The 115,343-nt window shown below is 54.7% G+C and carries 108 protein-coding genes and 2 tRNA genes (1 of these 110 running past the window's edge); 49 read left to right on the forward strand and 61 right to left on the reverse strand.

Going from position 1 to position 115,343, the window contains the following annotated elements:
- From ACE1BR_RS06835 to ACE1BR_RS06920, 18 genes are all read right to left on the reverse strand, one after another.
- Positions 1-799: IS5 family transposase (locus ACE1BR_RS06835; RefSeq protein ID WP_374868779.1), on the reverse strand; the 799-nt coding region annotated here is incomplete at its 3' end.
- A gap of 168 nt (positions 800-967) precedes the next feature.
- A complete protein-coding gene (locus ACE1BR_RS06840; protein WP_374868781.1) occupies positions 968-2,119 on the reverse strand; it encodes a glycosyltransferase family 4 protein in 1,152 nt (383 codons plus the stop codon).
- A complete protein-coding gene (locus ACE1BR_RS06845) occupies positions 2,116-3,147 on the reverse strand; it encodes a glycosyltransferase family 2 protein (RefSeq protein WP_374868783.1) in 1,032 nt (343 codons plus the stop codon). The genes ACE1BR_RS06840 and ACE1BR_RS06845 overlap by 4 nt, the downstream gene beginning before the upstream one ends.
- Positions 3,147-3,707, reverse strand: a complete 561-nt coding sequence (locus ACE1BR_RS06850; RefSeq protein ID WP_374868785.1) for an acyltransferase — start codon at positions 3,705-3,707, stop codon at positions 3,147-3,149. The genes ACE1BR_RS06845 and ACE1BR_RS06850 overlap by 1 nt, the downstream gene beginning before the upstream one ends.
- Positions 3,700-4,680 (reverse strand): O-antigen ligase family protein, encoded by a 981-nt coding sequence (locus ACE1BR_RS06855; RefSeq protein ID WP_374868787.1) that lies wholly within the window; start codon positions 4,678-4,680, stop codon positions 3,700-3,702. The genes ACE1BR_RS06850 and ACE1BR_RS06855 overlap by 8 nt, the downstream gene beginning before the upstream one ends.
- A gap of 1,317 nt (positions 4,681-5,997) precedes the next feature.
- Positions 5,998-7,257: a glycosyltransferase gene (locus ACE1BR_RS06860; protein ID WP_374868789.1), complete on the reverse strand. Its 1,260-nt coding sequence runs from the start codon at positions 7,255-7,257 to the stop codon at positions 5,998-6,000.
- Positions 7,258-8,799: an oligosaccharide flippase family protein gene (locus ACE1BR_RS06865; RefSeq protein WP_374868791.1), complete on the reverse strand. Its 1,542-nt coding sequence runs from the start codon at positions 8,797-8,799 to the stop codon at positions 7,258-7,260.
- 294 nt (positions 8,800-9,093) lie between these two features.
- Positions 9,094-10,233: a dTDP-4-amino-4,6-dideoxygalactose transaminase gene (rffA, locus tag ACE1BR_RS06870; protein WP_374868793.1), complete on the reverse strand. Its 1,140-nt coding sequence runs from the start codon at positions 10,231-10,233 to the stop codon at positions 9,094-9,096.
- A 31-nt stretch (positions 10,234-10,264) separates the two neighbouring features.
- Positions 10,265-10,984 carry an SDR family NAD(P)-dependent oxidoreductase gene (locus ACE1BR_RS06875; protein ID WP_374868795.1) on the reverse strand — a complete coding sequence of 240 codons (720 nt, stop codon included), beginning with the start codon at positions 10,982-10,984 and terminating at the stop codon, positions 10,265-10,267.
- Positions 10,985-10,987: 3 nt separating this feature from the next.
- Positions 10,988-12,325: a fatty acid--CoA ligase family protein gene (locus ACE1BR_RS06880; protein ID WP_374869071.1), complete on the reverse strand. Its 1,338-nt coding sequence runs from the start codon at positions 12,323-12,325 to the stop codon at positions 10,988-10,990.
- Positions 12,306-12,569, reverse strand: coding sequence for a phosphopantetheine-binding protein (locus tag ACE1BR_RS06885; RefSeq protein ID WP_374868797.1), 264 nt, complete (start codon positions 12,567-12,569; stop codon positions 12,306-12,308). Before ACE1BR_RS06885 ends, ACE1BR_RS06880 begins: the two co-directional genes overlap by 20 nt.
- Positions 12,570-12,595: 26 nt before the next feature.
- Positions 12,596-13,336 (reverse strand): hypothetical protein, encoded by a 741-nt coding sequence (locus ACE1BR_RS06890; RefSeq protein ID WP_374868799.1) that lies wholly within the window; start codon positions 13,334-13,336, stop codon positions 12,596-12,598.
- 31 nt (positions 13,337-13,367) lie between these two features.
- The gene (rfbC, locus tag ACE1BR_RS06895) at positions 13,368-13,919 is read right to left on the reverse strand and encodes a dTDP-4-dehydrorhamnose 3,5-epimerase (RefSeq protein WP_374868801.1); all 552 of its coding nucleotides are present in this window, start codon (positions 13,917-13,919) and stop codon (positions 13,368-13,370) included.
- A 61-nt stretch (positions 13,920-13,980) separates the two neighbouring features.
- The gene (gene rfbA, locus ACE1BR_RS06900; protein WP_374868802.1) at positions 13,981-14,859 is read right to left on the reverse strand and encodes a glucose-1-phosphate thymidylyltransferase RfbA; all 879 of its coding nucleotides are present in this window, start codon (positions 14,857-14,859) and stop codon (positions 13,981-13,983) included.
- Positions 14,860-14,971: 112 nt separating this feature from the next.
- On the reverse strand, positions 14,972-15,859 hold the full coding sequence (gene rfbD / locus ACE1BR_RS06905; protein ID WP_374868804.1) for a dTDP-4-dehydrorhamnose reductase: 888 nt from the start codon (positions 15,857-15,859) through the stop codon (positions 14,972-14,974).
- Positions 15,859-16,944, reverse strand: a complete 1,086-nt coding sequence (gene rfbB / locus ACE1BR_RS06910) for a dTDP-glucose 4,6-dehydratase (RefSeq protein ID WP_374868806.1) — start codon at positions 16,942-16,944, stop codon at positions 15,859-15,861. The genes rfbD and rfbB overlap by 1 nt, the downstream gene beginning before the upstream one ends.
- 607 nt (positions 16,945-17,551) lie before the next feature.
- Positions 17,552-20,701: an efflux RND transporter permease subunit gene (locus ACE1BR_RS06915; protein ID WP_374868808.1), complete on the reverse strand. Its 3,150-nt coding sequence runs from the start codon at positions 20,699-20,701 to the stop codon at positions 17,552-17,554.
- Positions 20,702-20,718: 17 nt separating this feature from the next.
- On the reverse strand, positions 20,719-21,900 hold the full coding sequence (locus ACE1BR_RS06920) for an efflux RND transporter periplasmic adaptor subunit (RefSeq protein WP_374868810.1): 1,182 nt from the start codon (positions 21,898-21,900) through the stop codon (positions 20,719-20,721).
- 140 nt (positions 21,901-22,040) lie between these two features.
- Here ACE1BR_RS06920 and ACE1BR_RS06925 point away from each other — a divergent pair, with 140 nt between their 5' ends.
- The 4 genes from ACE1BR_RS06925 to ACE1BR_RS06940 all read left to right on the forward strand — a co-directional run bounded on the left by ACE1BR_RS06925 (position 22,041) and on the right by ACE1BR_RS06940 (position 25,273).
- Complete coding sequence (locus tag ACE1BR_RS06925) at positions 22,041-22,679, forward strand: TetR family transcriptional regulator (RefSeq protein WP_374868812.1); 639 nt, start codon at positions 22,041-22,043, stop codon at positions 22,677-22,679.
- A 104-nt stretch (positions 22,680-22,783) separates the two neighbouring features.
- Positions 22,784-23,365, forward strand: coding sequence for a hypothetical protein (locus ACE1BR_RS06930; RefSeq protein WP_374868814.1), 582 nt, complete (start codon positions 22,784-22,786; stop codon positions 23,363-23,365).
- A gap of 192 nt (positions 23,366-23,557) precedes the next feature.
- Positions 23,558-24,748, forward strand: a complete 1,191-nt coding sequence (locus tag ACE1BR_RS06935; RefSeq protein ID WP_374868816.1) for a dicarboxylate/amino acid:cation symporter — start codon at positions 23,558-23,560, stop codon at positions 24,746-24,748.
- Between the two features lie 339 nt (positions 24,749-25,087).
- A complete protein-coding gene (locus ACE1BR_RS06940) occupies positions 25,088-25,273 on the forward strand; it encodes a hypothetical protein (protein WP_374868818.1) in 186 nt (61 codons plus the stop codon).
- Positions 25,274-25,431: 158 nt separating this feature from the next.
- Here ACE1BR_RS06940 and ACE1BR_RS06945 read toward each other — a convergent pair whose 3' ends face one another.
- The gene (locus tag ACE1BR_RS06945; RefSeq protein WP_374868820.1) at positions 25,432-26,550 is read right to left on the reverse strand and encodes an HD-GYP domain-containing protein; all 1,119 of its coding nucleotides are present in this window, start codon (positions 26,548-26,550) and stop codon (positions 25,432-25,434) included.
- Between the two features lie 324 nt (positions 26,551-26,874).
- Here ACE1BR_RS06945 and rimO point away from each other — a divergent pair, with 324 nt between their 5' ends.
- Positions 26,875-28,203: a 30S ribosomal protein S12 methylthiotransferase RimO gene (gene rimO, locus ACE1BR_RS06950; protein ID WP_374868822.1), complete on the forward strand. Its 1,329-nt coding sequence runs from the start codon at positions 26,875-26,877 to the stop codon at positions 28,201-28,203.
- Between the two features lie 107 nt (positions 28,204-28,310).
- Here rimO and ACE1BR_RS06955 read toward each other — a convergent pair whose 3' ends face one another.
- The 4 genes from ACE1BR_RS06955 to ACE1BR_RS06970 all read right to left on the reverse strand — a co-directional run bounded on the left by ACE1BR_RS06955 (position 28,311) and on the right by ACE1BR_RS06970 (position 31,606).
- Positions 28,311-28,892: a DUF1349 domain-containing protein gene (locus ACE1BR_RS06955; protein ID WP_374868824.1), complete on the reverse strand. Its 582-nt coding sequence runs from the start codon at positions 28,890-28,892 to the stop codon at positions 28,311-28,313.
- A 185-nt stretch (positions 28,893-29,077) separates the two neighbouring features.
- The gene (locus ACE1BR_RS06960) at positions 29,078-29,425 is read right to left on the reverse strand and encodes a YcgJ family protein (protein ID WP_374868826.1); all 348 of its coding nucleotides are present in this window, start codon (positions 29,423-29,425) and stop codon (positions 29,078-29,080) included.
- Between the two features lie 149 nt (positions 29,426-29,574).
- Entirely contained in the window at positions 29,575-29,991 is a 417-nt protein-coding gene (locus tag ACE1BR_RS06965) for an OsmC family protein (protein WP_374868828.1), read from the reverse strand.
- Between the two features lie 73 nt (positions 29,992-30,064).
- Positions 30,065-31,606 (reverse strand): AbgT family transporter, encoded by a 1,542-nt coding sequence (locus tag ACE1BR_RS06970; protein WP_374868830.1) that lies wholly within the window; start codon positions 31,604-31,606, stop codon positions 30,065-30,067.
- 636 nt (positions 31,607-32,242) lie between these two features.
- Between ACE1BR_RS06970 and ACE1BR_RS06975 the strand changes: the two genes are divergently transcribed.
- From ACE1BR_RS06975 to ACE1BR_RS06990, 4 genes are all read left to right on the forward strand, one after another.
- Positions 32,243-32,746, forward strand: coding sequence for a transposase (locus ACE1BR_RS06975; protein WP_374868832.1), 504 nt, complete (start codon positions 32,243-32,245; stop codon positions 32,744-32,746).
- Positions 32,747-33,018: 272 nt separating this feature from the next.
- Entirely contained in the window at positions 33,019-33,792 is a 774-nt protein-coding gene (locus ACE1BR_RS06980; protein WP_374868834.1) for a Bro-N domain-containing protein, read from the forward strand.
- A gap of 134 nt (positions 33,793-33,926) precedes the next feature.
- Positions 33,927-34,694 (forward strand): hypothetical protein, encoded by a 768-nt coding sequence (locus tag ACE1BR_RS06985; RefSeq protein ID WP_374868836.1) that lies wholly within the window; start codon positions 33,927-33,929, stop codon positions 34,692-34,694.
- A gap of 40 nt (positions 34,695-34,734) precedes the next feature.
- Positions 34,735-35,295: a hypothetical protein gene (locus ACE1BR_RS06990; RefSeq protein ID WP_374868838.1), complete on the forward strand. Its 561-nt coding sequence runs from the start codon at positions 34,735-34,737 to the stop codon at positions 35,293-35,295.
- 239 nt (positions 35,296-35,534) lie between these two features.
- On the opposite strand, the gene thrC is transcribed toward ACE1BR_RS06990, so the two are convergent.
- The 4 genes from thrC to ACE1BR_RS07010 form a co-directional block, all read right to left on the reverse strand.
- Entirely contained in the window at positions 35,535-36,809 is a 1,275-nt protein-coding gene (thrC, locus tag ACE1BR_RS06995; protein ID WP_374868840.1) for a threonine synthase, read from the reverse strand.
- On the reverse strand, positions 36,806-37,801 hold the full coding sequence (gene thrB / locus ACE1BR_RS07000; protein ID WP_374868842.1) for a homoserine kinase: 996 nt from the start codon (positions 37,799-37,801) through the stop codon (positions 36,806-36,808). Before thrB ends, thrC begins: the two co-directional genes overlap by 4 nt.
- 2 nt (positions 37,802-37,803) lie before the next feature.
- Positions 37,804-40,281 (reverse strand): bifunctional aspartate kinase/homoserine dehydrogenase I, encoded by a 2,478-nt coding sequence (gene thrA / locus ACE1BR_RS07005; protein ID WP_374868844.1) that lies wholly within the window; start codon positions 40,279-40,281, stop codon positions 37,804-37,806.
- Positions 40,282-40,544: 263 nt separating this feature from the next.
- Positions 40,545-41,249, reverse strand: a complete 705-nt coding sequence (locus ACE1BR_RS07010; protein ID WP_374868846.1) for a tRNA/rRNA methyltransferase — start codon at positions 41,247-41,249, stop codon at positions 40,545-40,547.
- Between the two features lie 206 nt (positions 41,250-41,455).
- On the opposite strand from ACE1BR_RS07010, the gene aceK reads away from it, so the two are divergent.
- The gene (gene aceK / locus ACE1BR_RS07015) at positions 41,456-43,183 is read left to right on the forward strand and encodes a bifunctional isocitrate dehydrogenase kinase/phosphatase (protein ID WP_374868848.1); all 1,728 of its coding nucleotides are present in this window, start codon (positions 41,456-41,458) and stop codon (positions 43,181-43,183) included.
- 78 nt (positions 43,184-43,261) lie between these two features.
- Here aceK and tesB read toward each other — a convergent pair whose 3' ends face one another.
- Together tesB and ACE1BR_RS07025 are read right to left on the reverse strand one after the other, a co-directional pair.
- On the reverse strand, positions 43,262-44,128 hold the full coding sequence (gene tesB, locus ACE1BR_RS07020; protein WP_374868850.1) for an acyl-CoA thioesterase II: 867 nt from the start codon (positions 44,126-44,128) through the stop codon (positions 43,262-43,264).
- 165 nt (positions 44,129-44,293) lie between these two features.
- On the reverse strand, positions 44,294-45,196 hold the full coding sequence (locus tag ACE1BR_RS07025) for a LysR family transcriptional regulator (protein ID WP_374868852.1): 903 nt from the start codon (positions 45,194-45,196) through the stop codon (positions 44,294-44,296).
- A 124-nt stretch (positions 45,197-45,320) separates the two neighbouring features.
- On the opposite strand from ACE1BR_RS07025, the gene ACE1BR_RS07030 reads away from it, so the two are divergent.
- Positions 45,321-45,839 (forward strand): phenolic acid decarboxylase, encoded by a 519-nt coding sequence (locus ACE1BR_RS07030; protein ID WP_374868854.1) that lies wholly within the window; start codon positions 45,321-45,323, stop codon positions 45,837-45,839.
- A gap of 68 nt (positions 45,840-45,907) precedes the next feature.
- Positions 45,908-46,933 (forward strand): alpha/beta hydrolase fold domain-containing protein, encoded by a 1,026-nt coding sequence (locus tag ACE1BR_RS07035; RefSeq protein ID WP_374868856.1) that lies wholly within the window; start codon positions 45,908-45,910, stop codon positions 46,931-46,933.
- Between the two features lie 348 nt (positions 46,934-47,281).
- Here ACE1BR_RS07035 and uxuA read toward each other — a convergent pair whose 3' ends face one another.
- The 3 genes from uxuA to ACE1BR_RS07050 all read right to left on the reverse strand — a co-directional run bounded on the left by uxuA (position 47,282) and on the right by ACE1BR_RS07050 (position 50,716).
- Positions 47,282-48,469 carry a mannonate dehydratase gene (gene uxuA / locus ACE1BR_RS07040; protein WP_374868858.1) on the reverse strand — a complete coding sequence of 396 codons (1,188 nt, stop codon included), beginning with the start codon at positions 48,467-48,469 and terminating at the stop codon, positions 47,282-47,284.
- 27 nt (positions 48,470-48,496) lie between these two features.
- Positions 48,497-49,240 (reverse strand): FCD domain-containing protein, encoded by a 744-nt coding sequence (locus ACE1BR_RS07045; RefSeq protein ID WP_374868860.1) that lies wholly within the window; start codon positions 49,238-49,240, stop codon positions 48,497-48,499.
- Positions 49,241-49,357: 117 nt separating this feature from the next.
- A complete protein-coding gene (locus tag ACE1BR_RS07050; protein WP_374868862.1) occupies positions 49,358-50,716 on the reverse strand; it encodes an MFS transporter in 1,359 nt (452 codons plus the stop codon).
- Between the two features lie 273 nt (positions 50,717-50,989).
- Between ACE1BR_RS07050 and ACE1BR_RS07055 the strand changes: the two genes are divergently transcribed.
- The 4 genes from ACE1BR_RS07055 to ACE1BR_RS07070 are packed head-to-tail and all read left to right on the forward strand — an operon-like array spanning position 50,990 to position 55,502.
- The gene (locus tag ACE1BR_RS07055; RefSeq protein WP_374868864.1) at positions 50,990-52,438 is read left to right on the forward strand and encodes a fructuronate reductase; all 1,449 of its coding nucleotides are present in this window, start codon (positions 50,990-50,992) and stop codon (positions 52,436-52,438) included.
- A 39-nt stretch (positions 52,439-52,477) separates the two neighbouring features.
- Positions 52,478-53,902, forward strand: a complete 1,425-nt coding sequence (uxaC, locus tag ACE1BR_RS07060) for a glucuronate isomerase (protein WP_374868866.1) — start codon at positions 52,478-52,480, stop codon at positions 53,900-53,902.
- Entirely contained in the window at positions 53,899-54,861 is a 963-nt protein-coding gene (locus tag ACE1BR_RS07065) for a sugar kinase (protein ID WP_374868868.1), read from the forward strand. The genes uxaC and ACE1BR_RS07065 overlap by 4 nt, the downstream gene beginning before the upstream one ends.
- 14 nt (positions 54,862-54,875) lie before the next feature.
- Complete coding sequence (locus tag ACE1BR_RS07070) at positions 54,876-55,502, forward strand: bifunctional 4-hydroxy-2-oxoglutarate aldolase/2-dehydro-3-deoxy-phosphogluconate aldolase (protein WP_216978359.1); 627 nt, start codon at positions 54,876-54,878, stop codon at positions 55,500-55,502.
- 113 nt (positions 55,503-55,615) lie between these two features.
- On the opposite strand, the gene rluB is transcribed toward ACE1BR_RS07070, so the two are convergent.
- The 5 genes from rluB to ACE1BR_RS07095 form a co-directional block, all read right to left on the reverse strand.
- Positions 55,616-56,539 (reverse strand): 23S rRNA pseudouridine(2605) synthase RluB, encoded by a 924-nt coding sequence (gene rluB / locus ACE1BR_RS07075; RefSeq protein WP_323887359.1) that lies wholly within the window; start codon positions 56,537-56,539, stop codon positions 55,616-55,618.
- 133 nt (positions 56,540-56,672) lie between these two features.
- Complete coding sequence (scpB, locus tag ACE1BR_RS07080) at positions 56,673-57,245, reverse strand: SMC-Scp complex subunit ScpB (protein WP_374868870.1); 573 nt, start codon at positions 57,243-57,245, stop codon at positions 56,673-56,675.
- A gap of 86 nt (positions 57,246-57,331) precedes the next feature.
- Positions 57,332-58,198, reverse strand: a complete 867-nt coding sequence (locus ACE1BR_RS07085) for a segregation and condensation protein A (protein WP_374868872.1) — start codon at positions 58,196-58,198, stop codon at positions 57,332-57,334.
- Positions 58,191-58,811 (reverse strand): L-threonylcarbamoyladenylate synthase, encoded by a 621-nt coding sequence (locus ACE1BR_RS07090; protein WP_374868874.1) that lies wholly within the window; start codon positions 58,809-58,811, stop codon positions 58,191-58,193. Before ACE1BR_RS07090 ends, ACE1BR_RS07085 begins: the two co-directional genes overlap by 8 nt.
- A gap of 109 nt (positions 58,812-58,920) precedes the next feature.
- A complete protein-coding gene (locus ACE1BR_RS07095) occupies positions 58,921-59,802 on the reverse strand; it encodes a PHP domain-containing protein (protein ID WP_374868876.1) in 882 nt (293 codons plus the stop codon).
- Between the two features lie 438 nt (positions 59,803-60,240).
- Here ACE1BR_RS07095 and ACE1BR_RS07100 point away from each other — a divergent pair, with 438 nt between their 5' ends.
- The 7 genes from ACE1BR_RS07100 to ACE1BR_RS07130 all read left to right on the forward strand — a co-directional run bounded on the left by ACE1BR_RS07100 (position 60,241) and on the right by ACE1BR_RS07130 (position 68,210).
- Positions 60,241-61,875 carry an anthranilate synthase component 1 gene (locus ACE1BR_RS07100; protein ID WP_374868878.1) on the forward strand — a complete coding sequence of 545 codons (1,635 nt, stop codon included), beginning with the start codon at positions 60,241-60,243 and terminating at the stop codon, positions 61,873-61,875.
- Positions 61,868-62,467, forward strand: coding sequence for an aminodeoxychorismate/anthranilate synthase component II (locus ACE1BR_RS07105; RefSeq protein WP_374868880.1), 600 nt, complete (start codon positions 61,868-61,870; stop codon positions 62,465-62,467). The genes ACE1BR_RS07100 and ACE1BR_RS07105 overlap by 8 nt, the downstream gene beginning before the upstream one ends.
- Positions 62,468-62,482: 15 nt before the next feature.
- On the forward strand, positions 62,483-63,511 hold the full coding sequence (gene trpD / locus ACE1BR_RS07110; RefSeq protein WP_374868882.1) for an anthranilate phosphoribosyltransferase: 1,029 nt from the start codon (positions 62,483-62,485) through the stop codon (positions 63,509-63,511).
- Positions 63,511-65,019: a bifunctional indole-3-glycerol-phosphate synthase TrpC/phosphoribosylanthranilate isomerase TrpF gene (gene trpCF / locus ACE1BR_RS07115; protein WP_374868884.1), complete on the forward strand. Its 1,509-nt coding sequence runs from the start codon at positions 63,511-63,513 to the stop codon at positions 65,017-65,019. Before trpD ends, trpCF begins: the two co-directional genes overlap by 1 nt.
- Positions 65,020-65,095: 76 nt before the next feature.
- A complete protein-coding gene (gene trpB, locus ACE1BR_RS07120; protein WP_374868886.1) occupies positions 65,096-66,289 on the forward strand; it encodes a tryptophan synthase subunit beta in 1,194 nt (397 codons plus the stop codon).
- Entirely contained in the window at positions 66,286-67,092 is an 807-nt protein-coding gene (gene trpA / locus ACE1BR_RS07125) for a tryptophan synthase subunit alpha (protein ID WP_374868888.1), read from the forward strand. The genes trpB and trpA overlap by 4 nt, the downstream gene beginning before the upstream one ends.
- 635 nt (positions 67,093-67,727) lie before the next feature.
- Entirely contained in the window at positions 67,728-68,210 is a 483-nt protein-coding gene (locus ACE1BR_RS07130) for an SHOCT domain-containing protein (protein WP_374868890.1), read from the forward strand.
- 691 nt (positions 68,211-68,901) lie between these two features.
- Here the strand turns inward: ACE1BR_RS07130 and ACE1BR_RS07135 are convergent.
- Both ACE1BR_RS07135 and ACE1BR_RS07140 read right to left on the reverse strand, forming a co-directional pair.
- A complete protein-coding gene (locus ACE1BR_RS07135) occupies positions 68,902-69,435 on the reverse strand; it encodes a metal-dependent hydrolase (RefSeq protein ID WP_374868892.1) in 534 nt (177 codons plus the stop codon).
- 162 nt (positions 69,436-69,597) lie between these two features.
- Positions 69,598-69,831, reverse strand: a complete 234-nt coding sequence (locus ACE1BR_RS07140) for a hypothetical protein (protein WP_374868894.1) — start codon at positions 69,829-69,831, stop codon at positions 69,598-69,600.
- A 215-nt stretch (positions 69,832-70,046) separates the two neighbouring features.
- Here ACE1BR_RS07140 and ACE1BR_RS07145 point away from each other — a divergent pair, with 215 nt between their 5' ends.
- On the forward strand, positions 70,047-70,559 hold the full coding sequence (locus ACE1BR_RS07145; protein WP_374868896.1) for a hypothetical protein: 513 nt from the start codon (positions 70,047-70,049) through the stop codon (positions 70,557-70,559).
- Between the two features lie 182 nt (positions 70,560-70,741).
- Here the strand turns inward: ACE1BR_RS07145 and ACE1BR_RS07150 are convergent, their stop codons facing one another.
- The 9 genes from ACE1BR_RS07150 to ACE1BR_RS07190 form a co-directional block, all read right to left on the reverse strand.
- Positions 70,742-71,587, reverse strand: coding sequence for a hypothetical protein (locus ACE1BR_RS07150; RefSeq protein WP_374868898.1), 846 nt, complete (start codon positions 71,585-71,587; stop codon positions 70,742-70,744).
- 86 nt (positions 71,588-71,673) lie between these two features.
- Positions 71,674-71,952: a hypothetical protein gene (locus ACE1BR_RS07155; RefSeq protein ID WP_374868900.1), complete on the reverse strand. Its 279-nt coding sequence runs from the start codon at positions 71,950-71,952 to the stop codon at positions 71,674-71,676.
- 427 nt (positions 71,953-72,379) lie between these two features.
- Positions 72,380-73,591 carry a NupC/NupG family nucleoside CNT transporter gene (locus tag ACE1BR_RS07160; protein WP_374868902.1) on the reverse strand — a complete coding sequence of 404 codons (1,212 nt, stop codon included), beginning with the start codon at positions 73,589-73,591 and terminating at the stop codon, positions 72,380-72,382.
- Between the two features lie 355 nt (positions 73,592-73,946).
- Positions 73,947-74,378 (reverse strand): glutaredoxin-dependent arsenate reductase, encoded by a 432-nt coding sequence (arsC, locus tag ACE1BR_RS07165; protein ID WP_374868904.1) that lies wholly within the window; start codon positions 74,376-74,378, stop codon positions 73,947-73,949.
- A gap of 76 nt (positions 74,379-74,454) precedes the next feature.
- Entirely contained in the window at positions 74,455-75,519 is a 1,065-nt protein-coding gene (arsB, locus tag ACE1BR_RS07170) for an ACR3 family arsenite efflux transporter (protein WP_374868906.1), read from the reverse strand.
- Positions 75,520-75,638: 119 nt separating this feature from the next.
- The gene (arsA, locus tag ACE1BR_RS07175; RefSeq protein ID WP_374868908.1) at positions 75,639-77,402 is read right to left on the reverse strand and encodes an arsenical pump-driving ATPase; all 1,764 of its coding nucleotides are present in this window, start codon (positions 77,400-77,402) and stop codon (positions 75,639-75,641) included.
- 27 nt (positions 77,403-77,429) lie between these two features.
- A complete protein-coding gene (gene arsD, locus ACE1BR_RS07180; RefSeq protein ID WP_124243287.1) occupies positions 77,430-77,798 on the reverse strand; it encodes an arsenite efflux transporter metallochaperone ArsD in 369 nt (122 codons plus the stop codon).
- 4 nt (positions 77,799-77,802) lie between these two features.
- A complete protein-coding gene (locus ACE1BR_RS07185) occupies positions 77,803-78,171 on the reverse strand; it encodes a helix-turn-helix transcriptional regulator (protein ID WP_201959840.1) in 369 nt (122 codons plus the stop codon).
- A 251-nt stretch (positions 78,172-78,422) separates the two neighbouring features.
- Positions 78,423-78,821, reverse strand: coding sequence for an META domain-containing protein (locus ACE1BR_RS07190; protein ID WP_374868910.1), 399 nt, complete (start codon positions 78,819-78,821; stop codon positions 78,423-78,425).
- A 157-nt stretch (positions 78,822-78,978) separates the two neighbouring features.
- Here ACE1BR_RS07190 and ACE1BR_RS07195 point away from each other — a divergent pair, with 157 nt between their 5' ends.
- The gene (locus ACE1BR_RS07195) at positions 78,979-79,458 is read left to right on the forward strand and encodes a hypothetical protein (protein ID WP_374868912.1); all 480 of its coding nucleotides are present in this window, start codon (positions 78,979-78,981) and stop codon (positions 79,456-79,458) included.
- A 1-nt stretch (position 79,459) separates the two neighbouring features.
- Here the strand turns inward: ACE1BR_RS07195 and ACE1BR_RS07200 are convergent, their stop codons facing one another.
- Together ACE1BR_RS07200 and ACE1BR_RS07205 are read right to left on the reverse strand one after the other, a co-directional pair.
- The gene (locus tag ACE1BR_RS07200; RefSeq protein WP_374868914.1) at positions 79,460-79,939 is read right to left on the reverse strand and encodes a putative 4-hydroxy-4-methyl-2-oxoglutarate aldolase; all 480 of its coding nucleotides are present in this window, start codon (positions 79,937-79,939) and stop codon (positions 79,460-79,462) included.
- 39 nt (positions 79,940-79,978) lie between these two features.
- Positions 79,979-80,389 carry a DUF3293 domain-containing protein gene (locus ACE1BR_RS07205; protein ID WP_374869073.1) on the reverse strand — a complete coding sequence of 137 codons (411 nt, stop codon included), beginning with the start codon at positions 80,387-80,389 and terminating at the stop codon, positions 79,979-79,981.
- Positions 80,390-80,785: 396 nt separating this feature from the next.
- Here ACE1BR_RS07205 and arcA point away from each other — a divergent pair, with 396 nt between their 5' ends.
- On the forward strand, positions 80,786-81,505 hold the full coding sequence (gene arcA / locus ACE1BR_RS07210; RefSeq protein WP_374868916.1) for a two-component system response regulator ArcA: 720 nt from the start codon (positions 80,786-80,788) through the stop codon (positions 81,503-81,505).
- Between the two features lie 157 nt (positions 81,506-81,662).
- Here arcA and ACE1BR_RS07215 read toward each other — a convergent pair.
- Together ACE1BR_RS07215 and ACE1BR_RS07220 are read right to left on the reverse strand one after the other, a co-directional pair.
- Positions 81,663-81,737 (reverse strand) — tRNA-Gly (locus ACE1BR_RS07215).
- A 16-nt stretch (positions 81,738-81,753) separates the two neighbouring features.
- Positions 81,754-81,827 (reverse strand) — tRNA-Gly (locus ACE1BR_RS07220).
- Between the two features lie 201 nt (positions 81,828-82,028).
- Between ACE1BR_RS07220 and cydD the strand changes: the two genes are divergently transcribed.
- From cydD to ACE1BR_RS07240, 4 genes are all read left to right on the forward strand, one after another.
- Positions 82,029-83,798 (forward strand): cysteine/glutathione ABC transporter permease/ATP-binding protein CydD, encoded by a 1,770-nt coding sequence (gene cydD / locus ACE1BR_RS07225; RefSeq protein WP_374868918.1) that lies wholly within the window; start codon positions 82,029-82,031, stop codon positions 83,796-83,798.
- A complete protein-coding gene (cydC, locus tag ACE1BR_RS07230) occupies positions 83,791-85,521 on the forward strand; it encodes a cysteine/glutathione ABC transporter ATP-binding protein/permease CydC (RefSeq protein ID WP_374868920.1) in 1,731 nt (576 codons plus the stop codon). Before cydD ends, cydC begins: the two co-directional genes overlap by 8 nt.
- Before the next feature lie 163 nt (positions 85,522-85,684).
- Positions 85,685-86,056: an Rcs stress response system protein RcsF gene (gene rcsF / locus ACE1BR_RS07235; protein ID WP_374868922.1), complete on the forward strand. Its 372-nt coding sequence runs from the start codon at positions 85,685-85,687 to the stop codon at positions 86,054-86,056.
- A gap of 6 nt (positions 86,057-86,062) precedes the next feature.
- Entirely contained in the window at positions 86,063-86,449 is a 387-nt protein-coding gene (locus ACE1BR_RS07240) for a DUF488 domain-containing protein (RefSeq protein WP_374868924.1), read from the forward strand.
- A 92-nt stretch (positions 86,450-86,541) separates the two neighbouring features.
- On the opposite strand, the gene ACE1BR_RS07245 is transcribed toward ACE1BR_RS07240, so the two are convergent.
- Positions 86,542-87,522, reverse strand: coding sequence for an NAD-dependent epimerase/dehydratase family protein (locus tag ACE1BR_RS07245; RefSeq protein WP_374868926.1), 981 nt, complete (start codon positions 87,520-87,522; stop codon positions 86,542-86,544).
- A gap of 211 nt (positions 87,523-87,733) precedes the next feature.
- Here ACE1BR_RS07245 and tsaA point away from each other — a divergent pair, with 211 nt between their 5' ends.
- The 4 genes from tsaA (at position 87,734) to ACE1BR_RS07265 (ending at position 91,547) form a co-directional block, all read left to right on the forward strand.
- Complete coding sequence (tsaA, locus tag ACE1BR_RS07250) at positions 87,734-88,438, forward strand: tRNA (N6-threonylcarbamoyladenosine(37)-N6)-methyltransferase TrmO (RefSeq protein ID WP_374868928.1); 705 nt, start codon at positions 87,734-87,736, stop codon at positions 88,436-88,438.
- Between the two features lie 281 nt (positions 88,439-88,719).
- Positions 88,720-89,268, forward strand: coding sequence for a cytochrome b (locus tag ACE1BR_RS07255; protein WP_374868930.1), 549 nt, complete (start codon positions 88,720-88,722; stop codon positions 89,266-89,268).
- 222 nt (positions 89,269-89,490) lie between these two features.
- Positions 89,491-90,165: a response regulator gene (locus ACE1BR_RS07260; RefSeq protein ID WP_374869075.1), complete on the forward strand. Its 675-nt coding sequence runs from the start codon at positions 89,491-89,493 to the stop codon at positions 90,163-90,165.
- A gap of 29 nt (positions 90,166-90,194) precedes the next feature.
- The gene (locus ACE1BR_RS07265) at positions 90,195-91,547 is read left to right on the forward strand and encodes an ATP-binding protein (protein ID WP_374869077.1); all 1,353 of its coding nucleotides are present in this window, start codon (positions 90,195-90,197) and stop codon (positions 91,545-91,547) included.
- A 544-nt stretch (positions 91,548-92,091) separates the two neighbouring features.
- On the opposite strand, the gene ACE1BR_RS07270 is transcribed toward ACE1BR_RS07265, so the two are convergent.
- Positions 92,092-92,436, reverse strand: a complete 345-nt coding sequence (locus ACE1BR_RS07270) for a DUF805 domain-containing protein (protein ID WP_374868932.1) — start codon at positions 92,434-92,436, stop codon at positions 92,092-92,094.
- Positions 92,437-93,039: 603 nt separating this feature from the next.
- Between ACE1BR_RS07270 and ACE1BR_RS07275 the strand changes: the two genes are divergently transcribed.
- The 4 genes from ACE1BR_RS07275 to ACE1BR_RS07290 all read left to right on the forward strand — a co-directional run bounded on the left by ACE1BR_RS07275 (position 93,040) and on the right by ACE1BR_RS07290 (position 95,765).
- Positions 93,040-93,675, forward strand: a complete 636-nt coding sequence (locus tag ACE1BR_RS07275; protein ID WP_374868934.1) for a GIN domain-containing protein — start codon at positions 93,040-93,042, stop codon at positions 93,673-93,675.
- A 327-nt stretch (positions 93,676-94,002) separates the two neighbouring features.
- A complete protein-coding gene (locus ACE1BR_RS07280; protein ID WP_374868936.1) occupies positions 94,003-94,749 on the forward strand; it encodes an alpha/beta fold hydrolase in 747 nt (248 codons plus the stop codon).
- 226 nt (positions 94,750-94,975) lie between these two features.
- The gene (locus ACE1BR_RS07285) at positions 94,976-95,404 is read left to right on the forward strand and encodes an N-acetyltransferase (protein WP_374868938.1); all 429 of its coding nucleotides are present in this window, start codon (positions 94,976-94,978) and stop codon (positions 95,402-95,404) included.
- A gap of 112 nt (positions 95,405-95,516) precedes the next feature.
- Positions 95,517-95,765 (forward strand): DUF3297 family protein, encoded by a 249-nt coding sequence (locus ACE1BR_RS07290; protein ID WP_005338226.1) that lies wholly within the window; start codon positions 95,517-95,519, stop codon positions 95,763-95,765.
- 121 nt (positions 95,766-95,886) lie between these two features.
- Here ACE1BR_RS07290 and ACE1BR_RS07295 read toward each other — a convergent pair whose 3' ends face one another.
- The gene (locus tag ACE1BR_RS07295; protein WP_374868940.1) at positions 95,887-96,369 is read right to left on the reverse strand and encodes a hypothetical protein; all 483 of its coding nucleotides are present in this window, start codon (positions 96,367-96,369) and stop codon (positions 95,887-95,889) included.
- Positions 96,366-96,758 (reverse strand): DUF805 domain-containing protein, encoded by a 393-nt coding sequence (locus ACE1BR_RS07300; protein WP_374868942.1) that lies wholly within the window; start codon positions 96,756-96,758, stop codon positions 96,366-96,368. Before ACE1BR_RS07300 ends, ACE1BR_RS07295 begins: the two co-directional genes overlap by 4 nt.
- A gap of 140 nt (positions 96,759-96,898) precedes the next feature.
- Here ACE1BR_RS07300 and ACE1BR_RS07305 point away from each other — a divergent pair, with 140 nt between their 5' ends.
- Positions 96,899-97,948, forward strand: a complete 1,050-nt coding sequence (locus tag ACE1BR_RS07305; RefSeq protein ID WP_374868944.1) for a helix-turn-helix domain-containing protein — start codon at positions 96,899-96,901, stop codon at positions 97,946-97,948.
- Positions 97,949-98,085: 137 nt separating this feature from the next.
- On the opposite strand, the gene ACE1BR_RS07310 is transcribed toward ACE1BR_RS07305, so the two are convergent.
- Positions 98,086-99,363 carry an NAD(P)/FAD-dependent oxidoreductase gene (locus ACE1BR_RS07310; RefSeq protein WP_374868946.1) on the reverse strand — a complete coding sequence of 426 codons (1,278 nt, stop codon included), beginning with the start codon at positions 99,361-99,363 and terminating at the stop codon, positions 98,086-98,088.
- A 45-nt stretch (positions 99,364-99,408) separates the two neighbouring features.
- On the reverse strand, positions 99,409-100,011 hold the full coding sequence (gene puuR, locus ACE1BR_RS07315) for an HTH-type transcriptional regulator PuuR (RefSeq protein ID WP_374868947.1): 603 nt from the start codon (positions 100,009-100,011) through the stop codon (positions 99,409-99,411).
- Positions 100,012-100,402: 391 nt separating this feature from the next.
- Here puuR and ACE1BR_RS07320 point away from each other — a divergent pair, with 391 nt between their 5' ends.
- The 5 genes from ACE1BR_RS07320 (at position 100,403) to ACE1BR_RS07340 (ending at position 107,301) form a co-directional block, all read left to right on the forward strand.
- A complete protein-coding gene (locus ACE1BR_RS07320) occupies positions 100,403-101,866 on the forward strand; it encodes an NAD-dependent succinate-semialdehyde dehydrogenase (protein WP_374868949.1) in 1,464 nt (487 codons plus the stop codon).
- A gap of 253 nt (positions 101,867-102,119) precedes the next feature.
- A complete protein-coding gene (gabT, locus tag ACE1BR_RS07325; RefSeq protein WP_374868951.1) occupies positions 102,120-103,409 on the forward strand; it encodes a 4-aminobutyrate--2-oxoglutarate transaminase in 1,290 nt (429 codons plus the stop codon).
- Between the two features lie 366 nt (positions 103,410-103,775).
- Positions 103,776-105,149: an APC family permease gene (locus ACE1BR_RS07330; RefSeq protein WP_374868953.1), complete on the forward strand. Its 1,374-nt coding sequence runs from the start codon at positions 103,776-103,778 to the stop codon at positions 105,147-105,149.
- A 665-nt stretch (positions 105,150-105,814) separates the two neighbouring features.
- Entirely contained in the window at positions 105,815-105,955 is a 141-nt protein-coding gene (locus ACE1BR_RS07335; RefSeq protein ID WP_005338239.1) for a hypothetical protein, read from the forward strand.
- Positions 105,955-107,301, forward strand: a complete 1,347-nt coding sequence (locus ACE1BR_RS07340) for an APC family permease (protein ID WP_374868955.1) — start codon at positions 105,955-105,957, stop codon at positions 107,299-107,301. Before ACE1BR_RS07335 ends, ACE1BR_RS07340 begins: the two co-directional genes overlap by 1 nt.
- A gap of 140 nt (positions 107,302-107,441) precedes the next feature.
- Here ACE1BR_RS07340 and ACE1BR_RS07345 read toward each other — a convergent pair whose 3' ends face one another.
- The gene (locus ACE1BR_RS07345; RefSeq protein ID WP_374868957.1) at positions 107,442-107,825 is read right to left on the reverse strand and encodes a hypothetical protein; all 384 of its coding nucleotides are present in this window, start codon (positions 107,823-107,825) and stop codon (positions 107,442-107,444) included.
- Positions 107,826-108,093: 268 nt separating this feature from the next.
- Here ACE1BR_RS07345 and ACE1BR_RS07350 point away from each other — a divergent pair, with 268 nt between their 5' ends.
- Complete coding sequence (locus ACE1BR_RS07350; RefSeq protein WP_374868959.1) at positions 108,094-109,242, forward strand: Na/Pi symporter; 1,149 nt, start codon at positions 108,094-108,096, stop codon at positions 109,240-109,242.
- Positions 109,243-109,405: 163 nt separating this feature from the next.
- Positions 109,406-109,876, forward strand: a complete 471-nt coding sequence (locus tag ACE1BR_RS07355) for an FKBP-type peptidyl-prolyl cis-trans isomerase (RefSeq protein WP_374868961.1) — start codon at positions 109,406-109,408, stop codon at positions 109,874-109,876.
- 54 nt (positions 109,877-109,930) lie between these two features.
- Here the strand turns inward: ACE1BR_RS07355 and ggt are convergent, their stop codons facing one another.
- Complete coding sequence (ggt, locus tag ACE1BR_RS07360; protein ID WP_374868963.1) at positions 109,931-111,712, reverse strand: gamma-glutamyltransferase; 1,782 nt, start codon at positions 111,710-111,712, stop codon at positions 109,931-109,933.
- A gap of 191 nt (positions 111,713-111,903) precedes the next feature.
- A complete protein-coding gene (rdgC, locus tag ACE1BR_RS07365) occupies positions 111,904-112,815 on the reverse strand; it encodes a recombination-associated protein RdgC (RefSeq protein WP_005338250.1) in 912 nt (303 codons plus the stop codon).
- Between the two features lie 179 nt (positions 112,816-112,994).
- On the opposite strand from rdgC, the gene ACE1BR_RS07370 reads away from it, so the two are divergent.
- The 3 genes from ACE1BR_RS07370 to ACE1BR_RS07380 form a co-directional block, all read left to right on the forward strand.
- The gene (locus ACE1BR_RS07370) at positions 112,995-113,423 is read left to right on the forward strand and encodes a GNAT family N-acetyltransferase (RefSeq protein ID WP_374868965.1); all 429 of its coding nucleotides are present in this window, start codon (positions 112,995-112,997) and stop codon (positions 113,421-113,423) included.
- Positions 113,424-113,527: 104 nt separating this feature from the next.
- Complete coding sequence (locus ACE1BR_RS07375) at positions 113,528-114,754, forward strand: exonuclease SbcCD subunit D C-terminal domain-containing protein (RefSeq protein WP_374868967.1); 1,227 nt, start codon at positions 113,528-113,530, stop codon at positions 114,752-114,754.
- On the forward strand, positions 114,751-115,343 hold the 5' end (the start) of the coding sequence (locus tag ACE1BR_RS07380; RefSeq protein WP_374868969.1) for an AAA family ATPase. 3,160 nt of this gene lie beyond the right edge of the window; only the first 593 of its 3,753 coding nucleotides appear in the window; it begins with the start codon at positions 114,751-114,753; the stop codon falls past the right edge of the window. The genes ACE1BR_RS07375 and ACE1BR_RS07380 overlap by 4 nt, the downstream gene beginning before the upstream one ends.

A 115,343-nucleotide genomic window follows, 5' to 3' on the forward strand; every position in this document is an offset into this window, starting at 1 on the left:
GCAACTGCTTGAACCGATACATCGCCGTCTCGGCCAGCGAGCGTCGGTGATACCCCGATATCTTCTTCCAGTGCGCCAGTCCTTCCTTGCGCATCACCAGCACTACGTCATTTCTTGGGTGTCCCTTTTTCCATAATCCCGCGCTCTTGCGAGGCGGAATACAGGCTGTCGCCCCCTTTCGCGAGATAAGTTGATGGCTGGCTTTGCTGTCGTAGGCACCATCTGCATAAACACGCCCCAGCTTGCGCCGTAGTGGATTGAGCAGAGTCGGTAACACCTCGGCATCATGGACATTTTCCAACGAGACTTCCGCCGCCACGATATTGTGAGTGGCCGGGACCACAGCCAGATGCAACTTGCGCCAGACTCGCCGTTTTTCGGTGCCGTGCTTTCTGACTTTCCACTCGCCTTCCCCAAATACCTTGAGGCCAGTCGAGTCGATAACCAGGTCGGTGTTACGCCCCTTACCAGGCTGCCGATAGGCCACTGTCACCGTGCGGGCGCGCTTGCTGACACAACTGTAATCGGGGGCACAAAGCGGTACGTTCATCAACTCGAACAGGGAGTCGAGTAGTCCCTGAGTGGCCCGCAGAGTGAGGTTAAAAATCCCCTTGAGCATCAGGAAGGTACAGATGGTCTGGTCAGTATAAAGCTGGCTGCGACCCCGACGCCCATGATGGTCGTGGTGAAACCAGTTACGCATGGCCTCGGCATCAACCCAGAAGGTGAGTGACCCACGGTTAATCAAAGACTTGTTGTATTGAGGCCAGTTGGTGATGGGGTGACGCGACGTGCCCATGATGCAGACTTGAAGAGGATGGTGGTGATTCGCTCACCACCGCCCTGGTTAGCTCCATTCAAGCTGCATAGATTTGGGAAACAACGCCTATAGGAGTTAATAATTAGCCTAGATGGCTCTCGAACAACTTCCTGTTTACAGGACCATAAAAATGGGATGTCTAACGATTTAATAAGAAATTTTTTTCTGTTCTAGAAACTCCAACCATTTTTTCTCTACAAAATTAGTTAGTTCACAGATAAAGCGAGTCTCCGAGAAACGTTCAGCATTTTGGCGACATAACCCAGCATGAAACGCTGTGATATTAAACTCAAAACTAGCAACGGCCTCACAAACACTTGTAACAGTCTGTTCAGGGAAAAAAATTCCTGTAGGTGAATCACAACCTATGGGGCGGACTGTCTCTAGTACCCCTCCCTTTCCAAAGGCTATAACAGGAGTACCACAGGCCTGAGCCTCAACAGGAGTAATACCAAAATCCTCCTCAGCAGCAAATAGGAATGCCTTTGCACGCTGCATATGGGATTTAAGCACATCGAAAGGCTGATAACCAAGTATAGTGATGTTGGCGTGACCTGCAGCTATAGAAGATATTTTTTTAAACTCACCGCCATCACCAATAACAATCAAGCGTTTATCTGGCATATGAGTAAATGCCTCAACAATTAGATCCATTTTCTTGTATGGCACCATACGTGATGCTGTCAAATAAAAATCTTCTTTCTGTTCTACACATGAAAATTTATCTACAGCAACAGGAGGATAAATAACAGTAGCATCGCGCCCATATATTTTTTTTATCCGGCGCGCAATAAACTGTGAGTTAGCAATAAAATGGTCAACACCATTAGCTGTCCGATAATCCCATAACCTTAATTTGTGTAACAGAAACTTAGCAATCCAGCCCATAATACCTTTATTTAAGCCAGACTCGCGCAGATATTGATGCTGTAAATCCCAAGCATAACGCATAGGTGAATGCACATAGCTTATATGTAACTGATCCGGCCCCGTCAGTACTCCTTTAGCCACGGCATGAGAACTAGATATAATAATGTCTGCTTCAGATACATCAATTTGCTCAATTGCAAGTGGCATTAGGGGCAGATACTTCTGATAATGTTTACCTACCTTTGGCATCCTTTGTATAAAAGTAGTTATAAACTTCCTTCCATGAAAATTGTCTCTTTGCTTCTCATCTAAGCAGTCAATTACAGAGAATAACGTCGAATGAGGATATGCTTTTAAAATTTTTGATGTAACCTGCTCAGAACCAGCATATGTCACTAACCATTCATGGACAATGGAAACTTTTTTCATACCCCCCCCTTACGATTCCGCTGTAGAACACGCCTTATAAAGGAGTATCCCAAACGAGATATATTTCCAAAAACAATATTAAATAAATAAAGTCCTATAGGGAGGGGATGATTGAAAAGACCAAGCCTTACTAGCTCAGACTTTAATTCTTTCAGCACAACATAAGGCTGACCAGCATTCATTTCGAAAACATGGAATGATTGCCTAACACAAAGCTCTTTCTTTATATCTGTTATTAAATTAGTGCCTCTACTTTCATCAATGTCTTTTGTTATATCTAAAACGCCTTGCCACATTCTTGCTCTTCCTTTTGCAGAATATGAACCAGGAATATGAAATTCTTTATCATCTTCTGACTGACCAAACATTGGCGGATTATCTGCGCGCCCCCCTATTATAGGGGTTGAAATATAGCCAATCCCACCAGCTAGATATGCTAACGTAGCCAAATAAATTTGATAGTAAAGTGAACCATCATATTTATCTGTTTCATGTTTTTTTGCAAAGCAAAGATTAATAACTAATCCCCCAACGAAACCAGCGCTGCGAAAGATATATTTTGGAGAATGTATTTCAGGGGATATTATAGTGTCTTGATTAAATAATGATGACATCCCTTTGGGTTTATCTACTGAATCAACAAATCTTAAAAAAGCTCTGCTTATAAATTTCACATTGTTTTTTTCGATAAATCGCTTTACTGTGTCAATACAGTTTGGCAACAAAATATCATCATTCCCCATAATAATAGCCCAATCAGCGCTGGCTTCATGAAGACATTTTCTTACGTTTTTGTCATATCCCAAATTTACATCATTTAAACTTAATTGAAACCCAACACCCTTCTCTTCAAACCTCTTAGAATAGGCGTTATAAAGTGCAATGATTTTTTCTCGTTCTGGTGAATAGTCTTCACAAATAAGAACATTGTCAGGTAACGCTACTTGCAATAAAACAGAGTCCAATAATTCTGAAAGTTCCTCTGTACGATTATATGCAGGAATAACAACACAAATACTATTAGACATTATTGATATGACCTTATTTTATTCGCTGGAACTCCGGCGATAAGAGAATTATTCGGGAATATGCCCTTAACAACAGAGTTTGCAGCCACAACAGAATTTGAACCTATATATGTACCAGCAAGAATTACTACACCATCACCGACCCAAACCCTATCACCAATAAAAATGTCTTCAATATCATCTAGTGCTTTCAATGCAGGTGCAGATTCTGTATCAAACAAACCTATCTTAGTAGAGCCATGAGAATGGTCACCTACGTATATGTTCGAACCAAACAAACACTCACTCCCTATTTTTATATTACTCACAGCCGATATATGCACATTGGAACTAAACATTGTTTCTTTTCCAATCCTTATGCATGGAGTATATCTTATGCCCTTATATGAGTGAACGGCTTGAAACCAGCAATTATCACCTACACTACAACTTTCAGCAAAAATTCCTTTGGAACCAAAAATTTTAAAATTGCATCCTATTTTACGAAAACCTTTGATACCAAACACTCGATAAAGAATACCTCTTAAAAGGCATTTTATTTTATAAAAAAATTCAAGCATAATTTTCTCTTTTGACATCAAATCTTACTATCAACATCATCAGCCAAAAGCTGACAGCTAAGAGACCAGACTGCATTGATGAACTTAGCATTATAGATACCAAGAAAAGAAAAACCATACTATAATACGTCATTAAATTGCATCTGTTATAAGCAAGAAGGAATTGAAGCGATATAAACATATAATAAGCAATACCGCCTAACACTCCCAATTCAATAAAAGCGTGGAAAATAAAATTATCCGTATTAATTCTTTTGTCATGCTCGGATAAGACATTCCCTCCCCCCTGAGTTCCAATGCCAATTCCCATTGGCTCTTTTGCTAATAAGTTAATAGAGTTAATTGCCATCTCATATCTCAACTGAGTAGATTGACTGGATCCGGCATCGCTATCTGTAAACCTACCAACAAAAACATCATAATATTTGAAGCTTAATATTGGAGTCAAAACACAAAAAAGAAAAGACATTAAGATGAGCATTCTTTTACTTCTAATGGCATAAAAAATAAAAATACACACTCCTGCAGCAATAGCTCCCCTGGTAATACTTAAAAAAGTAGCAATAAGACACAAGACGAACACCATGATATAATAATTACTTTTTTTATTTTTAAGCTTGGACAAAGATAAAACTATGCCAACGACCATGAAATAACCAAATGCTAGAGCATCTGCGAATCCACCATTAGCACGAACTATATCATAATACTGATTTATTAGTGAAAAACCATCTCCGCCATAATGAGGGTTATATCCAAGTAAAAGTGTAAACTCCCCTCCTGAAAGGACATCCGCGATTGCAACTAACGATGCTATCACTAAATTAGTGCATATCAATGACGCAAGAAAAACAATTGTTTTTTCTCGTTCAAAGACATTCAACCTCAAAATATATAAGTATAAAACGATAAATGTAAATGGATAAAAAATAAAGGCGTGTAAACCTATAATAATTTGAAGAACATTACTCATCTCATTCGTTATGGCGATCAGCACTGAGCAAAGGAAAAGAAAAATTATAAATAGTGTAAACCTTCCTATGTGAGTCTGTTTAGGACTAAATATTACAGGAAAAAGAAATACTGTATAAAAAATAACTATTCCCACTCCCCTTATAATTGGCCCTATAGGGATTCCATAAACCATAGGCAACCATGAGCTTAAATATGGAGAAAAAAGAATAGTCTCAAAGAGTAAAAATATTGTTAGCCTATACTTAAAGGAGAATGTCATTAAACTTCACCATAAAAATTCAAAAAAACCAGAGCTCATGGCAAAAACATAACTGCCACTATTTGTCCGCCACTCTTGAAACTTACAAAATGACTTACTTTAGATTGAACTGATTAATTCATCGTTGTACCGAGTTAAACAGCCACCTTCTCGAGCGATCGCCTCCGAGGGTTGATAATCTACAGTATCGAGCAGGCAATTTCGATAGTAATCGACCTATATGTACTCTAATACCATTTCTCGTATTTCGGTGCCGGCCATGAACAGCTCGCCATGAATAACCATCATCTTCGATAAATGAAAGAAGTTCTCCTGACATGCATTGACATAGCGATTTTATTTAATACTGACCGTGATGTAACAGTGCAGGCTGTGAGCATTCAGCAATAACTGATAGCCATAGGAATAATATTTGCGGCCCCGCAACCTAGCTTGAGCTAGCACAATAACTCAGTCGATAACGCTACGGGAATATAGGCCAAGACGATTATAGATAAAACCTGCATCATCGCTCAAAGGCAAGTAATATTGTCGAAGTACTTCTAGACGCACTTCTGGCTGAAGGCAATCGAGCTGAACGTCTTCGCGAACAGGATGTATATCATCAGCGGATTGCGCAAGTTCTTAGCCACAAGATTACATTATGGTTATGCATATATCTCCCGCCTGGCCATAGAGGCACACTTCACTTTAGTTATTTGGCAAAGCGAATTGCGGCTTTCTACCAGAGAAAAATCACTCCGCTTATCTCAGCCAAATGAGGCTTAATCAGGATATCCTCATCAGCAATTGTTGTTCTCGCTCACCAGTTTTCATATTCTAGCAATTGGTACACCAAGCGTAGAACCGAGCCTCTTTGACACCCAAACGGGTGCAGTTCTCCCTCATTTCAACAACTCGGCCAATCCAAGGCTTCATGATTGTACCACTGAGAAGGATAAACGCAGGGCTTTGTCAGTTGTTAATTTATTAATGAGCCCCATCAGCAGTAATTTTACTCATTTAACAAGAAGCCCCTTTAACCTATAAGGCTTACATCACGACCAAGAAAAACAATCAATAAAGTTCATTAATTATTTTAGTTAATGAAACTATCTGCTTTTCGGCTGAAGTTTTTTCCACTCCATAATTACGAGCGTTGGTTTTCATTGTGTGGACATCGTCTAAAGTGAGACTTACAAACCGAAGTATCATCTTAGATAACGCTTTCGAAGATATTTCATTTGAAATAAAACCCGTGCAACCATTAACAATCAAATCACTAGCAACGCCGACTCTAAATGATATGACCGGAAGCCCAGAAATAATCGCTTCGTTAATCATCATCGGTCCGGCATCCTCAACTGATGGACAAATGAAAACATCCGCAAGATTATATATATATGGATATTTATTCTTATCTTTTATAAAGGGTAGATTTACGTGTTCAAAACCATTAAATACTTCACAATCATAGTCAGAACATCCTACAGTAAGAAATGTTACATCAGAAAATAATTCCAGATTGGATTTTTTTATGATATGCATCGCATCAATAAAATACTTAAATCCCTTTCTTGTATCCGATAGCGACTGAGCACCAAGCAATATGACTTTATTCCCCCGCTGAATACTTATATTTAGGACTGACATAGCTTCTTCTTTTGGCCTAGGAGTGAAAATAGACTCATCTATCCCCATAAGTAACTTAAAGCTACCAAAACTTGGTTTTATTTCACTTATCGCAATTCTGTCATCAAGCCACTCACTACCAGAGAGATAGACACTCTTAACATTGCCGCTAATTCTCCTCCTGTTTTCAAAAACATTTTTGGGTATGGCACGAAACATATTTCGTACGGCTGGACACTGGTTACATGACTCCATGTAGCCCTTACAATCCCATGGATAATGGCATCCACCAGTAAGCGCAGCAACATCCATTAAATAAAATGCGATCGGGCAACCATAGTGCTTTTGTAATTTTTCAATATCATTATCAGATAAAAAACCAGCAACATAATAAATAATTATTAGGTCTGGCGAGTTTTTATATATCTTAAATATTTTTTTCAGCACAAATGATGTTTTGTATAGAAGAAATGTTTTATCCTTCAACCGATCATTTTTTATAATAAGTCGTCTTACTGCTCGATAAAAAAAATCTAGTATCACATGATAAAAACTCGAGATACTAACTACATTCACATCGTTTGACGTTTTTCTTAAAACAAACATTGTTGATTCATGTCCATATCGAACAAGATTGGCATGTGTTCTATAGGCACCATAAAAGGCCCCATTCAAATCCCCAAATGATAAGTGTAATATTTTCACTTAAACACCCCAATTACTTTTCAATGAAATCCTAGATAAAATATTTCTCACTTTAAATCTAAAAATAAATAGAGGTAACGCAATAAAAACTATATTTAACAATGGAGGAAGTAAAATATCAATTAGTTCATAGCTTGAGAAAATTAACTCTGACATATATCTAAAATTAACGTATGAAAAAAATATCAAATAAACTAAAAAAAAGAATAAAGGAACAACAATGCCTCGTATAAACCGCGAAAATCCAATAGGTCCCCATACCAACATAAAAATTAACGAATGTAGAAAAAGAAACTTTGCACTTCCTGCTGCACCAAAATATTTAGCTACAAATATAGAGCAAGGTATTGTCAGCACCGAGTATGAAGCATAAGCATAAAAATGCAACTTTATCTTATTCATTGCATAAAGTACAATAAATAAAAAATTCATAATAACTGATGTTAACGTCGCAGAGACCAGCCAAAAAGCATAAGCATTTATCTCGTCACCAAGAAGTTTATTTCCCATCCATACAGAAATAAGCCTCTCCCCATAAATATAAAAATAGGGTGAAATTGGAACAACAAACAGCGAAAAAATGAAGATAAAATAAGAGACCTCTTTAATAAATAAGACCTTATTATCTTTTTTATACAAAGAGCTAAGTCTTGGCATCAAATATTGCGATACAGGAACCGCAAGCATTGTAATTGTCATCGCCAGCTGTGCCGCTATCTGATAGTGTGCATATGCATCAAGTCTAGCATAAGTTGATAATACTACCTTATCAACTTGCGTTGCCACCATCCATATAAAAGAAAGCCCAGACAAATGGATGGCGAACTTAATGAGATCGCGGAGAGAAGTGATTTCTGACTCAGCACACTCGATGATATCTCTAGTATTTTTTAGAGTCCTTCTATTTGAAAGAATATAAAACAGTAACATTAAAGAAAGAACGGAAACATCAATAAACATTATCACTGAAAGTGAAATGAAGTATAGAGTCAGTACTCTATCATTAGAATCATCGCCACAAAAAAATAAAACAAAATAATATGAGCCTGCGTAAAACAGCACGGAATAAACCATGTTCCATATAGCAAGGGGCACCTGTTTTTCAAGTCCCTGCATAAAGCTAGAAATGTAGGACTTAAAATAAGTACATGCAAGAATAAGCCCCATTGCTTTTATAACAAAAACAGATACCTGTTCATCTACTCTCGTATTCAACCAGTGACTATATATTATATTAGATAGGACATAAAAAACAATAAATATAAAAAATGAAACACCTAAAAATAAAATAACAGCACGAATAAAAACCTTCAGAACAGAATCAAATAGAGTTAGGCTATCTTTACTTATCGATACTTGGCGTATAAATGTGCCACTTATACCTAAGTCCAATATACCTAGCAGACCTATAAGCATAGCCAGAAAGGTAACAAGCCCATATTGCTCCACCCCTAATAATGATATTGTTAGGGGAACAAAGAAAAGAGGCAACACTGTTTTACACAATTGCGACAAATATAAAACTGAAATTTTTTTGATCATGTTACAGTGAAACCCTAATATAAACCACACATCATTGAAAAACGGGTGTTACCACGCCATGTACATGGTATGCATGACTCTAAAAAATATAATTAGATAATTATCCAGAGAGTTATCTTTCACTCTATATGATTATCTAAAAACTCAGCTTAAAAAATAACATGAAATTATGGATGAATAGAAAAATAAATCATCAGAATAAATCTAAGTCAAAGCCAAGGTAATTACCATCGACTTTTAGAAGTAATGCAATAGTGCCTTTTATAAAGGCACTATCATATTTATTAGACCACCTCAAAAGCCCCCCCCCATACTCAAGAAAGAGGATACTTTCTCGCAAATAAAATCCACCTGTTCATCTGTTAATTCATAAAACAACGGCAATCTTACCAGTCTATCACTAAAAAGATCGGCGTATGGCAATTCGCGACTAGTGTGCTTTGATTGATAATACTCACTAGAATGTAGCGACAAATAATGAAATACAGCGTGTACATTTTCCTTCTTAAGAAAATCTATTAATTCAGTCCGCTGCTTGAGACTTTCACATAAAAAATAAAACATATGAGCGTTGTTTGTCGAATAACTTGCCACACAGGGCATTTTAATTTTTTTATTGACAGACAAAACACTCAAATTGTTATAATAACGCATCCAAATGCTTTTTCGCCTAGCCTGGATTACTTCCATATTCTCAAGTTGAGCATAAAGATACGCAGCAATTATATCTGATGGTAAAAAAGATGAACCAACATCAACCCAACCATACTTATCTATTTCACCACGAAAAAATGAGGAGCGATTAGTTCCTTTTTCACGAATTATTTCTGCGCGATGTATATAACTCTCATCGTTAATTACTAGCAGCCCCCCCTCACCAGAAATTATATTCTTGGTCTCATGAAATGAAAATGTACCAAATGTTCCAATACTCCCGAGAGGCCTATTTTTATAGAAGCTATCAATAGCTTGAGCAGCATCCTCCACTACGGGAATACCATGTTGGTGTGCTATATCCATTATAGCATCCATGTCACATGCAACCCCCGCATAATGAACCACAACAATAGCTTTAGTCTTAGGTGTAATTAGTTTTTCTATTTGTACAGGATCAATATTTGGATGTTCTGGACAGCTATCTGCGAAAACTATCTTAGCACCGCGCAAAGCAAAGGCATTAACAGTGGAAACAAAGGTATAGGATGGCGCAATAACCTCATCACCAGGCTTAATGTCAAGCAATATCGCAGCCATTTCCAAAGCATCTGTACATGAAGTAGTCATTAAGACTTTCTTAAAGCCGTACTTATTTTGAAAATACTCGTGACATTTTTGGGTAAATACGCCGTCCCCAGAAATCTTCCCTCTTGCCACCGCTTCAGCAATATATACAAGCTCTCTTCCATGAAGATATGGTTTATTAAATGGAATCATAAATACTCCTCCCACTAAGTTCGACGCTTAATCAAGCTGTGCTACCACCATCAACTTTAAATGTTGCTCCGGTAATCATTTTGGCTTTATCTGAGAGAAGATAAGTGACTATTGATGCAACATCTTCGACAGTCGCCAAAGCGCCTAATGGACTTCTCCGAATAATACTTAATAGTTTATCACCCTCTAATGAAGAGGTCATTTGCGTGCTCATATAACCAGGTGCCACTGTGTTTACAGTGATATTAGCTTTCCCGACTTCTCTAGCAAGAGATTTTGTAAAACCTTCAAGAGCAGCTTTCGATGCACCATAAACTGACAGTCCATTAAAGCCCGTACTTCCAATAATTGAGCCTATATTAATTACACGCCCCTCACCATTCAAAAGCATTGAACGGAGAACATATTTAGTCAGAACAATTGGGGACTCTACATTAATTTTTAATAAACTAGATATTTGAGATTCATGCAAGGTTGCCAATACACCATCATATCCAACCGCAGCATTGTTTACCAACCCATATATCCTTCCGTGCTGCTTAGTTATCAATGATACCAAGTCTTTAATAGACTCAACATTAACCAAGTCAAAATCATAAAATGAGAAAGGTAGAGATTTGTCGTTAACCATAGCTATGGTTTCATCTGAGTGCTTGCGACCTATACCAATGACTTGATATCCATCTAACAATAGATCTTTAGCAATCGCTAATCCAAGCCCCTTTGCAGCTCCCGTTACAATTACATTCATACATTAATGCCTTATTATCTTACCGTTGTTATTAATTTTTATGCCAATATCATCAACAATTTTATATACTACGGGGACCTTAAAACTATCTAAATGAGTTTTACAATGCTCTACCAAGTCTTTTTTCATTTCTCCGATGTCACCGGTATTTTTTGAAAAAACAACATCACAACAAACTAAACTACCCATTATTGGATTTTTTTTTGCATAGACTCTACATAGTTTTACATTGTGATGGTCAAGTAGCACCGATTCAACTTCTTCCGGCATCACTTTATTTCCACCGACATTTATTGCTCCGCTACTTCGGCCAATAAAGTAAACTCTATCTTCAGTGAGGCTAATGATATCTCCACTATCAATAAAACCTTCCGAATTAACTAAATCATTTCTTCCTACATAGGATTGATAGCCGGTTCGATTTTTGATCAACAATGAAGAGGATTCTGAAACTTTTAACTCTATGTCATTAACACCATCGGTCATATAACTGATAGGAAAACCAGCAAAGCCATCATTGACAGAAAAACCCACACCAGCCTCTGTCGAGGCATATATGTGAGTTATCTTTGATAACGGATATATATATCTCAACTTATCCAAAATTTCTTGATTTGATATTTCACCACCCAGAGTTATTATTTTCAAATTCGGGATAAGGTGTTTAATATCATGCATGATCGCCATCCGCCAAAATGTCGGTGTTGCAGACATACATGTGCATTTATTATCACCAAAAAACTTCAATCTACTGATAAAATTATCTCTCTCATCAGGGATGATGATTGATGCTCCACTAAAATATGACTGTAAAAAAACCTGTAATCCAGCAAATCTATCTAGCTGGTAACTAAGCGCCCATCTACTATCCCCACCTATACTCGTATTACGTTTTACTGTTCTAGTAAGTGAGGTTAGTGAATGTCTAACCAACTTGGGGACAGCAGTTGTCCCTGATGTCGGTATAATTACTTCTGTATCATATAGATTATTACTTTCTATTTCTGTAATTTTATTTATTTCTTCAATAACACACTGCTCTCCATCCTTTAGTGATAAGTAAGCATCTATATAACGTTCAGCACAAATAATATCTAAATCATTATCTGTTAGATTGCTGGGGATGAAGACTATTGACTTCACCCACCCGACTAGTAGTGGAATTATCTTTGCGATATCTATCGATGATAACCTCAACAGCCCAATACGTTTACCTTTAATAGATAACAAAATATCTCGGTTTATTTCAAATACTCTTAAATAGTCAGCGTAGTAGAATGAATAATTTTTTGTAACTACTGCAACCCTATTCGAAAAATCTTTATTTTCTTTTATCAACATCAACACTTTTATATACCTGCACAAATTGGCCAAATGTTTTCGGATATATAGGTTCTGCCATCATGGTAAATGGATCAAAACCTAAACGCTCCTCAAGTAGAGTAACCAAAATTGCGAATCCTAATGAATCAAGACCACTTTCTAATAATACTGTATCGTCCTGTAACTTGTCGACTATCAAATCGACCCCGCGCAACTCAAGTGCCTCATGAAATACTTCAAAAATCACATCATTTATAGACATACATCACCTTAATATGAAATAAAAAATCAAACCATTATATGTTTGTGATAATCAACTTTTACACAATTGAACACAAAGCCTAGGCTGCTATATAAATTAACCACACCAATGTTGGCTGCCGAAATTGTAGTTATTATTTTCTTTACTCCTTTACTCTTCCAATATGAAATAACACTTCCCCAGAAAAATGGAGAGTGAAATTCCATGCCTCTCCGGCTACCACCAAGCAAAAACTTGACTGTTTCATTATCTTTATGACATATCATGAATGAGATAATATCACCATCTAGATTTCGATACGTTAAGGCTATGATGTTAGATTGATACTTGAGATCTCGCACCCAAAAACCGAGTCTCTTATCTGCTAATTCAGGAGAAACAAAGGGATCCTCATGAAACCTAGAAAAGCGAAACATTTTATCAGAGGCAACGACTGCTATCTCGTCATATGATGCCTCAGTTTCTATTGTTAATGGGTAGCTCTTAAGAGAGTACGGTTTCGGTAAACTAAATTTATCCAATCTAGGTAGGCAAATATCATATGAGGTTTCACATGGAATAAAGCCAGCATTAATGAGTAATGCTTTTATAGCATAATCATCTGCAGAGAATCTTCCATAAATTAATTCAGCGCCAAAAAATGTTGAGTTACCAATTTCTTCCTTCAGCTCTGTTATATTAGACATATCTAAGTGTAACAGCTCATAAGTTTTTTTCTGAAAAACTTTCTCATCCCAAGGGGTCAATCTACCAAGAACATACTTCATAAATATAAATCACTCAAAAAAAACACGAACATCATGAGATACTCTCAATTTCAAAAAAAGCTAGAGCACACTCATCTTTTTTAGAAAGATTATATGAAATTCCTATACTTGGCCAATCTATACCTAATTCATCATCGTTCCATATACAAGATCTTTCGGATGATGAATTATAATAGGCAGTTGTCTTGTATAAGACCTCAGTATCATCTTTTAATGCTAAAAAACCATGAGCAAACCCTTCTGGGATCCACAACTGACGCTTGTTTTCACCAGACAGGTGAACTCCTATCCATTGCCCGAAGGTCGGGGAGCTTTTGCGGATATCTACCGCTACATCAAACACTTCACCGGCCACACAGCGGACCAGCTTGCCCTGCGCATGAGGGGGCAACTGATAGTGCAAGCCACGTAATACCCCTTTTGAAGATTTGGAGTGATTATCCTGCACAAAGGTAACCGGATATCCTACTGCCTCTTCAAACTGCTTATGGTTGAAACTCTCAAAGAAAAAACCACGCTCATCACCAAAGACTTTTGGCTCAAAAACAAGCACGTCAGGGATTGCTGTCTTGATTACATTCATCTGTCTATCCACATTAAATTCAATCTTTATGGGGGAGCAACTTCCCTCCCCCCATATCACATCAGGCTTTGGCAACCATTTTTAACAAATATTGGCCATACGCATTCTTTGCCAATGGCGCTGCAAGTTCACGAACCTGGTCGGCATTGATAAACTTTTGGCGATAGGCAATCTCTTCCGGGCAGGCTACTTTCAATCCCTGACGCGTCTCGATGGTCTGAATAAAGTTGCTCGCTTCAATCAGGCTTTCATGAGTACCGGTATCAAGCCAAGCATAACCACGGCCCATCATCGCTACCGACAGATTACCTTGCTCCAGGTAGATACGGTTCACATCGGTAATTTCCAGCTCACCACGTGGCGATGGCTTCAGGCTCTTGGCGATCTCCACCACGCTATTGTCATAGAAATAGAGGCCGGTGACTGCATAGTTGCTCTTGGGCTCCAGTGGCTTCTCTTCCAGAGAAATAGCGGTACCCTCTTTATCAAATTCCACCACACCATAACGTTCCGGATCATGCACGTGGTAGGCAAAGACGGTCGCGCCGCTCTCTTTAGCCGCTGCCGCCTCCAGCTGTTTTTGCAGGTCGTGGCCGTAGAAGATGTTATCGCCCAACACCAGCGCACAGGTGTCTGAACCGATAAACTCTTCACCCAGAATAAAGGCTTGTGCCAACCCGTCCGGGCTTGGCTGCACCTTGTATTGCAAGCTCAGGCCCCACTGGCTGCCATCACCCAGCAATTGCTCAAACCGGGGAGTATCTTGCGGCGTGCTGATAATCAAAATATCGCGAATACCGGCCAGCATCAGGATACTCAACGGATAGTAGATCATCGGCTTGTCATAGATAGGCAGCAACTGCTTGCTCACCGCCATAGTCACCGGATAGAGACGGGTGCCTGAGCCACCGGCCAGAATAATGCCTTTACGTTTGGTCATGATGTTTGTTTCTTATTTTTAAATTGCAAAAGACAAGGGTGGCTTGAGGCCACACTTTTCTGTTTTATCCCTGACAGCCAGGAAGGCGTTCAATACATCCCTGGCCTGTGATTTACTTGCCGAGGATCTCGGTCAACATCCGCTCCACACCGACCGTCCAGTCCGGCAGCACCAGATCGAAGGTACGCTGGAATTTGCTGGTATCAAGGCGGGAGTTATGGGGGCGTTTGGCCGGGGTCGGGAAGGCACTGGTCGGCACCGCATTGAGTTGCGTGACCGCCAGTTCAACCCCGGCCTCTCTGGCTTTGGCAAACACCAACTGGGCGTAGTCAAACCAGGTAGTGGTGCCAGAGGCAATCAGATGGTACAGCCCGGCAACGTCGGGTTTGCTCTGCGCCACGCGGATAGCATGGGCGGTGCAATCGGCCAGCAGCTCGGCCCCGGTCGGAGCGCCGAACTGGTCATTGATGATTGACATCTCGCTCCGCTCTTTGCCAAAACGCAGCATGGTCTTGGCAAAGTTGGCGCCGCGGGCAGCGTAGACCCAGCTAGTGCGGAAGATCAGGTGACGAGAGCAAAGCGCGGCGCCTTGTTCCCCTGCCAGCTTGGTTTCGCCGTAGACATTGAGCGGGGCGGTGGCATCGCTTTCCACCCATGGGCGCTCACCACTGCCATCGAACACATAGTCAGTGGAGTAGTGAACCAACCAGGCTCCCAATACTTCTGCTTCTTTGGCGATAGCGGCCACACTAGTGGCATTGAGCAGCTCGGCAAATTCCCGCTCGCTCTCTGCCTTGTCGACTGCAGTATGGGCCGCTGCGTTAACAATCACATCCGGTTTTACCAGACGTACGGTTTCGGCTACCCCTGCCGGATTGCTAAAGTCACCGCAATAGTCGGTGGAGTCAAAATCAACGGCCGTGATGCGGCCCAGCGGTGCGAGTGCACGCTGTAGCTCCCAACCGACCTGACCGTTTTTGCCAAACAGCAAAATATGCATCAGCTGCGCTCCCCGTAATTCTGCTCAATCCAGGATTGGTAGGCACCGCTCTTGACGTTGTTGACCCACTGCTGGTTATCCAGATACCACTGCACAGTTTTGCGAATGCCCGACTCGAAAGTTTCTTGCGGTTGCCAAGCAAGCTCACTGCTCATCTTGCTGGCATCGATAGCATAGCGGCGATCGTGGCCGGGACGATCCGCCACATAGGTGATTTGAGCGCGGTATGAGCCCGCTTTTGGCACCATTTCGTCAAGCAGATCACACACGGTATGCACCACGTCCAGATTCTGCTTCTCGTTGTGACCGCCGATGTTGTAGGTCTCCCCGACCAAACCAGTGGTCACCACCTTGTAGAGCGCGCGTGCGTGATCTTCCACATAGAGCCAGTCACGGATCTGGTCACCCTTGCCATAGACCGGCAGCGGCTTGCCATCCAGCGCATTGAGGATCACCAGCGGGATCAGCTTCTCGGGGAAGTGATAAGGGCCGTAGTTGTTAGAACAGTTGGTAACGATGGTGGGCAGGCCGTAAGTACGGCGCCAGGCGCGTACCAGATGGTCGCTGGAAGCCTTGGAGGCAGAATAGGGGCTGCTGGGGGCATAAGGAGTGGTTTCGGTAAAGAGCGGCAATGGCTCACCGGCGGCAACTTCATCCGGATGGGGCAGATCGCCATACACCTCATCGGTGGAGATATGGTGGAAGCGGAAGGCCACCTTGCGTACCTCGTCCAGACCATTCCAGTAGGCACGTGCCGCTTCCAGCAACATATAGGTGCCGACGATATTGGTCTCGATGAAATCGGCGGGTCCAGTGATGGAGCGGTCGACATGGCTCTCGGCGGCCAAGTGCATCACGGCATCCGGCTGGTGCAGGGCAAACACCCGATCCAACTCGGCACGATTGCAGATATCCACTTGCTCAAACGCATAACGCTCGCTTGACGATACATCGGCCAGGGATTCCAGATTACCGGCATAGGTGAGTTTATCGAGATTGATCACGGAATCCTGGGTATCACGGATGATATGGCGCACTACGGCAGAGCCGATAAAACCGGCACCACCGGTAACGAGAATTTTCATAGAAATGTTATCTCTTGCGAGGCGTTGATATGAAATTGATACAAGCTGGAATGCATAACACGAATGAATATTCGTTGCGTAAAAAAGCAAGTAGTCAGACTTATAGGATGCTTTAAAAAGCATCAGGGCATACGAATTTCACCATGCTCACTGGAAAATGCAATGGCTACCGCCCCTGGGTTACAGCCCCCAGCTTGCTGCTTTTTACCACATTGCTCACGCTGTTGGTCATCATGCCCTCCAGCATCTTTATGTTTCGGCCATGTACATCGCGCTTAGACATCACAGACTACTGGTGAATAAGCGCACTATCCCTGCGCCTCAGTCCTACCTGAAAGGTGATTCTATCCCGTTTCCCCCGACGATGAATAGGTGAAAATATTTGATCGTGAGTGCAATTTGAGGCTTGTTGTAAGGGATGGTTCGCGAGATATCTACATCTATCCAGAGGTGGGGCCTGTAACAAAATCATATTTGCTTACTTTTTTCTTAAAAATTTATCAAAAAACAGGGCAACCCATGGGGTTGCCCTGTTTGATTGCCAGCCAGACCACAGCAAGCTGGATGTTTATTGTACGCAGATCAGCGCTGCCTGACCCCTATGCCATTAGTCATGTTTTGACTCATGGGTATGGGCCAGACGCTCTTCTTTGCTGCTGTGTTTGGTGAAGTAGCGCATCACCAGCACGAAGAAGAGCGGCACGAAGAAGATGGCCAGCACGGTGGCGCTGATCATCCCCCCCATCACCCCGGTACCGATGGCGTTACGGCTGCTGGCGCCAGCGCCAGTACTGATCACCAGCGGCAATACCCCGAGGATAAAGGCAAGCGAGGTCATCAGGATCGGACGCAGACGCAGACGCGCCGCCTCCACCACAGCTTCACCCAGCCCCATCCCCTTGTCATAGAGCTCTTTGGCAAATTCGACGATCAAAATCGCGTTCTTCGCCGACAGGCCTATGGTGGTGAGCAGGCCCACCTGGAAGTAGACGTCGTTCTCAAGCCCGCGCAACGTAGCGGCCAAAATGGCCCCTAAAACACCCAGCGGTACTACCAGCATCACCGAGAACGGAATGCTCCAGCTCTCGTAGAGAGCGGCCAGACAGAGGAACACCACCAGCAGCGAGATCGCGTAGAGCGCAGGTGCCTGTGAACCGGCTTGACGCTCCTGGAAGGAGAGCCCAGTCCACTCGATACCCACCCCTTCCGGCAGTTGTTTCACCATCTGCTCGATGGCAGCCATCGCATCACCGGTACTCTTGCCTGGCGCCGCTTCACCAACAATTTCCATCGCTGGCACGCCGTTAAAACGCTCAAGACGGGGCGAGCCAAAGTTCCACTCGGTACTGGCAAAAGCCGAGAAGGGGACCATTTGGCCCGAGCTGTTGCGCACATACCAGAGCTTCAGGTCTTCCGGATTCATCCGGAAGGGGGCATCAGCTTGCATGTAGACCTTCTTGATCCGGCCACGATCGACGAAATCATTGACATAAGAAGAGCCCCAGGCGGTTGCCAGAGTGTTGTTTATCTCGGCAATAGAGAGCCCTTGTGCCAGCGCCTTCTCGTAGTCAATCTTGATATCCAGTTGCGGCGTATCCTCCATCCCGTTCGGGCGCACCCGTACCAGGGTAGGATCCTGCGCCGCCATGCCAAGCAGCTGGTTGCGGGCCGCCATCAGCTTGTCGTGCCCCAATCCGGCTCGGTCCTGCAGATAGAAGTCAAAACCGCTCGCCGTGCCCAGCTCCGGGATCGGTGGCAGGTTGAAGGCAAAGACCTGCGCCTCCTTGATGCTGAACAGATAACCCATAGCACGGCCAATGATGGCATTGGCGCTACGTTCCGGACTCTTGCGCTCGCCCCAGTCCTTGAGCTGAATAAATGCCATACCGGTGTTTTGACCGCTACCGGCAAAACTGAAGCCCGATACGGTCAACACTGCATCAACGTTATCCTTCTCGTTCTTCAGGAAGTAGTCGCGCATCTGCGCCAACACCACCTCGGTACGCTGCTTGGTTGCCCCCACCGGCAGTTGCACCATGGACATGATGACCCCCTGATCTTCCTCTGGCAGGAAGGAGGTGGGCATCCGCACAAAGAGCACACCCAGCACCACCAGCATGGCGGCATAGATGACGCTGTAGCGCACGCCCTGCTTGATCACCTTGCGCACACCGCGCTGGTAACGGTCGGTGCCAATATCAAAGGCGCTGTTAAACCAGCCAAAGAAACCGCGCTTGGCACCAAACTCGCCATGCTTCATCGGTTTGAGCAGGGTGGCACAGAGCGCTGGCGTCAGGATCAACGCCACCAGCACCGACAGCACCATGGCCGACACGATAGTGAGCGAGAACTGGCGATAGATGGCGCCGGTCGACCCGCCGAAAAAGGCCATCGGCACGAATACGGCGGACAACACCAAGGCGATCCCCACCAGAGCACTGGTGATCTGGGTCATCGACTTGCGGGTCGCTTCCAGCGGGGAGAGATCCTCCTCGCTCATCAACCGCTCGACGTTCTCCACCACCACGATGGCATCATCCACCAGCAGGCCGATGGCCAGCACCATACCAAACATGGTGAGGGTGTTGATGGAGAAGCCAAATGCCGCCATCACCCCGAAGGTACCGAGCAGTACCACAGGCACAGCAATGGTCGGGATCAAGGTGGCGCGGAAGTTCTGCAGGAACAGATACATCACGCAGAACACCAGGAAGATCGCCTCAATCAGAGTCTGTGCAACCTCCTCGATGGAGATCTTCACAAATGGCGTGGTGTCGTAGGGATAGACGATCTCCATGTTGGCCGGGAAGTAATCCGACAGCTCATTGAGTCGGGCACGCACCTTGTCGGCGGTATCCAGCGCATTGGCGCCAGTGGCCAGCTTGACGGCGATCGCCGCGGTCGATTGGCCATTATAGAGCGCGTCAGCATCATAACTTTCGCCAGCCAGCTCAACCCGGGCCACATCTTTCAGCCGCACCTTGGAGCCATCCTGATTCACCCGCAGCAGGATATCGTTGAACTGCTCCACCGTGGAGAGGCGAGTTTGCCCCATGATGGTGGCCGTAAACTGCTGTTCCTCTACCGAGGGCGTGCCACCCAGCTTGCCGAAAGCGACCTGAGCGTTCTGCGCCTTGATGGCCAGTTGCACATCACTCGGGGTCATCTGCACCCGGTTGAGTTTGTTGGGATCGAGCCAGATCCGCATCGAGTACTGGCTACCAAACAGCGTGATCTCCCCCACCCCGTCCAGACGACTCAGCGGCTCCTTGATGTTGGAGACCACATAGTCCGCCAGATCGTCGTTGTTCATCGATCCATCGCTGGAGATGAACGCCGCCACCATCAGGAAGCTGCTGGAGGTTTTCTGCACCCGAACACCCTGCTGCTGCACCTCTTGCGGCAACAGCGACATTGCCTGCTGCAGCTTGTTTTGCACCTGCACCTGGGCAATATCGGGATCAGTACCCGGCTGGAAGGTCAGGGTTACCGACACCCGGCCAGCGGAGTCGGATTGGGATGACATGTAGAGCAGGTGATCCAGACCGGTCATGTTCTGCTCGATGATCTGGGTCACCGAATCTTCCACCGTCTTGGCAGAGGCGCCCGGATAGCTGGCAGAGATACTCACCGCTGGCGGCGCAATACTCGGATACTGGGCAACCGGCAATTTGATGATGGCCAGGCTGCCCGCCAGCATGATCACCAGTGCGATCACCCAGGCAAAAATGGGTCTGTCTATGAAAAATCGAGCCATGAGGCGACTACTCCATCCTACTTGTTGGCCGGGGTGTTGGCAGCAGCGGGAGCCGCAGCCTGCTCAGCCGGGTTGACCACGGCGCCCGGTCGCACTTTCTGCAGACCCGCCACGATCACCCGCTCACCGGCGGTGAGGCCAGACTCCACCACCCAGTTGCTACCCACAATGCGGCTGAGCTGGACATTGCGCAGCGCCACCTTGTTGTCAGCGGTCACCACCATCACGGTCGCGCCGCCGTTGGGGGTGCGGGTCACTGCGGTTTGCGGCACCAGCAGCCCTTGCGCCCGCTCACCCTCTTGCAGGGTGGCACGCATGAACATGCCCGGCAGCAGCAGATGGGTGGGATTAGGCACGATCACCCGCAGGGTCACCATGCCGGTGGTCTCATCCACCGTCACGTCAGAGAACTGCAGCGAGCCCTCTTCCCCATAGGCAGAGCCATCTTCCAGCTGGAAGGTCACCTTGGCCCCTTTCTGGTCATCCTGAGTCAGCTTGCCTTCGGCGACCAGTCGCTTGAGGCGCAGCAGGTCGGCGGTGGACTGACGCACATCCACATACATGGGGTCGAGTTGCTGGATGGCAGTGAGGCTATCCGCCTGCTGGGCAGTCACCAGCGCCCCCTCGGTGACCGCAGATTTGCCGATGCGACCGCTGATGGGGGCAGTGATACGGGTGTAACCCAGATTGATCTCGGCGGTACGCAGGGCTGCCTTGCTCGCCATGATCTCGGCCTGTGCCTGTTTCCAGCTGGCATCGGCGTCATCATAGTCCTGACGGCTGATGGACTTGACCTTGAGCAGCTCCTGATAGCGCTTGGCCTTGAGGCGGGCGCTCTGCTCATTGGCCTGCGCCTTGGCCAGATTGGCCTTGGCACTGGCCACCGCCGCCTGATAGACCGCCGGATCGATCTGATAGAGCAGATCACCGGCCTTCACATCGCTTCCTTCAGTGAAGAGACGCTTGAGGATGATACCGCTCACCTGCGGACGCACTTCCGCCACCCGCAGCGGCGCGCTGCGGCCAGTCAATTCGGTCGTCAACATCAACGGACCAGTCTGCAGGGTCACCACATTGACTGCTGCCGGGGGCATGCCGCCCTGTCCCTGCGGCGCACCGCCCTTGTCACCACAACCAGCCAGCAAGCCTGTTGCCAGCAAGGCAAGACCCACCGAACGAGCAAGAATATGTTTATCCATGAAACACCTGAGCCTTTGTCAGTCAATGAACAATCAGGGCCGCGTGGGCCCTGTTGGTAAATAGTCGAAAGATGAGGCAATATACATACATTCATAAATGTATGTAAGTCACTTTTTGCTTACATGAGGCACAAATTTCGATGGCCAGACGAACCAAAGAAGAGGCGCAACAGACGCGCAGTCATATCATGAGTACCGCGCTGGAGCTCTTCTGCTCTCAGGGCCTGGCCAAAACCAGCCTGACCGACATTGCCAACGCCGCCGGGCTGACTCGTGGTGCCATCTATTGGCACTTCAAAAACAAGGACGAGCTCTTCATTTCGCTTTGGCAGGAGCTTTGCTCTCCGCTCGCACACCAGCTCGATGCCTGCCTCAATGAAGATGAACCGGATCCGCTCGGTCAGCTTCGCCTGTTTTTTGCCGGCATACTGCACAACTTCAGCCACAATCCGGCCCAGCGCCAGATGTTCACCATCCTCTTTAATCTGGAGTCACTGGAAGGCGAAGCCATCTCCCTGCGTGAACATATCCGTGGCCAGTCCGCCCACTTTTTTCGGGATCTCGAGACCACGCTGACCAATGCCATTCGGCGCAACCAGCTGCCAGCCAACCTCAATATACGCCGAGCCTCCACCCTGCTGCACTGCATGCTTGATGGTTATATCATCAACTGGCTCCATTTCCCCGATCGGGTCGATCTTCCGCAAGAGGCGGACTTTCTGCTCGACAGCATGTTCACCCTGTTGACCCTGCCCAATGGGCCTGCGACCAGATTCTGACGATGAGTCCGGATGCCAGACGGGAGGCCGATAGCTCGTCTTTACTTTTGCCACCCCGACCCCGAATTTGTTAGTGTGTGCGCCCCCTGCTTGAGGTAATCCCAGTGCCACATTCTGACGCCATCCCCCACAACCAGCCCTTGCCCCACCCGCAAGCCTGCGCTCGGGCCGCCTTTGTCGCGCGACTCAAGCCCGGCGCACATCTGCTCAATGGCCAGTGTGGCGGCGGGGACGATCTGCTCTGGCTGCGTGCAGAGGGCTATATGGTCACCGCCTGCGAGCCGGAACTGGCCCAGGCCAGAGTGGCGTCACAACGGTCAGGACAAGCCGTCCGGGTCTGTTCCCTTGCACAGCTGCATTCCGTGCTCCCGTACGATGGCATCTGGCTCAGCCGCCCCCTCGATGGCGAACCGGCTACCCTCGTCACTCTGTTGCAACCGCTGGTTACCCTGCTCAAACCGGGCGCTCCACTCTGTTTTTCCCTGCTACCCGCTTGCGAGATGAGCCACGACCAGCTGATACAGCAGCTCGTCACTACCACCGCGCTGCCGCTGCAACCGGCTCCGATGGAACTTGCACCGATGGAACCTGCCCCGGCCAGCACGTCGCAATATGTCCATCAAACCGCCAGCGAAACCGCCATCCACTACGTCATGCTGCTGCGTGACGATCATCTTGCCCCCTAACGGGCTAATTCATCACGGATTTTTCGGCCCGACCGTGAGCTGGCAGCAAGTCGGCCTTCATCGCTGTCGACAATATTTAACTCGGCATTAACGCGTCAAAAGCAGACATAACGCGGATTCTGTGTTAGAAAGTTCGATTAATATCAAAATCAAATAACAAAACAGACCATACACCCAACACCGGATTTCCTTATGAAACTTGTCCTCAAACTCATTGCTGGCATCCTTGCCGGTCTCTTGCTCGGTCTCTACGCCCCTGAGTGGGTGGCGCGCGTGCTGTTTACGGCCAAGACAGTGATCGGTCAGCTCATTACCTTCACTATTCCGCTCATCATCCTGTTCTTTATCATGAGCGGCATCGCCAGCCTGCCGCAAAATTCCGGCAAGCTGCTGGGCAAAACCGTGGCGCTCTCCTACTGCTCCACTATTCTGGCGGGCCTGTTCGCCTTTACCGTGGCAAGCCATCTGATCCCGCAGCTGACCACCGCCGCCGAGCCCACAGCCGCCGAGGCGGTCAAGCTCGCCTCCTACGTCAATCTGGAGATCCCGCCGCTGTTTGGCGTGATGTCGGCACTGGCCGCCGCTTTCATCTTCGGTATCGGCATCAGCGCCACCCAGGCGACCGATCTGCGCCGGGTGACCGATCAGGGCCGTGACATCATCGACCGCCTGCTGGCCAAGGTGATCATTCCGCTGCTGCCGTTCTACATCGCTGGCGTCTTTGTCGAGATGACGGTAGAAGGCACCGTGTTCGCCACCCTGAAAACCTTTGGCGTGGTGCTGGTGATGGCCATTCTGATGCACTGGATCTGGCTCTCCGTGCTGTTTATCGGCACCGGCCTGGCCCTGGGCCGCTCACCGGCCCAGCTGATCAAGAACATGCTGCCTGCCTACTTCACCGCATTGGGGACCATGTCGAGCGCCGCCACCATTCCGGTCGCCCTGCAGTCGAGCAAGAACAATGGGGTGAGCGACGGCATCGCCAACTTCACTGTGCCGCTGTGCGCCACCATTCACCTCAGTGGTTCCACCATTACTCTGGTGACCTGCGCCACGGCGGTGATGTTCCTCTCCGAACATCTGGCCATCCCTGGCTATGGCACCATGCTGCCCTTCATCATGATGCTGGGCATCATCATGATCGCCGCCCCGGGTGCACCGGGTGGTGGCGTGATGTCGGCACTGGGCCTGCTCACCTCCATGCTCGGCTTTGGTGATGCCTCCATCGCCCTGATGATCGCCCTCTATCTGGCACAGGACAGCTTCGGCACCGCCTGCAACGTCACCGGTGATGGCGTGATTGCCCTGTGGGCCGACCGCTTCGCCAATGGCAGCGAAAGTGCCGCAAGTGCAGCTCCTGTGGCCGAGGCCAAACAGGCATAAGCTCGCCGGGATGGCCCCCGCCATCCGCTGTAAAAACCACAGGCCCGAACCTCTGTTCGGGCCTGTGTCGTTTTTGCCTTAACCAATCTGACAAGAGCCAGTAAGGCATTCTCAGCGCGAGTCGGCCTCCACATCATCGAGCCTGCCCACTCGGGCCAACCGCGGCACTTTCTCCATACTCTTACCCATTGTTACGTCAGCGAAACAGTCAATCAGAAGACTGTTGCACTCACGATCATAATCAGGCGCATCAACCGCCGCAGGGCCATACTTGCAGCCAACATCATGGCCGCCCGATCGCCACGCAGGCGGCTGTCACCACCGCAAGGAGGAGAAATCATGTCCATCTGGTTGCTGAGCTTGCTCGCCTCGTTCGTACTGATCCTGGCTATGGGCACCATCATCTGGTGGCGCCAGAATCGGCTGGCCCAGCAGCGGCCGGACAAGCAGATCCGCCCCTGCGGCTGTTCAAGCGCCAACGCCGACCACCTCGGCCAGTCAAACGAGCCGCCGCCCAAGCCATAACGGGCTGCGAGTGACGAGCCAAAAAACAGCGGCCATCAAATCTGACAAATGCAAAGGGGACGCCCAATAGCGTCCCCTTCTCTTATGCTCTGCATCGTTGGCCCTCAGTGCTTGCCCTTTATCCCCTGTGATCCCCTGTGCGCTGGCGTCCATCTCACTCAAGCCGGTTTCTCATCGCCCGCCTCCGGTGAACTGGCCGGATCCTGATACTGCTGATAGATGGCATAAAACTCGGCCTTGTTGTGCAGGGCCGCGGCGACGCAGGCGGGATCGAACTGGCTGCCGGCATGCTCCTCCAGATAGGCAAACGCCGTCTCGAACGGCCAGGGCTGCTTGTAGGGGCGCTCGCTGGTCAGGGCATCAAACACATCGGCCACCGCCACAATACGCGCCGCCAGCGGAATGGCCTCCCCCGCCAGCCCCAGCGGATAGCCGGTGCCATCGAAACGCTCGTGATGGCTGGCGATGATGTTGGTCAGCATGTCGGTGTGGTGAATGCCATCGAGGCCAAACTCGTTGATCATCAGGCTGATCATCTCCCGCCCCTTGCCGGGGTGGATCTTCATGATCTCGAACTCTTCCGGCGTCAGCTTGCCCGGCTTGAGCAAGATGGCGTCCGGCACCGCAATCTTGCCGATATCGTGCAGCTCCGAAAACAGGTAGATAAACTCCACCTCCTCATCGCTCAGGCCGCTGGCGGGGGCCAGCGTCTTGGCGATCAGCCGGGAGTAGGCGGACATCCGGTGCAGATGGTTGGCAGTCTCCTCATCCCGATAGCGACTGAACTCCCGCGCCGTGGTCAACGCCCCGCCAAGGGTCTGAATGGAGAAAAACTCCACCGCCATGATGGCCGACAGCACCTGGGCATAGACTGACAATTCGCTTCGGATCGGCTCGTTGAAATAACCCGGCTCCATCGCATCGCAAAACAGAAAGCCGAACAACTTGCTGTTAAACAGCAGCGGCTCGGTATAACTGGAGGCATAGCCCGCCGCCAGCAGCTTGCGGCTGTGCTCCGACGCGGAGCCGCGCAGGGTATCGAGATCGCCGAGCACCCGGGACTGATGGTGCTCCGCCAGATAACGCAGGGAGGGCACATCGCTCAGCTTGACCTCATACTGCACCAGCGGCGAGTGGCCCTCGGTGCTGTGGGCAAAGGTCTTGAGCTGATCCGTGTGGGGGTCATAGATCGCGATGGCCACCCGGCTCAACTTGTCAAAACGCTGCCTGAGGGTGGCGTGCACGCTCTGCATTCTCTCGCCAAATGAACTTTCCATCCCGCTCTCCATACCCCTATCACGCTATCTTGTTCGCGACTGCACCCGGTATCTCGCAGATACCGTGATGGGAGTATAGTGACACCCGCCCCCGCGCTCCCCTTAGTTGATATGAAAATCAACAAAGTGGGCGTTGTGCCGCTAAGTGTGCACCCGCGCCGCAATCTCCCTACCAATGGCGCGCCATCAGGGGGCTGCGTGCACCCCAATCCTGCCCCCTCGGAGATATTGTTCGGTTCTCCCCTGCTGGCTGTATAGTTTTTGGTTAACCATTCCGGTAAAATCCGCGCCCTTAACGAGAAGCCACCTAAGAGTGATTGAGCGATGTCCAACACAAAACAGGCCCCCAAAGTAGGATTCGTCTCCCTGGGTTGCCCGAAAAACCTGGTCGATTCCGAGCGCATCCTGACCCAGCTGCGTACCGAAGGGTACGACGTGGTGCCCAGCTATGACGATGCCGAGCTGGTTGTCGTCAACACCTGTGGCTTTATCGACAGTGCCGTGCAGGAGTCGCTCGAAGCGATCGGCGAAGCGCTGGCCGAGAACGGCAAGGTGATCGTCACCGGCTGCCTTGGCGCCAAAGAGAATCAGATCCGCGAGATCCACCCCAAAGTACTCGAGATCACCGGTCCCCACGCCTACGAAGAGGTGCTGGGTCACGTCCACAAATATGTGGCCAAACCGGAGCACAACCCCTTCACCAGTCTGGTACCGGCCCACGGCGTCAAGCTGACCCCGCGTCACTACGCCTATCTGAAGATTTCCGAAGGGTGCAACCACCGCTGCACCTTCTGCATCATCCCCTCCATGCGCGGGGATCTGGTGAGCCGTCCCATCGGCGAAGTGCTGGCTGAAGCCAAGCGCCTGAAAGAAGCGGGCGTGAAAGAGATCCTGGTGATCTCTCAGGACACCTCCGCCTACGGCGTCGATGTGAAGCACCGCACCGGTTTCTACGACGGCATGCCGATCAAAACCAACATGGTCGCCCTGTGCGAAGAGCTGGCCAAGCTCGATATCTGGGTACGTCTGCACTACGTCTACCCCTATCCGCACGTGGATGACGTCATCCCGCTGATGCGCGATGGCAAGGTTCTGCCCTACCTCGACATCCCGCTGCAGCACGCCAGTCCGCGCATCCTGAAACTGATGAAGCGCCCGGGTACCGTCGAGCGCACTCTGGAGCGGATCCAGAAGTGGCGCGAGATCTGCCCCGAGATCACCCTGCGCTCCACCTTTATCGTCGGCTTCCCCGGCGAGACCGAAGAAGATTTCCAGATGCTGCTGGACTTCATCGACAAGGCGGAGCTGGATCGGGTCGGCTGCTTCAAATACAGCCCGGTCGAAGGAGCGCTGGCCAATGAGCTGCCGGATCCGGTACCGGAAGAGGTACAGGAAGAGCGCTTCCAGCGCTTTATGGAGCTGCAACAGCAGGTCTCCATCCGCAAGCTGGCCCGCAAAGTGGGTCAGGAGATGACCGTTATCATCGACGAAGTGGATGAAGAGGGCGCCACTGGCCGCTCCTTCGCCGATGCGCCGGAGATCGACGGTCTGGTCTACCTCAACGGCGAAACCGGCCTCAAGCCGGGGGACATGGTCAAGGTGCGGATCGACGAATCCGACGAATATGACCTGTGGGCCAGCCTGATCGGCTAAGCCCGCCATGGGTAAACACGCCGCGCGTTGAGCCGATAGCGTTCAACGTAACTAAACAAAAAGCGCCTGATGGCGCTTTTTGTTTAACAACTATTGGCGATAAACCGCTACCCAAGGTCGTGCAGCGCCTTGCCAAGGGGCGCCGTGAGGCGCAAGTCAGAGAAACGGACCGCCAACCCCTGCCGCTCCGGGGTGCAACACATCACCCCGATAAAGCAGCGCTCGCTGGGCGGGAACGGAGCGAGGCGCAGCAGCGGCCACACCTTGCCATCGGTGGAGTATTGCAGGCGCAGACAGTCCGCCAGCCGGGTCAGCCGCAGCCAGAAACGGCGCGGATTGCCGCTGAAAATGCCGGTGGCCCAGTCAGAGCGCGGATTGGTCAGCACGCTGCCGATCATCGGCTGATCGTCGTTGTACTCGATGCCAGCCTTGAGCCAGTGTGCTTCGTCTTGCAGCAACATCAGTCCCGCCTGATCGTAGAGGGTGGAAAACTCCCCCTCGACGCAGACCTGAAAGGTAAACTCACCCGCCACCTCACAGCCATAGACATGACCGCTGTGGCGCTCGAAGCCATACCAGGTGCTGCGCCAAAAATCGGTCTGCTTGTCTGTCACCACCTGCAAGCCGTCGCTGCTCTGGTGCCACTCGGTTGGCTCATTGAGCCAGCGCCATTCCGTCCCTTCCATCATCCTGCTCTACTCCTTTTGTCCCGCGAATGATCCCGTCATAGCCCGCATGCAGCGAGCCGGTCACAGCCTCCAGCCGGACCACCGCTGCCAGCCTGTTTATCAAAGGGAGTCAATAGTGTCGCAATCATGACTGGCGAGCAAGAAAAAGGGGGAGCCATGCTCCCCCGTTGCCAACCTTGCTACCGTTACTTGCCCTGCTTGAACAGCATGGCGCTGTATTTGCTCTCTTTGGTGCGCGGAAAGTAGCGATCCTGATAACACTGCTTTTCGCTGCTCTCGCAGTGCACTTTATTGCTCAGGGTGTAACTGCCCATATCGACCCCATCAATCGAGCCAAAAGTCTTCATCAGCTTGGCCTGCGCCTTGTCGCCAAGATGGATCCGGGTCAACCCCATGGAGATCCCCTGACTATCGGCACAAAACCCCGCCTTCTTGTCGCACAACACACCCGACTCGGGGGAGAAAACCGCAGGGGCGGCCTGGGCAGCCCCCGTCAGCAGCAGCGCTGCCAGCACTACAGATACGTTTGCCATTTAACTCTCTTGAACCACCTGATAAATCAGCGCGTGAATTTATCACTCTCACCCGTTGGCCACCAGTTGCCCTGCCTTGCATCCTGTCTGCTCGCCTGAGCGGCGTTGGCGAGTCTGGCCACTGCTATTGCCAGTGATATAACACGCGATTACTCATCTTCTATATGAATTTCATGAGTAATCTCTGCCGTTTTCCCTAACATAATCGAAACACAGCAATACTTTTCAGCAGATAAACTCACCGCTCTCTCGACATGCTTTCTGGAGAGCTCCTTACCTTTAAAGTGATAAATCACTTTAATTGCGGTGAATATCTTGGGGTCTGCTTGTTCACGGACACTCTCGACATTGACTCGCAGCGAGGTAACCTGCTGTTTGGCTTTCTTTAAAATATTCAACACATCAATGCCGGTACAACTGCCAACCCCCATCAACAGTAATTCCATGGGCGAGGAACCACGGTTGTTGCCACCCTTATCCACCGGAGCATCAATGACCACCCCATGACCGCTGTCAGCGGTCGCAACAAAGGTCATGTTTTCGAGCCAGGTAATTTCTGCATTCATTATTAACTTCTCCGTCATTCTTGCCAGTAATTCGTTTTTATAAACTACGGGTGGTGTGGCACACCCTGTAGGGTTACATCTGGTTTAGTTGAAAATGCAATCCGGCATCCGGCCCCAGATTAAAACCAAGGGAAAACCAGATAATCAAGAGGATGGTCCAACCCGCCAGGAAGGCCACCGAATAAGGGATCATCATGGCCACTACCGAGCCGACACCTAATTTAGGATTGTACTTTTGGCAAAACGCAACAATCAGGGGAAACAGTGGCATGGTCGGCGCAATGATATTGGTTACCGAGTCACCAATGCGATAGGCAACCTGAGTCAATTCGGGTGACAAGCCAAGCAACATAAACATGGGGACAAAAATCGGCGCCATGATAGCCCACTTGGCCGAATCAACCGCAATTAACAAATTGAGGCATGCCGTCAAGAGTACCAGCGCCAAAATCAGCCAGATGCCAGTCAAGCCGGTGGCCTGCAAGCCATTGGCACCTTTAATGGCCAGAATAATGCCCAGATTGGAATAGCTAAAGTAGGCAATGAACTGTGCCGCAAAAAATATTAATACCAAGAATCCTGCCAGTTGGGTGATCGACTGGGTCATGGTGTTGGCAATGTCATTGGCGCTTTTAAACTTTCTGGAGACATAACCAAAGGTGACACCCCACACGGCAAAGCCTAACCCGATTAACACGATCAGGTTTTTCATCAAAGGTGAATCGGTTAGTCCACCGGTGGCGGCACTCCTCAGCAACGAGTTGGCAGGCAAAAATGCCAACACAATCAATGCAATATAGCCGAGCACAGCCAGAGTTGACATTTTCAGCGCGAATATATCCCGCCTGGTTATTTCTTCTCCAGCATTGTCGGTTGCCTGATAGTCCCCCAATCTTGGTTCAATAATTTTATCGGTCACCAATGTGCCAACCAGGGTAATCAGGAAGGTAGACACAATCATAAAATACCAGTTGGAGGTGGCCTGCACACTGTAGCCATGCTCAATCACCCTGGCCGCAGCGGTTGAAATACCGGCAAAGGTGGCATCGGTCGCACCGATCAACAGGTTGGCACTCCATCCCCCGGACACCCCGGCAAATGCAGCCGCCAGACCGGCAATCGGGTGACGACCGAATTGCAAAAAGATCAAACCGGCGAGGGGAACCAGCACGATATACCCCACCGCAGAGGCAATATTTGAAAAAATACCCAATAGCACAATGACGCTGGTGATCATGGTTCTGGGGGTAATGGTGACCAGATATGAAAGCAGGATGCGCAGCAAACCTGATCCTTCAGCGATCCCCACCCCGAGCATCATGAAAAAGACCGTACCAAGCGGAAAGAAGCCGGTAAAATTGCTCAGGGTGTTATTCAACATAAACAGCAGGCCATCTTTGTCGAGCAGACTTTTGGCCGTAATGAGCGTATGCGTCACCGCCCCACTCTCTATTTTTTCAAGCGCAACCTGCACGTTCAGAGCACTCAGCAGTGCAGATGTGATGACAGTCACAACCATCAACCAGATAAATATCATAAATGGGGGTGGAAATTTATTACCAAGTCGCTCAATATGGTCCAGCGAGCGATTTAACAGAGATGGGTTTATTTTCATTTTAATAGCCGTGAGATGTATTGAAATACAAAAAAGACGGTCATCGTATCGGCATTATATTTTTTTGATAAATTATATTTTGATCTATGCTTATAATGTTCCGCTAGATATATTTATGCTTTCTGTCAAATGTCGATTAAAAAACCAACGCCAATAACCCTATTACGGGATGGTTTTACTCTCCCTATCTCCCCCTATTTATTGACAGCAACAGCGCGCAAGCCAAATACCAGCCATCATTTATTGCACCAGTGTCGGAAATCCGGAACCGTCATTTTTTTCTAACCCACCGCGGCTCGGCCACAATTTCTTGAGCCAGCGCAAAAATTCAATCATTACTGACGGTTAAGTCACTTTTTGACTGGTGAGAGCAGATTCGATTGGCTTAACATAGTCATCCGGTGCCTATTGCTGCGATGGGCTGCTGCCCGCGCTGGTCAATGGAGCATATTGGAAGCTGTAATCCACGGGCGGTAGCGTGGGCTTTGCACAGTGATTGATGCATTTCGTAGGTTGGCGCTGAGCGTAGCGAAGCCCAACACGCGTGCCCTCGGTCAGTTGGTGGTTATTCGGTTGGTGGCTATTCGGAGCAACCGGACAGACCGGATACATCACCCGATACCGGAAAGGAGAACCATGCGCTATCGCCGAGCAACAACCAGCGGGGCATGTTGGTTCTTCACCGTCAACTTGGCTGACCGCAAGCAGGATCTACTGATACGTCATATCGACCTTCTGCGTGAAGTGATCCGCCACGTCAAACAGCAACACCCCTTCGAGATTATTGCCATGGTGGTGATGCCGGATCATCTCCATGCCATCTGGCAACTACCACCAGATGACAGTGACTATCCCATGCGCTGGTCTCTGATCAAGGCAGGCTTTTCACGGGGCATTGCCAAAACAGAACGAATACGGGAGAGCCGACTCAGAAAACGGGAACGCGGCATCTGGCAACGCCGTTATTGGGAGCATCTGATCCGGGATGACAAAGATCTGCAAGCCCATGTCGATTACATCCACTTCAATCCGGTCAAACATGGTTATTGTGCCAAGCCGGTCGATTGGCCTTACTCCTCCATTCATCGCCATATCGCCGCAGGATGGATAGGGCCAGATTGGGCCAGATTGGGCCATTGATAGTAACTCGGGTCGGGAATAATCGACTTGGGATGTGTTGTAGGTTGGCGCTGAGCGCAGCGAAGCCCAACAAATGAGAGATATGATTTCCAAAAAAAGATAAATTTTTACCATGCCGAAATCAACAACCAAATCGAATTTATTTTTCTCGGTAAACGTTGGGCTTCACTTCGTTCAGCACCAACCTACGAGGGTTAGCCCAACATACGTGATGAACGAAATAAAGCACAATACACGAGCTCGGATTTCCTTTTTAAAAGACAGGTGAATAAATGTTTGAGATTCTGTTATACCCTTCATCATCAGGTGAATTAGAAATAAGAACTATACAAAAAGATGGCATCACTTTATTTAGTTTGGGTGATATTGTAAAAGCCATAACAAAAGAGTCTCAGATCCTTGAGGGAAGTAATGCAACAAATCAGTCTTCTTTCTTACGAGAATCCATTTCTGCTCTAGATGACGATGAGCGGCATACAGAAATCATTGGTGGTGAACGAGGTCAAGATACTAAATATGAGCACTTTGTAACTGAGCCAGGAATATATAGGGTTGTGTCAAGAGCTAAGAGTAGTGGTGCGAAAAAATTTCAACGTTGGGTTTATCATGAGGTAATGCCAGCCTTAAGAAAGTACGGTATCTATCCAGCGCCTAAAGAAAACGATGACTCATTTATTTTGCAACTTGCAGATCAACAAGCAAAGCAATCTCAACTTCTCAGCCAATATATAAGGCAAGCTGAGTCGAAATTTAAAGAAATAGAGGATAAATTTGCCAAAAATGAAAAGCAACTTGGAGACCTTAACCAAAGGCTAACCAGTATTGAAAGTGCTAATATTCCAAGTGTGAAGTTTTATAGCGTTGAGGACTCATTTAAAGGGTTATCCCTAGATAATACCAACTTAATTTATGTCATCGCACTTTGTGAAAAAATATGTGCCGAGAAAAACATTGCCTATTTACCATCAGTCAACAGTATAAGAACAGAGCAAAAATTCACACCGGATGTTATAGAACTTGCTTTAAACTATGCTAGATTAATATAACATGCTTATCTATTATCTATAAGTAACATACACTTTATATCTACGAACTTCAACTTACGAGATAGAAACGGATGCCAAACGATTCCAAGAAACGGTAAGCGTCCATGTTAATTAATAGAACTAAAGAGAATTAGATGGACATTAAAAGCTTTTCTTTAGAATCTCATAAAAATAAAATTTATGACCATAGGACAAAGAAATATTTTGAGGAAGTATACAAGTGCTATGCGAATGGATGTTATAGATCAGCCACTGTCATGCTGTGGTCAGTCGTAGTCTGTGATATAATTTTCAAACTGCAGGAATTGCGAGATCTTCATAGTGATACAACCGCCGAAAAAATATTGCTTGAGATTGAAACACTACAAAAAGACGATCCTTATTCTCCAAAATGGGAAAAAGAACTTATAAAGAAGGTTTTTGAGAGGACACAACTCCTAGATACAGCCTCAAATCATAAAGTAATGCTTATTCAAGATCACCGCCATCTATCTGCACATCCCGTTATTAGTGATGAAGATACTCTTTTTGAACCAACCCAGGAAATGATTAGAAGTGATATTAGAAATAGTATTGAGGTAATGCTGAGCAAACCCCCATTCATGTCTCAAAAAGTCCTTTCATCATTTCTACTGGACCTAGAAAAAGTAAAAAATCTATTCCCATCAGACACTGCACTTAATAAATACATAGAATCAAAATACCTAAAAGCAATAAACAAAGAAGTTTTGGCAAAAATTTTCAAAGGTCTTTGGAAATTCGCCTTTAGATCTGAAGACAAAAATTCAACTGATAACAGACAGATCAATACGAGAGCGCTGAAACTGATCTTTGAAAAAGAACGGCAGTTCATGATAGAGTCGATCAAAGCAGAACCTGCATATTATTCAATATATATCTAAAGACCCTGAAACGATCAAAACACTAATTGATTTTATTTCTATGGAGAAGACTATCTATGATGCACTGGAAGATTCAGCAAAAGAGTTAATAAAACCAGTATTGAAGGATGACCTATCATATTTTGGCATTGCATTTTTCCTTTTTGAAACTCCAGAAGAACATATTAAAAAACTAACAAGATGGATTTCTGAAAATTATTATAAAAAATATGGTGAAAACGGCTGTTTTTTGAATAAAAGGCATCAGGATAGGCTAAGAGATGTATGTCATGAATTTGGCTTGCTTTCTGAATACCGTGATTTTGGCATTGCATGCTTTGTAAACAGCTTTGATTTTGAACGAGCTGACTTGTACTTTGATAGATATATAGACAAAGAGATTGAACAATATTCAAAAGAACAGTTGACAACCATTTTAGATGGTGCCAATAAAAACAACCAATGTTATTGGAGGCAACGTTCTAGAATTGGCAATGATTCTATCAGGATTTTAAAAGCCGCCAAACTTAAGTTTGGCGATGATTTTGATTTCTCTATATATAGCAATCTTCCCATTGATAGAATGGAAGATGCCATAGCAGAAGATACAGGGGAGTTTTAAATCCCATAAAGAGCATTTCAATTTTTATAATACATAGTAGTAATTATCACCTGATATTAGCATCAATCCATAATTTAATTTTTACAAATTTATTACGCTCTTCCCTTGGTATCAATTTCAGACCTTTTTGAGCATGCGATAATAGGTATGCATTCCCATCACTCGGACTTAATTGGAAAAATAAAAATCCCCCGTTACCGGGGGATTTTTATTTCTACCGGTTATCTCAACTTAACGGATTAACCCACCAAAAACGCTCTTAACCTGGCAAACTCCGCTGGCAAATTAACAGAGAGCAGCGGCAGCTCGGCGTGTTTGGCGAGCGGGCCGGGCAGCGGTACATCGAGATTGAGGATCTCGTCCACCGACGCCTTGAACTTGGCGGGATGGGCGGTGCACAGGAACACCCCCACTTCGTCCTCAGCCAGCTGTTCCCCCAGCAGATCCCAGGCAATGGCGCCGTGGGGTTCGCACAGGTAGTCCAGCTGGTGCAGACGTTTAAGGGCAGCGCGAGTCTGAGCGTCGTTACGCATGCCGGAGCCCAAGGTTTCCAGCGCCCAGCCCTTGCGGCGGCACAGCTCTTCTACTCGTGGCCAGTTGTTGGGGCGGCTGACATCCATGGCGTTCGACAGGGTTGCCACTGTCTGGTGCGGCTCCCACTGACCGGTTTTCAGGTAACGCGGCACGGTATCGTTGGCGTTGGTGGCGGCGATAAAGCGCTTCACCGGCAGCCCCAGCGCCTTGGCGATGAGGCCCGCAGTGAGGTTGCCAAAGTTGCCGGACGGCACGCTGATGACCGCCTTGGCGCGGGAGGCTTTCGGCAACTGGGCCACCGCTTCGAAGTAGTAGCAAACCTGCGCCAGCAGACGGCTGATATTGATGGAGTTGGCGGAGTTGAGGCCAATGGCCTTTTTCAGCTCTTCATCGTCAAAGGCCTGTTTTACCAGCGCCTGACAGGCATCGAAGTCGCCGTCGATGGCGATGGTGCGGATATTGCCGCCAAGGGTGCAGAAGAGCCTCTCCTGCAAGGGGCTGATCTTGCCCTTGGGATAGAGAATGACCACTTCGATCCCCTCCAGCCCGTAGAAGGCGTGGGCCACAGCTGCGCCGGTGTCGCCCGAGGTGGCAGTGAGGATGGTGATCTTGTCGTTGGTTCTGAAGGCCGCAAGGCACTGGGCCATAAAGCGACCGCCGAAATCCTTGAACGCCAGGGTCGGGCCGTGGAATAGCTCAAGGGCATAGGTGCCATCCTTGAGTTTCACCAGCGGCGCCGGGAAGGTGAAGGCGGCGTTAATCAGCTCGCTCACCTTGGCGGCGGGCACTTCATCCCCCAACAGGTGGCTCAGGATGCGGGCAGAGCGTTCGGCCAGCGGCAGATCCAGCAGGGCATCCACATCGGCGAGCGGTTCGAGTTGTTCGGGGAAGAAGAGCCCCTGTTCGCGACCCAAGCCCTGACGCACCGCCTGCGCGAAGCTCACCTGTTCGCTGTTGTCCTTGATGTTGTAGAGATTCATAGCTCGCTTCCTGTTACCCGTGCCCCGGCCATGTCCAGTTTGCAGACCCGGGCAAATCCATCTTCGTTCTGCACGAAATGTGCTTCCATCCAATCCTTCATTCGCTCGGCCTGCGCCAGCTCCTTCATCACCACAAACACGGTGGGACCGGAGCCGGAGATGCCGGTAGCCAGCGCCCCGTTCTGGGCCGCCTGGGCCCGCACCTCGGCAAAGCCTTCAATCAACGCCGCGCGGTAGGGTTCGGCAATCACGTCTTTCAAAACGCTCGCCGCCAAGCCTTCCTGCCCGGTGTAGCTGGCATGAACAAAGGCAGCCAGGCGGCGACCGTAGGTGAGGCAATCCTGACGGCGATATTGGGCTGGCAGGATAGCGCGGGCCGCGGCGGTCGAAACAACAGTGCCCGGATAGCAGACCACCCAGTACCACTGCTCAAACACCGGAATGCCCTGGCTGATGACACCGTGCTCTTCCAGCACCAGCTGCATGCCGCCCAGATAACAGGGGGCCACGTTGTCGTAGTGGACGGAGCCGGAGATGCGCCCCTCCATCTCCCCCATCAACAGCACCATGTCGTGCTCATTGAGCGGTGCGCCGTGAAAGGCGTTGAGCCCCTCCAGCGCCGCCACCACGCTGCAGGCGCTGGAACCCAGACCCGAGCCGACCGGCAGGTTCTTCTCCAGCACCATTTCGAGCGGCTTGAGTGTCAGGCCGCGCTTCTCCAGCGTCTCGCCATAGGCAACCCAGCAGTCGTAGAGGATATTCTTTTTCGGATCGTCCGGCAGCTTGTGGGCGTAGCGGCCCACGGATGAGAGCGCAAACGGCACGTCAGCGGCTTTCACCTGCACCCGATCGCCGAGCAGGGAGCCATCCACGGGGGCGAGCGCCGCCCCCAGTACATCGAATCCCACGCTCAGGTTGGCGCTGGAGGCGGGGGCATAGGCGACGACGCTGCCGCCTTCAGTCATATAAGAGGGGTACATGTCTGAACTCATGCTTATAGCTCCTGCTTCCAGTTCTGGGTGCGCAGCACGTCGGCAAAGACGCCCGCCGCGGTCACTTCGGTACCGGCGCCATAGCCACGCAGCACCAGCGGGATCGGCTGGTAGTAGGTGGAGAAGAAGGCGAGCGCGTTCTCCCCGTCTTTGACCTTGAACAGCGGCTCGTCGGCACCGACCGCCTTGATGGCGACCTTGCACTTGCCACCTTCAATCGACCCCACATAGCGCAGCACCTTGCCTTCACGCTGGGCCGCGGCGAACTGGTCGCGGAACCAGCCGTCAGCCTCCGGCAGGCGGGCCATAAAGGCTTCTACGTCGCCGCTGGCGTCAAAGCCCGGTGGCAGCGCCTGCTCCACCTCCACATCGGAGAGCTCCAGTGCCATGCCCGCCTCACGAGCCAGAATGAGCAGCTTGCGCGCCACATCCATGCCGTTGAGATCGTCGCGGGGATCCGGCTCGGTAAAACCGTTGCTGCGGGCGATTTGAGTCGCTTCTGAGAACGCCATCCCCTCATCCAGCTTGCCGAAGATAAAGGAGAGCGAACCGGAGAGAATGCCGTCGAAGGCACGCAGCTTGTCACCAGCCTTGATCAGATTCTGCAGGTTCTCGATAACTGGCAAACCTGCACCGACGTTGGTTTCATACAGGAACTTGCGACGAGTCTGGCGGGCGGTGCGACGCAGCGCCTTGTAATACTCGAACGATCCGGTGTTGGCCTTCTTGTTCGGAGTGACCACATGGAAACCGGCGGCCAGGAAGTCGGCATACTGGACGGCCACCGCCTCGGAGGAGGTGCAGTCGACGATCACCGGGTTGATGATGTGACTATCTTCCACCAACTTTTTCACCCCTTCCAGCGAGAAGCTGTCACGGGCCTCGACCAGCTGTTCGCGCCAGTTGGCGAGGTTCAGACCATCCTTGTTGACCGCCATCTGGCGGCTGTTGGCGATGGCAACGACCCGCAGGCCAGTGCCCTGCTCGGCCAGCACCGGCTGCTGGCGGGCAATCTGATCCACCAGCGCGGCACCGACGCCGCCGACCCCGACCACGAACAGGTCGATAAAGTGCTGGCTGCCGAAGAAGTTCTGGTGGCACGCCTTGATCGCTTCCGCCACCTTGCGATCCCGCACCACCGCCGAGATGGAGCGCTCACTCGACCCTTGGGCGATGGCGACGATATTGATGGAGGCTTGCGCCAGCGAAGTGAAGAAGCGGGCCGCCATCCCTTTACTGGTGCGCATGCCGTCACCGATCAGGGAGATGATCGCCAGATCGCTGATGATATCCAGCGGCTCCAGCAGTTGGTTCTTGAACTCCAGCTCGAACTCGCGCTCCAGTACCTTGCGGGTCTTCTCCAAGTCGTAGCTGTGGATACAGAAGCTGACGCTGTACTCGGAGGATGACTGGGTGATCAGCACGATGCTGACCCCGGCGCGGGAGACGGCGGAGAAGATGCGACCGGCCATGCCGACCATCCCCTTCATGCCGGGGCCGGAGACGTTGAACATGCACATGCCGGACAAGTCGGAGATAGCCTTCACTTTCAGGTCATCGTCGCCGCTCTCGGGGCCGATCAGGGTGCCCGGCCCCTGCGGGTTGAAGCTGTTTTTGATAAGGCAGGGAATGTGGAACTGGGCCACCGGCGCGATGGTTTTCGGGTGCAGCACCTTGGCGCCGAAGTAAGAGAGCTCCATCGCCTCCTTGTAGGAGAGAGTTTTCAGCAGATAGGCATCCGGCACCAGACGGGGGTCGCAGCTGTAGCAGCCCTCGACGTCAGTCCAGATCTCGCAGCACTCGGCATCGACACAGGCAGCCAGGACGGCGGCGGAGTAGTCGGAGCCATTGCGACCCAACAGCACGGTTTCGCCCTTGTCGCTGCCGCCGGTAAAGCCCGGCATCAGGTAGAGGCATCGCTGCTTTTCTGCCACAACAGGACGTAAACCCTTGGCGGCAAAGCGCACCCGGGAGGCTTCGATATCGACGTGGGCTTCGAGGTAGCCGCCATCGGTCACCAGCAGCTCTTCCGGCACGATGAGACCCAGCTCGAGGCCACGCACCCGCAGCAACTCGTGCATAAAGGCGATGGAGAGATTCTCGCCACGGCTCAGGATGCGGGCCTGAATGTTGTCTGGGCAGAGCCCCAGCAGGCGGATGCCCTGCATCAGCCGCTCGACCTGATCCAGCTCGGCGGTGAGGCGAGCCTGCAGCGCCTTGTCATCCAGCGCCGGGTAAGCCGCCTTCAACCCGGCCAGCAGGCGGGAGAAGATACCATTCACTTCAAACAGGGTACTGCTGGCATCCATGCCACGGCTGGTCTGCTCGACCAGCGCCACCAGATGATTGGTCACCTTGGCAGGAGCAGACAGCACCAAGGCTACCTGAGACTGGCCGTGGGTATTCACCGCGATATCGGCAACCCGTAAAAAACGCTCTGCGTCGGCCAGAGATGACCCACCAAATTTCAACACTCTCATCGCTTTCTCTCCCTGTAAATCCATGAAACTCAATCTAAAAACCAATCCAACAAAAAGGCCCGTACTGGGTGGGTACGGGCCTTTTTTGATTTCTGTGCTTGTTCGTCAGCGCATCAACCGGCCCCAGTGCCACTTGTGGTGGTACCGGTAATAATGGTGGTGGTGATGACGTTGGTGAATAACTGCATGACGAACACTCGTTGATGAAACTGGCTTTTAGCAATACCGCGCCGGGCGCAGGGCTGTCAACTTAAACCTCTTTGCTACTCACGCCCAAATCGGCGGGCGAGGTCCTTGCAGAGCAGGTGAAGCATGTTCAAATCCCGCTGCGGCAGCATAGGCACCCGGTCCATCACCCATTGATGCAGTTTTTCATCCTGTGAAACTCCGAGTTCACCCAGAATTTCTGCTGTCTTGCTTTTAAGCACCCGAACCTGTCCGCTGTTATCAATATTTTCTGCTGCCGCGGTGGCACCGTCGCCATTCAGCTCATCCATCAGCTGACTCATCTCATAGGCGTAGAGCATGATCGCCTGCCCCAGATTGAGGGACGGGTAGCTCACCTTGAGCGGCAGATAGCTGATGAGATCGACCTCGGCCAGCTGCTCGTTGGAGAGCCCCGACTCCTCGCAGCCAAAGACGATGGCCACCTTGCCAAGGGATGGCTTGGCGCGGATCTGCTCGCGGATCTCCCCCGGCGTGAGGTAGTGCTGGTAACGGCCGCGCTCACGGGCAGTGGTGGCGATCACCAGATCCATGTCGGCCAGCGCCTCGGGCAGGGTGTCGAACGCTTCGGCCTGGGTCAGGATCTCCTGGGCGCCGTGAGCTACCCAGCTCGCCTCCTCCTCTTCGTGTACCCGGCTCGCCACCAGTCGCATGGCATCGAATCCCATGGTTTTCATGGCGCGGGCAGCCGCCCCCACATTCGCAGGACGGGCAGGTGCCACCAGGACAAAATAGAGCTTCATCGGGTTTCCTCACAGGCCGGACGGCCTCTCAAACAGACAGCAAACAGTCGCTAAACCATCACCAAAACAGGGGCGCAATCTACCGTTTATCCCCGAAAATTGCCACTTGAACAGACGTTTGAATGTTGCGATAGTGGCCAGATGTGTGAACAAATTACACCCAATCCTTCGCGCTATCGGCCCGACAGACCACAAGGAAGAGAGAGATGCAGCAGCCATTGGAACAGGCCGTCGCCGAGACTATCTTGCAACGCTTCGAGTCGTTTTACAGCCGGTTTCTCGAGATAACCCAGGGCAGCAAGAGCCGCTTCGAGAACAGTGACTGGCTGGGGGTACAGCTCGCCGGGCGCGAGCGTATTCGCCTCTATGACCATCATGTGGGAGCCACCGCCAGCTCCATCCGCCAGATGATGGGGGAGCACCACGCTACCCAGGAGCTGCTCAAGCGGGTCAAGGGAGCGTTCAGCGATCTGCTGCCCAAGTGCGAGAACTTCGAGGTGGCGGAGTCCTTCTTCAACTCCGTCTATCGCCGGATCTTTCGCCATCGCAATATCCGCGACGAGAACCTCTATATCCACCCCTTTGTCAGCCGTGGCGACAAGCCCGATCTCAGCGCATTACTGCGGGTCTATCGCACCGATCTGGCCCACTTGCCGCAGACCCTGAGTCAGCTGCTCGGGGATTACAGTTTCACCCTCCCCTATGAGGACAAACAGCGGGATATTGTCGACATCCACCGCCATCTTGCCGAGAACGGCCAGCAAATCCTTCATGATGAGCCGTTTGCCATCGAGCTATTGAAAGAGGTGTTCTACCGCAACAAGGGGGCCTATCTGGTGGGGTTGATCCGGGCCCGGGATCAGGTCTTCCCCTTTATCCTCCCCCTGCTCAGCACCGGTCACAGCATCTATGTGGACACGGTGATCTTCGAGCCGGATCTCGCCTCCATCGTGTTTGGTTTTGCCCGCGCCTACTTTATGGTTTATGCCCGCGAACCGGCGCTGTTTGTCGCCTTCCTGCGCCAGATCATGCCCCACAAGCCCGATTACGAGATCTACAACGCCATCGGCTGCCAGAAGCATGGCAAGACCGAGCTCTATCGCCACTACCGCCATCATCTGGCCCAGAGCCGGGATCAGTTCATCATCGCCCCCGGCATCAAGGGGATGGTGATGAGCGTGTTTACCCTCCCCTCCTACGATGTGGTGTTCAAGGTGATAAAGGATGAGTTCACCCCGCCCAAGGATGTGAGCCACGAGCAGGTGAAGGCAAAGTACCGGCTGGTCAAACAGCACGATCGGGTCGGCCGGATGGCCGATACCCAGGAGTTCACCAACTTCGAATTTCCGCTGGATCGCATCTCGCCCGAACTGCTGGCCGAGCTCAAGGTGGTGGCACCGTCGGCGCTCACCATTAGCGATGACAAGCTGGTGATCAAGCACCTCTACACCGAGCGCAAGATGATCCCCCTTAACCTCTATCTGGACAAGGCGGACGAGCAGCAGACCCGGCTCGCGCTGGAGGAGTACGGCAACGCCATCAAGCAGCTGGCGGCGGCCAACATCTTCCCTGGGGACATGCTGTTCAAGAACTTTGGCGTCACCCGGCACGGCCGGGTGGTCTTCTACGACTACGACGAGATCTGCTACATGACGGAGTGCAACTTCCGCCAGATCCCGCCGCCCCGCTACCCCGAGGATGAGTGGAGCGCCGAACCCTGGTATTCGGTGGCCCCCAACGACATCTTCCCCGAGGAGTTCGCCACCTTCCTGCTGCAAAAGCCGCAGGTGCGCGAGATCATGCTGCAGCTACACAAGGAGATGTTCGACGCCAACTACTGGAAGATGCTGCAGAGCAACATCAAGGTGGGGGTATTTGAGGATGTCTATCCCTATCGGCGCAAAAAGCGCTTCAAATACCAGCGCGGTGGCTGATACCGCATCACCAACACGAATGGCAGCAACGAAAACGGGGTGGCTAAAGCCACCCCGTTTTGCTGACCGCTGCGCGACTTAACTACCGCGACGGCGGATCACCCCTTCTTGCATGGTGCTCGCCACCAGCATGCCGTCACGGGTAAAGAACTGGCCGCGCACCAGACCGCGGCCGCCGCTGGCGCTCGGGCTGTCTACCACGTAGAGCAGCCAGTCGTCGAAGCGAAAATCCCGGTGGAACCACATGGAGTGATCGATGGTGGCCACTTGCATCCCCGGCTCCCAGTACGACACCCCGTGCGGCTGCAGCGAGGTGAGCAGGAAGTTGAAGTCGGAGGCGTAAGCCAGCAGGTATTTGTGCACCCGCAGATCGTCCGGCATCTGGCCGTTGGCCTTGAACCAGACGTGGCGTACCGGATCCTGCACCGTCGGCCGAATAGGGTCGACCAGGGTCACCGGGCGCATCTCGATGGGCTGCTCACAGAGGATCTTGTCGCGCAGGGAAGCCGGGATCAGGTTCTCGTAGGGGCGCACCAGCTCCAGCTCGCTCTTGAGCTCCTCTGGCGGGGTGATGCCGGTGGGCATCTGCGCCTGATGCTCGAAGCCATCGGCCGGCACCTGAAACGAGGCGTTGAGATAGAAGATGGGCTTGCCGCCCTGAATCGCCTTGACCCGGCGGGTGGAGACGGTCTGGCCGTCACGGATATTCTCCACGTCATAGACGATGGGACGGGTCACATCCCCCGGACGCAGGAAGTAGGAGTGAAAACTGTGAACCTGACGGCCGGTCTCGACCGTCTGCTTGGCGGCTGACAAGGCCTGCCCCATTACCTGTCCGCCAAATACGGCCCGCAGACCGAGATCCTGGCTCTGGCCCCGAAACAGGCCCTCCTCGATTTTTTCCAGCGCCAGCAACGCCAGCAGCTCATCAAGTACCTTGCTCATCGTTCACTCCTCTATCAGAGCCGCACAGGCTAACAAGCCCTCACCCGGGGTGCAATCTTTTGGCTGGTACGAAAATCTGCGCCGAATGTACAAAGGAAGCGCAATGGCCTCCCCGGTTTATTGGCAAGCAGTTAATGCTTAGTGCCGTTGCAAACACTTACCTCATCACCATCGCTCATCCAGGCACTCATCTTCAACTGGCATCGTCAAAAGCCGCGCCAGTTCTGTCATTGCCGCATCTTGGCCGGGAAGCATTCCGCTGCGATAAAGCCCGAGCGGCACATGGCGAACTCTGCCACTCGCCAAGGGCAGCGGTTGCAGCGTGCCGTCTTGCAACTCAGTCTGGATCAGGTGACACGGCAACCAGCCATAGCACAGCCCGCACCGTGTAGCATCGATAGCCGACTCGACGGTGTTCATGCGCCAACTGCGCCCAGGCATTGAGGGCTTCTCCTCAACGCTATCGTAACCACGAATTTCGGCGAAAGGATATCGTGCCAGTGCCGCTTTGGTCACTGGACGCCTGCTGGCCAACAGAGGGTGTGTAGATGATACGACCGCGATGAGACGAATATCTGCAATCCTGTCCACATCCGTCGCTTCCGGTTCGATGGTCAGAATGGCCAAATCATAAGAGTCTGCAGGCACGTCATCCACCGTTTGGCGAACAGTTTCCAATAACTGAAGCTCAGCATCCGGATAGAGATGCATGATCTGCGCAATTGCCCTGAACAGACGTTTTTTCGGGAACAACGTATCAACCAGCAGACGAATTCGCACAGCCTCACCCTGTGCTATCCCGCGCCCGCGCCGTTCGATCCGGTTCAGTTCTTCAATCAAGGGGGTGACCTCGGCAAGCAGGGCCGCTCCCGCCTCGGTCAAAAATGCGCGTCTACCACGATGTTCCAGCAACTCGACACCCACAGCATCACGCAAACGAGCGACTGCATAACTGATTGAAGACTGGCTACGGTGCAAGCGTTCTGCGGCTGGCGCAAATCCCCCCTCTTCTACGACAGCACGTAATACACCCCATTGTTCAATGGTCGATTTGGGCAACATGGTCATGCCATCTCCTGACTGAAACACCCCAATACATCAAAAAAATAGATTATTAACAACCAAAATCAGAATTTTTAATTTCAAAAAACAAAACTAATATGCTGCCTACACCAACCATGGAGACTACGTTATGAATAACGAATTCGAATCTACCAAACCGGAAGAACTGGCCAACTTTATTGGCCGTCACTTTATTTACACCTATGAAAATGGATGGCAGTACGAGCTTTACGTCAAAAACGACCGCACAATCGACTACCGCATCCATAGCGGCATGGTCGGCGGCCGCTGGGTGCGTGACCAACTCGTCCATATCGTGCGGCTGTCGGCAGAGGTCTTCAAAATCTCCTGGGATGAGCCAACAGGTACCAGTGTCAGCGTTGCCTTCAACCTCACCACTCGCAAATTGCATGGCGTGATCTTCTTTCCCCGCTGGATCGCAGAAGCGCCGCAGAAAACCGTATGTTTCCAAAATGAACATCTGGACAAGATGCAAGCCTATCGCGATGCAGGCCCAACCTATCCAAGGCTGGTTATCGACGAATTTGCCGATATCACCTTCCTTGAAGAGTGTGGTGCCAACGATGAAACGGTTATCGCCTGCGGCCCGGAAGCACTGCCGGAAGGTTACGCGTCACGACATAACTGATCACCCCTGTTCAGCCTGAGGCGACCACATCGCGGCAGGCGATCCGTCAACCTGGAGTAAAAACAAAGATGTTCAAAGTGATATGCATAAGCGCAGTGCTCACTCTGGGAATGGGTGCCCGGCAGGCAACCGCCAATAATGCTGATCTGCCTGGTTATTCAGAAGGGGCTCTGGTTATGCACGCAACGGGAAAGCGAGAGCAGATCGACCAACTCAGTGGCGTAATCTATTGCCAAGTTCATTCCACCCGATCCGTACGACAGCTACACCTCTCACTGCTGGTACCGCGGACGAGTGATCTGAAACCAGCGATCGTCTATTTCCCTGGCGGCGGATTCACCTCTGCCGATCACGAGAAATTCTTTGAAATGCGCTCAGCACTGGCTAACGCGGGTTTTGTGGTCGCTGCCGCCGAATACCGTGTCGTTCCCGACATGTTTCCCGGTTTGTTGGAAGATGGCAAAACAGCCATCCGCTACCTGCGGGCCCATGCTACCGAGTATGGTATCGATCCGGCCCGTATCGGCGTACTGGGAGATTCAGCTGGCGGCTATCTTGCACAGATGGTGGCGCTCACCAATGGTGAGCACGAGTTCGACAAGGGCGAGTATCTGGATCGCTCCTCCGATGTACAGGCGGCAGCGACCCTATATGGGATCTCGAACCTCCTCAACATCGGCGAGGGGTTTTCACCTGAGGTTCAACAATTGCACAAGTCATCATCAGCAACCGAGGCTCTACTGGTCAACGGTCCAGCCTTCCGCGATTTCGCCGGTGCACCGATCTCGGCAGATCCGGACAAAGCGCTGGCCGCCAGTCCTTTGGGACACCTCACGGGGGCCAAGCCCCCCTTTTTGATCATGCACGGAAGTGCCGACACGCTCGTCTCGCCGATACAGGGCAAACAGCTATATGAAGCCCTGCGGGCGAAAAGTAGCTCGGTAACATACGTACTGGTAGAGGACGCCGGTCATGGAGACCTGTCCTGGTATCAACAACCTGTGATTGACCGCGTTGTCACATGGTTCAAGACAACGCTAGGCGAGCCAGTCAAGGGGGTGAGCAACACGACCGATCCCGCAGCCAATCTCTGAACGTTTCGACACCCATCGTCGGAACGCCAACCAATAAAACAGGTGATTAGCACTCTGGTATGCTCGCTGAAAATAGCGATATGCCGGAGTGTGTTATACCAATCCCATTAATCATTGCGTCAATGTTGCCCAGCCGGTGAACGACAACCTGGAGTGGGCCGTTGATTTTCTGGCAAAGAACTCCCTCCGAACAAAGCAAATAAAATCCATATAAAATAGGACGTTGGTGATTCTTTTAATTGGCGCCTTTTCTTAATGCCCGGTACATGTGGCTGCACCAAATGCAACAAGGAGGCTCAATAGCCTCCTTGCTTTATTGATTGGCAACTCACTCAGACACAATCAATATCAGTTATTGCTGAACAGTGCCTTGGTGATGCCCATTTCCAATCCTCTCACTTCCGCCAGCCCTTTCAGACGGCCGATACATGAATATCCAGGATTGGTTTTCTTTTGCAGGTCATCAATCATCTGATGACCATGATCTGGCCGCATGGGGATCAACCGACCATCGCCATGTTTCAACCGACGCTGCTCTTCACGCACAATTTCCAATACCACATTATACATGTCTACATCACCATCAAGGTGAGCGGCCTCGTGGAATGTCTTGGGATTGTCCTCACGTTTGGTGGAGCGTAGATGAGTGAAATAGATACGGTCCCCGTAACGCTTAATCATATCAACCAGATCATTATCGCCACGAACACCATAAGAACCGGTGCACATGGTGATGCCATTAGTTTGACTAGGGACCCGGTTAACCAGCCATTCGATATCTTCAATGGTGGAAACAATACGCGGCAATCCCAGGATCGGGCGGGGAGGATCATCAGGGTGAACCGCCAAACGTACTCCGGACTCTTCACACACCGGCACGAGTTCATCGAGAAAATAGGCCATGTGTTCCCGCAAACACTCCTTGTCAATATCCTTGTATTTGTCCAACTGCGCCTGGAATGCTTCCAGGGTATAACCCTCTTCAGCACCAGGTAAGCCGGCAATGATATTCCGGGTGAGAGTCTCTATTTGCTCCGGGCTCATTTCATTAAAGTAGTTGAGTGCCTGTTGCTGCTCTTCCGGTGAATATTCCTGCAAAGCACCCGGACGCTTGAGGATATAGAGCTCAAAGGCAGCAAACGCAATATGGTCAAAACGCAGGGCGCGGGAACCATCCGGCATCTCGTATTCAAGATCGGTTCGGGTCCAATCCAGCACGGGCATGAAGTTATAGCAAATCGTGTCGATGCCACATGCAGCCAGATTGCGGATCGACTCTTTATAGTTAGCTATCCATTGCTGATACTGGCCAGAATGTGTCTTGATCTCTTCATGTACTGGTACACTTTCAACTACCGACCAGGTTAAACCTTTTTCTTCAATTAATGCTTTGCGAGCCAGGATCTCGTCCTTACTCCAGATTTGACCATTCGGTATATGATGCAGGGCAGTCACAATACCGGTTGCACCCGCCTGTTTGATATCATTCAAGGTTACCGGGTCATTAGGCCCATACCAGCGCCATGTTTGTTCCATTACTACCTCTTGGTTTAAATACGTTCGCTAACTTGCAAATCTGACGGGATAAGAGTCAAACAAAAATCCGTCAAACTCGGGAGCATCAACATCTGACAACGCCATCAATCGCTGTTTGACATTTTCTAAATGGGTCCACATTGCTAATTTGGCTGCAGCCGGATCTTTTTTCTGCATTGCTGACAATATTGCAACATGGTCATTCAACCACTCTTTGCGATATTCAGTACTGGCAATCCGGTCATGCAAATGCTGCCACATCGGGTTATTTTCTCGACTGACCCAAGACTTGCGCCACAATGCAACCAGCATGTTGTTATGAGTCGCTTCGGCTATTGCCAGGTGAAAATTCATATCACCCTCTTCACCTTCACCACTTTCCACATCCTGGCGCTCGGCCTCGAGTGCAATTCTCATCTTCTGGATATCTGACGGAGTCACCTGAATTGCAGCAAACTCTGCGATATTGCTCTCCAGCAATTGTCTGGCTTGCAGCAGTTCAAATGGCCCCATCATGATGTCATTCGGGTTTGCATTCGGTTCAGAGGGGATCGCGATGACATAAATACCGGATCCTTTTTTCACCTCAACAAAACCTTCAATCTCCAGCATGATGAGCGCCTCTCTCACCACCGAACGCCCGACCCCCACCTGTTCAGCAATGTCACGTTCAGGGGGCAATCTTGTGCCGATGGCATACTTTCCTGATGCCAGCTCTTCCTTGATAAACTCACCGACTTCACGGTATTGACGTTTTACTTCGACACTCATGGCTCACTCTCAAATGGGTCGCTCTGTTTTGGGAAATGGTAAGCAACCAGCATGAATTGGTCAACCAAAGTAATCGAGATAAGTGACCACCCGCAACATGAGAGTCCATCAATGTGCTCAGTAAGCCGCTGCGGTGGCTTTTTTCATCTGGCAGTGAGCAACCGTCTGGGAAGCCGGTTCTTTGAGCAGAACCCACAACACTACGGCCCCGATAACATCGAAAATACTGAGGCTGATGAAGAAAGGGCCATAACCGATAATGGCAACCAAAGCACCCAGCACCAGCGTAAACGAAAGCTGACCAATCCATGCCGCTGAACCCGCCAGTCCGACCACTGTGGCCACTTCATTCTTTTTGAACAGATCCGCCGACATGGTGATCACCACGGTTGAAAGTGTCTGGTGAGCAAAACCGCCAACGCTCATCAGGGCAATTGCAACATAGGGATCTTTTACAATACTGACAAAACCAATTGCCAACATGAGTATCGCACCAATCGTGAAACTGGTTCTGCGGGCGTTCAGCGTCGTCATATGCAGTTTTTCCATGAAAAACTTGGCCATAAAACCACCCGCAACACAACCGAAGTCCGCCGCCAGAAATGGTAACCAGGCAAACATGGCAATCTCTTTTAACGGCAGATGCATGACCGAGGTCAAATACAACGGCATCCAGAAACTCAGTGTGCCCCATGCAGGGTCAGCCAAAAATCGAGCAATCGCCAATCCCCAGAAATTACGCTGCTTGAGGATTTCTTTTATTGCAGGTTTACCATCATTAGCAACCAGATGCTTTTCTTGGCCCTGTTCAATGTAATCCAACTCTTTTTTGGTCAGCCAGCTATGTTTGGCCGGTGAGCGATATATCAAATACCATGTAATAGCAAACAGGATTCCGACGCCACCCGTAATGATGAACGCCATCTCCGTACCTAAGCCACTGTTTTCAAAGGTAAGCATCGCCCATACAACGAGCGGCGGTGCCAGCATTGCCCCCACTGAAGTACCAGCATTGAATAATCCGCCTGCAATACCACGCTCTTTGGCCGGGAACCACTCTGCACTGGCTTTCATCCCTGCAGGAATTGCAGCAGCTTCCGTTAACCCCATCCCGCCGCGTAAAAAAGCCAAACTCACCCAACCACCGGCAAATGCATGAGCCATATTGAATAATGACCAAGCGATAGCAAATATAAAAAAACCGACCTTGAGTCCGATCATATCGATAATATAACCAGCTATCGGCTGCGCAATGGTATAACAAATTTGAAATGCGCTAACTATCCACGAGTACTCTTTCTCGGTGAAATTAAGATCACTCATTACCTGAGGCGCAGCAATACTGAGTGAACTGCGTGATAAATAATTAACAATTGTGCCCAAGCAAACCAAGGCGATGATATACCACCTCAAGTTTTTAACTTTGATGTTAATATCGAATCCTTCAACCATCAATTTAAATAAGTCAGGCCACATCAGAGTGTTCTGGCTACGGAATGGCGCCATCATCTTGAGGAGAGGATTTCAGATCAACCAACTTGATCCATTTGGTTGATCCAGATCTCAAAAAAAGACAATATTGGTCAACCAAATTAGCTTTACGCACAACCAGAAGCTAACATGCTGATACCAAAGGTGTCGTTATCAGTGTATGCCCGGTGTCATCACCTCCAGCCTGCTAGCAGACAACCAGACCAAAACCAACAACTCAGGCGAGTTGCAGAAGCTCTATGAATCGAGGCAATGACAATGAATTCCAAGCTGACTGAATTGATGTTATCTCCATACCAACGTACCGCACTGCGTAGCCGGATCGTCCACCTTGGCTTCGGCGCATTCCATCGCGCGCATCAGGCACTGATCACGCACGAAATGCTGGCTCAACATGGCGGAGACTGGGGGATCTGCGAGGTCAACCTGTTCGGTGGTGAGGAGCTGATCCGTTCGCTCAGAGCACAGGACCACCTCTACACCGTTCTGGAGAAGGGTGCCGAGAGCGTACAACCCAAAGTGATTGGTTCTGTGGTGGAGTCACTGCATCCCACCTTTGACGGCATGTCCGCCATCCTCGAGAAGATGGCAGAACCGCAAGTCGCCATTGTATCCATGACGATCACTGAAAAAGGCTATTGCGCAGACCCTGCCACCGGGCAGTTCAACCCGCAGAATCCGTTGATCCAGCACGACTTGCAGCACCCTGATGCCCCCACTTCCGCCATCGGTTGCATCGTTGCCGCCCTGCGCCTGCGCAAAGAGCGTGGCCTCCCTCCCTTTACTGTCATGTCTTGCGACAACGTGCAGGAAAATGGTCATGTTGCACGTCAGTCCATTCTGGGATTTGCCGAACTACTCGATGGAGAGCTGGCATCCTGGATCCGTGAACAGGTCACCTTCCCTTGCACCATGGTCGACCGCATCGTACCTGCTGCCACCCCAGAGACGCTGGCAGAGATTGAGCAAGCCATCGGTGTTTATGACCCCTGTGGCATCGCCTGCGAGCCGTTCCGGCAATGGGTAATTGAAGATAATTTCGTCAATGGCCGCCCCGACTGGGATCTGGCTGGTGCCGAATTTGTCAGCAATGTCGTGCCCTTTGAAGAGATGAAATTGCGCATGCTGAACGGCAGCCACTCATTTCTCGCCTATCTCGGCTACCTCGGCGGCTATGCCCATATCGCAGACACCATGACGAACCCGGCCTACCGCCAGGCTGCACTTGCCCTGATGCTCAATGAACAGGCGCCGACCCTGAACATGCCTGTTGGTACGGATCTCGATGGCTATGCCCAACAACTGATCGCTCGTTTCACCAACCCCTCGCTCAAGCACCAGACCTGGCAAATCGCCATGGATGGCAGTCAAAAGCTGCCACAGCGTATGGTCGACTCCGTCCTCTTCCATCTGAAGAACGGCAGTGATTACCGGCATCTGGCATTGGGCATTGCCGGATGGATGCGTTATGTCAGCGGTGAGGGAGAAAACGGTGAGGTGATCGATGTCCGGGATCCCCTGCTCAACCGCTTCCAGGCGATCTATGCAGAGCACGGTCTCAGCTGCAACGTGGTCAAACCGTTGCTGGCCATTGAAGCCATCTTTGGCCCGGAACTGCCGCAACAGGGTGCTTTTGTCGATGCGGTCACTCGAGCCTATCAAGGGCTGCTTGACCACGGCGCCCGTCACTGCGTCGCTGCGCTCTAATCACCATATCTGGCAACGACCGGGCCAAGGGAGAAATAAATGAAGTCTTTCCTGTGTAAGGATTTTCTGTTGAACAGCGAGGCAGCACGTCATCTCTATCATGACTATGCCGCCGATATGCCTATCTATGACTACCACTGCCATCTCAATCCACGGGAGATTGCCGAAGATCGCCGATTCGATGATCTTGGCCAGATCTGGCTGGAGGGCGACCATTACAAATGGCGAGCCATGCGCAGCGCCGGTATCCCGGAGGCACTGATCACCGGCAAAAACAGCAGCAGTCGTGACAAGTTCAATGCGTGGGCACAGACAGTTCCGCAAACGCTGGGTAACCCTCTCTATCACTGGACCCATCTCGAACTGCGCCGCCCCTTCGGTCTGGAGGGTATCGCCCTGGCGCCAAATACCGCCGACAAGGTATGGGATCACTGCAACGAACTGCTCACCACCCCGGCCTTCTCCGCCCGCGGTTTGATGCAGCAGATGAATGTCCGCATGGTCGGTACCACCGATGATCCGGTGGATTCACTTATCTATCATCGCCAGATTGCCGAGGACCCCGGTTTTGCTATCGAGGTGCTCCCCAGCTGGCGCCCCGACAAGGTATTCAAGATCGAGCAAGCCGGTTTTGCTGACTACATTGGGGCATTGGGAGCCGCCGCCGATGTCGACATTGCTACCTTTGCCGACTTGCTGACCGCGCTGGAACGGCGCCTTGAACACTTCGCCCAGCATGGCTGCCGCGCAGCGGATCACGGTATCGAAGTGGTGCGTTATGCACCTGTTCCCTCCGATGCGACCCTGACTCAGCTGCTCCAGCGCCGACTGGCCGGAGAGGTGCTGGACGAATCGCAGATTGCCGCCTTCTCCACTGCCGTTCAGGTATGGCTCGGCCGTCAATACGCCAAGCGAGGCTGGGTGATGCAGTTGCATCTGGGCGCACAGCGTAATAACAACAGCCGCATGTTCACCCTGCTTGGCGCAGACTGTGGCTTCGATTCTATCGGAGACAAGCCGTTTGCCTGGGAGCTTGCTCATCTGCTGGATGAGATGGATCAAACCGATGAGCTGCCCAAGACCATCCTCTATTGCCTCAACCCTCGTGATAACGAGGTGCTAGCAACCATGGCGGGCAACTTCCAGGGGGGAGGAATTGCAGGCAAGATCCAGTTCGGCTCAGGCTGGTGGTTCAACGATCAGAAAGATGGCATGCAGCGCCAGCTGGAGCAGCTCTCTCAACTCGGTCTGCTCAGCCAGTTTGTCGGCATGTTGACCGACTCCCGCAGCTTCCTCTCCTACACTCGCCACGAATATTTCCGCCGCATTTTGTGCGACATGGTGGGGCGCTGGATCGAACAGGGTGAAATCCCCAGTGATCTGCAGCTGTCCGGGAAAATGATCCAGGATATCTGCTATCACAATGCAGCCCGCTACTTTCAGCTGCCAGGAGCCCGGGGATGAAACGAATTGCCCTGCTCGGGGAGTGCATGATTGAACTCAATGGCACGCCTTTTGGCGACATGCAGCAAGCATTTGGGGGCGATACCCTCAATACCGCCATCTATCTCGCGCGAGCCTCCCAACCCACCGATATTCAGGTGAGCTATCTGACCGCCATGGGCCAAGACCCTCTCAGCCAGCAAATCATCGCGCGCTGGCAACAGGCCGGGATCGACACCAGCGCGGTGCTCATCGATCAACAGCGTCATCCCGGCCTCTATCTTATCCAGCTTGATGAGCACGGCGAGCGCACCTTCCTCTACTGGCGCAACGATTCGGCTGCCCGTTACCTGATGCAGCACCCGCAGTTGCCACAGCTCAAGCAGGCCGTCAGCGACGTGGATGCGCTCTATCTCAGCGGCATTTCGCTGGCGATCCTGCCAACGGCAGATCGGCAGGCGCTGCTGCTGTGGCTGGCTGAACTGCACCGGGCGGGCGTGGCGATCATCTTTGACAGCAACTATCGCCCCGCCCTGTGGCAGAGTCCGGCCGACGCCCGGGCCTGTTACCAGCAACTGCTGGCCATCACTACGCTGGCCCTGGTCACCGACGACGATGAGCAGGCCCTGTGGGGGGACGAGGATGTGGCCCAGACCCTGCAGCGCCTCAAGGCGGCCGGGGTGCAGCAGGCGGTGGTCAAACAGGGGGCGGCTGGCTGCTGTTACCAGGCCCTGCAAACCGGGCAACCCGCTATCACTATCCCTACTCAAGCGGTCAGCAAGGTGGTGGATACCACCTCGGCCGGTGACTCCTTCAATGCCGGTTTTCTGGCTGGCTACCTGCAAGGACGGGCGATCGACGAGTGCGCCCGCATGGGCCACCGACTGGCGGGGATCGTCATTCAGCACAAGGGGGCAATTATTCCGGAAAGTGCCACCCGCAGTGTCACCGACAGCTTCATCAAACCGGCATCACACTAAACGAGGTCAACCGAATGTCATCCATTACTGAACAACTGCAAGCCCTGAAAGTGATCCCGGTGATCGCCATCGAGCAGGCTGAAGACATCATTCCACTGGGGGCGGCGCTGGCCAATAACGGCCTGCCGGTTGCCGAGATCACCTTCCGCTCCGCTGCTGCGGTCGAGGCGATCCGGCTGCTGCGCCAGAGTCAGCCAGAGATGCTGATTGGCGCGGGCACCGTGCTCAACCGCGAGCAGGTGATCGCAGCCAAAGAGGCGGGCGCCACCTTTATCGTCTCCCCCGGCTTTAACCCCAATACGGTCAAGGCCTGTCAGGAGCTGAACATCCCGATCATCCCGGGGGTCAATAACCCCAGCACCATTGAAGCGGCGCTGGAGATGGGGCTGACAACGCTGAAGTTCTTCCCGGCCGAAGCATCGGGTGGTAGTGCGATGATCAAGGCGCTGCTGGCACCTTATACCCAGATCACGCTGATGCCCACCGGCGGGATCTCGACTCACAATATCAATGAATATCTGGCGATCCCGCGGGTCATCGCGTGTGGTGGCTCCTGGATGGTCGACAAGAAACTGATCGCAGAGAAACAGTGGGAAGAGATCGGCCGACTCACTCGTGAAGCGGTGGCACAGGTCCAATAATATTGCCGCCAGGCAACGCGCTGACAAAAAAGGCCCGCACCAGATGGTGCGGGCCTTTCTATTGGCCGACTGCGCGCCCTTTGACGGCACGCAGTTCGCAACGGGTTGTCGGCCTACTTGCTGCCGGTACCTGAGTTGCGGGTGGAGGCTTGCGGCTTGCGACGGGCGGTGGTAGCGCGAGCGCGGGGCTCTTTGCCCTGCATCTCTTTGTGACGCTGTACGGCGCGACGGATCTGGGCGGCCTGCTTGTGACGACTGGTTTTGCCATCCTGCTGCAGGTCGACCTTGGATTCGGTCTCCGGCGGCAGGTTGACCAGACCGCGCAGGTAGTTCACTTCCGGCAGTTTCAGCTCTTGCCAGCCACCGCGCGGGATGCCGCGATCCAGCTTGACGTCGCCGTAGCGGATACGCATCAGGCGGCTTACCTGCACTTCCTGGGATTCCCACAGGCGGCGCACTTCACGGTTGCGACCTTCGGTCAGGGTGACGTTGAACCACTGGTTCAGACCCTCACCGCCAGCCGGTTTGATCTTGTTGAACTTGGCGGTGCCATCTTCCAGCTGAACGCCCTTGCGCAGACGCTGCAGCATGGCTTCGGTGATTTCGCCAAAGACACGGACCGCGTATTCCCGCTCCACTTCGTGGCTCGGGTGCATCAGACGGTTGGCCAGCTCACCGTCGGTGGTGAATAGCAACAGACCGGAGGTGTTGACGTCGAGGCGGCCGACCGCGATCCAACGGGCACCTTCCATCTTGGGCAGACGATCAAACACGGTGGGACGACCTTCCGGATCGTGACGGGTACACATCTCCCCTTCCGGCTTGTGATAAGCCAGTACGCGGCAGATGACCTCTTCCGCGGCACGGGTCTTGATCTGGTGACCATCCACCCGGATCACGGCGTTCACTTCGACGCGATCCCCCAGTGTGGCGACCTTGCCATCCACACTGACCCGACCTGCGGTGATCAGGGCCTCCATCTCACGACGGGAGCCGTGACCCGCGCGGGCCAACACTTTTTGCAGTTTTTCACTCATCGGGGTTACCTGATTGTTGATCGCTGCCCATTCGTACAAAGGGCAACGGGGTTAACTGTAGCGAACGCCAGTTGCGACACTCACTACGGTTGAAAAATATACATTCCGGTGACATCGGCACGATTGGCGCCATTCACCGGGCATCGCTCTCCCCGTCCACCGCCGAGGGCAACAGGGGTTGCAGCTCCGGATCCAGCTCGGGGAGCTGCTCCAGACTCTGCAGATTAAAGTAATCCAGAAACTCTCTGGTGGTGGCGAGCAATTCAGGGCGACCGGCCACCTCTTTGTGGCCGATGCTGCGCACCCAGCCACGCTCTTTCAGGGTATTCACTATCTGGCTCGACACCGCCACCCCGCGGATCGCTTCGATCTCGGCCCGGGTGATGGGTTGCCGATAGGTAATCAGGGTCAGCGTCTCCATCACGGCGCGGGAATAACGCGGCGCCCGCTCGCTCCAAAGCCTTGCGAGCTCTTCGGCATACTCCTGACGCGCCTGAAAGCGCCAGCCGGAGGCGACCTCTTTGAGTTCGACGCCCCGTTCGCTGTAATCTTGCCTGATCTCGGCCAACAGCAGCTGAACATAGCGACTGGTCACCGGATAATCGGCCAGCACGCTGCTTTTCAGCTCGCTGACATTGAGCGGACGACCGGCCACGAACAGCGCAGCCTCGATCAGGGTCTTGAGTCGTTCAGTGGGCAGCGCCACGGTTGCCCTCCTCGCTCTGCTCGGCCAAGGCGAAATGCACTGTGCCCCAGGGGTTCTGGCTGCAACGAAACAGACGGGATGCACGCTCAATGGGTCTGTTCACGTTTCTCACTCTCTTCTGCAGCCAATGCAAAATGGATTGGGCCGAGTGGTTCTGCCTGCAGGATCCAGATCAGCTGCTCCTTGCACAGCTCCAGCAGGGCCAGAAACGTCACCAATACCCCCATGCGCCCCTCTTCAGCGCGCAGCACCTGCTCAAGACGCAGGGTCTGCCCCAACGTGAGCATGGCGAGGATCTCCGCCATGCGCACCCGAGTCGGGATCTGTTCGCGACGGATCTGGTGATGTTCGAAATGAGTCGCGCGTTTTACCACACTTTGCATGTAAAGGGCGAGCTCAACCAGCGAAACATCGGGCGCCAGTGGTTTGAGAGCGCCAAAATCGGGGGGCAAGGCGGTAGCGATAAAGATCTCCCGCTCCACTCGTGGCAAGGCATTGAGGCGCTCGCCCCCCACCTTGAACCGCTCATACTCCTGCAAGCGGCGAATAAGAGTGACACGGGGATCTTCCCCCTCCTCTTCATCCTCCAGCTCCGGGGCCTTGGGCAGCAGCAACCGAGATTTGATCTCGGCCAGCCAGGCCGCCATCAGCAGATATTCCGCCGCCAGCTCAAGATTGAGCCCGCGCATCAGCTCCACATACTCCATGTACTGGGCAGTGATCTGCAGGATCGGCAGATTGAGAATATCGAGCTGCTGACGCCGGATGAGGTAGAGCAGCAGATCGAGCGGTCCCTCGAAGGTATCGAGGAATACCTCCAGCGCATCGGGCGGGATGAACAAATCCTGGGGCAGCTCATGATAGGGCTGCCCCAGGACTTTCGCGATGGGTGGCGTGGCGCCAGCCCCCGTCTCGGCAGAAGGGAGAGTCACCGGTTCAGCGACATCACTCAAACGGAGTCGGATCCCCGGCACCGCGACGACGCAACACCGGCTCGTCGTCAGAGAAATCGACGACTGTGGTGGGCTGCTCGCCCAGATAACCGCCGTTGACCACCAGATCGATCTGCTTGCCCAGCTTGTCGAAGATCTCTTCCGGGTCGAACTCGGCCATCTCGGAATCCGGCAGGATCAGGGTGGTGGAGAGCAGCGGCTCACCGAGGGCTTCCAGCAGCGCCTGGGCAATCTTGTTGTCCGGCACCCGGATACCGATGGTCTTCTTCTTCTCGTTCATCAGGCGGCGCGGCACTTCTTTGGTCGCCTTGAAGATGAAGGTGTAGGCGCCCGGGGTGTTGTTCTTGATCAGGCGAAACGCGCCGTTGTCCACCTTGGCGTAGGTGGCAATCTCGGAGAGATCACGGCAGACCAGGGTGAAGTCGTGGGTCGCGTCGAGACGACGGATGCGACAGATGCGCTCCAGCGCCCCCTTGTCACCCATCTGGCAACCCAGCGCATAGCCAGAGTCGGTCGGATAGACGATGACGCCACCATTCTGGATGATCTGTACCGCCTGACCGATCAGGCGGGCCTGGGGATTTTCCGGATGTACGTAAAAATGCTGACTCATAGCTTGTTCTCGCAATGGGGGCAGCAATACCTGCCCGCTCGTATGGTCACGGGTCAAAAACCCATGACACTACCTTAACCTGTTTGTGGCCGCTTCGCTGGCTCTGTTGTTAGCGACTCGCCAGCAGCTCGGCATGCTGCTCGTTGCTCAACCCGAAATGAGCGGGATAGGCCAGCCAGACCGGCATCCCCTCTTTGGGCAGCCAGAGGTGGCGCCCCAACTCGGTCCAGTTGGAGGGGAAATGAAAATCAGACCCCACCGAAATATAGAGATCGTGATCTTTCGCCCACTGGCCCAGATTGGCCCGCTCCTGCGGGCTCTGCTGGGGCAATGACACCTCCATGGCATCGCCACCCGCCGCCTTGAAGGCCACCAGCAACCGCTTGATCCACTTGGCGGTGAGATCGTAACGGCTGGGATGGGCCAGCACCGCCAGCCCACCGGCGGCATGAATGGCAGTGATCGCCTCGCTCATCTCGGGCCACTCGGCCGGAGCATACCCCTTGTTACCCCTGCTCAGGTACTTTTTGAATACCTTTTGCATACTGTCGACCACCCCGCGCGCCACCAGCACCCGAGCGAAATGGGCACGGGTCACCGCCGCGTCACCGGCCAACGCCTTGGCCTCTTCATAAGTGCCGGGGATAAGGCACTTCTCCAGACGGCGACCGATCTCCTGCGCGCGCGCCTCGCGACGGGACAGCTGACCCGCCAGAAAATCGGTCAGCTGCACATTTTTTTCATCCACGCCCAGCGCCACGATATGAATTTCGTGATGCTCCCAGCCAGTGGAAATTTCCACCCCGCTGACCAGCCGCAGCGGTAGTTGCTCGGCTGCGATGGTCTGGCGCACTTCATCAAGCCCGGCAAGGGTATCGTGGTCAGTAACCGCTAACACTTCGACCTGTTTCTCGGCGGCGCGGCGCACCAGTTCGGCCGGGCTCAGCACCCCGTCGGAGGCTGTCGTATGGCAGTGCAGATCGAATCTCATCAGGTTATTCCGCTCTCATGGTCAGGTCACCATTCACTAAAATTTGGTGAAAGAAGGCTAAAAAGCGACTTGACTTGGCCGCGGCTTTATCGTTTTCTGTAGGCACTTCATTGCAAACATCTTTTTACAGGATCTTCTGATGCAAACGACAATCACCCTGAAAGCAAACTGGTGGTGGCGCACTCCCTGACATGCGGGCGTGTGGTCGTTGCTGTACCTGTAAACTGACAGCAAATTAAGAACCCAAAGAAAAAGCCCGCTGACCCCAGCGGGCTTTTTTATTATCCGGCAAATGGACCTGTGATGAAACCGAGAATTCAGACAAGCACAACAACCTGGCGATGGCGCCCCTGATGAAACCGCCTAAACCAATTTAATTTTCAAGGAATTCAACGTCATGAACATCGGTAACAACCATCACACGCAAGGGAACGCACTATGACAGCCACGCATCGCCTTCCTCTGGGTGAATTCGATACCCTCAAGCTCAACGCCCCCTATGTGGCCGATCCACTGGCGCTCTACACCCGCCTCTGTCAGGAGCGCCCCAACACCCTGCTGCTCGAATCGGTCGAGATCGACTCCAAGGCAGGCAAACAGAGCCTGCTGCTGGTGGATGCCTGCCTGCGCATCGAGTGCCGTGGCCGCACCGTGCGGGTGCGCAGCCTGGGTGACAACGGCGCCCAGCTGCAGAGCCTGCTGAGCGAGCGCCTGCCTGCCGCCGTTATCCAGAGCATGGTCGATGGCGAGTTGCAGCTCGACTTCCCGGCCTCCGATCGAGAGCTGGATGAAGATAGCCGCCTCAAGGGGATCAGCGTGCTGGACGTGCTGCGTACCCTGCAGCGGGAACTCGATTGCCAGCTCGGCAAAGAGGCCCTGTTTATGGCGGGCAGCTTCGCCTATGACCTGATCGCCTCCTTCGAGGATCTGCCCGACGTCACCGCTGGCAGCTGCGACTGCCCCGACTACTGCTTCTATGTCGCCGAAACCCTGATCACCATCGATCATATCGAGCGCTCAACCACACTGCTCGCCTGCATCTTTGGCGGTGACAGCGACGAAAGCCGGGTAGAAGACCGATACCACCGTCTCACCGAACGGCTCACGGCCTTCAAACAGACTTGCCAGCAAGAGCTGAGCGCCGCGCTGACCACGCAAACCCTCAATGGCGGCCTCAGTGTGGACAAGAGCGACAAGCAGTTCTGCGCCGAGGTGGAGAAGCTCAAGGGCTTTATCCGCCGTGGCGACATCTTCCAGGTGGTGCCGTCACGCTGCTTCTCCCTGCCCTGCCCCAACCCCATCGCCGCCTACCGCCGCCTCAAACAGACCAACCCCAGCCCCTACATGTTCTATGTGCAGGATGAGGGCTTCACCCTGTTTGGCGCCTCGCCCGAAAGCGCGGTGAAATTCTGCGCCACCAGCCGCGAGGTAGAGATGTACCCCATCGCCGGTACCCGCCGCCGCGGCTTCAACCCCGATGGCAGCATCAACCGGGATCTCGACGGCCGCATCGAGCTGGAGCTGCGCCAGGACGAGAAAGAGGTGGCCGAGCACCTGATGCTGGTGGATCTGGGCCGCAACGACATCGCCCGCATCTCCGAACCCGGCACCCGCTACGTCAAGGAGCTGCTGAAAGTGGATCGCTACAGCCACGTGATGCATCTGGTCTCCAAGGTGGTCGGCACCTTGCGCGCCGACCTTGACGCCCTGCACGCCTATCAGGCCTGCATGAACATGGGCACCCTCACCGGCGCCCCCAAGATCCGCGCCAGCGAGCTTATTCGCATGGTGGAAGGCAAGCGCCGTGGCAGCTACGGCGGCGCCGTCGGCTACATCAATGGCGCAGGGGAGATGGATACCTGCATCGTCATCCGCTCTGCCTTCGTTAAAGATGGCGTGGCCCATGTGCAGGCCGGAGCCGGTGTGGTCTATGACTCCAAACCCCAGGCCGAAGCGGACGAAACCCGAGTCAAGGCGGCGGCCGTGCTGGCTGCCATCGCTGCCAGCCATGGCACCTCCCTGCAAGCCCTGAGCGCCCAGCAGGAGCAACATAAGGACGTGAGCCATGACTAACATCTTCCTGCTCGACAACTTCGATTCGTTTACCTACAACCTCGTCGACCAGTTCCGCTCCCTCGGCTATCCGGTGCGGATCTACCGCAACAGCCTGCCAGCGAGCCGCATCATGAACGAGATTGCAGCCTGCGACGGCGATGCCGTGCTGGTGCTCTCGCCGGGGCCGGGTGCCCCCCACGAAGCGGGTTGCCTGATTGATCTGATCAAGCTGGCCCGCGGTCAGGTGCCCATCCTCGGTATCTGCCTCGGCCATCAGGCCCTGTGCGAAGCCTACGGCGGCACCGTCGGTGCGGCAGGCGAAATCGTCCACGGCAAGCGCTCCCTGATTGAGCACAACGGCCACGGCGCCTTCGCCGGTCTGCCGAGCCCGCTGCCGGTGGCCCGCTACCACTCGCTGGTCGCCACCTATGTACCGGAAGAGCTGACGGTGATTGCCCACTATCAGGGCATGCCCATGGCCATCGAACAACAGGATGAGCGGGTACTGGGCTTCCAGTTCCATCCCGAATCCATCATGACCTCGGAAGGGGCCCGTCTGCTAACTCAGGCGCTCGCCCACATCACCCGTCCAGAAAGCAGTGTGCGGTAAGGTAAGGAGACCAACATGCATCATCATCTCAACACCCTCTATCAGGGTCAGTCTCTGAGCCGTGAAAGTACCCGCGACGCCTTCGGCCAGGTGGTACGTGGCGAAGTGGATCCCATCGTGCTCGCCAGTCTCTTGACCGCCCTCAAGATCAAGGGGGAGACCCCGGAGGAGATCGCTGGCGCCGCTGAAGCGTTGCTGGCGGAAGCGCGCGACTTCCCGCGTCCGGACTACGAGTTCTGCGACATCGTCGGCACCGGTGGCGATGGCCTCAACACCATCAACGTCTCCACCACCTCGGCGCTGGTCGCCGCTGCCTGCGGCCTGAAAGTGGCCAAGCACGGCAACCGCTCGGTCTCGAGCAAGTCGGGTTCGAGCGATCTGCTCGACAAAATGGGGATCAAGCTCGACATGAGCCCGGCGCAGGCGCGCCGCTGCCTGGACGAACTCGGCATCTGCTTCCTGTTTGCCCCCCAGTACCACGCCGGGGTGCGCCACGCCATGCCGGTGCGCCAGTCCCTCAAGACCCGCACCCTGTTCAACGTGCTGGGGCCGCTCATCAACCCGGCTCGCCCCACCTATCAGCTGATGGGGGTCTATGCCCCTGAGCTGGTGCGCCCACTCGCAGAAACCCTGCTGGCACTGGGGCTGAAAACAGGTATGGTGGTGCACGGCGCCGGACTCGACGAGATTGCCATCCACGGCCCGACCCAGGTCGCCCAGATCCGTGACGGCGAGATCCGCGAATTTCTGCTCACTCCTGCTGACTTTGGCCTGGAAACCTACCCGGTCAGCGCCATTCAGGGCGGCGAGCCGGAAGAGAACCGCGCCATCACCGCCGCCATTCTGGAAGGGCGTGGCACCCCGGCCCACAACGCAGCCATCGCTGCCAACGTGGCGCCGCTGCTGCTGATGGCGGGCAAGGCAGCGGATCTCAAGAGCGCGGCCACCCAAGTGCTGACGGTGCTGGCGAGCGGCAAGACAGCGGAGCTCGCTGCCCGCCTCGCCATTCTAAGCCATCAGGAAACGGGCCATCAGGAGGCATGATGTCAGCCACGACTCTGCACAGCAGTCATTCAGAGCGCCCTGAGGGCAGTTCACAGCTTCGCAAGGATAACGAGATGTCAGACCTTATTGCCCCCCATGATTTTCTGAACATGGCCTCCATCAGCCAGACCATTCTCGGCAAAATCGTGGCGGCCAAGCAGGAGTGGGTCGCCGCCCGCAAGCTGGCCCAGCCGCTGGCGAGCTTCCAGAGCGCGCTGACCCCCAGCGATCGGGATTTCGTCGGGGCGCTCAAGGCGGGCTCCACCCGCTTTATTCTGGAGTGCAAGAAGGCCTCCCCTTCCAAGGGCTTGATCCGCGACGACTTCAGCCCGGAGGCGATCGCCGACATCTATGGCAAATACGCCACCGCCATCTCGGTGCTGACCGACGAGAAGTTCTTTCAGGGGGATTTCGCCTTCCTGCCGCGGGTGCGCAGCCGCGTCAGCCAACCGGTGCTCTGCAAGGATTTCATGATTGACCCCTATCAGGTCTATCTGGCCCGCCACTATCAGGCGGACGCCATCCTGCTGATGCTCTCGGTGCTCACCGACGAGGGCTATCGCGCCCTGTTCGCGGTCGCCAAAGAGCTGGGTCTGGGCGTGCTCACCGAGGTGAGCAATGAAGAGGAGCTGACCCGCGCCATCGCGCTGGGGGCGCCGGTTATCGGCATCAACAACCGAAACCTGCGGGACTTGAGCGTCGATCTCGCCCGCACCAAACAGCTGGCCGCAGACATCCCAGCCGATCGGGTGGTGATCAGCGAATCCGGCATCAATCACCGTGCTCAGGTGGCGGATCTGCGCCACCACGCCAAGGGCTTTCTGGTGGGCTCATCGCTGATGGCCGAGCAGGATCTGGAGGCAGCAGTACGCAAGCTGGTACTGGGCCAGAACAAGGTGTGCGGCCTGACCCGCGCCGACGATGCTGCCGCAGCCCATCAGGCGGGCGCCGTGTTTGGCGGCCTGATCTTTGTGGCAAAGAGTCCGCGCTACGTCGATATCCCCACCGCCCGGGCCGTGATGGCTGGCGCGCCGCTCTCCTATGTCGGGGTATTTCGCAATGCCCAGCCCGCCACCATCGTCAAGACGGTGGAGGTGCTGGGGCTCTCCGCGGTGCAGCTGCACGGGGATGAAGATGCCGCCTATATCGAGGGGCTCCGTGCGCTGCTGCCGGCTGGCTGCCAGATCTGGAAGGCGGTAGGAATCACAAGTGGCGAGCTGCTGCCCTCCCTCGACTATCCGGCGGATCGCCTGCTGCTCGATACTGTCGTGAAAACTGCGGTCGGCAGCCAGAGCGGCGGCACCGGTCAGGCGTTCGACTGGGCCATGCTGGCCACGCTCGACAAGAACAAACTGATGCTGGCGGGGGGGCTCAATCCCGACAACGCCCTGCAGGCGGCGCAAGTGGGCTGCCTTGGCCTTGATTTCAACTCCGGGGTCGAGAGTGCCCCGGGCCAGAAGGATGCGCACAAGATTGCAGCTGCCTTCGGCGCACTGCGCCAACTGTAAAAGAGCGTTGTGCATCCGCAAATCACATGCACCAAATGAATGAACTGCTTAAGCCTATAAATACAAGGAATAGTCTATGACCCTGCTCAACCCGTTTTTTGGCGAATTTGGCGGTATGTATGTACCCCAAATCCTGATCCCCGCCCTGCTCCAGCTGGAGAAGGCCTTTGTCGATGCTCAGGAAGACCCGGCCTTTATCGCCGAATTTCAGGCGCTCTTGACCGAGTATGCCGGTCGCCCGACGCCGCTGACCCTGACCCGCAATCTGACCAAAGGCACCAAGACCCGCCTCTATCTCAAGCGTGAAGATCTGCTGCACGGCGGTGCCCACAAGACCAACCAGGTGCTGGGTCAGGCGCTGCTCGCCAAGCGGATGGGCAAGACCGAGATCATCGCCGAGACCGGCGCCGGTCAGCACGGCGTCGCCACTGCGCTGGCCTGCGCCCTGCTCGGCCTCAAGTGCCGGGTCTATATGGGTGCCAAGGATTGCGAACGCCAGAAGCCCAACGTATTTCGCATGAAGCTGATGGGCGCCACCGTCATTCCGGTGCACTCCGGCTCCGCCACCCTGAAAGATGCCTGCAACGAGGCACTGCGCGACTGGGCTGCCAACTACGAGTCGGCCCACTACCTGCTGGGTACTGCCGCCGGTCCGCACCCCTTCCCCACTATCGTGCGGGAATTCCAGAAGATGATCGGCGAAGAGGCCAAGGCCCAGTGCTTCGAGAAGGAAGAGCGCCTGCCCGATGCCGTACTCGCCTGCGTCGGCGGCGGCTCCAACGCCATCGGCATGTTTGCCGACTTTATCGACAACCCTGAAGTGCGTCTGATCGGCGTCGAGCCGGGTGGTCACGGCATCGAAACGGGTGAGCACGGTGCGCCGCTCGGTCACGGCAGCAAGGGGGTCTTCTTTGGCATGCACTCCTACCTGATGCAGGATCCGCAGGGCCAAATTCAGGAGTCCTACTCCGTCTCGGCGGGGCTCGACTTCCCCTCTGTCGGCCCGCAACACGCCTATCTGGCTTCCATCGGCCGCGCCGAGTATGTCTCCATCACCGACAAGGAGGCGCTGGACGCCTTCCTGGAGCTGGCCAAATCCGAGGGGATCATCCCGGCACTGGAGTCCGCCCATGCCCTGGCCCACGCCCTCAAGATGGCCCGCAGTGAACCGGAGAAAGAGCAGGTACTCATCGTCAACCTCTCCGGCCGTGGCGACAAAGATATCTTCACCGTTGCCGACATTTTCGAGAAAGAAGGAACCTTGTCATGAACCGTTACGCACAACTCTTCTCCCGTCTGGACGAAGCCAATCAGGGCGCCTTTGTGCCGTTCGTGATGCTGGGTGACCCCACCCCCGAATTGTCGCTGGCCATCGTCGATGCGCTGGTCGCAGGGGGCGCCGATGCCCTCGAACTCGGCATTCCCTTCTCCGATCCGGTAGCGGATGGCCCCACCATTCAGGGCGCCGCCCTGCGTGCCTTCGAGAGCCACACCACCCCGGACGACTGCTTCGAGCTGCTTGGCCGCATCCGCACCAAGTACCCGCAGCTGCCCATTGGCCTGCTGGTCTACGCCAATCTGGTCTATGTGCGCAAAATTGACGGCTTCTACGAGAAGTGCCAGCAGGCAGGCGTGGATTCGGTGCTGGTCGCCGACGTGCCGGTGCAGATGTGCGCCCCCTACAAGGCGGCCGCCGACAAGTTCGGCATCGACAGCATCTTTATCGCCCCGCCCAATGGCGACGCCGAGACCCTGAAACAGGTGGCGGAGCTGGGCAATGGCTACACCTATCTGGTGAGCCGTGCCGGTGTGACCGGTGCCGAGACCAAGGCCGGCATGCCGGTTGAAGGGCTCGTCAACACATTGCGCGAGTTCAACGCCCCGCCCGCCCTGCTCGGCTTTGGCATCAGCGAACCGGCTCAGGTGCGTGAGGCCATCGCCGCTGGCGCCGCCGGTGCCATCTCCGGCTCCGCCGTGGTGAAGATCATCGAGACCCACCACCAGAACCCGGCCCATATGCTCACCCGTCTGAAAGAGTTTGTGGAAGGGATGAAGGCCGCGACCAACCGCTAAGGGATTGCATTGGCCAAATGCCATTGGCCGTGAGTGATCCGGTTGCGTATCCGCCTCACCCATAGGTGTATCGCTGCATCACCACATCAAAGGGAGCCTGACCGGCTCCCTTTCTTTTTATCGCGTCCCCCGCTTGCAGCGCTGGGCGTGTTACCCCCTCTCCCTCCGGGAGAGGGCTGGGGTGAGGGCTGCTTTGCATTCCCTGCCAAATGAGGTGCTCTCTCAACCCACGCCTCAATGACTAATTTATTGATCCAACACAGATTCCCGCCAAAACCCGCTTCTCGACATGCCACTCTCCCCCTTAAGATAGCCAAACGACAATCCCTCTCTCGGGAGCGCACCATGGCTGCGATTGTTGCTATCCCGCAGGTTAACAGCAGCGAACTGGGAGCTGTCACTCAGGGGCGGTAGCGTGGTTTTTTGTAGGTTGGCGCTGCGTGTAGCAAAGCTCAACATGCGAACCTTATTGCGCCAACCAGATCGGGATAAACAAGGATGTGGCAAAACCGTAAAACAGAGTTTCAGATATATTCGCGGTAAACGTTGGGCTTCACTTCGTTCAGCACCAACCTACGATTTTTAGTCCAGCATATGAGATGTTAAAATGTTATGTGAAGAAATAGGAGAAAAGAATGAAATACAGAGCGGTCAGTATTGTACTACTAGCTTTATTGATAACTGCTTGCACGAGTAGTGGGGTAATACCTATAGGCCCTGATACCTACACCATTGGCACCACTAGTGAGCTGAGTCCGGCCTTGGCAAAAAAGCAAGCAATGGAAGAAGCAGTGGCATATTGTCGATCACATGGAAAAGAGATTATGCCAATGCAAATTCAACGAGGCTCACACCAGGATTCATTTGGGGACAGCCTGGCAACCTTCGATTACACATTTAGATGCCTAGATCGCAGTGATGCCAGCCTTGGCCGTCCTGAATTAAAGGATCCTACCATTGATGTACGCCTTGATCAAAATATTAAAAACACAGGAAGTGTCGAATCGAAATCAGATCTTTACACTGAATTGAAAAAGCTTGATCAGCTCAAACGCGATGGAATTCTTACTGAGAACGAATTTCAAGAGCAAAAAAAGAAGCTGCTAGAGCGTCATTGAGAATCTCACATAACTAGGCAAATACTATCTGACAGCCAAAAGATGGGAGTCCCAGCTCTTTAGGGAAACATGAACAAGTATGTTCGAATAGCGTATCGTATTCGGGAATTCGCATTGTCGATCAATATACCGAGTCAGATTGGTAGATTTGCAGAATAAACGCCTTAGGTGGGCAAATTTTAGGCCCCTATAGCGTTGAACAAGGTGTAGCATAGCCAATACTCAACAAGTTGGGTGTCCCTGTGTTATCTATCTGTCACTTTATGGGCAAAAAAAAACGCCAATCACTTCGTAAGTTGATTCGAACGCTATGCCATAATTTTTTCAAAACAAAGGAAGTTACCTTGACAACCAATGTTACGTTATTGAACGCATCTGGAAAATTAAGCAGATATTCCGATTTGCTGAAAGATGAAATTGAGAGCCCTCTAACTAGAGTCGGTGAGTTTTTTGAACTGTCAGCGATTGATATCACTGTATCACCATTTCAAAAAGGTGAGGAGTCGCCCTCTGGTTTAGGTGGATATGCACTTAGTGAGCATAGAGTTGAATTGTTAGTTGATTGTTCCCGAGACGATATAGACAAGGTAATTAAATCTGAGCTGCTTGAGATTTTGGAGAAGAGATGGGTGTCCAAGTTTTTATTTTTGGCTCAACCACGATATATCCAGCACCCTTTCCAATCCCACCACTACCGTCCCCTTCCCCACACCCGCCATCCCATCAACGCCAGCATCAATACAACCCCCGGCAGCCAGACCCAGTAGAGCTCGGAGAGGATCACCGCTTCACCTCGGGCGGTGAGGTATGCCTCAAGCTTGAAGGGGGCAACCCGGATCACCTGCCAGGGAGCGAAGAAACGCTCGTCACGCCACGGCCAGAGCCAGCCAACCCCCTGGCCGCCGGTGGTGAGGGAATCGAGCAGACTGTGGGAGAGCAGCGAGATCAGCAAAAATGACCAGACGGTAGCGGCGCTGGCCCTTAACTGGCGATGAAACAGCATGGCCAGAGTGGGCAGGGCAAAGGCGAACAGCAGGGAGTGGGTAAAGCCGCGGTGGCCAAAGACATGGCCGTAGGCAACCCCCAGCTTAAAGGCGAGCACGTCGGCATCGGGCAGCATGGCGATGACAACCCCCGCCAACAACAAGCGCGGCGGAATGATCCGGCTGCCAAGCCCGAGCCCAAGGCAGAGGGGCACGGCGGCGTGGGTGACGATGGTGGGCATAGCGTGAAGCTCCAACAGCAAACGTGCGTCTACCCTACCCCCGCTCGGTGAAGTAAACGTGAAGAGCCTGACCATATAACTGGCGATAGCAGGCTCTCTTGCTTATCCCGCCAGCCAAGCGGGTTGATGCAAACAGCTCACGATTTCAGCAAGGGCCATGGTTTAACGGACAGTTCTGATATCAGAAAATAAAAGCCCCTGCTCGAATAATTGGTGCTGACAAAACCCGTCGCGATGGCTCAACTCATATTCACCAATATCAGTCCAACCGCAGGCCCCGGCAATGACAGTGCAGAGGGTAGTAAACCGGATACCAACGGGTAGCTTGGCGGCTTTAGCACCTTGGCCGCTATCCTGATTCAGGATGACATGTTGCTTGGACGTATCAATATCCACACAAATGGCCTCCACACGAGGCATAAGATCACACCGGGATCTGTGGCTTCACCATTTCAGCAATCAGTACCCAAAATAATGATGCTATTGCCCTGGCTTCAGCCAGTGATCTACTATCTGGCGCCGCTATTAAGTGGCAATACAAGGCCCATCATTCCACCAGAACGGTGCCAATATCCGCACAGGCCGTTGAATTCAAACGTTATAAGGTACTTATGAGAAGCATCATCATCATTTTCACTATGATCCTGTCGCAGGCAGTGTACGCGTTGGACCTGCCAGAGGGCTGGCGCATGCCTACCGCACAGGAGTTGGCCGATGAACCCTTGCGGAATGAGTCTCCAACAAAATATTCAACCGCCGAGGGAGATTTTAATGGTGATGGCAAGACCGATTATGCCTTTTTATTAAAAAGCACAAAGTTTAGTGGTGAAGGATTGTGGGTAAAACTGTCTACTGCTAATGGCGATGAGTGGATCGTCCTTGAGCAAACCGACTGGGGTAAAGAGTATCCAAACGTCAATCTTGCTATGGGGATCGACCTTGCAGATAAGGGACGTTATACCACGTTGTGTGGCAAGGGTTATTGGACCTGCGAAAAGGGTGAACCGGAGACATTAACACTGGAAAACCCGAGCATACACTACTTCAAATTTGCAAGTTCTGATTCAGTGTTCTTTTGGAACAAGAAATCAAAGAAATTTGACCGTGTATGGCTAAGTGATTAAGACCTTATAGCAAGGCTCTGGACAGCGAGCCATAACCTCAAAATGTGAAGGGAGTCTGTTCAGACTCCCTTATGATTGACCGCTCTCGGGTATTAACGAAACGATGCAATATTCTGGCTTGCAACTCATACTGCATCGTTTCGCCCAAACGATGTTCTCGAGATCAATCAGCTTTATAGGCTCTAGTCTACTCGCTGGCTTTTATTATCCTCTCTGTATTTGATCAGCGTGAAACTCTTACCACAATTGCTGCTACCGCCGCTAACTTCTGACTGGTCCGTATTAAATGAGGTGTAAGCAAGAGTAGTATTTATTTCACTCGCCCTCAACGCCAACCGGATCTCGGTAAGAGCAAGGCCTTTCTTGGTTGGGGTGCAGATAAGCTGTACTGCGTTACGGCTGACATCTTCACCATAGGTATCGACAATCACCTGTTTGAAGTCAGCAGTATTGACCTCTTCACCATAATTATCTTTCATAAATTTGCCGACAGGACTATTCCTGAGATCGCGATTTAAACTGATCATCGCCCCAAAATAATCCTCTGGTTTGAAGCCAAAACAGACTCCATGCTTGGCGTACTCATATTGATGCAAGCAAGTCGGCTCTTTGATACCCGGCATATACTTCACCAGCCCCTGGTGAAACGCCGGTGACATATCAACAGGCTTGCTATTACACCATGGCTTGGTCGCACTGGGGTAATTCCTCTCTGTTTGGGGATTATAAACCGCATTACACCCTTTTTTATGCCAGTTACCCACGCTGATGTTCAGAGATTCGGGTAAACTCGGCCACAACCCATGAATGGTCAGTGCATCAAGCTCACCTTCACCGTTACGCAGATTAGGGCATTCAGCAGGGGAGTAACCTTTGGACTGGCAAAACCCGGGTTGCCAAGAGAGTGCCAGCACATAGGTATCAAAATTAGTATGTTCCCCCTGTGGAAATAAATCAGCAGCACGTACCGCATATGAAGATGCACCCAGAAGTAAAATCGAGGAGATAGCGAGTAGTGATTTATGCATGTTACTGTTCCATAGCTGTCAATTATTACATCCATCAACAATTACTGCCTGCTGATGCCCATCGCCATTATTAATGGATTCCTTAATTAACCACCCAGCGCCAACAGCAGATCCATACAGCCTGATTGCATCGCAATATCAATCAATATGAAGAGCAGGGGCTGCCAGGAGGCGATGAAAACCACCGAGGCGAATTCGGATAACAAACAAATGATTCCCTTGGCAAGACCAGTCATAAAGCTTGAGATAACGTTATTACCTGCTTCAGAGTGGCCATATGACCGGGGCTTGTGTATAGAGTAGACATCATCAGCGCCCATGAGGGATAAGGCTGATATCAGGGGGTTGCAGTTCACGATGAGCATTAAACCTGCCGACTAGTGTTGCACAAAATTTTATGCACACTGGTCAGCCATCATCTTGAACTCCCCTCCCTAACCTTGGCGATAGTAGTTTTTATTACTCGAAGTATGTGTGATGCTCTGCACAAAAAAGCCATGACAATTAACTCTGAGATAATTCGCCCTCATCCATACGAACATCTCAAACCGGGAGCATTGTCATATAACTGAATTGTGGCAGTCGCTCTTCGTTACTTTCAAATAACTCAATTTCAATCTCGCCATTCATTAATAGCTATCCTCTTCGCGGCATATTCAAAATTACCAAAATGATATAACTGGCGATAAAACTGCCTGGCTGGCAGGTGACAATAAAAATGCCCCGCTTGTCGCAAGACAAGCGGGGCATTGTTTAATCTGCGGCTGATCCACCAGCCATCACCTCAAGCTGTCAGGCCAGTGAGGCAAAAATCCCGGCCAGGGTGGCGCTCATCAGGTTGGCCAGAGTCGCCGCCAACACCGCCTTGAAGCCCATATTGGCCACATCGTGACGGCGCTCCGGCGCCATGGTGCCGATGGAGCCGAGCTGCACCGCAATGGAGCCCAGATTGGCAAAACCACAAAGGGCGAAGGTGATGATGATCTGGGTATGGGCGCTCAGATCGGCCTTGATATTGGCAAAGTCCAGATAGGCGACGAACTCGTTCATGATCACCTTCTGACCAATGAGCGAACCAGCTGCCATCATCTCGCTGGCGGGCACACCAATCAGCCAGGCCACCGGGGCAAACAGATAACCCAGCACCTGCTGCAGGGAGAGATCGGCCCAGCCGAACCACTCGCCGACGGTGGTAAGACCGGCGTTGATCATGGTGATGACACTGACAAAGGCAAGCAGGATGGTACCGATGGCCACGGCGATCTTCATGCCGTTCATGGCGCCGCCCGCCAGCGCGTCGATGGCGTTGCTGTAGTCGCTCTTGTCGAGGGTGATCTCGGCCTGCTCACTCACCTGCTGCTGCTCCGGCACCAGCAGTTTGGCCATCAGGAGGCCACCGGGCGCCGCCATAAAGGAGGCGGCAATCAGGTATTTAAGATCCACTCCCAGACCGGCGTAACCGCCCAGCACCGAGCCCGCCACCGAGGCCATGCCGCAGGTCATCACCGCAAAAAGTTCGGAGCGGGTCATTCCGGCGAGGAAGGGGCGAATAAGCAGCGGCGACTCCCCTTGCGACAGGAAGATGTTGCCGGTGGCCACCAGAGATTCGGCGCGGCTGGTACCGAGCAGGCGGTGTACAGCACCGCCCAATACCCGGATCACCCACTGCATGATGCCGAAGTGGTAGAGCACCGCGATCAGCGCGCTGATAAAGATCACCAGCGGCAGCACCCGCACGGCAAAGATAAAGCCGTTGCTGGCCAGATCGCCAAACACGAAGCGGATGCCGCTGTCGGCAAAGCCAAGCAGGGCGGAGACGCCATTGCTCATGGCACCGAGCATGATTTGTCCGGGGGGGAAATAGAGCACCAGGGCGGCAAAACCGGTTTGCAGGGCGAGGGCCCCCAGCACGGTTCGCCAGCGGATGGCTCGGCGGTTTTCACTAGCCAGCCAGGCGATAAACATCAGGGCCAGCATACCGACCAGACTCAATAACAGTGTCATCTTGCACCTATGAAGAGAGGAGTTTCATATGGCAAGTCTGCAGACAGGCGTCGCGGGAGATCCGGCGGAGAGGTGCCGACCCACGCGACACGCAGACCACAAACCTACAGGTTAGTGGCGGGTCCCATCCTGGGGTCATTCACGTTCCGGGTGACAGCATGTATCGGGTGACGCCAGCGCCGTCGCAGGGGGATATGCGGCCGGGTGGCAGGTCGGGCGGCGATGGTACAGTGATCCATGTCACAAAAAAAGCGATAAAACGATTGGTCGGGATAACTCCTTCAGTTTTTTCAAAAAAAAATGCGGCCAGCGTAGGGCTGGCCGCATTGCGCTGCGTATTGGAGCATTCAGGCGATTACTTGAGCCGCTTGCCGCTCGCGTCCACCACCTGCTCGCCATCCTCCTTGGAGAAGGCACCTTTTTGCTGATCGGGCAAAATATCGAGCACCAGTTCCGACGGGCGGCACAATTTGGTGCCGAGGGGGGTGACGACGATGGGGCGGTTGATGAGGATGGGGTGGGCCAGCATGGCATCGACCAGCTCATTATCGCTGAAACGATCTTCCGCCAGACCAAGCGCCTCGTAAGGGGGCACGTTCTTGCGCAGCAGATCGCGCACCGGCATGCCCATGGCGGCGATCAGCGCCACCAGCTGGTCGCGGTCGCGGGAGGGGGGCGTCTCCAGATAGTGGATCACGATGGGCTCGACGCCGCTGTTGCGAATAAGCTCCAGGGTGTTGCGGGAGGTACCACATTCCGGGTTGTGATAGATGGTGATTGCACTCATTGACCTGTCTCTCATTAATCAAGTGAATAGTAAAGTGGATAGCATCAGTTAGCCGCCATCTGTTAACGGCCATCGGTTAACGGCTCAGCCCCGCTTCGTACCAGGGTTTGCTGGCGTTGACGATGCGCACCACCAGCAGCATGACCGGCACCTCGATCAGCACCCCGACCACGGTGGCAAGCGCCGCGCCGGAGTGAAAGCCGAACAGGCTGATGGCGGCGGCCACCGCCAGTTCAAAGAAGTTGGAGGCACCGATCAGGGCTGAAGGACAGGCGACCGAGTGCTTCTCCCCCACCTTGCGGTTAAGCCAGTAAGCCAATCCCGAGTTGAACAGCACCTGGATCAGGATCGGCACCGCCAACAGGGCGATGACCAGCGGCTGCTCGATGATGGCGTTGCCCTGAAAGGCGAACAGCAGCACCAGCGTGAGCAGCAGGGCCGCCACCGACCAGGGCTGGATGCGGGTCATGACGCCGTCAAAATGGGCCTCTCCCTTTTTCAGCAAGGCCTTGCGCAGCAGTTGGGCAATGATGACCGGGATGACGATATAGAGCACCACCGAAGTCAGCAGGGTATCCCATGGCACGACGATGCTGGAGACCCCGAGCAGCAGCGCCACCAGCGGGGCAAAAGCAAACACCATGATGAGGTCGTTCACCGCCACCTGCGACAGGGTGAAGTAGGGATCGCCGTTGGTGAGGCGACTCCAGACAAACACCATGGCGGTGCAAGGGGCCGCCGCCAGCAGGATCAGCCCCGCCACATAGCTGTCGATTTGATCCGCTGGCAGCCAGTCGGCAAACAGCACGCGGATAAAGAGCCAGCCGAGGAAGGCCATGGAGAAGGGTTTGACCAGCCAGTTGATAAAGAGGGTGACCCCAATCCCCTTCATATGGCCCTTCACCTGATGCAGGGCACCGAAGTCGATCTTGAGCAGCATGGGGATGATCATCACCCAGATCAGCAGCCCCACCGGCAAGTTGACCTTGGCCACCTCCATGGCACCGATCGCCTTGAACAGATCCGGCAACCCCTGCCCGAGGCCAATTCCCACCACAATGCAGAGGGCGACCCAGGCGGTCAGATAACGTTCAAAAAAACCGATGGCAGGCACGGCCTTGGCATCACATGTTGCAGACATCACAGCTCCCGATGCGGCGCAATTCCGCATCTTCTATTGATTCAAAAAAGGTTCAAAACCCGGGTTCATAACCAGTAACGGCATATTCAAACCGCCCCGGCACGAGCCGGGGCGGCAACTCAATGGTGCTGGCAAAGACGGCGCAGGGCATCGGGCCCCACCGGCTCTTCGGCCAAGAGCGGCACCACGGCGTAGCGGCTGGCGTGCATCTGCTCGACCGCCTCGATATGGGGCAACTGGCGCTCGGCCCGCAGTTGCAGCAGCGGCGAGCAGACCGCGGCTTGCTGCAAACTGTGGTTGATGAGCCAGCCCCAGGGCTCGATGCCAGCGCGGCGCAGATCGGCCTGCAGATTGGCCGCCTCCTGCACCGGCGTCGGCTCGGGCAGGGTCACAATCAGCACCTTGGTCTGTTTGGGATCCTGCAACTGCATCATGGGAGTGGTGAAGTGCAGCCCCTTGTTCCCCATCTGGCGGGCGATCTCCCTGTGATAGGCGCCAGTGGCGTCGAGCAGCAACAGGGTATGGCCGGTGGGAGCCGTATCCATCACCACGAAGCGCTTGCCCGCCTCGCGAATGATGCGGGAGAAGGCCTGAAACACGGCGATCTCCTCGGTACAGGGGGAGCGCAAGTCCTCCTCCAGCAGTGCCCGCCCCTGCTCGTCCAGCGCCGCCCCCTTGGTGGCCAGCACCTGGGCGCGGTAACGCTCGGTCTCGGCGTGGGGGTCAATGCGGCTCACCTCAAGATGGGGCAGACTACCTGCCAGGGTCTCGCTCAGGTGCGCGGCGGGATCCGAGGTGGTGAGGTGCACCGGCAAGCCGCGGCTGGCCAACTCCACCGCCACGGCGGCCGCCAGCGTGGTTTTGCCCACCCCGCCCTTGCCCATCAGCATGATGAGGCCATGGCCATCGGCGGCCAATTCATCCACCAGCGAACTCAACTCGGGCTGAGCTGGCTGATGGGTTGACGTTGCCAGTGGTGCCTGCTCACCAGCATCCTGTGGTTGCAGCAGTTGGCGCAGGCTCTCGACCCCCACCAGATTGGTAGCCAGTAGCGGGATATGATCCTGCGCCAACCCTTTTATCCCCAGCGGCATCTGGGCAAGCGCCTGTTGTTCACGCTGCCAGAGCGCCATTGCCAGCGGATCTCCGGCAATGGCCCCCTCAGGGAAGAGGCCATTGATCACCAGTTGCTGGTTCAACAAACCGATGGCGGCCAGCTCTTCGTGGGTGCGGGCCACTTCTCGCAGGGTGGAGTGCTGGGCGCGCGCCACCAGCACCAGCCGGGTGCGAGCGGCATCGGCCAGCGCGGCGACCGCCTCGCCATACTGGCTGCGCTGTTTCTCCAGCCCCGCCAGCGGGCCGAGGCAGGAGGCATCCCCCTTGCCCTGCTCCAGAAATTCGCTCCAGGCTCCCGGCAGTTGCAGCAGCCGGATGGTGTGGCCGGTCGGGGCCGTATCAAAGACGATATGGTCATACTCGGCCAGCAACGTTTGATCGGTCAGCAGCGCGGTGAATTCGTCAAAGGCGGCGATTTCGGTGGTGCAGGCACCGGAGAGCTGCTCCTCGATGCTGCGCACAACGCTCTCGGGCAACTTGCCGCGCACCGGGCCGACAATCCGCTCCCGATAAGCTTTGGCCGCCGCGGGAGGATCTATCTCCAGCGCCGACAAGCCGGACAAAGCGGTGATGGCGGTAACGCGATTGCCGATCTCGGTGGCAAACACCTGCCCCACGTTGGAGGCGGGATCGGTACTCACCAGCAGCACCCGCTTGCCAATATCACAGAGAGCCACCGCACTGGCGCAGGCCAGCGAGGTCTTGCCAACCCCGCCCTTGCCGGTGAAAAAGAGAAACGGCGGCGGATTGGTCAGAAAGTGGTACATAGTCTCTCCCGAATGACGCGTTGCAACTCAGCAGCAACCGCTGCCGGAGCAGCAGCCGCCCTTGACGATCCCCTTGATAGCCGCTTGTGGCGCAGGTAACCCGGCATAACGGGCCAGCTCGCTGCGGCTCGGATAGCGGCCGGTCAACACCACCTGACCCTCCACCAGCACCAGCGGCAATCCCTCCTCCCCGGCGTGGGTCAGAAAAGCGCTGACGGCAGGAGTCTCGGCAAACTGCATCGGCTGCTGGGCCAGATTGAAACGCTCGATGGCAACCCCCTGCTCCTTGGCCCAGGCAAGGTCGGCAGCAAAGGTGACCAGCGCCTGATCAACCTCGGTGCCGCAGACACCGCTGGAACAACAGAGGGCGGGATCAAAAATCTGAATGGCTGACATGGCATTACTCCTTGTTGCAGCAAGGCTGCGCAGGCAGAACATGGGGGGAGCAGGCTGACTCGGCGCGCATCATGCCGCACGCCTCGGGATGACCGGCGCAGCACTCCTCGGTGAGGTAGGCGATCACATCCAGCATCAGGGGGATATTGGCGCGGTAGCGCAGAAAGCGCCCCTCCTGCTCCACCGACAACAGACCGGCATTGAGCATCGCCTTGAGGTGAAACGAGAGGGTATTGGGGGCAATATCGAGCTCGCTGGCCAGTTCACCGGCGACTCGCCCCTCCAGCCCGGCCTTGACCAGCAGCCGCCACACATCGAGCCGGATGCCGGAAGCCAGCGATTCAAAGACCTTGGTGGCCGTCTCTTTGTTCATGATTGTCCCTCGCTGAATGCCCTTTCATTTCAACTATACAAGAATTATTGAAATGATCAAGATACGTACCGAAGCGAAGGTACGATGTTCTGGCATAAAGTCGAGCGAATAGGGAAATAGACGCGTGGATATAGAGAGCGACAATGGGCTCGCCGCAGATAAACAGACGCCCTCCACGGGGAGGGCGTATCAGGGCGTTTGACGCGCCTGCGCAGTCAGTGCTGCCAGGGTAATCAGACGAACGGCGTGCCTTATTTGGTGGCAGGCACGGCGTTGAAGGTGAGCAGGGTAGCCTTGTTGGCATCGCTCAGGGTCAGTTGGTTACCATGGATGGAGTAGGTGGCCACCTTCTCCAGCTTCTGCAGGTACTCCATCTCTTTGTTCATCTCATCGCCGATGCACATCATACGGGTTGCCCCCATGGGGCCCAGCGTCAAGACACCGTCACCCTGCTTGGTGATGCCGCCAAAATAGCCATTGCAGCCACCCTTGCCCGCCACTTTGCCATCGACAACTTGCAGGGTGAAGGTATCGCCACTGGCACCTTGCAGCTGCCAGCTGGATGCCTGCAACTGAGCCATGGTAGAACCGGCCGCCATTGCGCAGCCTCCCAGTGCCAGTGCCGCCAGCAGAGTCAGTTTCTTGTTCATGGATTCACCTCTTAATGATTGAACTCATCAATACGGCCGCTTGTTTATCATGACCAGCGCCCATGCCAAAGGATTTTATTATGATCCTGACTCACTACACTCCCAACTGGCATGTGCCATGCTTAGGCTCAGTTCCGGACCCAGGGAGGGGAAACGAATGGTCAAGTCGTTCATCATTACACTGCTTGCATCCTGCACCAGCATGGCCGTACAGGCCGCCGACTGGACTGTGGTGCAGCCGCAATCCAACCCGTCACTCTATGTCAAAAGTTACTCGGGTGTGCTGCTCAATGGCCATAACCATCACAGCGACAGTTTTGATCTCTGGCTGGTCAACAGCGGCTATCAATATCCGGTTCTAGATGATGTCACGCTCTTTATGGAAGCGGGCCCGGCGGTCGCAGATCAGAACCGCCAATCTGGCTTCAACATGACCTCGGGGGTTCGTTATCAGCTCTCGCCATCGTTCAAGATTGGCAGTCAAATCAAACATCTCGAACTCAATCAGGGCAGCACCCTGCTGGAGCTCAACTCCAGCCTGTTGCTCACCCCCCGACTCTCCCTCACCGCCAACTATGGTGTCAGCGCCTTCACGGCCGATCAGGCGCTGAGTCTGGGCGTCGGTTTCAACTTCTGAGTCAAATCAGCGGCGTGGCACTCACCACCACGCCGTTACGATCCGCATAGATGTAATCCCCTTCGTGAATGGTCACGCCAGCAAAGGTCACCACGGCACCAAGCTCGCCCTGTCCCCGCTTCTCGGTCTTGACCGGGCAGGCCGCCAACGCCTTGACCCCGAGCGCCAGCGTGGCCAGGGTGCCAACATCCCGCGCTGCGCCGTGGATCAGGATCCCCTCCCACCCCTGCTCCACCGCCTTGACCGCCAGCTGATCGCCAAGCAGCGCCCGCCGCAGCGAACCGCCCCCATCGATCACCATCACCTTGCCCTGACCAGGACGGGTCACCAGCTCTCGCACCAGGCTGTTGTCTTCATAGCAGGAGAGGGTCACGGCGCGACCATAGAAGATGGGCTTGCCACCAAAATCGTGAAACACCGGGTCGGCCACTTGCAGCAAGTCGCCATGTTGATCGCAAAGGTCGGGCAGGAGATCCAGCATGATTTGATTCCTTTCAGATACATGAAGGTGTTCATTGTTTCATCGGGCAAGGTTTCTGGCAATCCAGAAGGATTCAATATTGCCCAGACAAACTGCTGATTTATCAGTCAATACTGGCACCAACCAGAGCCTGCCATCCTCTACCCAGTAGATGGCATTCTGGCCAAAGCGGACGGCCACGTGACGGGCCTGTGACAAGGAGAGCGGCACCGCCAGCGATGACTCCTGCCAGCTCTCATCAGGAGCTGCCCCCCAAAGCGGGCCAGCCGCCGTGACCTGCAAATCCTCGGTCAGATGGCGCCACAGAGCCCGTTCTCGCCGTCGATTGCGACGTTCACTGACGCGCACACTGGCCGGATTCCAGGCGGTGATGATTGCGAATGCAGGCCAGTCAGGCACCTCAAATGGCGCCATAAAGCAGATTTTCTTGTAGTTTTCCCACAAAATCATGTCAATCACATGTTACATTCCATTACATTTTATAGGGGCGAAAATGTGGTTCAGGCCAAGTATGATGCAGCTGAGCCAGGGTTTGACCTACATCAAAGCAGAGTTAAAAAGTTGCTATCTGACGGCAAAGAGTGTTGTTATGCTCCTGTTAACTGATAAAATACGGCAACTTTCGTAATGGACGACCTTTCCAGGCTTTACTCGACCAGACTTGTCGGGAACCTATAAGTGGCACAGGGATGCTTGCCGGTACTGATGCCAAATTCGCGATATTCCGACCTGACTCTCATACCCAGGATGACGTAATAAATTTTCAGGATCAGTCAGGAAATCGGTTTGAAACGCCAAAGAGTGTTAAATTTAAGATAATTAACTGATAAGAATCTGGGAATACTCATGCAAACACCACACATTCTGATCGTCGAAGACGAGCTGGTCACACGCAATACCCTGAAAAGCATTTTCGAAGCAGAAGGCTACGCTGTGCTTGAAGCCAACAACGGCGACGAGATGCATCAAGCCCTGACTTCCCACACCATCAATCTGGTGATCATGGACATCAACCTGCCAGGCAAGAACGGCCTGCTGTTGGCCCGTGAGCTGCGTGAGAACGACAACATCGCCCTGATGTTCCTGACCGGTCGTGACAACGAAGTGGACAAGATCCTGGGTCTGGAGATCGGCGCCGATGATTACATCACCAAGCCGTTCAACCCGCGCGAACTGACCATCCGTGCCCGCAACCTGCTGAGCCGCACCATGAACGTGGCAGCCGGTGGCGAAGAGAAGAAGCTGGTTGAGCGTTACCTGTTCAACGGCTGGGCACTGGACATCAACAGCCGCGCACTGGTCAGCCCGACTGGCGACATGTTCAAGCTGCCGCGCTCCGAGTTCCGCGCCATGCTGCACTTCTGCGAAAACCCGGGCCAGATCCAGACCCGTGCCGAACTGCTGAAGAAGATGACCGGCCGTGAGCTGAAACCCCACGACCGCACCGTCGATGTGACCATCCGTCGCATCCGCAAGCACTTCGAAAGCGTCAATGATACCCCGGAAATCATCGCCACCATCCACGGCGAAGGCTACCGTTTCTGTGGTGAGCTGGAGCAGGAATAAGCTCTTGCTACACTGTTGATCTGAAAAGGCGCCTCGGGCGCCTTTTCTGTCTCTGTGGTTTCCCTTAATGCCGAGCAAGGATGATCGTTGCGTCAAAGGGTGAACAGGATGCAAAACAAAAAGCCCACTCGCAGGAGTGGGCTTTTTGTTTTGAAGCTGGAGCGGGCAGCGGGAATCGAACCCGCATCATCAGCTTGGAAGGCTGAGGTAATAGCCATTATACGATGCCCGCCTGGCATCTAAAATTTTGGAGCGGGTGATGGGAATCGAACCCACGTATGCAGCTTGGGAAGCTACCGTTCTACCATTGAACTACACCCGCGTCAGGGCTCCTACTATATGCATTTTGCCGCCGAGCGCAATGCTGCCATTGCCACTTTTTTCAATAAATCAATCTGTTCGGACAAGGATTGAACAGTCGGTTGCTTTTTCAAGCAAACATTTTCCGCACAGATAATTTACAAGGTTGCCAAGGCCAAACAGCGAGGATAGTCTTGCGCCACTCGACGCGAGGATGGTGGTAATGGATAAAAAAACGCAAAAACGTCTCTATGGCTGGTTGCGCAAGCAATCGAGTCACGGTCGCCGCTGGATCACGATCTCCATCGCCTTTGGCCTGGGCCAGGGCGTGTTGATGGTGGCGCAAGCCTGGCTGCTGGCAACCCTGCTGCATGGTTTCATCATCGAAGGCTCGACACCCGAGCAGTCCATTACGCTCTTTATTACTCTGCTGCTGGTCACCCTCGGCAAAGCAGCGCTGGCCTATGGCCGGGAAGTGGCCAGTTTCAAGGCGGGCAGCGCGGTGCGCCAGACCATCCGCCAGCTGGTACTGACTCGTTTAAGCCGACTCGGCCCTGCCTATATCCAGCGCCGCCCGGCCGGTAGCTGGGCCAGCTTGCTGCTGGAACAGATTGAAAACATGCAGGATTTCTTCTCCCGCTACCTGCCGCAGATGGCCATTGCCGTTTTTATTCCGGTGGTCATTCTGGTGGCCGTGTTCCCGGTCAACTGGGCCGCTGGCCTGATCCTGCTGGGCACGGCCCCGCTTATCCCCATCTTCATGATCCTGGTCGGTGTCGGTGCCGCCGATGCCAACCGCCGCAACTTCCAGGCGCTGGCTCGTCTCTCCGGCCATTTCCTCGATCGCCTGAAGGGGCTGCGCACCCTGCAACTCTTTATGCGTACCCAGGCAGAAGGTGACGCCATTCGCGATGCCTCGGAAGATTTTCGTGAGCGCACCATGGAAGTGCTGCGCCTCGCATTTTTAAGCACTGCCGTGCTGGAGTTCTTCGCCGCCATTTCGGTGGCACTGGTCGCCGTATACTTCGGCTTCTCCTATATCGATCACCTCGACTTTGGCCACTATGGCAGCAAAGTGACCCTTTTTACCGGCCTGTTCGTGCTGTTTCTCGCCCCCGAGTTCTACGCACCACTGCGGGAACTGGGCGCCCACTACCACGCCAAGGCGCAAGCCATCGGCGCCGCCGAGCAGCTGCTGGAGTTCCTCGAGGCCGAGGTGAGCGAACCGGCCGCAGGCAATGCGCCGTTCCATGCCGACAGCCCCGTCAAGGTAGAAGCCAAAGGGCTTGAAGTGCTGAGCGCCGAAGGCAAGGTGCTGGTCGGCCCCATCGACTTCACCCTTACAGCCGGTTCGCGCACCGCGCTGATCGGGATCAGCGGTGCAGGCAAGAGCTCGCTGGTCAACGCCCTGCTCGGCTTTGCCCCCTATCGTGGTGAGCTCAAGGTGAACGGACAGGAGCTCGCCACCCTCGATATGAGCCAGTGGCGCCTGCAGCTGGGTTGGCTCTCGCAAAACCCGCAGCTGTTCCACGCCTCCTTGCGCGACAACCTGCTGCTGGCCAAGCCAACGGCCAGCGATGCCGAGCTGGAAGATGCCCTGAAACGGGCGCAGGCCTGGGAATTTGCCATGGAAAAGGGACTCGACTATCCGGTTGGCGATCAGGCTGGCGGCCTCTCGGTCGGTCAGGCCCAGCGCCTCGCCCTGGCGCGAACCCTGCTCAAATCGACCCAGCTGATGGTGCTGGACGAACCGACCGCCAGTCTGGATCGCCACTCCGAGCGCGCCATCATGACCACGCTGGAGCAGGTCATCGCCAATCAGACCCTGCTGATGATCACTCACCGCCTCGACCAGCTCACCAAGATGGATCAGATCCTGGTACTTGAGCGCGGCCAGCTGGTGGAGCAAGGCAGCTTCCAGCAATTAAGCCAGGCAGAGGGGCACTTTGCCCGTCTTCTGTCTCAACGTTCCGGGGGTTCTCTCGATGACTGATCTCTTGCCGTTTCTGCGCCTCTATCGCCAACACTGGCTCAGCCTCTCCCTCGGCCTGTTGCTGGCGCTGGTCACCCTGATCGCCGGGATGGGGCTGCTGTCACTCTCCGGCTGGTTCCTCTCTGCCGCCGCCGTTGCCGGGATGGCCGTCGCTAGCCGCGACAGCTTCAACTACATGACCCCCGCTGGCGGGGTGCGCTTCTTCTCCATCATCCGCACTGCCGGTCGCTGGGGTGAGCGGGTAGTGAGCCACGATGCCACCTTCCGGGTACTGACCCGGCTGCGAGTCTGGTTCTGGCAAAAACTCTCGCCACTCTCAACCGGTACCCTGGCCGGTTTCCGCCAGGCCGACCTGCTCAACCGACTGGTGGCCGACATCGACGCGATGGACCACGTCTATCTGCGGTTGATCACCCCTATCGGCGCGGCCCTGCTGAGCAGTGCCGGACTGGTCTTCTTCCTGTCGTTTTTTGACAGCCACCTCGCCCTAACCCTCGGCGCCATTCTGCTGTTTGGCATGATCGCCCTGCCGCTGGTGTTCTACTTCCTCGGCCGTCGCCCCGGTCAGGCGCTGATTGCCGAGAAGTCGGCCTTGCGCACCCGGATGGTGGACTATCTGGATGGCCAGGCCGAACTGCAGATGTTTGCCGCCGCCCCCAAGGCGCTGGTGGCGCTGCAACATGCCGAACTGGCGCTGCTCGCTGCGCAGGCCCGCATGGCCAAGGTGAGCGGGCTGGCCAACTTCTCGGTACAACTGCTGAGTGGCTGGACCCTGACCCTGATGCTCTGGCTGGCCGGTCATGGCGTGGCGGGCGCGGCCCCCGACCCCATTACCGCGCTGATGGTGTTTGCCACCCTGGCCAGCTTCGAGGCCCTGATGCCGCTGGCAGGAGCGTTCCAACACCTCTCCACCAGCCTCACCTCAGCTCGCCGCTTGAACGAGATCCTGCAAGAGGCAAAAGCCCCCGAATGGGGCAGTGAACAGACCCACGCCAAGGGTGGCGCCCTGCAGATCAGCGACCTCTACTTCGGCTATCCCGGTAACCCCCAGCCAGTGCTGCGTGGCTGCACCCTGCAACTGCAAACCGGTGAGAAGCTGGCGCTGCTGGGCCAGACCGGCTGCGGCAAATCGACCCTGATGGGGCTGCTGACCCGTGAGTGGAGCCCGCAGGCAGGCAAGATCCTGCTCGATGGCAAGCCGCTGACCGATTACAGCGAAGGGGCGCTGCGCGCTTCCATCTCGGTGGTGAGCCAACGGGTACACCTGTTTGCCGATACCCTGCGGGGCAACCTCAAGCTGGCGGCACCGAGCGCCACTGACGAGCAGCTGATTGCGGTGCTGACCCAGGTCGGGTTGGCCAATCTGCTGGAAGATGAGGCAGGTCTGGATGCCTGGCTCGGCGACGGTGGCCGACCGCTCTCCGGTGGCGAGCGTCGCCGCATCGGCATCGCCCGCGCCCTGCTGCACGATGCGCCGCTCTGGCTGCTCGACGAACCGACCGAAGGGCTCGACAGCCAGACCGAGCGGGAGATCATGGATCTGCTGTTCAAGCTGGGAGCTGAACGCACTCTGCTGCTCATCTCCCACCGTCTGCTGGGGCTGGAGCAGATGGACCGGATTGCCCTGATGGAAGAGGGACAGATCCGCCTCTGTGCTCCCCATCACGAATTGCTGGCAGATGATTACTATCGCAGCCTCCATCAGCGGCTGGCTCCGGTTTGATATCAGGCTGATGGGTGTCACACCCTGACACCCGAGCTCAAAACGGGGCTGGTCGCCACAGGCGGCTGGCCCCTATAATGTCCCCCTCATTATTCAACAAGATGCCGACATGGAGCGCCTGCGCCTTTCTACTGTCCTCATCACCGACACAAGATACGAGACGATGAAACGCCTGATCCTGATGATGCCCCTGATTGCCTCCGGCTGCGCCAACTACGCCTTCAACAGCAATCTGGATAAAGAGAACTTCGACGAATACTTCAAACCCGGTAGCGTGCGCATTTACGAACAAGCTCAGCTGGCAGACCTCAACTACCTCTACCTCGGCACCATCGAGGGGGAGTCGTGCCAGGCCGATGCCAAGCAACCGCTGCCCAACGCCGGTGAAGCGCGCACCCTGGCCCGTCGCCGCGCTGCCGACCTGGGTGGCAACGGTGTCACCTTCGACAAATGTGCCGAATTCAGCGATACCCCGGGCTGTCTGAAACAGGTGATCTGCTACGGTCAGGCGCTGAAAGTAGCCGAAGAGAAGTAACGACCCATGGCGCTTGCTATTGTGCGTCTCGGCTCGCCCCGCCTCCCCGACGAAGGGCTGCGGGTCGGCACGGTGCGCCGTCCGCCTCGTGGCGTGCCAAAGAGCGAATTCGCCAGCCAGAACTGGTATGACGTATGGTTCCCCAACCTCGCCCCCAGCAGCGAAACCATGAAGCTGGGTCAGGCCGCCGAAACGCCCACCCAGTGGGCTGCCTTTGGCAAAGCGTACAAGACGGAGCTGGCAACCCCGGCAGCCAGACACGATCTGGCGCTGCTGGCTGCCCTCTCCCACACCACCAATCTCTCGGTGGGTTGCTACTGCGAGCAGGAGTCCCGCTGCCATCGCGCCATCTTGCGCGAACTGCTGGCAGCCGCTGGTGCAGCCATCCGTTAGCACCCACATGCAATACCTAAAAACGAGAGGGCATCACTGCGATGCCCTCTCGTTGTTATCGATATTGCATGGTGCGTCGGTCTGCTCGTTCGCTATCTCACCTGCTGGCGCAACAGCGCCTCTTGCTCAATAGTCATCCCTTCAGCCCCCCCCCCATCCGGCGTGTGTGTCAGCCACTCGACCAGATCGGCTGCCGTCTCCTCCAGCGGCCGGAAGTTGAGACCGTGCACGATGGCGGCCTCGGCGCTGATGCGGCCATAACCGGCATACTCCGGCAACATGTTGGGCAGCAGGGTCGGATAACTCTGCCAGGGCTCAACACCGGCCGCCAGCAGCGCAGACCATGGGGTCCACTCCGGTTCGATCGGTATTGCGGATCCCACTCTGGCGCTCAGTCGCTCGACCCAGTCAGCCAGCGCAATGCCCGGTTTGATGAGGTTAAAGGTGCCCGCCAGCTGCTGCTCGGCTGCGCGCAACGCAAACTCGGCGCAGTCGCGCACATCCAGATATTGCAGTCGATCCTGCCCCTCCCCCGGCAGCAGCCAACGACCGCCCTGCTGCACCCGCTTCACCCACCAGGCCATGCGGCCGGTGTGATCATGAGGGCCGCACAGCACACCCGGACGCAGAATACAGAGTCGCTCATCCCAACGTTCGCGATAGGTCGCCTCGCACAACACCTTGAGCGAACCATAATCGTCGGGCATTTCGCCTTGGGGGATTGGGTGCAGCGGCGCCGACTCATCCATCCCCTTGCTGGCAAAGTCACGGTAAACCGAGATGGTGGAGATAAAGATCAGCCGCTCGCAGCGCCCAAGCAGGGCCGCCGAGAGGCTTGCCGCCTGTTCGGGCCGATAACAGCAGGTGTCGATGGCGAGATCCCACTGCAGCCCCGCACCTTGCAGATCACTCAGATCCCTGTCCCTGTCGCCGGTGAGTTGCACCAGATCGCGCCAGTCTGGATGCTGGCGTTGGCCCCGATTGAACAGGGTCACCTCATGACCCCAATCCAGCGCCAACGCGGTCAGGTGGCGCCCCAAAAATCCGGTGCCACCGATAATCAGCAGTTTCATCCCTTCCCTCCCAGCTGGCACGAGTGCGTGAATGTCATACCGACACGTCAATTGCCTTCACCCTACGCAAGTTGACGAGCGGGCACAGCTCCCGACATGTCGGGATGGGACGGAGATCACGGCAAGGATGCCAGAATGGGCGTAACGCGGCGGTGCCTGCGTTTTGCAGCCGCCTGTGCTAAATTGCCGGGGTTTTCAGTCAGGATCCGCCATGAAGTTCGAAATCGACACCCTCGGGATCATCCGCTCTCCCTACAAGGAGAAGTTCGCCATCCCCCGCCAGCCCGGTCTGGTCAAATCGGCCCGCGCCCGCCTCGAGCTGCTCCCCCCTTACGATCAGCCGGATGTGCTGCGCGGTATCGAGCAGTTCTCCCATCTGTGGCTCAGCTTTGTCTTTCACCAGACCATGGCGCAGGGCTGGCACCCGACGGTGCGCCCGCCACGTCTTGGCGGCAACGAGCGGGTCGGTGTCTTTGCCACCCGATCCACCTTCCGCCCCAATCCGCTGGGCCTCTCGGTGGTCGAGTTGCACGGCGTCGGCCGCGAGCGGGGCAAGCTGTGGCTGGAGCTGGGTGCCGTCGATCTGCTCGATGGCACCCCCATCGTCGATATCAAACCCTATATCCCCTATGCCGACAGTCTGCCGGATGCCCGTGGCGGCTTTGCCCCCGATGCCCCCACCCCGCCACTGGCGGTGAGCTTCAGTGCCGAAGCGGAGCTGCAACTGCAACCCTGGCTCAAGGCCCATCCCGAGCTGCGCCAGCTGGTGAGCGAAGTGCTGGCACAAGATCCGCGCCCCGCCTACAAAAAGGGCAAGCCGGATGAGAAGGAGTACGGCGTGCGGCTATTTGACTGCAACGTCCGCTTCCGGATCTGCGAACCCGCCTGCCTGGTCATTGCCATCGAACCTGCCTGACCATCGGGTTCAGGCAGCCCTTTTTCACGGGCGCTTCACACTGTTCAGGGTTTAATTAACCTGAAAATTGTGTGGTATTGATCAGCTCCTCAATGAGCCGGCAGTGATATCATCTCCATGGCAGTATCGTGCGGAAAAGACTGATTATTTTCCTCTCATGGGCACCCGGCCTGTACCCGCGTACATCCGGCAGGTGTCGCCAATGGAACTGGCCTCCTCCGATCGTTCGCCCATCGGGTGATACCACACGGATGTGACTCTTTGACAGAAGGAAACCAACCATGCTGATGAACAGTGAACAACGTTACGGCACCCTCAGTATCGGGCTGCACTGGCTGACCCTGTGGGCGATGATCGCCGTCTACGCCCTGATCGAATTTCGCGATATTTTTCCCAAAGGGGATCCGGGTCGAGACCTGATGAAGGAGTGGCACTTCATGCTGGGGCTGCTTATCTTCGCACTGGTCTTTATCAGACTGGCCCTGCGCTGGATGAGCCCGACGCCGCGCATCGTGCCCGAACTCTCCCCTGTGATGCACAAACTGGCCAAGCTGGCCCATATTGCCCTCTATGGCTTTCTCATCCTGACTCCGCTGTGTGGCTGGCTGCTGCTGAGCGCTGCTGGCAAGCCCATCCCCTTCTTCGGGTTTGAGCTGCCCGCCTTGGTTGCCCCCGATCCGGACTTCAAAGGGTTGATCAAAGAGGTGCACGAGACCCTGGGCAACCTCGGTTATGCCCTGATCGCTCTGCACACGGTGGCCGCCCTGTTCCACCACCATGTGCTCAAGGACAACACCCTCACCAATATGCTGCCGCCCCGCCGCAGCTAACCGGCAGTAGCAATAACGCAGAGGGGGCCATCGTGGCCCCCTCTGCTTTTGCGACCTGGCAATGGCGCTTATCGCCCCGCAGACTCCCCGGCACGGCTCGCTATACAACTGAAATTCCTCTGATTCAGTCCTGATACAGGAGCAACAGGATAGGATTCGAATTGACTCGAAGCGACATACACTTTCTAATTGACAGCATGGATCCCTATGACCGCTCACATCATGAAAATTCTGTTGGTCGAAGACGACAAGCTGCTCAATCATCACCTCACTTCACTGCTGACCGAAGCCGACAATCAGGTCTACAGCACCGACAAGGCCGCAATTGCTCTGCACTATGCCGCCGACTACCCCATTGATGTGGCGATCATCGATCTTGGTCTGCCCGATATGGACGGCCTGCAACTGATCCGGCAACTGCGCGAACGGCAGATCCCCTTCCCCATCATCGTCCTCACCGCCCGTGGCAACTGGCAGGACAAGGTAGAAGGGTTGGAAGCAGGTGCTGATGACTATCTGGTTAAACCATTCCAGAAAGATGAGCTGCTGGCCCGCCTCAATGCACTGCTGCGCCGCAGCGCCGGTTTTATCTCGCCCAAGGTGAAGGGTGGTGATTACGAACTGGATCTCTCCCGCAAGGAGCTGACCATTGCCGGTGAGGTCGCCGTCCTGACCAGCTTTGAATACCTCATTCTGGAGTACCTGATGCGCAACGCCCGTCAGGTGGTCTCCAAGCAGCAACTGCTCGACCAGCTCTATGGTGATGGCGAAGGAGATCCCAACACCATCGAGGTGATGGTAAGCCGTCTGCGCAAGAAGCTGGATCCGGAAGGGACGATTCAACCCATCTCTACCATCCGGCGTCAGGGCTACATCTTCAACCTCTCGTGCAGCTGAGGAGGTTCCCCTTGCTGCGCCCCATCAAGATGATACGCAACTCCCTGCATATCAAACTGCTGCTCAGCTCGCTGCTGGTGATCGCCCTGATCATGGGATTTGCCGTCTACGCCCTCTATCTGGGGCATGTTGAGGAGCAGAGCCAGAAGGCGAGCGCTCGGATGCAGGAGAACCTGGCAAAAATTTTCTCCTCCACCAAGTCATCTGAAAGTGATGCAAAGGATCTTGAACGCATCTCCCTCAATGCTGCCGATCGCGATCTCGACACCCTGATCTGCCAAGCCAATGGCAAGCAGATCTGGTCCAGCCTGCATCTGCCAGATGTGCTCCGGGCCAAAGCCACTATCTGCAGAGATTTAATGAAATATCTGCGGGGTAAGGATCTCGACTACTTCTTCAAAAAGCACACCATAGAGAATGGCGAAAGCTACTACATCTACAGCCTGCGCTTTATCCGCAACCCCGGTAATGGCACTACCGCCTTCTACGTGGTGATGATCGACTCGGCCAAACGCTACCACGCCGAAGCGCGCGCCTATCTCTACCAAACCATCCGTCAGGCCCTGCTCGCCTATCTGCTGCTGGCCGGACTGTTGCTGCTGACTACCTACTGGAGCCTGGGCTCCCTGCGCACCATCGCCCACCAGATCGACGATATCCGGGCTGGCGACCGTGATGCCATCTCCAATGAGTTCGAACGGGAACTGGCCCCGCTGACTGACTCCATCAACCAGTTGCTGGAGAACGAACGCCAGCAGACCCAGCGCTATCAGCATGCCCTCAACGATCTTGCCCACAGCCTGAAAACCCGGCTGGCGCTGATCCAGATGACAACTCAGGAGAGCGCACTGGGGCGGGACATCCACGACAACATCAACGAACAGATCCTGACCATGGATCAGATGATCCAGTACCAGCTCAGACGCGCCGTCACCGGCCGCCAGCGCCTTGCCAGCAAGGGCACCGAGCCGGTGCCGCTCATTGAAAAGCTGCTGGCCAGCCTGACCAAGGTCTATCGCCACAAGAAGCTGCAAACCCAGTTCCAGTTCGATGATGACGCCCTCTTTCACGGCGAACAGGGCGACCTGATGGAGCTGATGGGCAACCTGCTCGACAACGCCTGCAAGTTTGCCATCAGCGAAGTGAAGGTCACGGTGCACCGTCACCTCGATCGGCTGCGCATTGAAGTGGAAGACGATGGCCCCGGCATCGATCCGGCCAAATCGGAACAGATCTTCCAGCGCGGCGTGCGCGCCGACAGCTCGCCAGGGCAAGGCATCGGTCTGGCGGTAGTGACCGAGATCGTTCACAGCTACGGTGGCCAGATCCGGGTCGATGAATCCCCCCTCGGCGGCGCCCGCTTTACCTTGGATCTGCCCTGATCGGCATTGCCCTGCATCGCCAGCCAGCACAGCCCTAACACAAGGCCCCCAACGTCGGGGGCCTTGTCGTTTCTCTCCATCTCTCGCGTTTTAATTTATGGATCCGGCGCCGATTATCGTCCCTCAGCCCTACCACAACCGGCTGCAATCGATATCATGGTTGCGCGGCAAAAAGGCCTCTCTCGGATTCACTTCATGAGCCTTCGCTGTCATAAGAGTGTTATCCGCAGAAAATGGGTTAAACGTGCTGTAATTTGGGGGAAGCGGCATTGGCTTTATTCGTTTGGCGAGCGACTCAACTCGCAGGTTGGTAATGAACGCCGATAAGCCAACAAAACGAGAAATGGTTATTTTATAAAACAACTGCAATCATCTGACGAAATAAATAATCACTACAACGAACTATTCTTACTCCTTACTCCTTTTTGTTAGAATATAACTTTTTGTTCGACACCCATCTAGATAATGTAGTCCAATATCAGATTTTAAAACCGGACTCTCTCCATGTAGTCCGGCCCCAGGCTTAAACTTGATATATTATTTGTCAGGCTATTGGTGTGGCACCATAACGGTTGGCATATGGATTTCCACGCTTGGCCTTGAAAAATAGCACAATCAACGGACCGATAATCGGGATTAATCCCAGTAGCAAAAACCAGCCATTGCGGTCAATATCATGCAGACGACGCACACTCAATGCCCAACAGGGCACGATGATAAAGAGCCCATATACTCCCATCAATTTATAACCATAATCCAGCTGTTTGGTCAGCAGTGAGAGAACGACACAAATAATAGTATTGATAAGTACAAACATCCAATATTCTTTGCGCGAGGCTCGTCCTTTGAAATCAGCAAACTTCTGAATTGCACGAAAATACCAGTTCATAAAAACTCCAGCTTCTGCACTATGTATTGTATTGCGTATTACTTCTAAATCGACTGTCTATGTTTACTTTTGTGCTCGGAGGCACCAAAAATAAGCGATAACATATCCATCGATATTGGTGTCGATCGCTTGTCATGACCTGCTGCGGCCAGACAAAGATAATTTGGAATTATGATATTCAGCAAGGTAATTTGGATTATAAAATATAAAAATAACACCCCTTCAATAACCAAGATGACCGATAAGCGCAGTCATCAGCACCAGCCCTGGGTTTGCGCAGTGTGACAGGCCGCGGGTTTTAAAGATCTTTTATAGTTTTTGATAACTTTTTATCGTTTAACAGAGCAAAACATCGGTCTGGCGGCTGTGACCAAGATAGTTCCCCGCTACGGTGGCCAGCTCCGGGTCGATGAATCTCCCTTCGGCGGAGCCCCCCTTGAGCGGCAGAGCCAAACCTGTAGTGCCCTCCCATAAGGCCCCCACCATAGCGTACTAAGGGTGCCCACTATCCAATGCGATTCTTTCTATATAGTAAGGGGACATTTTTTTCGTTAAGATGGGGGGAGGAAAATTAATATTGCATATTATTAACATTGAGAAAACATGAAACACTTATATGTCAGCAGTGCGATACTTCTGTTTATCACCAGCCCTGTAGCGTGGTCCAGTGAGACACTGAGTGCAACTAACGTTCCTGAGTGTGAATATCATGAGCTGACTATCAATGCGCTCTCCACCGTAAATTTTGTCGCCGCAGGAAATGCGCAAGGCTCGGTAAAAGGCTCTGCCGCTGAGCTGGCAAACTTAACGTATACATGTGCCAATGGCACGTTAGAGATCAATACCAAGCCCAATGTGATCATCACCCAGGGCTTTACTTTCACACTGCAAAACAGAGCCATCGACCAAGTGACATTAAATGGTGCCCAGTCGATGAAGATGACTGACTTGGCTAACAAAACATTTCGGCTCATTATGGATGGTAGCGGTGACTTTTCTGCAACAGGCAAAGTGGAACACCTTGATGTACTACTCAATGGTGCCGCCGAAGTCGACCTGTCTGCATTACATGCAACAAATAGCAAAGTAACGGTTAACGGCGCGGGCTCTGCCCAAGTGAATGTCGCCGCCACCTTGAATGCTGAAGTGAATGGCGCAGGAACTATCTCCTATATTGGCTCACCCCTTGCCTTAAACCAAAAGGTCAATGGGTCTGGAACGATAACCCAAGAACAGTAAGCACCCTTAGTCAAAGTGCATGGATGCAGTATCGACAAAGTCAAGTTACAGGGACCTGTACTCGTGCCGCCAACCGGAATAATGAATAATCCCATCGGCGAAGCCACTCCATGGGCCAACTCTGTCACTACTGTGTTATCTGCAGAAAATGGGTTAAAGCAGCAAACAGGTAAAATATGGATATTTTTAGACTCAAGCTTTGCCAAAATCACTTTCTCATACAGCCTGACTCTACTTAGTCCAGCACAAACATGCACAATTTAACCTAATGCAGGCAATGTCATAGTTGGCCGTGACATTGAAAAGGTATATAAAGGATATCACTATATGAACTCTTTTTTTTCACCCACAGCTAATTGTCATGTGCGCTGGCATCATTTACCTGGAATCGGAATACCGATGATCTTTGTCCATGGATTGGGCTGTGCTTCATCATACGAATATCCACGAGTTGTCTATGATCCACTTTTCAGTGGAAGAGCTGCGATCTTGATTGATTTACCCGGTTGTGGATATAGCCAAAAACCGCAAGATTACAGTTATTCGATAACTGACCAAGCCATGGTAATCGTCGAACTAGTGCAACATCTTGGGATCAAACAGTGCTTTCTTTATGGACATAGTATGGGAGGCAGCATCAGTATTGAGGCAGCCAAGTTACTTGGCCGGTCTTTGCAGGGGCTGGTAGTATCCGAACCAAACTTTCACCCAGGAGGAGGTTTTTTAAGCAAAGAAATCTGTAGTCACAGTGAAGATGATTTTATTGATCACATATGGCAGAAAATGGTGATGCAGGATGCTAGTCCGTGGGCTGGAAGCTTGGCGGTTGACGCACCTTGGGCTGTATGGCGCGGAGCTGCTAGCCTAATTACAGGCAGTAATTGGCTGGACAGTTTTGTTGAATTACCGGTAAAAAAACAGCTAATCTTCGGTGAGCACTCATTGCCTGATAATGATTTTACTTCTCTGGCAGCCTCAGGAGTGTCAACAATCACTTTACCAAATTGTGGTCATTGTATGTCTTGGGAAAATCCTGGGGCTCTTGCTGAAGCATTATCAAACTTTTGCAAATAATTAACTTACATCTATTGTGTAGGTTCTTATTCTGCGACAGAAAACCCGTTGTCTGAAAGTCGGTGACAGGCATGACGGCCGCAAGAATTGCCTAAATCGCAGCCTTGCCGTCTGGGCCATCGACAGAGGCCAGCCATGGGCGGTCGCTCATATTTTTCCACACATGCCCGATTACGCTGAGCTTATCGCGCCTGCGTTACTTCCACTGTTTGTTATTGAGGCCACTATGATCCGCCCATTATCTGAATCCGATCTGGATGCCGCTGTCGAGCTCTGGTATCACACCTCGGTCAAAGCCCACGACTTTATTCCCGCCGCCTTTTGGCATGAGCAACGGGCGGCGATGAGGGATATTTACCTGCCCGCCAGCAAGAGCTGGGTCTATGAGGAGGATGGTCAGCTGCTGGGCTTTATCTCCTGGTATCAGGGCACTGTTGCTGCGCTGTTTATCTCCCCTGCTCACCAGTCACGGGGGCTGGGGCGCCAGCTGCTCGATCTCCTGAAAGCCCAGTATGACCGGCTCGATTTGACGGTTTACGCCGAAAATAAGCAGGCGCACGGCTTCTATTCCCGCAACGGTTTTCAAGAGGGTGAGCAGCAGTTGTGCGAGCATAGTGGCCGCCCCGAGCTGGTGATGCATTGGCAACGGGGATAAGCGGGGCGCCCATATCGATGGCGAGCGCTCTTTACCTGTTTTTTGGCCGCCTTGAATGCCATGGCGGCATTCTCTACAATGACCCACTTTTTATTCATTTCGGGTTATATCGATGAGCGATACCAGCACCAAACCGGCTCTGCCGGATCACCTCTCCTGCAATCCCCGCAGCCCTCACTATGTGGCCGCCTGCTTCGAGCACCCGATCGGTATCCGCCTGAACGGCAAAGAGCGCACCGATGTCGAGGAGTACTGCATCAGCGAAGGTTGGGTGAAGATCCCCTCCCCCAAGGCGCTGGATCGCCGTGGTCAGCCCATCCTGATCAAGCTCAAGGGCACCGTTGAAGCCTTCTACAGCTAAACAAGGCTCTGCAGCGTGATAAACAAGGCCATCCTCGCGGTGGTCTTGTTGTTTCAATTTGCTAAACGATTATGCCGTAAGCGATTTCCAAAATTGAACGCTGTCTGGATAAAATGGCCGCTTATTGGCACTGCAATGCGGGTTTTTCCTGCAAAAACCATGAAATCCAGCGCCGTTTTGAGTTGAGGACAAATCCTTCATTTTCTCCGATCCCCCCGATGACATAGCCATCGGCAGCCCGCTGACTGACTCCCCAAGCAAAGGACCACTCATCGCTTCGCACTCGCTCACCGCTGATCAGCGCCGCGCTTAACTGTGGATTCATCACGATAATGGATAGCCCGCTGACAGAGGCGATCCCAACCCCACTCTTCTCTACCCGCCCCACCGCAACCGGCACCTTGATGGCGCAGTGCTGGCCCGCCGGGTTGAGTGTTGTATAAACCCCTTCCCCGACCCGCCCCTGCATCCACAGCAGTTCTCCCTGAGTCAGACGATCTACCTGCAATAGCCCTATCGCCCCTGTTGGCAGAGAGTGGGGGTTGCTCGTCGCAGCAGCGAGAGTGGCAACGAAATACATCAGTAGCAACCATGGATATTTCATGATGCCGCCCCCTCTGCATAGACAGATATGCCACCCGGTCTGGACAGAAAATAGACCAGGATGAATGGGCCCACGGCTGGAATAAAAAATAGCCAGCCCCACCAACCGGAACGGCCAATATCATGCAAGCGACGGATAATAATTGCGATCATCGGGATGATGCTCGCCACATCATAGAGAACATCAAGTTGGCCAACGCCTTGCAAGACAATATCCAGCCAGATCAGCGCCAACGTGATCAGCAGATGCAACAGCATAAACAGCCAAAACGCCTGCCTCGTCGTGCTGCCGGTAAAGTCAAATGCGCGTTGCCACGCCTGTAGATAGCAAATAAACATCGCGGTTACCTTCAATGCCAAATGGTCAGGTAACTGATGTTGCTGACTCACCGCACTGAATACGTCCTAAAACCGGTTCAAGGACGTGCTGTAACCTCTCTTGGTCCCCGGATTGCTTCTTGCCAGACCGCAAAACCGCTATGCTGGCCCGACATCTTCCATTGATAACGGCAACCCGCTCAGGAGCCATGATGCTCGCCATTCCCGTGCCATTTTTTGTCTCGTTTTTACTGGGATTACTGGCGCTAGCCCTGCATGTCCGGCTGGCCGAGCAAGCAAGAATGGCATCGCTTTTTCTGGCATTGTGTGCCGCAACCACCGGGCTGGTCGGCTTGCGCTGGACATTCGATATTGCGTTATTTGCCCTGCTCCAACCCATATTTGCCGCGCTGATCCCGGTCGCCGCCTGGTATGCCTTTACCCGAACGAGTGGCGGGCCAGTCAAACCTTTCTATCTCCATGCCATTGCCCCCGCCATCGTGATGATCGGTGTGATAACCCACCCCATCCTGATGTTGCCGCTAGATATGATCCTGACTGCCACTTATCTCTTTTATGGGATTGCGCTGGTGCGTTATGCCGCCCAGGCACCGCTGTTGCTTTATGTTTCATTCAACAACTGGGAGGGGGTTAAACGGGCCGAAAATATTGCGGGCTGGATGCTGCTGTTTTCCGCATTAATTGATGGCGCCATCTCGGTCGATTTTTCGCTCAACCAGGGCCGCTACTCCCCCTATATTCTCACCCTGGGTCACCTGATCCTGCTGCCCGTGCTGGCGCTTGCCGTCGTCACCGTGGGGGTTAACACTGCCGGGCTCGATAACCCCCCCACAGAGGCTTCGCCAGATTGCCCCGACGAGGCGAACAGTGAACCGCTGATGAGTGATGTACGGGCCCATGAGATCGTCACCCGGCTGGATCGGTTGATGCAGGAAAAGTCATGTTATCTGGATCCTGAATTGACGCTGGCCGCCCTTTCACGAAAGCTTTGCATTCCTGCCAAACAGATTTCGATCGCCGTCAATCGGGTACACCATCAAAATATATCCCGCGTGATCAATGACTATCGCATTGAATATGCCAAAAGAGCCCTGCTAAGCAGCGACGAGAGTATTACCCAGATCATGATGAATTCCGGTTTCCAGACCAAATCCAACTTTAATCGCGAGTTCTCCCGCATCACCGGGATGACTCCCACGCTATTTCGCAAACAGCAGGGCTGCGCAATAACGCCAGCCTGAACCTTGGCACCAGCAGTAAAAACCAGGCCACCTCGCGGTGGCCTGGTTTTTACTGCTCAACTTGTCTCGGACAGCAATTCGGTTTTCTACTCTCGCAGCAATGCAGGCCTCTACCCGCAATCCCGCGCAGGCGGCCCTTATACCCCCAACCGGTCGCGCAGGGTGTACCAGGCGGCGCCCGCGGCGGTGAAGGGGATGCGGAACAAGCGGCCACCCGGGAAGGGGTAGTGCGGCAGTTTGGCAAAGGCATCGAAGCGCTCCGCCTGACCGCTCAACACCTCGGAGAGCAGCTTGCCCGCCAGATGGGTGCAGGTGACGCCGTGGCCACTGTAGCCCTGCATGTAGTAGATGTTGGGGCCGATGCGACCAAATTGCGGCAGCCGCGACAGGGTGAGCAGGAAGTTGCCGGTCCAGGTGTACTCCACCTTGACCCCCGCCAACTGGGGGAAGGTTTTCAGCATCTTGGGGATGATCAGCCGCTCGATATCCGCCGGATCCCGCGCGCCATAGACCACGCCGCCGCCATAGAGCAGCCGGTGATCGCCGGAGGTGCGGTAGTAGTCGAGCAGGTAGTTGCAATCCTCCAGACAGTAGTTTTGCGGCAACAGCGAGCGGGCCCGCTCCTCCCCCAGCACCTCGGTGGCGATCACCTGAGTGCCACAGGGCATACTCTTGGCGGCGAGCTCCGGTACCAGATTGCCGAGGTAGGCGTTGCCCGCCACCACCACAAAGCGTGCCTTCACCGCCCCCTTGGCGGTCTTGACCAGTGCCGGCTGCCCCGGGGTGATGCTGGTGACGGCGGATTGCTCGAAGATCTGCCCCCCCTGCATGCGGATGGCTTCGGCTTCTCCTAGCGCCAGATTGAGGGGATGAATGTGGCCGCCGCTCTTGTCGAGCAGGGCACCGATGTAGCGATCACTCGCGACCACCTCGCGCACCCCCTTGGCATCGAGCAGCTCCAGCTGATCGTTGCCCCACTTCTGCCAGCGGGCATATTGGGATTTGAGCTCGTGCAGCTGCTTCTCGGTCTCGGCGGCAAAAACGCCCCCCTGCTGCAGATCGCACTGGATGTTGTAGCGCTTGATCCGCTCGCGGATGATCTGGCCCCCCTCAAACAACATGGAGCCGAGCAGCCTGGCCTGCTCCGGCGGGCAGTTCGCTTCGATGGTGTCGATGTCGCGGCTGTAGGAGTTGACGATCTGGCCACCGTTGCGGCCGCTGGCGCCAAAGCCGATCCGGGCTGCCTCCAGCACCACCACCTTGTAACCCTTCTCCACCAGATGCAGCGCGCTGGAGAGGCCGGTATAGCCCGCCCCGATGACACAGACGTCGCACTCCAGCTGCTCGGTCAGGGTCGGATAGGGCGCGTGTTTATTGGCGCTGGCTGCGTAGTAACTGTTTACATGTTCGGTCATGATCCCTGTTTCCTTACCGGTTCGGTTACCAAACTACTGTCAGGATTAAAAGCTCGCCGGGGTGTGGGCGCTGACGATGCGACAGGTCTGCCCCGACGGATTGCTGAAGCTGTGGGGCTCGCCGGTGTCGATCACATAGCTGTCGCCCGCCTCCAGCTGATAACTCTGGCCTGCCACCGTCAGGGTCACCGACCCCTCCAGCACGGTGCCAACCTCCTCCCCCTGATGCTTGACCAGCCCGCCGGTGTCGGTACCGGGGGGATAGGTCTCCAGCATAAAGCCGAGCTGGCGGCGGTTGTTGCCGTTGTGCACCAGCTTGAGGGAGACCCCCTGACTGCCCAGCTCGATCAGCTGCTCAGCCTTGATCACCACCTCCGGGGTACGGCTCTCCTCCTCGGCGAAGAAGCGCGACAGCGGCAGGCCATAGACGGTGAGCAGCTTTTGCAACGAGGCGACCGACGGGCTCACCTTGTCCTGCTCTATCATGCAGATGGCGCCGTGGGTCAAGCCACTCAACTCGGCCGCCCGCCGCTGGGAGAGCCCCAGCTGATGGCGCACCGCCGCCAGCCGCTCCCCCATGCTGCGCACGCCCGACTCCGCCGTGGCAAGCTGGCGAATGGCCCCTTCTCTGCTCTGCGGTACGCTCATGGCAAGCCCCCTCGCACCTGTTGTCTGCTTCCCTGCAACATCAGCACCTCCTGCTCGCGTTGGGTAACCCGTTGCCCGGTCACGCAACTGGTTAAAATAGCGGACCAGCTTTCCCTTGCCGTTCACTATGTTACACAGCCAAACCGTTCATTATTTTGCACACCCGATTTACCCGTTCTCACTCACACCTGGCATCTGAACGCGGTAAACTGCGCTACACAGCCCATTTTCTAGCATGGCGCCCCCCAGCAATTCAAATATATTTAACACTTGAAAAACATTTAAGCTCAATTTATGGTCTTCCTGTGCTTATTATTTTATACGGCAGCGGCGCAGGAGGGGCCGGTTTACTCCGGCAACCAGCTGCCCTGACCCACACTAGAGGCTTCTCATGTCAGGAACTACATTCCACTCCAGCTTGATCCAATCCCGCGCTTATATAGATGGCCAGTGGTGCCATGCCGCCAGCGGACGCACCTTTGAGGTCACCAATCCGGCCAGCGGTGCCGTCATTACCCAGGTCCCCGACATGGACGCCGAGGATACCCGCCGCGCCATCGCTGCTGCCCACGCCGCCCAGCCCGCTTGGGCAGCCCTCACTGCCAAGGAGCGCAGCAACAAGCTATCTGCCTGGTTTGCCGCCATCACCGCCCACGGCGACGAGCTGGCCCGCATCATGACCTGCGAGCAGGGCAAGCCGCTGGCAGAAGCCAAGGGGGAAGTGACCTACGGCGCCAGCTTTATCCAGTGGTTCGCCGAGGAGGGCAAGCGCGCCTACGGCCGCACCATTCCGGGCTTTAGCGGCGATCGCCGGCTGGCCACCATCAAGCAGCCGGTGGGCGTGGTCGCCGCTATCACCCCGTGGAACTTCCCCATCGCCATGATCACCCGCAAAGCGGGTCCGGCGCTGGCGGCCGGTTGCACCATCGTCATCAAACCCGCGGCCGAAACCCCGCTCTGCGCGCTGGCACTGGCTGCACTGGCCGAGCAGGCTGGCATCCCCGCCGGGGTCATCAACATCATCACCAGCCTCCAGCCGACGGATGTGGGCAACGAGCTGTGCAGCAACCCGGTGGTGCGCAAGCTCTCCTTCACCGGCTCGACCCGTATCGGCAAGCTGCTGATGCGCCAGTGCGCCGACACCATGAAGAAGCTGTCGCTGGAGCTGGGCGGCAACGCCCCCTTTATCGTCTTTGACGATGCCGATCTCGATGCGGCCGTGGCCGGGGCGCTCGCCTCCAAATACCGCAATGCGGGGCAAACCTGCGTCTGTGCCAACCGCATGCTGGTGCAGGCGAGCGTCTATGATGCCTTCGCCGAGAAGCTGACTGCCGCAGTCAACACCTTCAAGGTGGGCGATGGCATGAGTGAAGGCACCCAGATTGGCCCGCTGATCAACCCGGCCGCAGCCAACAAGGTGGCCCAGCTGGTGCAGCAATCGGTCGCCGCCGGTGCCGAAGTGCTGCTGGGAGGCGAAGCCCATCCCGCTGGCCCCCTCTTCTATCGCCCGACCATTCTGGGCAAGGTGGATAAAACCAACCCCATCCTGCAGGAGGAGATCTTCGGCCCGGTGGCGCCGCTGGTGCGCTTCGAGAGCGAAGCCGAAGCCATCGCCCTGGCCAACGACACCCCTTATGGGCTCGCCGCCTACTTCTATGGCCGCGACATCGCCCGGGTCTGGCGCGTCGCCGAACAGCTCGAATACGGCATGGTCGGCATCAACGAGGGGATCATCTCCACCGAATTGGCTCCCTTTGGCGGGATCAAGGAGTCGGGGCTGGGTCGGGAAGGGGCTGCCGAGGGGCTGGAGGAGTATCTGGAGACCAAATACCTCTGCTTTGGTGGCATTCGCTAAGAGTAAAGCCGGGTCAAAGCATCGCATTAACGGATGCTTTGACCGTTATAACCATCGTTTTTACAGATATACGCAGCCGCTCAGCGGTGGCGACAGGGGGCAAAACAGGGCCCGTTGTTCACCACCAGGGGCGGCTGCAGAGTAAACAGCGCGTCGCCGATCTTGCCCGATGGGCCGGTCGGCGGCGATGGGCGGTCAACCACCCGCCACATTATCAGGGAATATCGGGGCTACGGTTCCACAGGGAGGAAAGATGAGTCAGTCAGAATCAAACAAGGGGTGGCAAGCGCGCCGCGAAGCGGCCGTGGTCAACGGTGTCGGCACCCTGCTGCCAGTCTTTATCGACCGGGCGCAAAATGCCGAGCTGTGGGATGTGGAGGGCAACCGCTACATCGATTTTGCCTCCGGCATCGCCGTGCTCAACACTGGCCACAACCACCCGAAAGTGGTGGCGGCGGTGCGTGAACAGCTGGAAAAATTCAGCCACACCTGCTTTCAGGTTACCCCCTACCCCGGCTATATCGAGCTTGCCGAGCAGCTCAATGCGCTGGTACCCGGCCCGACCCCGAAACGCACCCTGTTTCTCTCCACCGGCGCCGAGGCGGTCGAGAACGCCATCAAGATCGCCCGCGCCCACACCGGTCGCAGCGGCACCATCGCCTTCAAGGGGGGCTTTCACGGCCGCACCATGATGGGGATGGCGCTCACCGGCAAGGTGGTGCCCTACAAAACCGGCTTTGGCCCCTTCCCGGGGGAGGTCTACCACATCCCCTTCCCCGCCGACTATCTCGGGGTGAGTGAAGAGGATGCCCTGCACGCCCTCGAGCTCTGCTTCAGCGCCGACATCGAACCGAGCCGGGTGGCCGCCATCATCATCGAGCCGGTTCAGGGGGAAGGGGGCTTCTACCCCGCCTCCCCGAGCTTTATGCAAAAGCTGCGCAGCATCTGCGACCAGCACGGCATCCTGCTCATCTGCGACGAGATCCAGAGCGGTTTCTGCCGCACCGGCAAAACCTTCGCCACCGAGTATTCGGGGGTTGAGCCCGACATCATGACCCTGGCCAAAAGTCTGGCCGGTGGCTTCCCCCTCTCCGCCGTGGTGGGCAAGGCGGAGATCATGAACTCGGCCAAGCCGGGTGGCCTGGGCGGCACCTATGCAGGCTCCCCCATCGCCTGCGCCGCTGCGCTGGCGGTATTGCAGGTGATCGAAGAGGAAAAACTCAACCAGAAAGCGCTGGATCAGGGGGCGCAGATCAAGGCGGGGCTGCAACGCATAGCCGAGCGTTTTGACTGCATAGGTCAAATTCGCGGCCCCGGTGCCATGGTGGCCATGGAACTGGTGAAACAGCGCGATGCCAGCCAGCCCGATCCCGACCTCACCAAGCGACTGGTAGCCGAGGCGGGCAAACGGGGGCTCGTCCTGCTCTCATGCGGGGTGCGTGCAAATGTCATCCGTTTTCTCGCCCCCCTGACCGCCCCCGCGGCAGTGATTGACGAGGGGTTGCAACTCCTTGAAAAATCACTGGAGGCCGTGCTGGCCTGACCAGCAGGAAAGTGACCACTTACCTGTGCAAATAAATGCAATTTTGCCCCCTTTTTTTCTTGTCAAGGGGGCCCTGCAAATGCACAATGCGCCGCCACTGAAAGAACCGATGTAAAACAATGGCATCGGTTCTTTTTTAACCAGTGAACAAACCCATAAACGAGGCCGGATCACCCCCGGAAAAGATAGCGAGATTGGCAGCAATCTCCCGACAGCACGTCTAGTGAGGAACAACATGGGGCATCTCAATGCTTTCCAACCGGCCATGGCCGGTGCGCGCCACCCTGGCGCCCTTGATTCCCGGGCCTCTCTCCCGGTTTCGTTGATGGACCGTGCCACTCTGGCACTGCATGAGGAACATGCATAATGGCGGCCCAACAGGTTGGTCTGAAAAAGACCCTCAAACTGTGGCAGGTCGTGGTTATGGGACTGGCGTACCTCACCCCCATGGCTGTGTTCGACACCTTCGGCATCGTCACCGAGATCACCGAAGGCCATGTGCCGACCGCCTACCTGTTTGCCCTTATCGGCATGCTGTTCACTGCCCTGAGCTACGGCCATCTGGTGCGCAAGTTCCCGTCGGCTGGCTCCGCCTATACCTATGCCCAGAAGGTGTTTCACCCCTATGTCGGCTTTATGGTGGGCTGGACCTCCCTGCTCGACTACATGTTCATGCCGATGATCAATATGCTGCTGGCCAAGATCTATCTGGGTGCCCTGTTCCCGAACGTGGAGCCCTGGACCTATATCTTCGGTCTGGCGGTGGTGATGACCGCCCTCAACCTGCGCGGCATCAAGCTGGTGGCCAACTTCAACAGCGTCATCGTCATCATGCAGTTCAGCATCATCGCCATCTTCATCGGTCTGATCGCCTGGGGCGTGCACAACGGTGAAGGGCTGGGTACCGTGGCCAGCAGCCGTCCCTTCTTCTCGGAGCAGATCCATGTCTCGCCGCTGCTGATGGGGGCCTCCATTCTCTGCCTCTCATTCCTCGGCTTTGACGCCATCAGCACCCTGTCGGAAGAGACCCCGGATGCAGATCGGGTGATCCCGCGCGCCATCGTGCTGACGGCGCTGATCGGCGGTGTACTGTTTGTCACCACCTCCTACTTCCTGCAGCTCTACTTCCCGGACATCTCCCGCTTCCAGCATCCGGATGCGGTGCTGCCGGAGATCGCCCTGTACGTAGGTGGCAAGCTGTTCCAGGCGGTGGTGCTGGTCTGCACCACGGTAGCGGTGCTGGCCTCGGGGCTCGCCTCCCACGCCGGTGTATCGCGCCTGCTCTATGTAATGGGCCGTGATCGCGCCCTGCCCGCCCGCTTCTTCGGCTATATCCATCCGAAGTGGCAGACCCCGGCGTTCAATGTGCTGCTGGTGGGACTACTGGCCCTCTCTGCGGTGTCGCTGGATCTGGAGATGGCGCTGGCGCTGATCAACTTCGGCGCCCTGGTGGCCTTCACCTTCGTCAATCTGGCGGTGATTGCCCACTTCTATGTGAAGCTCGGTCGCAACAAGTGCCTCAAGGATCACCTGATGTATCTGCTGCTGCCGCTCTGTGGCGCCGCCTGCATCGGGGTACTGTGGCTCAACCTCGAGCCCTCCTCCTTCGAGCTGGGGCTGGTCTGGGCGGCACTGGGGGCCATCTACCTGTTCCTGCGCCTGACCGTGTTCCGCATCCCGCTGCACTCTCCGCTGCATTCTCCGCTAAACAGTGCCGACAAGGTGGAGATCGCCCAGTAACCGCTGGCGCCCCTCCCCCCGATAGAAAACAAGGAGCCTGCGGGCTCCTTGTTGTTTCTGCGGCGCGCGGGTTGTCAGCAGCGTTGGTTGCCAGAAACGCGGTTTCTGCCAGAAGTGTGACCACATTCAAATAACGCCCCACCGTAATCGGCCTCTATCCGTTGGCCCAAGCCAAACCGGACCCTGTTCCCAGTCATAAAAGTGAATGGATATGCACATCACTTTTCCCTCTCTGCTCCCCTCCAGCCAACCCGCCACACCATGAAATAGCGGGACTCGGCCACAGGTGAACCCTGGCAAATATGATCAGGATCAATATTGAGGCATCATGCACCCTGCAGCCCGGATTTGCCGATTTTTCATACGCTGCAGAGGGGTTCTCTTGCCCCCCGCCAAAGAGGGGGTGGCTCGGGGACGGCTGCCGGGGGCGAGTGACCACTTACCCTTCTCTCTCTTATGCAAAAAAATGCGGTTTTACGGCCATTATTGCTTGTCAAGGGGGAGGACCGAATGCACAATACGCCGCAAATTAAAGGACCGATGTTCACTGCGACATCGGTTTTTGTCTTTTGAAGAGCAGTACAAACCCACCACAAGAGGCCGGAACATCTCCGGAAGTGATATCAGAGATTGCCAAACAATCTCCCGACGTTGAGAGGATTACAATGGGGCGTTTTAATGCTTTCCTGCCGGTACAGCCCGGTATGCGCCTCCCCGGCGCCCTTGATGTTCAGGCTTGCGAATCCATCGTATCCCTGCGCTCGTTGCAAGCACGTGCTGCGGCACTGATTGAGGAGAAAGCGTAATGGCATCGCAAAACGCCAAGCTGCTCAAGACCCTTACCCTGACACAAGTGATTGTGATGGGTCTGGCCTATCTGACCCCCATGGCTGTATTCGATACTTTCGCCATCGTCGGTGACATCACCGAAGGACGCGTTGCTGCGGCCTATCTGCTGGCGCTGGGTGGTATTCTGATGACTGGTTTCAGTTACGGTCATCTGGTACGCAAGTTCCCCTCTGCGGGCTCTGCCTATACCTACGCCCAGAAGGTGTTCAACCCCTACGTCGGTTTCATGGTCGGCTGGTCCTCCCTGCTCGACTACATGTTCATGCCGATGATCAATATCCTGCTGGCCAAGATCTATCTGACCGCCATGTTCCCGGGTGTCGAGCCCTGGGTCTTCATCTTTGGTCTGGTGACCGTGATGACCCTGCTGAACCTGCGCGGCATCAATCTGGTGGCCAACTTCAACGGTCTGATCGTGGTGATCCAGCTCGCCATCATCACCATTTTTATCGGCCTGATGGCATGGGGCATCTATCACGGTGAGGGGACCGGCACGCTGGCAAGCGTCCGTCCATTCCACTTCGACTCAGCCCCGCTGGTGCCACTCTTTACCGGTGCAACCATCCTCTGCTTCTCGTTCCTCGGCTTTGACGGGCTGAGCTCCCTCTCCGAAGAGACCCCGAACGCCGGCAAGGTGATCCCCAAGGCGATCGTACTGACTGCCCTCATCGGCGGCATCATCTTCGTGGTGGTCTCCTACTGCCTGCAGCTCTACTTCCCGAGCCTCTCCCGCTTCCAGCATCCGGATGCGGTACTGCCGGAGATCGCGCTCTACGTTGGCGGTACCTTCTTCCAGTCCGTGGTACTGGTCTGCACCACAGTGGCGGTACTGGCCTCCGGCATGGCTGCCCACGCCGGTGTCTCGCGCATCCTCTACGTGATGGGGCGTGACCGGATGATCCCGGAGCGGGTGTTCGGCTATATCCACCCCAAATTCCGCACCCCGGCCATCAACGTGCTGATGGTGGGTGGCTTGGCCCTCTCCGCCGTGTCGTTTGATCTCGATACCGCTCTGGCGCTGGTCAACTTCGGCGCGCTGGTGGCATTCAGCTTCGTCAACCTGTCGGTGATCGGTCAGTTCTGGGTGCGCGAGAAGCGCAACAAGACCCTCAAGGATCACGTCATCTACCTGTTGATGCCGCTGCTCGGCGCCGCCACCATCGGCGCCCTGTGGATCAACCTGGAGCAGAGCTCCCTGGAGCTAGGCCTGATCTGGGCCGGTCTGGGCGTAACCTATCTGTTCCTGCGTCTGGCAGTGTTCCGCATCCCGTTCCGTCAATACGAGGAAACGGCTGACGCCTGATTGCCGGTGAGTCACGCATAAGCAAAAGGGGAGCCATGGGCTCCCCTTTTGCTATTTCACTGACGCTATATCTCCGATTGTCGATGCCAGCATGGCGGCCTTGCCGCCTCCCTCCGGCAGCAGGCCGGAAGGCTGACTCATCAACCGTTATTGATCACTGCAGTCGCAGCCGCCTTGAGCGGGTCATTGGCCACCGCTTTGACATCCTTGTGGGCTTTTTTCAGTTGATTTTCAGCCTTGTCGACCTTGTGCTGGGTCGCTTTGACGTCATCACGGACACCCTGCACGCTGTCGCTCGCCTTGTCGCGCTGATCGGCGGTGCCATTTTTCAGCTCATCCTTCGCCTTCTCTTTCTGCTGACGCATCAGCATATCGCTGTCACAACGTCCCTTGACCCCGACGGAGGCACCCATCGCCTCGTTCTTCAGCGCTTTGTCCAGATTGCACTCCGGCTGCAACACTGACTTGGCCTGCACACCCACTGACAACAACCCGAGGGAAAGAGAGAGAACCCATGCTCGCATCACGCTTATTACTCCACGACTCAACAAAAAGGGCGCAGCATAATGCGTTGAACCAGGAGCACAAGCCGATTGCGCTAATAATCACCACATAGCCGTGATCATGGGCCCGCGTCCGTCACGCCTTGTCAAACCGGGTGATGAGAAAAGCACCAGCACATGTCACAAAACCATCATAAAAACGTCACCTTGTCATATTTCTGTCATTAACCACTGATTAAATGCCCCCGTCATCAACAACCCAAGACGGTACCCCGTCCCAAGAGGCTTTATGCAACACCATCACTCCTTGTCACAGCCGCCCGCGACCCGCGCCCTGTTCAACTGGATGAGTGTCATCGTACTGGTCTACCTGATCCTGGTCGCCGTGGGCGCCATCTCCCACGGCTTCAAAAACTTCTCCGGGGGCGCCGAGGGGGCAGCCCAGATCTTCGCCTTCGCCAATAACCCCTTCCTCGCCCTGCTGCTCGGCATTCTGGCCACCGCGCTGGTGCAATCGTCCAGTACTGTCACCTCGGTGATTGTCGGGCTGGTCGCTGGCGGCCTGCCCATCGGCATGGCCATTCCGATGGTGATGGGAGCCAACCTTGGCACCACCATCACCAATACCATCGTCTCCATGGGTCATATCCGGGATCGCAGCGAGTTTCGTCGCGCCTTCGCCGCGGCCACCGTGCACGATTTCTTCAACCTGCTGGCGGTGTTCATCTTCCTGCCGCTGGAGCTGATGTTCGGTCTGCTGCAACACAGCGCCGAGTGGCTGGCCAACATGCTGGTGGGCTCTGCCGACATGTCGATGAAGGGGGTGGATTTCATGAAACCGCTGACCGCGCCTGCCCAGCAGCTGATCGACAGCGCCGTCGCCTTCCTGCCAGGCAAGGGGGCCGCCATTGCCACCATCGTCATCGGTATCCTGCTGATCCTCGCCAGCGTCACCTATCTTGGCAAAGTGCTGCAGCAGGTGCTGGTTGGCCGCGCCAAAGAGGTGCTGCACAAGGCGCTGGGCCGTGGCCCGCTGACCGGCATCACCTCCGGTGCGCTGGTAACCATCATGGTGCAGTCCTCCTCCACCACGACCAGCCTGATGATCCCGCTGGCGGGCGGTGGCGTGTTCAGCACTCGCCAGCTCTACCCTTTCACGCTGGGAGCCAATATCGGCACCACCATCACCGCCCTACTGGCTGCCACCGCCATCAGCGGAGTCGGTGCCCAGCTGGCCCTGACCATCGCGCTGGTCCACGTACTGTTCAATGTCTTTGCCGTGGTGCTGATTTACGGTCTGCCGTTCCTGCGTGACCTGCCGGTACGCGCCGCCGAAGGGCTGGCCCGGATTGGCAGCGAGAACAAGCTGCTGGCACTCGGTTATGTGGCGGGTCTCTTCTTCGCCCTGCCTGCCCTGATGATGGTCGTAGCCAAGTAACCCGACCCGGATAGCACCAAGGGGGAGCGTCGCTCCCCCTTCTGCTTTGCCCTCTTTGCCACTGGCCTCACATCCTCCCGCGCAGTGACTCGCCCTCTCCGTCCGGCTGGGATAAGATGGCCCCCTCATTGCACTCTTTGTCTTTCTTGGAATAGGAAAACCGATGAAATTCATACTGATCGCGCTGCTGGTTGCCGGTGTCGCCTACTACTTCTACTCCAGCAGCAACAACAAAAAGCTGGCAGCCGACAACGTGCGGATTGGCGCCGAATTCCTCGCCAGCAACAAGGAAAAACCGCTGGTGACCACCACCGCATCCGGCCTGCAGTACGAAGTGCTGACCCCGGGCACCGGCACCGTTCACCCCACCGCCACCAGCAAGGTGAAGGTGCACTACGAGGGCAAGCTGCTGGACGGTACCGTCTTTGACAGCTCGGTCGCCCGTGGCGAGCCCATCGAATTTGGCCTCAATCAGGTGATCAAGGGGTGGACCGAAGGGGTTCAGCTGATGGTGGAAGGGGAGAAGACCCGTTTCTACATCCCCGCCAACCTCGCTTATGGTGATCGGGCCGCAGGCAAAATCCCGCCGGGATCCGTGCTGATCTTTGACGTGGAGCTGTTGGGTATCCAGTAAGAGCACCATCAACAACAAGGCCAGCATCATGCTGGCCTTGTTGTTATAAAAACCTCACTCCCCCTTGGCGATCCCTTCCCGACGCGGATCCGCTGCGCCCAACCAGCCACCAGCGTTGCGCTCAACCCCCTGCAAGCCGGAAGTCTGCTCGTTCAGTACCACCTCGTGCCCCCTCACCTTCAATCCCTCAACCACCGAGATGGGGGTGCGTCCCACCTCCAGCTCGGTGGGGCCGTTACGGCTGCCAAAGTTGGGCAGGTTGATGGCCTGTTGCAGGTTCAAGCCCCAATCCTGGGTGCCGAGCAGGGTCTTGCCCACGTAGTTGATGATGGCGGAGCCGCCCGGCGAGCCCAGCGTCATGGTCAGCTCGCCGCTTGGCTTGTCAAACACCAGCAGCGGAGACATGGAGGAGCGGGGCCGTTTGCCCGGCTCCACCCGGTTCGCCACCGGCAGACCGGTAGCATCCACCGAGGTGAAGGAGAAGTCGGTCAGCTGGTTGTTGAGCAGGTAGCCGTTGACCATCTGACGCGAACCAAAACCATCCTCGATGGAGCTGGTCATGGAGATGGCCATCCCCGCTTTGTCGACGATAGAGACATGGGTGGTGGAGGGAAGTTCCGGGGTCGCATCCTTGCCGCGCGCCAGCGCAAGCGGCGGCGTACCGGGCTTGGCAATCCCCATGGAGTGCTGACCGACAAGCTTGCCGCGCTCGGCCAGATAGCCCTTATCCAGCAGCCCCTTCACCGGCACGCTGACAAAATCGCTGTCGGCGACATACTGGTTGCGATCGGCAAAGGCCAGACGCGCCGCTTCGCTGTAGAGGTGGATAGCCTCGCTGGAAGCAGCCAGTCCCCCCTCCTTCGTGGTGATCGGCTTGAGGGCCGCCATATCGCGGCTCTCCAGCATGCCGAAGATCTGGCCGAGCGCCAGGGTGCCGGACGAGGGGGTGGGAAAACCACAGATCTCGCTCTGGCGATAGTCAAAGCAGAGGCCGTCCCGCACTTTGGCCTTATAGCTGGCCAGATCGGTGGCTGTCAGTACCCCGGGATTGGCGGGATGCTGACGCACCTTGGCCACCATGGCATCCGCCAGCGGCCCCTGATAGAAGGCATCCACCCCCTCTGTAGCCAGAGTACGCAGCACCTTGGCCAGCGCCGGGTTGGTCAGCCGGGTTCCTGCCGTTTTAGGGCGACCATCAGCCTGATAGAAGTAGGCTCGAGCCTCCGGATCACGGGCCAGATAGGGATCCTTAGCCAGCAATGTGGCCAGCCGTGGACTTATCACAAATCCTTGTTCTGCCAGCGTGATGGCAGGCTCGAACAGCGTAGCCCAGGGCAACTTGCCATAACGCTGATGGGCTAGCGCCAGGGCGCGCAGGGTGCCGGGGACGCCGACCGAGCGGCCCCCTACCACCCCGTCATAAAACGCCAGCGGCTTGCCATCTTGCATGAACAGCTGATCGGTGGCGGCAGCCGGCGCCGTCTCGCGACCATCCACCGCACTCACCTTGCGGCCATCCCACACCAGCAGCAGCGTCCCGCCACCGATCCCCGAGGATTGCGGCTCCACCAGCGTCAACACCAGCTGCACTGCAATGGCAGCATCGACGGCACTGCCACCGGCCTTGATGACTTGGTAGCCCGCATCCACCGCCAGCGGGTTGGCTGCCGCCACCATGAAGTCATGACCCTGCCAGCCCTGTTTGTCGGTCCAGCCACTGGCCGCTTCCGGCGCGATCAGGGTCTGAGGTGGTGGGGCGTAGTGAAAACCGTTGTCACCGGCACAACCAGCCAGCAGGGCAAGGGCAACAGCCAGCCCCAGAGGTTTACGCAACATGACACTCTCCTTGTCTGTTTTATGACCATGAAGAGGGACTATGTCACGATTGGCGCGGGTAGCTCAAGTTATTGAACAAGATCAATATCTTACTCATCTATCAATAATGGTTATCCGTAATAGACACAAAAAAACCGCCCGAAGGCGGTTTTTACGATGGGATGGCAGAGGCCAAACAGGTGCCAGTCCGGTTAGATGGACTGCTCTTCGCCACCCAGGGCGGCAAACAGCGCCGGAATAAACTGGGCCAGCTCGGAGGTGACCAGCGCAAAGTCGGCATCCAGACGGGCGGCCGGATCTTCACTGGTGACATCGTCGTTCTGCTCGCGCAGCTCTTCGCTGAATTTCAGGCGCTTGATGGAGAGATCATCCCCCAGCACGAAGCTGACGGTCTCGCCCCAGTTGAGGGCCAGCTTGGTCACCAGCTTGTCGTTGGCCAAGTGGTTCTTGATTTCATCCGTCATCAGATCCTGCTGCTTGCAGCGGATGATGCCGCCGTGCTCCATGGCGCTGCGCAGCTCGGCTTCATCTTCCAGGGTGAAGGAGGCAGGCAGGTTGCCCTCATTCAGCCACTCGGTCATGGTGATCTCGGGCGGGTTCTTGAGGGCCACCGGCACCACTGGCAGGGAGCCGATGGATTTGCGCAGCAGCGCCAGCAGATCGTCTGCCTTCTTGGCAGAACCTGCGTCCACCACCATCAGGTTGTCGGCCGGATTGATCCAGGCGAAGGTCTGGCTGGTGCGACTGAAGGCACGGGGCAGCAGGGTGTGGAGGATCTCCTCTTTCAGCGCTTCCTTCTCTTTCTTCTTGAGGGCGCGTCCCTGTTCGAACTCGATCGCCTCTACCTTCTCGGCCAGCATCTCCTTGACCACGGTACCGGGCAGCATCTTCTCTTCCTTGCGGGCGCAGATGAGGATGTGGCCGGAGGCAGAGTGGGTCAGGGTTGAGCCGAATTTGCCAAGGGGCTTGACCCACCCGAAACGGGAGATGTCCTGACTGCCGCAAGGGGTGAAGGCACAGGCTTCCAGCTGGGTTTCCAGCTGATCCACGGTCAGGTCAAAGGGGCGGGTAAAGCGATAAATCTGCAGGTTTTTAAACCACATGGCGTCCTCGGTCTCTAGATTGTCCGGCGAGCATTGTACTAGAGAGGCGCTTTGTGATCAGCCAATCATTCTCGCTAAATAAAGGGCGATCGACCTCACAGGGTCTCATTTATAACACCTTGGCGGCTGCCAAGTTCCCCTAGACTGCGTGTGTACAAGTTGTGACCAAGGATGGATTTATGTTACGGCCAAGTCGCCCGGAAGACATGGAAGAGATCGTCGAAATCTGGCTGCTGGCCTCCCTGCAGGCCCACGATTTCGTCGATGCCTCCTGCTGGTGGCAGGCTCAGGAGGATCTGCGTACCCGCTACCTCGATCACGCCCGGATCTGGGTGTTCGAGGAGTGTGGCGATCTGCTCGGATTTATGGCGCTGGTGGACAACTTTCTCGCCGCCCTCTTTGTGCGCCCCGACCGCCAGGGACGCGGCGTCGGCCACGCCCTGTTGCAGGAGGCCAAGCGGCAGGGGGCGTCGCTCCATGCCAGAGTCTATGTGGAGAACGATCAGGCGGTACGTTTCTATCGCCGCCACGGTTTCGTCATCGAGGCCGAAGAGTCCGATCCCCTCACCGGCCACCCCCAATACCGGATGTGCTGCACACCAGCCTGAATCCGCTGTCAGCCCCCTGTTTTACTTGAAAAAAGCACGGGGCATCCTCATCTTGTCTCCATCGGGTGCCTCAGGCACCGTCCCTGCAACCGGGCTGCTTTCCAATGAAAATCCTCCATACCGCCGACTGGCACCTTGGCCATCAACTCCATGGTCATGACCGCCGTTTTGAACACGATGCCTTCCTCGACTGGCTGAGCGACACCCTCAAGGCGCGCGAGATCGACGCCCTGCTGGTAGCGGGCGATCTGTTTGATACCGCCAATCCCCCCGCCAGCGCCTGGCAACAGCTCTACCGTTTTCTGGCCAGACTGCGCGCCGAGATGCCCCGCCTCAACATGGTGCTGATCGGCGGCAACCACGACTCCCCCTCCAAGCTGGATGCCCCCCACGAGCTGCTGCGCGCCTTTGACCTGCATCTGGTGGGCAGCATCAGCCGCGACAGTGAAGGTAAGCTCGAGACCGACCGCCTGCTGGTACCGCTGCAAGACAAAGAGGGCAACATTGCCGCCTGGTGCGCCGCCGTGCCGTTCCTGCGCAGCAGCGACTTGCGTGTGGAGCAACTGGCAGAGGGAGAGGACCGCCTTATCGAAGGGGTGCGGCAAGTCTACGCCGAGGTGCTGGCCGAAGGGCGCGCCCGCTGCGGGGAAGATCTGCCGCTCATCGCCATGGGCCACGCCTATCTGGCGGCGGGCCAGCTCTCGGAGCTGTCAGAGCGGCGGGTGCTCGGCGGCAACCAGCACGCCCTGCCTGCCGAGCTTTTCGCCACGGCTGACTACACGGCGCTCGGTCACCTCCATCTGGCCCAGAGTCCGGCCAACGGGGTGCACTACAGCGGCTCACCGCTGCCGCTCTCGCTTGCCGAAGCGAACTACAACCATCAGGTGCTGGAAGTGACCTTTGCGGAGGGCAAACTGGCCGGGTTGGAACGGATCCCGGTGCCGCGCGCGGTGGAGATGATCCGCCTGCCCCAGAGCAACCTCGACGAGGCGCTGAACGCCATCGCATCACTTGAGCCGCCTGCTTGTCCACAAGAGGCACAACCTTTCCTCGAAGTGCGGCTGCTGCTGCCCAAGCCCGAGGCCCGCATCCGCGAGCGGATTCTGGCGGCCATCGCCGACAAACAGGTGCGGTTGGCCCGCATCAGTACCCAGTATCAGGGCTCGGGCGAAGGGCTGGCCGATGGCCGCGAGCGGCGCAGGCTGGATGAACTCTCCCCCACCGAGGTGTTTCGCCTCTGCTATCAGCGCCAGTTCGAGGGGGAACCCGAAGCACAACTGGTCGCCTCGTTTGAAGAGATCCTGGAGCAGGTGAAGGAGTCCAACCAATGAAAATCTTGTCTCTGTCAGGTGAAAATCTGGCCAGTCTGACCGGCCCCTTCACCATCGACTTTACCCGCGGGGCGCTCGGCGCCGCGGGTCTGTTTGCCATCACCGGCAACACTGGCGCGGGCAAGAGCACCCTGCTCGATGCCATTTGTCTGGCCCTCTACGACGAGATGCCGCGCTTTATCGCCAATCGCAAGAACGTGGCCGAAGTGGGCCGCATGGATGACGAAGAGAAGCTCAAGGCCAACGACGTGCGCGGCATCCTCAGTCGTGGCCACGCCAGCGGCTTTGCCGAGGTGCAGTTTCGTGGCTGCGATGGCCGCATCTGGCTAGCCCGCTGGGCGGTGCGCCGGGCCCGCAACCGCGCGGAGGGGCGCTTTCAGGCGCAAGAGCGCACCCTGACCGATGTGGAATCGGGACAAGTATTCAGTGGCAGCAAGCGGGAGCTGCAGGATCGCATCGACGAGCTGGTGGGCCTCTCCTGGGAGCAGTTCCGCCGCGCGGTGATCCTGCCGCAGGGGGAGTTTGCCGCCTTCCTCAAATCGGACGCCAACGAGCGCTCCGCCCTGCTCGAACGGATGACCGGCACCGA

The organism is Aeromonas sp. MdU4, from assembly GCF_041929505.1.
Lineage (GTDB): Bacteria > Pseudomonadota > Gammaproteobacteria > Enterobacterales > Aeromonadaceae > Aeromonas.

Bases quoted from the DNA above. Each gene is read 5' to 3' on its own strand.
- ACE1BR_RS07310 (WP_374868946.1), bottom strand. From the start codon at position 99,363: ATGACCGAACATGTAAACAGTTACTACGCAGCCAGCGCCAATAAACAC.
- ACE1BR_RS07240 (WP_374868924.1), top strand. From the start codon at position 86,063: ATGGCGCTTGCTATTGTGCGTCTCGGCTCGCCCCGCCTCCCCGACGAA.
- ACE1BR_RS06955 (WP_374868824.1), bottom strand. From the start codon at position 28,892: ATGATGGAAGGGACGGAATGGCGCTGGCTCAATGAGCCAACCGAGTGG.
- arsB (WP_374868906.1), bottom strand. From the start codon at position 75,519: ATGTCTGCAACATGTGATGCCAAGGCCGTGCCTGCCATCGGTTTTTTT.
- ACE1BR_RS07195 (WP_374868912.1), top strand. From the start codon at position 78,979: ATGGTCAAGTCGTTCATCATTACACTGCTTGCATCCTGCACCAGCATG.
- rluB (WP_323887359.1), bottom strand. From the start codon at position 56,539: ATGAGTGAAAAACTGCAAAAAGTGTTGGCCCGCGCGGGTCACGGCTCC.
- ACE1BR_RS07290 (WP_005338226.1), top strand. From the start codon at position 95,517: ATGAGCGATACCAGCACCAAACCGGCTCTGCCGGATCACCTCTCCTGC.
- ACE1BR_RS06875 (WP_374868795.1), bottom strand. From the start codon at position 10,984: ATGAATGTAATTGTAACGGGAGCTGCAAAGGGGCTTGGATTAGCGATT.
- cydD (WP_374868918.1), top strand. From the start codon at position 82,029: ATGGATAAAAAAACGCAAAAACGTCTCTATGGCTGGTTGCGCAAGCAA.
- ACE1BR_RS07135 (WP_374868892.1), bottom strand. From the start codon at position 69,435: ATGCCCACCATCGTCACCCACGCCGCCGTGCCCCTCTGCCTTGGGCTC.
- ACE1BR_RS07305 (WP_374868944.1), top strand. From the start codon at position 96,899: ATGCTCGCCATTCCCGTGCCATTTTTTGTCTCGTTTTTACTGGGATTA.
- ACE1BR_RS07090 (WP_374868874.1), bottom strand. From the start codon at position 58,811: ATGAGTCAGCATTTTTACGTACATCCGGAAAATCCCCAGGCCCGCCTG.
- ACE1BR_RS06975 (WP_374868832.1), top strand. From the start codon at position 32,243: ATGCGCTATCGCCGAGCAACAACCAGCGGGGCATGTTGGTTCTTCACC.
- arsC (WP_374868904.1), bottom strand. From the start codon at position 74,378: ATGAGTGCAATCACCATCTATCACAACCCGGAATGTGGTACCTCCCGC.
- ACE1BR_RS06880 (WP_374869071.1), bottom strand. From the start codon at position 12,325: ATGTTGATAAAAGAAAATAAAGATTTTTCGAATAGGGTTGCAGTAGTT.
- ACE1BR_RS07070 (WP_216978359.1), top strand. From the start codon at position 54,876: ATGTCATCCATTACTGAACAACTGCAAGCCCTGAAAGTGATCCCGGTG.
- ACE1BR_RS06890 (WP_374868799.1), bottom strand. From the start codon at position 13,336: ATGAAGTATGTTCTTGGTAGATTGACCCCTTGGGATGAGAAAGTTTTT.
- ggt (WP_374868963.1), bottom strand. From the start codon at position 111,712: ATGTTGCGTAAACCTCTGGGGCTGGCTGTTGCCCTTGCCCTGCTGGCT.
- ACE1BR_RS06985 (WP_374868836.1), top strand. From the start codon at position 33,927: ATGGACATTAAAAGCTTTTCTTTAGAATCTCATAAAAATAAAATTTAT.
- ACE1BR_RS06960 (WP_374868826.1), bottom strand. From the start codon at position 29,425: ATGGCAAACGTATCTGTAGTGCTGGCAGCGCTGCTGCTGACGGGGGCT.
- ACE1BR_RS06855 (WP_374868787.1), bottom strand. From the start codon at position 4,680: ATGAGTAATGTTCTTCAAATTATTATAGGTTTACACGCCTTTATTTTT.
- thrA (WP_374868844.1), bottom strand. From the start codon at position 40,281: ATGAGAGTGTTGAAATTTGGTGGGTCATCTCTGGCCGACGCAGAGCGT.
- ACE1BR_RS07190 (WP_374868910.1), bottom strand. From the start codon at position 78,821: ATGAACAAGAAACTGACTCTGCTGGCGGCACTGGCACTGGGAGGCTGC.
- ACE1BR_RS06885 (WP_374868797.1), bottom strand. From the start codon at position 12,569: ATGTCTATAAATGATGTGATTTTTGAAGTATTTCATGAGGCACTTGAG.
- aceK (WP_374868848.1), top strand. From the start codon at position 41,456: ATGCAGCAGCCATTGGAACAGGCCGTCGCCGAGACTATCTTGCAACGC.
- ACE1BR_RS07105 (WP_374868880.1), top strand. From the start codon at position 61,868: ATGACTAACATCTTCCTGCTCGACAACTTCGATTCGTTTACCTACAAC.
- ACE1BR_RS06925 (WP_374868812.1), top strand. From the start codon at position 22,041: ATGGCCAGACGAACCAAAGAAGAGGCGCAACAGACGCGCAGTCATATC.
- trpA (WP_374868888.1), top strand. From the start codon at position 66,286: ATGAACCGTTACGCACAACTCTTCTCCCGTCTGGACGAAGCCAATCAG.
- ACE1BR_RS07280 (WP_374868936.1), top strand. From the start codon at position 94,003: ATGAACTCTTTTTTTTCACCCACAGCTAATTGTCATGTGCGCTGGCAT.
- tsaA (WP_374868928.1), top strand. From the start codon at position 87,734: ATGAAGTTCGAAATCGACACCCTCGGGATCATCCGCTCTCCCTACAAG.
- ACE1BR_RS07255 (WP_374868930.1), top strand. From the start codon at position 88,720: ATGCTGATGAACAGTGAACAACGTTACGGCACCCTCAGTATCGGGCTG.
- ACE1BR_RS07245 (WP_374868926.1), bottom strand. From the start codon at position 87,522: ATGAAACTGCTGATTATCGGTGGCACCGGATTTTTGGGGCGCCACCTG.
- arcA (WP_374868916.1), top strand. From the start codon at position 80,786: ATGCAAACACCACACATTCTGATCGTCGAAGACGAGCTGGTCACACGC.
- trpD (WP_374868882.1), top strand. From the start codon at position 62,483: ATGCATCATCATCTCAACACCCTCTATCAGGGTCAGTCTCTGAGCCGT.
- ACE1BR_RS07185 (WP_201959840.1), bottom strand. From the start codon at position 78,171: ATGAACAAAGAGACGGCCACCAAGGTCTTTGAATCGCTGGCTTCCGGC.
- ACE1BR_RS06990 (WP_374868838.1), top strand. From the start codon at position 34,735: ATGGAGAAGACTATCTATGATGCACTGGAAGATTCAGCAAAAGAGTTA.
- ACE1BR_RS07275 (WP_374868934.1), top strand. From the start codon at position 93,040: ATGAAACACTTATATGTCAGCAGTGCGATACTTCTGTTTATCACCAGC.
- ACE1BR_RS06945 (WP_374868820.1), bottom strand. From the start codon at position 26,550: ATGGAAAGTTCATTTGGCGAGAGAATGCAGAGCGTGCACGCCACCCTC.
- ACE1BR_RS07270 (WP_374868932.1), bottom strand. From the start codon at position 92,436: ATGAACTGGTATTTTCGTGCAATTCAGAAGTTTGCTGATTTCAAAGGA.
- thrB (WP_374868842.1), bottom strand. From the start codon at position 37,801: ATGAGTTCAGACATGTACCCCTCTTATATGACTGAAGGCGGCAGCGTC.
- ACE1BR_RS07145 (WP_374868896.1), top strand. From the start codon at position 70,047: ATGAGAAGCATCATCATCATTTTCACTATGATCCTGTCGCAGGCAGTG.
- rffA (WP_374868793.1), bottom strand. From the start codon at position 10,233: ATGATTCCATTTAATAAACCATATCTTCATGGAAGAGAGCTTGTATAT.
- rfbD (WP_374868804.1), bottom strand. From the start codon at position 15,859: ATGCATATTTTGCTGTTTGGCAAAAACGGTCAGGTCGGTTGGGAGCTA.
- ACE1BR_RS07035 (WP_374868856.1), top strand. From the start codon at position 45,908: ATGTTCAAAGTGATATGCATAAGCGCAGTGCTCACTCTGGGAATGGGT.
- uxuA (WP_374868858.1), bottom strand. From the start codon at position 48,469: ATGGAACAAACATGGCGCTGGTATGGGCCTAATGACCCGGTAACCTTG.
- ACE1BR_RS06840 (WP_374868781.1), bottom strand. From the start codon at position 2,119: ATGAAAAAAGTTTCCATTGTCCATGAATGGTTAGTGACATATGCTGGT.
- ACE1BR_RS06915 (WP_374868808.1), bottom strand. From the start codon at position 20,701: ATGGCTCGATTTTTCATAGACAGACCCATTTTTGCCTGGGTGATCGCA.
- ACE1BR_RS07340 (WP_374868955.1), top strand. From the start codon at position 105,955: ATGGCATCGCAAAACGCCAAGCTGCTCAAGACCCTTACCCTGACACAA.
- ACE1BR_RS07295 (WP_374868940.1), bottom strand. From the start codon at position 96,369: ATGAAATATCCATGGTTGCTACTGATGTATTTCGTTGCCACTCTCGCT.
- ACE1BR_RS07150 (WP_374868898.1), bottom strand. From the start codon at position 71,587: ATGCATAAATCACTACTCGCTATCTCCTCGATTTTACTTCTGGGTGCA.
- ACE1BR_RS07370 (WP_374868965.1), top strand. From the start codon at position 112,995: ATGTTACGGCCAAGTCGCCCGGAAGACATGGAAGAGATCGTCGAAATC.
- ACE1BR_RS07335 (WP_005338239.1), top strand. From the start codon at position 105,815: ATGGGGCGTTTTAATGCTTTCCTGCCGGTACAGCCCGGTATGCGCCTC.
- ACE1BR_RS07355 (WP_374868961.1), top strand. From the start codon at position 109,406: ATGAAATTCATACTGATCGCGCTGCTGGTTGCCGGTGTCGCCTACTAC.
- ACE1BR_RS07260 (WP_374869075.1), top strand. From the start codon at position 89,491: ATGAAAATTCTGTTGGTCGAAGACGACAAGCTGCTCAATCATCACCTC.
- ACE1BR_RS07330 (WP_374868953.1), top strand. From the start codon at position 103,776: ATGGCGGCCCAACAGGTTGGTCTGAAAAAGACCCTCAAACTGTGGCAG.
- ACE1BR_RS07055 (WP_374868864.1), top strand. From the start codon at position 50,990: ATGAATTCCAAGCTGACTGAATTGATGTTATCTCCATACCAACGTACC.
- arsA (WP_374868908.1), bottom strand. From the start codon at position 77,402: ATGTACCACTTTCTGACCAATCCGCCGCCGTTTCTCTTTTTCACCGGC.
- trpCF (WP_374868884.1), top strand. From the start codon at position 63,511: ATGTCAGCCACGACTCTGCACAGCAGTCATTCAGAGCGCCCTGAGGGC.
- cydC (WP_374868920.1), top strand. From the start codon at position 83,791: ATGACTGATCTCTTGCCGTTTCTGCGCCTCTATCGCCAACACTGGCTC.
- ACE1BR_RS07205 (WP_374869073.1), bottom strand. From the start codon at position 80,389: ATGATTTTGTGGGAAAACTACAAGAAAATCTGCTTTATGGCGCCATTT.
- ACE1BR_RS07375 (WP_374868967.1), top strand. From the start codon at position 113,528: ATGAAAATCCTCCATACCGCCGACTGGCACCTTGGCCATCAACTCCAT.
- ACE1BR_RS07345 (WP_374868957.1), bottom strand. From the start codon at position 107,825: ATGCGAGCATGGGTTCTCTCTCTTTCCCTCGGGTTGTTGTCAGTGGGT.
- ACE1BR_RS07045 (WP_374868860.1), bottom strand. From the start codon at position 49,240: ATGAGTGTCGAAGTAAAACGTCAATACCGTGAAGTCGGTGAGTTTATC.
- ACE1BR_RS06970 (WP_374868830.1), bottom strand. From the start codon at position 31,606: ATGAAAATAAACCCATCTCTGTTAAATCGCTCGCTGGACCATATTGAG.
- ACE1BR_RS07095 (WP_374868876.1), bottom strand. From the start codon at position 59,802: ATGAGATTCGATCTGCACTGCCATACGACAGCCTCCGACGGGGTGCTG.
- ACE1BR_RS07130 (WP_374868890.1), top strand. From the start codon at position 67,728: ATGAAATACAGAGCGGTCAGTATTGTACTACTAGCTTTATTGATAACT.
- ACE1BR_RS07030 (WP_374868854.1), top strand. From the start codon at position 45,321: ATGAATAACGAATTCGAATCTACCAAACCGGAAGAACTGGCCAACTTT.
- rimO (WP_374868822.1), top strand. From the start codon at position 26,875: ATGTCCAACACAAAACAGGCCCCCAAAGTAGGATTCGTCTCCCTGGGT.
- gabT (WP_374868951.1), top strand. From the start codon at position 102,120: ATGAGTCAGTCAGAATCAAACAAGGGGTGGCAAGCGCGCCGCGAAGCG.
- ACE1BR_RS06920 (WP_374868810.1), bottom strand. From the start codon at position 21,900: ATGGATAAACATATTCTTGCTCGTTCGGTGGGTCTTGCCTTGCTGGCA.
- rfbC (WP_374868801.1), bottom strand. From the start codon at position 13,919: ATGAATGTAATCAAGACAGCAATCCCTGACGTGCTTGTTTTTGAGCCA.
- ACE1BR_RS06940 (WP_374868818.1), top strand. From the start codon at position 25,088: ATGTCCATCTGGTTGCTGAGCTTGCTCGCCTCGTTCGTACTGATCCTG.
- ACE1BR_RS07200 (WP_374868914.1), bottom strand. From the start codon at position 79,939: ATGCTGGATCTCCTGCCCGACCTTTGCGATCAACATGGCGACTTGCTG.
- rfbA (WP_374868802.1), bottom strand. From the start codon at position 14,859: ATGACCAAACGTAAAGGCATTATTCTGGCCGGTGGCTCAGGCACCCGT.
- ACE1BR_RS07285 (WP_374868938.1), top strand. From the start codon at position 94,976: ATGATCCGCCCATTATCTGAATCCGATCTGGATGCCGCTGTCGAGCTC.
- ACE1BR_RS07265 (WP_374869077.1), top strand. From the start codon at position 90,195: ATGATACGCAACTCCCTGCATATCAAACTGCTGCTCAGCTCGCTGCTG.
- arsD (WP_124243287.1), bottom strand. From the start codon at position 77,798: ATGTCAGCCATTCAGATTTTTGATCCCGCCCTCTGTTGTTCCAGCGGT.
- ACE1BR_RS07100 (WP_374868878.1), top strand. From the start codon at position 60,241: ATGACAGCCACGCATCGCCTTCCTCTGGGTGAATTCGATACCCTCAAG.
- thrC (WP_374868840.1), bottom strand. From the start codon at position 36,809: ATGAATCTCTACAACATCAAGGACAACAGCGAACAGGTGAGCTTCGCG.
- ACE1BR_RS07320 (WP_374868949.1), top strand. From the start codon at position 100,403: ATGTCAGGAACTACATTCCACTCCAGCTTGATCCAATCCCGCGCTTAT.
- ACE1BR_RS06980 (WP_374868834.1), top strand. From the start codon at position 33,019: ATGTTTGAGATTCTGTTATACCCTTCATCATCAGGTGAATTAGAAATA.
- ACE1BR_RS07025 (WP_374868852.1), bottom strand. From the start codon at position 45,196: ATGACCATGTTGCCCAAATCGACCATTGAACAATGGGGTGTATTACGT.
- ACE1BR_RS07010 (WP_374868846.1), bottom strand. From the start codon at position 41,249: ATGAAGCTCTATTTTGTCCTGGTGGCACCTGCCCGTCCTGCGAATGTG.
- ACE1BR_RS07065 (WP_374868868.1), top strand. From the start codon at position 53,899: ATGAAACGAATTGCCCTGCTCGGGGAGTGCATGATTGAACTCAATGGC.
- uxaC (WP_374868866.1), top strand. From the start codon at position 52,478: ATGAAGTCTTTCCTGTGTAAGGATTTTCTGTTGAACAGCGAGGCAGCA.
- ACE1BR_RS07160 (WP_374868902.1), bottom strand. From the start codon at position 73,591: ATGACACTGTTATTGAGTCTGGTCGGTATGCTGGCCCTGATGTTTATC.
- puuR (WP_374868947.1), bottom strand. From the start codon at position 100,011: ATGAGCGTACCGCAGAGCAGAGAAGGGGCCATTCGCCAGCTTGCCACG.
- rdgC (WP_005338250.1), bottom strand. From the start codon at position 112,815: ATGTGGTTTAAAAACCTGCAGATTTATCGCTTTACCCGCCCCTTTGAC.
- rfbB (WP_374868806.1), bottom strand. From the start codon at position 16,944: ATGAAAATTCTCGTTACCGGTGGTGCCGGTTTTATCGGCTCTGCCGTA.
- ACE1BR_RS06935 (WP_374868816.1), top strand. From the start codon at position 23,558: ATGAAACTTGTCCTCAAACTCATTGCTGGCATCCTTGCCGGTCTCTTG.
- ACE1BR_RS06845 (WP_374868783.1), bottom strand. From the start codon at position 3,147: ATGTCTAATAGTATTTGTGTTGTTATTCCTGCATATAATCGTACAGAG.
- trpB (WP_374868886.1), top strand. From the start codon at position 65,096: ATGACCCTGCTCAACCCGTTTTTTGGCGAATTTGGCGGTATGTATGTA.
- ACE1BR_RS07050 (WP_374868862.1), bottom strand. From the start codon at position 50,716: ATGTGGCCTGACTTATTTAAATTGATGGTTGAAGGATTCGATATTAAC.
- tesB (WP_374868850.1), bottom strand. From the start codon at position 44,128: ATGAGCAAGGTACTTGATGAGCTGCTGGCGTTGCTGGCGCTGGAAAAA.
- rcsF (WP_374868922.1), top strand. From the start codon at position 85,685: ATGAAACGCCTGATCCTGATGATGCCCCTGATTGCCTCCGGCTGCGCC.
- ACE1BR_RS06850 (WP_374868785.1), bottom strand. From the start codon at position 3,707: ATGCTTGAATTTTTTTATAAAATAAAATGCCTTTTAAGAGGTATTCTT.
- ACE1BR_RS07350 (WP_374868959.1), top strand. From the start codon at position 108,094: ATGCAACACCATCACTCCTTGTCACAGCCGCCCGCGACCCGCGCCCTG.
- ACE1BR_RS06965 (WP_374868828.1), bottom strand. From the start codon at position 29,991: ATGAATGCAGAAATTACCTGGCTCGAAAACATGACCTTTGTTGCGACC.
- ACE1BR_RS06865 (WP_374868791.1), bottom strand. From the start codon at position 8,799: ATGATCAAAAAAATTTCAGTTTTATATTTGTCGCAATTGTGTAAAACA.
- ACE1BR_RS07155 (WP_374868900.1), bottom strand. From the start codon at position 71,952: ATGCTCATCGTGAACTGCAACCCCCTGATATCAGCCTTATCCCTCATG.